The sequence below is a fragment of the Natronobacillus azotifigens genome, from assembly GCF_026805325.1.
Taxonomy (GTDB): Bacteria; Bacillota; Bacilli; order Bacillales; family Amphibacillaceae; genus Natronobacillus; species Natronobacillus azotifigens.
In genome coordinates this window covers 115,343-217,952 of sequence record NZ_JAPRAT010000002.1, presented here as the reverse complement: position 1 = coordinate 217,952, position 102,610 = coordinate 115,343, and the positions used below count along the sequence as shown (strand labels likewise).

Annotated in this window: 106 protein-coding genes, 4 pseudogenes, 4 riboswitches and 2 other annotated features (1 of these 116 only partly in view); of the genes and pseudogenes, 70 read left to right on the top strand and 40 right to left on the bottom strand. The window is 36.4% G+C overall.

Annotated features, from left to right (window positions below):
• From OWO01_RS02160 to OWO01_RS02150, 3 genes and pseudogenes are all read left to right on the top strand, one after another.
• Nucleotides 1-307 (top strand): annotated as a pseudogene (locus OWO01_RS02160) (IS4 family transposase); the annotation flags it as partial.
• Between the two features lie 512 nt (nucleotides 308-819).
• Nucleotides 820-1,092: an AbrB/MazE/SpoVT family DNA-binding domain-containing protein gene (locus tag OWO01_RS02155; RefSeq protein WP_268778779.1), complete on the top strand. Its 273-nt coding sequence runs from the start codon at nucleotides 820-822 to the stop codon at nucleotides 1,090-1,092.
• A 3-nt stretch (nucleotides 1,093-1,095) separates the two neighbouring features.
• Nucleotides 1,096-1,425, top strand: a complete 330-nt coding sequence (locus tag OWO01_RS02150) for a type II toxin-antitoxin system PemK/MazF family toxin (protein ID WP_268778778.1) — start codon at nucleotides 1,096-1,098, stop codon at nucleotides 1,423-1,425.
• A 253-nt stretch (nucleotides 1,426-1,678) separates the two neighbouring features.
• Here OWO01_RS02150 and hisJ read toward each other — a convergent pair whose 3' ends face one another.
• Nucleotides 1,679-2,494 (bottom strand): histidinol-phosphatase HisJ, encoded by an 816-nt coding sequence (gene hisJ / locus OWO01_RS02145; protein WP_268778777.1) that lies wholly within the window; start codon nucleotides 2,492-2,494, stop codon nucleotides 1,679-1,681.
• Nucleotides 2,495-2,647: 153 nt separating this feature from the next.
• Here hisJ and OWO01_RS02140 point away from each other — a divergent pair, with 153 nt between their 5' ends.
• From OWO01_RS02140 to OWO01_RS02060, 18 genes and pseudogenes are all read left to right on the top strand, one after another.
• On the top strand, nucleotides 2,648-3,769 hold the full coding sequence (locus OWO01_RS02140; RefSeq protein ID WP_268778776.1) for an ATP phosphoribosyltransferase regulatory subunit: 1,122 nt from the start codon (nucleotides 2,648-2,650) through the stop codon (nucleotides 3,767-3,769).
• Nucleotides 3,766-4,386 carry an ATP phosphoribosyltransferase gene (hisG, locus tag OWO01_RS02135; protein WP_268778775.1) on the top strand — a complete coding sequence of 207 codons (621 nt, stop codon included), beginning with the start codon at nucleotides 3,766-3,768 and terminating at the stop codon, nucleotides 4,384-4,386. The genes OWO01_RS02140 and hisG overlap by 4 nt, the downstream gene beginning before the upstream one ends.
• Complete coding sequence (hisD, locus tag OWO01_RS02130; RefSeq protein ID WP_268778774.1) at nucleotides 4,383-5,666, top strand: histidinol dehydrogenase; 1,284 nt, start codon at nucleotides 4,383-4,385, stop codon at nucleotides 5,664-5,666. Before hisG ends, hisD begins: the two co-directional genes overlap by 4 nt.
• Before the next feature lie 15 nt (nucleotides 5,667-5,681).
• Nucleotides 5,682-6,269: an imidazoleglycerol-phosphate dehydratase HisB gene (gene hisB, locus OWO01_RS02125; protein ID WP_268778773.1), complete on the top strand. Its 588-nt coding sequence runs from the start codon at nucleotides 5,682-5,684 to the stop codon at nucleotides 6,267-6,269.
• Complete coding sequence (gene hisH / locus OWO01_RS02120) at nucleotides 6,266-6,862, top strand: imidazole glycerol phosphate synthase subunit HisH (RefSeq protein WP_268778772.1); 597 nt, start codon at nucleotides 6,266-6,268, stop codon at nucleotides 6,860-6,862. Before hisB ends, hisH begins: the two co-directional genes overlap by 4 nt.
• Nucleotides 6,862-7,569: a 1-(5-phosphoribosyl)-5-[(5-phosphoribosylamino)methylideneamino]imidazole-4-carboxamide isomerase gene (gene hisA / locus OWO01_RS02115; protein ID WP_268778771.1), complete on the top strand. Its 708-nt coding sequence runs from the start codon at nucleotides 6,862-6,864 to the stop codon at nucleotides 7,567-7,569. Before hisH ends, hisA begins: the two co-directional genes overlap by 1 nt.
• Nucleotides 7,566-8,324 (top strand): imidazole glycerol phosphate synthase subunit HisF, encoded by a 759-nt coding sequence (gene hisF, locus OWO01_RS02110; RefSeq protein ID WP_268778770.1) that lies wholly within the window; start codon nucleotides 7,566-7,568, stop codon nucleotides 8,322-8,324. The genes hisA and hisF overlap by 4 nt, the downstream gene beginning before the upstream one ends.
• On the top strand, nucleotides 8,314-8,970 hold the full coding sequence (hisIE, locus tag OWO01_RS02105) for a bifunctional phosphoribosyl-AMP cyclohydrolase/phosphoribosyl-ATP diphosphatase HisIE (protein WP_268778769.1): 657 nt from the start codon (nucleotides 8,314-8,316) through the stop codon (nucleotides 8,968-8,970). The genes hisF and hisIE overlap by 11 nt, the downstream gene beginning before the upstream one ends.
• 572 nt (nucleotides 8,971-9,542) lie before the next feature.
• A complete protein-coding gene (locus tag OWO01_RS02100) occupies nucleotides 9,543-10,175 on the top strand; it encodes a class I SAM-dependent DNA methyltransferase (protein WP_268778768.1) in 633 nt (210 codons plus the stop codon).
• A 21-nt stretch (nucleotides 10,176-10,196) separates the two neighbouring features.
• Nucleotides 10,197-10,661 carry an S-ribosylhomocysteine lyase gene (locus OWO01_RS02095; RefSeq protein ID WP_268778767.1) on the top strand — a complete coding sequence of 155 codons (465 nt, stop codon included), beginning with the start codon at nucleotides 10,197-10,199 and terminating at the stop codon, nucleotides 10,659-10,661.
• 30 nt (nucleotides 10,662-10,691) lie between these two features.
• On the top strand, nucleotides 10,692-11,615 hold the full coding sequence (locus tag OWO01_RS02090; RefSeq protein WP_268778766.1) for a PLP-dependent cysteine synthase family protein: 924 nt from the start codon (nucleotides 10,692-10,694) through the stop codon (nucleotides 11,613-11,615).
• Complete coding sequence (locus OWO01_RS02085; protein WP_268778765.1) at nucleotides 11,616-12,752, top strand: bifunctional cystathionine gamma-lyase/homocysteine desulfhydrase; 1,137 nt, start codon at nucleotides 11,616-11,618, stop codon at nucleotides 12,750-12,752.
• A gap of 565 nt (nucleotides 12,753-13,317) precedes the next feature.
• The gene (locus OWO01_RS02080) at nucleotides 13,318-15,195 is read left to right on the top strand and encodes a cyclic peptide export ABC transporter (RefSeq protein WP_268778764.1); all 1,878 of its coding nucleotides are present in this window, start codon (nucleotides 13,318-13,320) and stop codon (nucleotides 15,193-15,195) included.
• Between the two features lie 430 nt (nucleotides 15,196-15,625).
• A complete protein-coding gene (locus OWO01_RS02075; RefSeq protein ID WP_268778763.1) occupies nucleotides 15,626-17,455 on the top strand; it encodes a glycoside hydrolase family 3 protein in 1,830 nt (609 codons plus the stop codon).
• A gap of 777 nt (nucleotides 17,456-18,232) precedes the next feature.
• Nucleotides 18,233-18,400: a hypothetical protein gene (locus OWO01_RS02070; RefSeq protein ID WP_268778762.1), complete on the top strand. Its 168-nt coding sequence runs from the start codon at nucleotides 18,233-18,235 to the stop codon at nucleotides 18,398-18,400.
• 1,346 nt (nucleotides 18,401-19,746) lie between these two features.
• A pseudogene (locus tag OWO01_RS16055) lies at nucleotides 19,747-19,852 on the top strand (helix-turn-helix domain-containing protein); the annotation flags it as partial.
• Nucleotides 19,853-19,899: 47 nt separating this feature from the next.
• A pseudogene (locus OWO01_RS16050) lies at nucleotides 19,900-20,311 on the top strand (IS200/IS605 family element RNA-guided endonuclease TnpB); the annotation flags it as partial.
• Nucleotides 20,312-20,712: 401 nt separating this feature from the next.
• A complete protein-coding gene (locus tag OWO01_RS02060) occupies nucleotides 20,713-20,991 on the top strand; it encodes a hypothetical protein (RefSeq protein ID WP_268778761.1) in 279 nt (92 codons plus the stop codon).
• A 725-nt stretch (nucleotides 20,992-21,716) separates the two neighbouring features.
• Here OWO01_RS02060 and msrA (OWO01_RS02055) read toward each other — a convergent pair.
• The gene (gene msrA, locus OWO01_RS02055; RefSeq protein WP_268778760.1) at nucleotides 21,717-22,241 is read right to left on the bottom strand and encodes a peptide-methionine (S)-S-oxide reductase MsrA; all 525 of its coding nucleotides are present in this window, start codon (nucleotides 22,239-22,241) and stop codon (nucleotides 21,717-21,719) included.
• A gap of 16 nt (nucleotides 22,242-22,257) precedes the next feature.
• Complete coding sequence (locus OWO01_RS02050) at nucleotides 22,258-23,160, bottom strand: glutamate biosynthesis transcriptional regulator GltC (protein ID WP_268778759.1); 903 nt, start codon at nucleotides 23,158-23,160, stop codon at nucleotides 22,258-22,260.
• 161 nt (nucleotides 23,161-23,321) lie between these two features.
• Here OWO01_RS02050 and gltB point away from each other — a divergent pair, with 161 nt between their 5' ends.
• The 9 genes from gltB to OWO01_RS02005 all read left to right on the top strand — a co-directional run bounded on the left by gltB (nucleotide 23,322) and on the right by OWO01_RS02005 (nucleotide 37,089).
• Nucleotides 23,322-27,881, top strand: coding sequence for a glutamate synthase large subunit (gene gltB / locus OWO01_RS02045; protein WP_268778758.1), 4,560 nt, complete (start codon nucleotides 23,322-23,324; stop codon nucleotides 27,879-27,881).
• Between the two features lie 15 nt (nucleotides 27,882-27,896).
• The gene (locus OWO01_RS02040; RefSeq protein ID WP_268778757.1) at nucleotides 27,897-29,393 is read left to right on the top strand and encodes a glutamate synthase subunit beta; all 1,497 of its coding nucleotides are present in this window, start codon (nucleotides 27,897-27,899) and stop codon (nucleotides 29,391-29,393) included.
• Between the two features lie 275 nt (nucleotides 29,394-29,668).
• A complete protein-coding gene (locus OWO01_RS02035; RefSeq protein ID WP_268778756.1) occupies nucleotides 29,669-30,742 on the top strand; it encodes a branched-chain amino acid aminotransferase in 1,074 nt (357 codons plus the stop codon).
• A gap of 296 nt (nucleotides 30,743-31,038) precedes the next feature.
• Nucleotides 31,039-31,587, top strand: a complete 549-nt coding sequence (locus OWO01_RS02030) for a VanZ family protein (protein ID WP_268778755.1) — start codon at nucleotides 31,039-31,041, stop codon at nucleotides 31,585-31,587.
• Between the two features lie 77 nt (nucleotides 31,588-31,664).
• Nucleotides 31,665-31,883: a binding site (T-box leader), on the top strand.
• A gap of 64 nt (nucleotides 31,884-31,947) precedes the next feature.
• Nucleotides 31,948-33,060: a glutamate 5-kinase gene (proB, locus tag OWO01_RS02025; protein WP_268778754.1), complete on the top strand. Its 1,113-nt coding sequence runs from the start codon at nucleotides 31,948-31,950 to the stop codon at nucleotides 33,058-33,060.
• 4 nt (nucleotides 33,061-33,064) lie between these two features.
• On the top strand, nucleotides 33,065-34,309 hold the full coding sequence (locus OWO01_RS02020) for a glutamate-5-semialdehyde dehydrogenase (RefSeq protein ID WP_268778753.1): 1,245 nt from the start codon (nucleotides 33,065-33,067) through the stop codon (nucleotides 34,307-34,309).
• Between the two features lie 92 nt (nucleotides 34,310-34,401).
• Nucleotides 34,402-35,328, top strand: coding sequence for a manganese-dependent inorganic pyrophosphatase (locus tag OWO01_RS02015; protein WP_268778752.1), 927 nt, complete (start codon nucleotides 34,402-34,404; stop codon nucleotides 35,326-35,328).
• Between the two features lie 254 nt (nucleotides 35,329-35,582).
• A complete protein-coding gene (gene ilvA, locus OWO01_RS02010) occupies nucleotides 35,583-36,842 on the top strand; it encodes a threonine ammonia-lyase IlvA (protein WP_268778751.1) in 1,260 nt (419 codons plus the stop codon).
• Between the two features lie 103 nt (nucleotides 36,843-36,945).
• Nucleotides 36,946-37,089 carry a hypothetical protein gene (locus tag OWO01_RS02005; protein WP_268778750.1) on the top strand — a complete coding sequence of 48 codons (144 nt, stop codon included), beginning with the start codon at nucleotides 36,946-36,948 and terminating at the stop codon, nucleotides 37,087-37,089.
• On the opposite strand, the gene OWO01_RS02000 is transcribed toward OWO01_RS02005, so the two are convergent.
• The gene (locus tag OWO01_RS02000; protein WP_268778749.1) at nucleotides 37,090-37,539 is read right to left on the bottom strand and encodes a YaiI/YqxD family protein; all 450 of its coding nucleotides are present in this window, start codon (nucleotides 37,537-37,539) and stop codon (nucleotides 37,090-37,092) included.
• 258 nt (nucleotides 37,540-37,797) lie between these two features.
• On the opposite strand from OWO01_RS02000, the gene OWO01_RS01995 reads away from it, so the two are divergent.
• The 10 genes from OWO01_RS01995 (at nucleotide 37,798) to OWO01_RS01950 (ending at nucleotide 47,422) form a co-directional block, all read left to right on the top strand.
• The gene (locus OWO01_RS01995) at nucleotides 37,798-38,667 is read left to right on the top strand and encodes a CvfB family protein (protein WP_268778748.1); all 870 of its coding nucleotides are present in this window, start codon (nucleotides 37,798-37,800) and stop codon (nucleotides 38,665-38,667) included.
• Between the two features lie 226 nt (nucleotides 38,668-38,893).
• On the top strand, nucleotides 38,894-39,220 hold the full coding sequence (locus tag OWO01_RS01990) for a hypothetical protein (RefSeq protein ID WP_268778747.1): 327 nt from the start codon (nucleotides 38,894-38,896) through the stop codon (nucleotides 39,218-39,220).
• Nucleotides 39,207-41,171 carry a V-type ATP synthase subunit I gene (locus tag OWO01_RS01985; RefSeq protein ID WP_268778746.1) on the top strand — a complete coding sequence of 655 codons (1,965 nt, stop codon included), beginning with the start codon at nucleotides 39,207-39,209 and terminating at the stop codon, nucleotides 41,169-41,171. Before OWO01_RS01990 ends, OWO01_RS01985 begins: the two co-directional genes overlap by 14 nt.
• Before the next feature lie 19 nt (nucleotides 41,172-41,190).
• Nucleotides 41,191-41,670 (top strand): V-type ATP synthase subunit K, encoded by a 480-nt coding sequence (locus tag OWO01_RS01980; protein WP_268778745.1) that lies wholly within the window; start codon nucleotides 41,191-41,193, stop codon nucleotides 41,668-41,670.
• Nucleotides 41,671-41,698: 28 nt separating this feature from the next.
• The gene (locus tag OWO01_RS01975; protein ID WP_268778744.1) at nucleotides 41,699-42,283 is read left to right on the top strand and encodes a V-type ATP synthase subunit E; all 585 of its coding nucleotides are present in this window, start codon (nucleotides 41,699-41,701) and stop codon (nucleotides 42,281-42,283) included.
• A 20-nt stretch (nucleotides 42,284-42,303) separates the two neighbouring features.
• Complete coding sequence (locus tag OWO01_RS01970) at nucleotides 42,304-43,311, top strand: V-type ATPase subunit (protein WP_268778743.1); 1,008 nt, start codon at nucleotides 42,304-42,306, stop codon at nucleotides 43,309-43,311.
• A complete protein-coding gene (locus tag OWO01_RS01965) occupies nucleotides 43,301-43,612 on the top strand; it encodes a V-type ATP synthase subunit F (RefSeq protein ID WP_268778742.1) in 312 nt (103 codons plus the stop codon). The genes OWO01_RS01970 and OWO01_RS01965 overlap by 11 nt, the downstream gene beginning before the upstream one ends.
• A gap of 16 nt (nucleotides 43,613-43,628) precedes the next feature.
• Nucleotides 43,629-45,422, top strand: coding sequence for a V-type ATP synthase subunit A (locus tag OWO01_RS01960; RefSeq protein WP_268778741.1), 1,794 nt, complete (start codon nucleotides 43,629-43,631; stop codon nucleotides 45,420-45,422).
• Nucleotides 45,406-46,782 carry a V-type ATP synthase subunit B gene (locus OWO01_RS01955; RefSeq protein ID WP_268778740.1) on the top strand — a complete coding sequence of 459 codons (1,377 nt, stop codon included), beginning with the start codon at nucleotides 45,406-45,408 and terminating at the stop codon, nucleotides 46,780-46,782. The genes OWO01_RS01960 and OWO01_RS01955 overlap by 17 nt, the downstream gene beginning before the upstream one ends.
• A gap of 7 nt (nucleotides 46,783-46,789) precedes the next feature.
• Entirely contained in the window at nucleotides 46,790-47,422 is a 633-nt protein-coding gene (locus OWO01_RS01950) for a V-type ATP synthase subunit D (RefSeq protein WP_268778739.1), read from the top strand.
• 131 nt (nucleotides 47,423-47,553) lie between these two features.
• On the opposite strand, the gene OWO01_RS01945 is transcribed toward OWO01_RS01950, so the two are convergent.
• From OWO01_RS01945 to dapA, 4 genes and pseudogenes are all read right to left on the bottom strand, one after another.
• Entirely contained in the window at nucleotides 47,554-47,994 is a 441-nt protein-coding gene (locus OWO01_RS01945; protein WP_268778738.1) for a hypothetical protein, read from the bottom strand.
• A 20-nt stretch (nucleotides 47,995-48,014) separates the two neighbouring features.
• Complete coding sequence (locus tag OWO01_RS01940) at nucleotides 48,015-48,194, bottom strand: hypothetical protein (RefSeq protein WP_268778737.1); 180 nt, start codon at nucleotides 48,192-48,194, stop codon at nucleotides 48,015-48,017.
• Between the two features lie 73 nt (nucleotides 48,195-48,267).
• Nucleotides 48,268-48,519: pseudogene (locus OWO01_RS01935) on the bottom strand (IS4 family transposase); the annotation flags it as partial.
• Nucleotides 48,520-48,941: 422 nt separating this feature from the next.
• A complete protein-coding gene (dapA, locus tag OWO01_RS01930) occupies nucleotides 48,942-49,829 on the bottom strand; it encodes a 4-hydroxy-tetrahydrodipicolinate synthase (RefSeq protein WP_268778736.1) in 888 nt (295 codons plus the stop codon).
• 142 nt (nucleotides 49,830-49,971) lie between these two features.
• A riboswitch (Lysine riboswitch) is annotated at nucleotides 49,972-50,155 on the bottom strand.
• Nucleotides 50,156-50,453: 298 nt separating this feature from the next.
• Here dapA and OWO01_RS01925 point away from each other — a divergent pair.
• From OWO01_RS01925 to tenA, 3 genes are all read left to right on the top strand, one after another.
• The gene (locus tag OWO01_RS01925; RefSeq protein WP_268778735.1) at nucleotides 50,454-50,813 is read left to right on the top strand and encodes an IDEAL domain-containing protein; all 360 of its coding nucleotides are present in this window, start codon (nucleotides 50,454-50,456) and stop codon (nucleotides 50,811-50,813) included.
• Nucleotides 50,814-50,972: 159 nt separating this feature from the next.
• Nucleotides 50,973-52,850, top strand: coding sequence for a molecular chaperone HtpG (gene htpG / locus OWO01_RS01920; protein WP_268778734.1), 1,878 nt, complete (start codon nucleotides 50,973-50,975; stop codon nucleotides 52,848-52,850).
• A 66-nt stretch (nucleotides 52,851-52,916) separates the two neighbouring features.
• Nucleotides 52,917-53,028, top strand: a riboswitch (TPP riboswitch).
• 256 nt (nucleotides 53,029-53,284) lie between these two features.
• The gene (tenA, locus tag OWO01_RS01915; protein WP_268778733.1) at nucleotides 53,285-53,959 is read left to right on the top strand and encodes a thiaminase II; all 675 of its coding nucleotides are present in this window, start codon (nucleotides 53,285-53,287) and stop codon (nucleotides 53,957-53,959) included.
• Nucleotides 53,960-54,314: 355 nt separating this feature from the next.
• On the opposite strand, the gene OWO01_RS01910 is transcribed toward tenA, so the two are convergent.
• On the bottom strand, nucleotides 54,315-54,827 hold the full coding sequence (locus OWO01_RS01910; RefSeq protein WP_268778732.1) for a DUF3231 family protein: 513 nt from the start codon (nucleotides 54,825-54,827) through the stop codon (nucleotides 54,315-54,317).
• A 136-nt stretch (nucleotides 54,828-54,963) separates the two neighbouring features.
• Here OWO01_RS01910 and OWO01_RS01905 point away from each other — a divergent pair, with 136 nt between their 5' ends.
• The 4 genes from OWO01_RS01905 to OWO01_RS01890 all read left to right on the top strand — a co-directional run bounded on the left by OWO01_RS01905 (nucleotide 54,964) and on the right by OWO01_RS01890 (nucleotide 58,066).
• Nucleotides 54,964-55,416 (top strand): YndM family protein, encoded by a 453-nt coding sequence (locus OWO01_RS01905; protein ID WP_268778731.1) that lies wholly within the window; start codon nucleotides 54,964-54,966, stop codon nucleotides 55,414-55,416.
• Between the two features lie 115 nt (nucleotides 55,417-55,531).
• Complete coding sequence (locus OWO01_RS01900; protein ID WP_268778730.1) at nucleotides 55,532-55,966, top strand: DUF2512 family protein; 435 nt, start codon at nucleotides 55,532-55,534, stop codon at nucleotides 55,964-55,966.
• A gap of 45 nt (nucleotides 55,967-56,011) precedes the next feature.
• Nucleotides 56,012-56,464, top strand: a complete 453-nt coding sequence (locus tag OWO01_RS01895; RefSeq protein WP_268778729.1) for a YndM family protein — start codon at nucleotides 56,012-56,014, stop codon at nucleotides 56,462-56,464.
• Between the two features lie 282 nt (nucleotides 56,465-56,746).
• Complete coding sequence (locus OWO01_RS01890; protein ID WP_268778728.1) at nucleotides 56,747-58,066, top strand: amino acid permease; 1,320 nt, start codon at nucleotides 56,747-56,749, stop codon at nucleotides 58,064-58,066.
• Here the strand turns inward: OWO01_RS01890 and OWO01_RS01885 are convergent.
• The 8 genes from OWO01_RS01885 to OWO01_RS01850 form a co-directional block, all read right to left on the bottom strand.
• Complete coding sequence (locus tag OWO01_RS01885; RefSeq protein ID WP_268778727.1) at nucleotides 58,063-58,692, bottom strand: LysE family transporter; 630 nt, start codon at nucleotides 58,690-58,692, stop codon at nucleotides 58,063-58,065. The two genes, OWO01_RS01890 and OWO01_RS01885, sit on opposite strands and share 4 nt — an antisense overlap.
• Before the next feature lie 155 nt (nucleotides 58,693-58,847).
• Nucleotides 58,848-59,027 carry a YjcZ family sporulation protein gene (locus OWO01_RS01880; protein ID WP_268778726.1) on the bottom strand — a complete coding sequence of 60 codons (180 nt, stop codon included), beginning with the start codon at nucleotides 59,025-59,027 and terminating at the stop codon, nucleotides 58,848-58,850.
• Nucleotides 59,028-59,074: 47 nt separating this feature from the next.
• Nucleotides 59,075-59,182, bottom strand: coding sequence for a YjcZ family sporulation protein (locus tag OWO01_RS01875; RefSeq protein WP_268778725.1), 108 nt, complete (start codon nucleotides 59,180-59,182; stop codon nucleotides 59,075-59,077).
• A 244-nt stretch (nucleotides 59,183-59,426) separates the two neighbouring features.
• Nucleotides 59,427-59,612 (bottom strand): YjcZ family sporulation protein, encoded by a 186-nt coding sequence (locus tag OWO01_RS16100; protein ID WP_418936189.1) that lies wholly within the window; start codon nucleotides 59,610-59,612, stop codon nucleotides 59,427-59,429.
• A 45-nt stretch (nucleotides 59,613-59,657) separates the two neighbouring features.
• Nucleotides 59,658-59,774: a YjcZ family sporulation protein gene (locus OWO01_RS01865; protein WP_268778724.1), complete on the bottom strand. Its 117-nt coding sequence runs from the start codon at nucleotides 59,772-59,774 to the stop codon at nucleotides 59,658-59,660.
• A gap of 144 nt (nucleotides 59,775-59,918) precedes the next feature.
• A complete protein-coding gene (locus OWO01_RS15990) occupies nucleotides 59,919-60,104 on the bottom strand; it encodes a YjcZ family sporulation protein (RefSeq protein ID WP_272505969.1) in 186 nt (61 codons plus the stop codon).
• A gap of 46 nt (nucleotides 60,105-60,150) precedes the next feature.
• On the bottom strand, nucleotides 60,151-60,327 hold the full coding sequence (locus tag OWO01_RS01855) for a YjcZ family sporulation protein (RefSeq protein ID WP_418936190.1): 177 nt from the start codon (nucleotides 60,325-60,327) through the stop codon (nucleotides 60,151-60,153).
• Nucleotides 60,328-60,376: 49 nt separating this feature from the next.
• Nucleotides 60,377-60,490: a YjcZ family sporulation protein gene (locus tag OWO01_RS01850; protein ID WP_268778722.1), complete on the bottom strand. Its 114-nt coding sequence runs from the start codon at nucleotides 60,488-60,490 to the stop codon at nucleotides 60,377-60,379.
• Between the two features lie 187 nt (nucleotides 60,491-60,677).
• Nucleotides 60,678-60,722, top strand: a riboswitch (PreQ1 riboswitch).
• Between the two features lie 74 nt (nucleotides 60,723-60,796).
• Here OWO01_RS01850 and queC point away from each other — a divergent pair.
• The 4 genes from queC (at nucleotide 60,797) to OWO01_RS01830 (ending at nucleotide 62,976) form a co-directional block, all read left to right on the top strand.
• Nucleotides 60,797-61,459 carry a 7-cyano-7-deazaguanine synthase QueC gene (gene queC / locus OWO01_RS01845; RefSeq protein ID WP_268778721.1) on the top strand — a complete coding sequence of 221 codons (663 nt, stop codon included), beginning with the start codon at nucleotides 60,797-60,799 and terminating at the stop codon, nucleotides 61,457-61,459.
• A gap of 5 nt (nucleotides 61,460-61,464) precedes the next feature.
• Nucleotides 61,465-61,932: a 6-carboxytetrahydropterin synthase QueD gene (queD, locus tag OWO01_RS01840; protein WP_268778720.1), complete on the top strand. Its 468-nt coding sequence runs from the start codon at nucleotides 61,465-61,467 to the stop codon at nucleotides 61,930-61,932.
• Nucleotides 61,925-62,653, top strand: coding sequence for a 7-carboxy-7-deazaguanine synthase QueE (gene queE, locus OWO01_RS01835; protein WP_268778719.1), 729 nt, complete (start codon nucleotides 61,925-61,927; stop codon nucleotides 62,651-62,653). Before queD ends, queE begins: the two co-directional genes overlap by 8 nt.
• A gap of 89 nt (nucleotides 62,654-62,742) precedes the next feature.
• Nucleotides 62,743-62,976 carry a hypothetical protein gene (locus OWO01_RS01830; protein ID WP_268778718.1) on the top strand — a complete coding sequence of 78 codons (234 nt, stop codon included), beginning with the start codon at nucleotides 62,743-62,745 and terminating at the stop codon, nucleotides 62,974-62,976.
• 118 nt (nucleotides 62,977-63,094) lie between these two features.
• On the opposite strand, the gene OWO01_RS01825 is transcribed toward OWO01_RS01830, so the two are convergent.
• The gene (locus OWO01_RS01825; protein WP_268778783.1) at nucleotides 63,095-63,637 is read right to left on the bottom strand and encodes a site-specific integrase; all 543 of its coding nucleotides are present in this window, start codon (nucleotides 63,635-63,637) and stop codon (nucleotides 63,095-63,097) included.
• A gap of 803 nt (nucleotides 63,638-64,440) precedes the next feature.
• On the opposite strand from OWO01_RS01825, the gene OWO01_RS01820 reads away from it, so the two are divergent.
• The 6 genes from OWO01_RS01820 (at nucleotide 64,441) to OWO01_RS01795 (ending at nucleotide 70,928) form a co-directional block, all read left to right on the top strand.
• The gene (locus tag OWO01_RS01820; protein ID WP_268778717.1) at nucleotides 64,441-65,247 is read left to right on the top strand and encodes a YitT family protein; all 807 of its coding nucleotides are present in this window, start codon (nucleotides 64,441-64,443) and stop codon (nucleotides 65,245-65,247) included.
• A gap of 178 nt (nucleotides 65,248-65,425) precedes the next feature.
• The gene (locus OWO01_RS01815) at nucleotides 65,426-65,974 is read left to right on the top strand and encodes a chromate transporter (RefSeq protein WP_268778716.1); all 549 of its coding nucleotides are present in this window, start codon (nucleotides 65,426-65,428) and stop codon (nucleotides 65,972-65,974) included.
• The gene (locus tag OWO01_RS01810) at nucleotides 65,971-66,555 is read left to right on the top strand and encodes a chromate transporter (RefSeq protein WP_268778715.1); all 585 of its coding nucleotides are present in this window, start codon (nucleotides 65,971-65,973) and stop codon (nucleotides 66,553-66,555) included. The genes OWO01_RS01815 and OWO01_RS01810 overlap by 4 nt, the downstream gene beginning before the upstream one ends.
• 157 nt (nucleotides 66,556-66,712) lie before the next feature.
• Nucleotides 66,713-66,984 (top strand) — a binding site (T-box leader).
• A gap of 63 nt (nucleotides 66,985-67,047) precedes the next feature.
• Nucleotides 67,048-68,694 (top strand): methionine--tRNA ligase, encoded by a 1,647-nt coding sequence (gene metG / locus OWO01_RS01805; protein WP_268778714.1) that lies wholly within the window; start codon nucleotides 67,048-67,050, stop codon nucleotides 68,692-68,694.
• Nucleotides 68,695-69,016: 322 nt separating this feature from the next.
• Nucleotides 69,017-69,373 (top strand): hypothetical protein, encoded by a 357-nt coding sequence (locus OWO01_RS01800; RefSeq protein WP_268778713.1) that lies wholly within the window; start codon nucleotides 69,017-69,019, stop codon nucleotides 69,371-69,373.
• 217 nt (nucleotides 69,374-69,590) lie between these two features.
• Nucleotides 69,591-69,691: riboswitch (cyclic di-GMP riboswitch) on the top strand.
• 253 nt (nucleotides 69,692-69,944) lie between these two features.
• Nucleotides 69,945-70,928: an HD-GYP domain-containing protein gene (locus tag OWO01_RS01795; RefSeq protein WP_268778712.1), complete on the top strand. Its 984-nt coding sequence runs from the start codon at nucleotides 69,945-69,947 to the stop codon at nucleotides 70,926-70,928.
• A gap of 56 nt (nucleotides 70,929-70,984) precedes the next feature.
• Here the strand turns inward: OWO01_RS01795 and OWO01_RS01790 are convergent, their stop codons facing one another.
• Complete coding sequence (locus OWO01_RS01790; RefSeq protein ID WP_268778711.1) at nucleotides 70,985-71,872, bottom strand: DUF3307 domain-containing protein; 888 nt, start codon at nucleotides 71,870-71,872, stop codon at nucleotides 70,985-70,987.
• Nucleotides 71,873-71,924: 52 nt separating this feature from the next.
• A complete protein-coding gene (locus OWO01_RS01785) occupies nucleotides 71,925-72,701 on the bottom strand; it encodes a hypothetical protein (protein WP_268778710.1) in 777 nt (258 codons plus the stop codon).
• Nucleotides 72,702-73,087: 386 nt separating this feature from the next.
• On the opposite strand from OWO01_RS01785, the gene OWO01_RS01780 reads away from it, so the two are divergent.
• From OWO01_RS01780 to OWO01_RS01725, 12 genes are all read left to right on the top strand, one after another.
• Nucleotides 73,088-73,606: a Na+/H+ antiporter subunit E gene (locus OWO01_RS01780; RefSeq protein ID WP_268778709.1), complete on the top strand. Its 519-nt coding sequence runs from the start codon at nucleotides 73,088-73,090 to the stop codon at nucleotides 73,604-73,606.
• Nucleotides 73,596-73,862, top strand: coding sequence for an MrpF/PhaF family protein (locus OWO01_RS01775; protein ID WP_268778708.1), 267 nt, complete (start codon nucleotides 73,596-73,598; stop codon nucleotides 73,860-73,862). Before OWO01_RS01780 ends, OWO01_RS01775 begins: the two co-directional genes overlap by 11 nt.
• A 12-nt stretch (nucleotides 73,863-73,874) precedes the next feature.
• Nucleotides 73,875-74,189, top strand: a complete 315-nt coding sequence (mnhG, locus tag OWO01_RS01770) for a monovalent cation/H(+) antiporter subunit G (protein ID WP_268778707.1) — start codon at nucleotides 73,875-73,877, stop codon at nucleotides 74,187-74,189.
• Nucleotides 74,176-74,415, top strand: coding sequence for a hydrogenase subunit MbhD domain-containing protein (locus OWO01_RS01765; RefSeq protein ID WP_268778706.1), 240 nt, complete (start codon nucleotides 74,176-74,178; stop codon nucleotides 74,413-74,415). The genes mnhG and OWO01_RS01765 overlap by 14 nt, the downstream gene beginning before the upstream one ends.
• The gene (gene mbhE / locus OWO01_RS01760) at nucleotides 74,412-74,714 is read left to right on the top strand and encodes a hydrogen gas-evolving membrane-bound hydrogenase subunit E (protein ID WP_268778705.1); all 303 of its coding nucleotides are present in this window, start codon (nucleotides 74,412-74,414) and stop codon (nucleotides 74,712-74,714) included. Before OWO01_RS01765 ends, mbhE begins: the two co-directional genes overlap by 4 nt.
• Nucleotides 74,707-75,129: an MnhB domain-containing protein gene (locus OWO01_RS01755; RefSeq protein WP_268778704.1), complete on the top strand. Its 423-nt coding sequence runs from the start codon at nucleotides 74,707-74,709 to the stop codon at nucleotides 75,127-75,129. Before mbhE ends, OWO01_RS01755 begins: the two co-directional genes overlap by 8 nt.
• Nucleotides 75,129-75,512 (top strand): cation:proton antiporter subunit C, encoded by a 384-nt coding sequence (locus tag OWO01_RS01750; RefSeq protein ID WP_268778703.1) that lies wholly within the window; start codon nucleotides 75,129-75,131, stop codon nucleotides 75,510-75,512. Before OWO01_RS01755 ends, OWO01_RS01750 begins: the two co-directional genes overlap by 1 nt.
• Entirely contained in the window at nucleotides 75,505-77,004 is a 1,500-nt protein-coding gene (locus OWO01_RS01745) for a complex I subunit 5 family protein (RefSeq protein WP_268778702.1), read from the top strand. The genes OWO01_RS01750 and OWO01_RS01745 overlap by 8 nt, the downstream gene beginning before the upstream one ends.
• A gap of 36 nt (nucleotides 77,005-77,040) precedes the next feature.
• Nucleotides 77,041-78,906, top strand: coding sequence for a complex I subunit 5 family protein (locus OWO01_RS01740; protein ID WP_268778701.1), 1,866 nt, complete (start codon nucleotides 77,041-77,043; stop codon nucleotides 78,904-78,906).
• A gap of 560 nt (nucleotides 78,907-79,466) precedes the next feature.
• On the top strand, nucleotides 79,467-79,868 hold the full coding sequence (locus OWO01_RS01735) for a hypothetical protein (protein ID WP_268778700.1): 402 nt from the start codon (nucleotides 79,467-79,469) through the stop codon (nucleotides 79,866-79,868).
• A 118-nt stretch (nucleotides 79,869-79,986) separates the two neighbouring features.
• Complete coding sequence (locus tag OWO01_RS01730; RefSeq protein WP_268778699.1) at nucleotides 79,987-82,512, top strand: ABC transporter permease family protein; 2,526 nt, start codon at nucleotides 79,987-79,989, stop codon at nucleotides 82,510-82,512.
• Entirely contained in the window at nucleotides 82,493-83,173 is a 681-nt protein-coding gene (locus tag OWO01_RS01725) for an ABC transporter ATP-binding protein (RefSeq protein ID WP_268778698.1), read from the top strand. Before OWO01_RS01730 ends, OWO01_RS01725 begins: the two co-directional genes overlap by 20 nt.
• Nucleotides 83,174-83,444: 271 nt before the next feature.
• Here OWO01_RS01725 and OWO01_RS01720 read toward each other — a convergent pair whose 3' ends face one another.
• The 13 genes from OWO01_RS01720 to OWO01_RS01660 all read right to left on the bottom strand — a co-directional run bounded on the left by OWO01_RS01720 (nucleotide 83,445) and on the right by OWO01_RS01660 (nucleotide 97,518).
• Nucleotides 83,445-83,942, bottom strand: coding sequence for a VanZ family protein (locus OWO01_RS01720; RefSeq protein ID WP_268778697.1), 498 nt, complete (start codon nucleotides 83,940-83,942; stop codon nucleotides 83,445-83,447).
• A 1,024-nt stretch (nucleotides 83,943-84,966) separates the two neighbouring features.
• Nucleotides 84,967-85,728, bottom strand: coding sequence for an alpha/beta fold hydrolase (locus OWO01_RS01715; protein ID WP_268778696.1), 762 nt, complete (start codon nucleotides 85,726-85,728; stop codon nucleotides 84,967-84,969).
• 126 nt (nucleotides 85,729-85,854) lie between these two features.
• Nucleotides 85,855-86,118, bottom strand: coding sequence for an adhesin (locus OWO01_RS01710; protein ID WP_268778695.1), 264 nt, complete (start codon nucleotides 86,116-86,118; stop codon nucleotides 85,855-85,857).
• A gap of 16 nt (nucleotides 86,119-86,134) precedes the next feature.
• A complete protein-coding gene (gene arsA / locus OWO01_RS01705) occupies nucleotides 86,135-87,904 on the bottom strand; it encodes an arsenical pump-driving ATPase (protein ID WP_268778694.1) in 1,770 nt (589 codons plus the stop codon).
• 17 nt (nucleotides 87,905-87,921) lie between these two features.
• On the bottom strand, nucleotides 87,922-88,287 hold the full coding sequence (arsD, locus tag OWO01_RS01700; protein ID WP_268778693.1) for an arsenite efflux transporter metallochaperone ArsD: 366 nt from the start codon (nucleotides 88,285-88,287) through the stop codon (nucleotides 87,922-87,924).
• 198 nt (nucleotides 88,288-88,485) lie between these two features.
• Complete coding sequence (locus tag OWO01_RS01695) at nucleotides 88,486-90,015, bottom strand: FAD-dependent oxidoreductase (RefSeq protein ID WP_268778692.1); 1,530 nt, start codon at nucleotides 90,013-90,015, stop codon at nucleotides 88,486-88,488.
• A gap of 179 nt (nucleotides 90,016-90,194) precedes the next feature.
• Complete coding sequence (gene yaaA / locus OWO01_RS01690; RefSeq protein ID WP_268778691.1) at nucleotides 90,195-90,932, bottom strand: peroxide stress protein YaaA; 738 nt, start codon at nucleotides 90,930-90,932, stop codon at nucleotides 90,195-90,197.
• 66 nt (nucleotides 90,933-90,998) lie between these two features.
• Complete coding sequence (locus tag OWO01_RS01685) at nucleotides 90,999-92,486, bottom strand: phytoene desaturase family protein (protein ID WP_268778690.1); 1,488 nt, start codon at nucleotides 92,484-92,486, stop codon at nucleotides 90,999-91,001.
• Nucleotides 92,483-93,589 carry a glycosyltransferase family 2 protein gene (locus OWO01_RS01680; RefSeq protein WP_268778689.1) on the bottom strand — a complete coding sequence of 369 codons (1,107 nt, stop codon included), beginning with the start codon at nucleotides 93,587-93,589 and terminating at the stop codon, nucleotides 92,483-92,485. Before OWO01_RS01680 ends, OWO01_RS01685 begins: the two co-directional genes overlap by 4 nt.
• A gap of 4 nt (nucleotides 93,590-93,593) precedes the next feature.
• Entirely contained in the window at nucleotides 93,594-94,319 is a 726-nt protein-coding gene (locus OWO01_RS01675; protein ID WP_268778688.1) for a lysophospholipid acyltransferase family protein, read from the bottom strand.
• A complete protein-coding gene (locus tag OWO01_RS01670; RefSeq protein WP_268778687.1) occupies nucleotides 94,303-95,031 on the bottom strand; it encodes a carotenoid biosynthesis protein in 729 nt (242 codons plus the stop codon). The genes OWO01_RS01675 and OWO01_RS01670 overlap by 17 nt, the downstream gene beginning before the upstream one ends.
• A gap of 313 nt (nucleotides 95,032-95,344) precedes the next feature.
• The gene (locus OWO01_RS01665; RefSeq protein ID WP_268778686.1) at nucleotides 95,345-96,577 is read right to left on the bottom strand and encodes a peptidase U32 family protein; all 1,233 of its coding nucleotides are present in this window, start codon (nucleotides 96,575-96,577) and stop codon (nucleotides 95,345-95,347) included.
• A 14-nt stretch (nucleotides 96,578-96,591) separates the two neighbouring features.
• On the bottom strand, nucleotides 96,592-97,518 hold the full coding sequence (locus tag OWO01_RS01660) for a peptidase U32 family protein (protein WP_268778685.1): 927 nt from the start codon (nucleotides 97,516-97,518) through the stop codon (nucleotides 96,592-96,594).
• 335 nt (nucleotides 97,519-97,853) lie between these two features.
• Between OWO01_RS01660 and OWO01_RS01655 the strand changes: the two genes are divergently transcribed.
• Nucleotides 97,854-98,135 (top strand): acylphosphatase, encoded by a 282-nt coding sequence (locus OWO01_RS01655; protein ID WP_268778684.1) that lies wholly within the window; start codon nucleotides 97,854-97,856, stop codon nucleotides 98,133-98,135.
• Nucleotides 98,136-98,282: 147 nt separating this feature from the next.
• Here the strand turns inward: OWO01_RS01655 and OWO01_RS01650 are convergent, their stop codons facing one another.
• The 7 genes from OWO01_RS01650 to OWO01_RS01620 form a co-directional block, all read right to left on the bottom strand.
• Nucleotides 98,283-98,522 carry an indolepyruvate ferredoxin oxidoreductase subunit alpha gene (locus OWO01_RS01650; protein WP_268778683.1) on the bottom strand — a complete coding sequence of 80 codons (240 nt, stop codon included), beginning with the start codon at nucleotides 98,520-98,522 and terminating at the stop codon, nucleotides 98,283-98,285.
• 69 nt (nucleotides 98,523-98,591) lie between these two features.
• Entirely contained in the window at nucleotides 98,592-99,137 is a 546-nt protein-coding gene (locus tag OWO01_RS01645) for a histidine phosphatase family protein (protein ID WP_268778682.1), read from the bottom strand.
• A 92-nt stretch (nucleotides 99,138-99,229) separates the two neighbouring features.
• Nucleotides 99,230-99,439 carry a DUF6501 family protein gene (locus tag OWO01_RS01640; protein WP_268778681.1) on the bottom strand — a complete coding sequence of 70 codons (210 nt, stop codon included), beginning with the start codon at nucleotides 99,437-99,439 and terminating at the stop codon, nucleotides 99,230-99,232.
• Between the two features lie 275 nt (nucleotides 99,440-99,714).
• Nucleotides 99,715-100,674, bottom strand: a complete 960-nt coding sequence (gene msrA, locus OWO01_RS01635; protein ID WP_268778680.1) for a peptide-methionine (S)-S-oxide reductase MsrA — start codon at nucleotides 100,672-100,674, stop codon at nucleotides 99,715-99,717.
• 70 nt (nucleotides 100,675-100,744) lie between these two features.
• Entirely contained in the window at nucleotides 100,745-101,488 is a 744-nt protein-coding gene (vrrA, locus tag OWO01_RS01630; RefSeq protein ID WP_268778679.1) for a VrrA/YqfQ family protein, read from the bottom strand.
• Between the two features lie 332 nt (nucleotides 101,489-101,820).
• Nucleotides 101,821-102,069 (bottom strand): DUF2584 family protein, encoded by a 249-nt coding sequence (locus OWO01_RS01625; protein ID WP_268778678.1) that lies wholly within the window; start codon nucleotides 102,067-102,069, stop codon nucleotides 101,821-101,823.
• 52 nt (nucleotides 102,070-102,121) lie between these two features.
• Nucleotides 102,122-102,610, bottom strand: the final stretch of a protein-coding gene (locus OWO01_RS01620) for an SMC family ATPase (protein ID WP_268778677.1). The gene runs 2,616 nt beyond the window's last position; only the last 489 of its 3,105 coding nucleotides appear in the window; its start codon lies beyond the right edge, outside the window — the gene reads right to left on this strand; its stop codon occupies nucleotides 102,122-102,124.

Sequence of the window (102,610 nt, the reverse complement as noted above, 5' to 3'; positions counted from 1 at the left end):
GATGAAACAGCACATGGTGTTAAAAACAATGTATGGAAAAAGCCCCAATGCAGTATATAATCAAGTGTATATGGCGATGATTTCCTTTTGTTTAACGCTATTAATACAAGCTGATTTATTATATAAAGGTAGCTTGTTGGTGCTAAAAAAACACCTTTCTAAATTCAGCTTAGATAGATACCTTACATGTAAAAAGGAATTGTTCAAGCCACCTTCTTCATCCTATGGAGGTAGGAACGTTTATGATCATGAGCAAATATTTAGAGAAACCTTAAAAGAAGTGGTAGAAGGAACGTTTAGAGGTTAGCAATTAGTGAAATGTAATGTAAAAAAATGGATGGATGACACCTTCGATAATGTCACTTTATCCTTTTTTCATTTTTTTTGCACAAAAAATATTTTTTGAATATTCTGTATTATGGTGAAAATTTGTTGTTGACTTTTTCGCTATAATTTTATGCAACCCTAGTGAGGAAATTATAAAAATTCGCTAGTTGTGGATAACTTTTCGGAACAGATATAGCCACGTCCAGCTCCGAGGGCCAAAAACTAGGCAACTTCACGAAGTAATCTACGATAAGTCATCATCGGTTCGCAAGCAAAACCTGATTCCTTTATCTCGATTGATTCGCTCCAGTTGCTACGTTTTTAACCGGCGCTCTGCGATTTTGTTCTTTTTTTAGCATTCCATTCACTCTTGTTATTGCAAAATTGCTCATATGAAATGGTAATTATCTCTGTTACTATTGAAATTTAACGAATATTTACAGTTTGAATAGTATAAACTATGGCTATACAATAGTTAGGAGGTATGGTACAATGAATTTGTATAATTATAACAAAGGGGATGAGGTTATGACTACCACAATCCGTAAGTGGGGAAATAGTTTAGGATTGAGAATCCCACAAAATATAGCAAAAAAATACGGTGTTGATAACGGTTCGGAAGTCGAGTTAATAGATAATGGTAAACAAATTATCATCAAACCATTAGTAAAAGAACCGACATTGGATGATTTGTTAGAACAGTGCACACCAGATCGAAGACACGAAGAAATTGACTGGGGTAAACCCTTGGGGAAGGAAATCTAGTAGATGAAAGCACCTAGCAAAGGCGATTTAGTTTATATGAATTTTGACCCACAGGCAGGCCATGAACAAGCAGGATTCAGCCCTGCCATTGTATTATCTCCCAAAAAATTTAATGAAATTACGGGGTTTGTATCTGTTTGTCCAATCACAAATACAGTTAGGGGTTGGGGATATGAAGTGCCTTTACCTGATGACGCTGTGTTTAAAGGTGTTATATTAGTAGACCAAATTCGTAACCTTGACTGGCGAGTTAGGAAACTAAGAAGGCAGGGTGAAGCATCTGAAGCGGTCGTAGCAACATGTATTAAACGGATTCATACTTTTCTCAATTGATTAAATATGAAAAGAATAACACAAGATCACATTTCAGCGTAATAATTAAGCGGAAAAATCATAAACAATCCCATTCATTACATGTGATTTTTGGTTGTAATATCAGGCCTTTTATTATTCACATAAGGACATAGTTTTTTCTAGATTGAAAGAAAGAGAACGATTCGTTCGAGAATTAATTCGAAAGCAATGGCACGGGGAATCCATTCCTCGTGCCATATTAATATGCAACTAATAAACAACATACCGATTCTTAAGAAAAATACCCTAAAATTTGATCATATCCACGTGCAATTGTTTTTGCTTCATGACTATCTGAACCTGGTACCAGGTTAATTCCCAGTTCTTTCGCTCGATTAATAACTCTTGGATTTGGATACAACGTCTGACAATCCTCTTTAAACAAACCGGCAGTATTTAGATCCAATGCTAACTGATTTTCCTTGATTTTTTGTAAAATCGGTTCAAGTTGATTGGCAAAATCGTTACGGGCTGGATATTTTCTACTGAACTTTTCCACTAAAGTTAAGTGGCCAATACGTTTTGGTTTGAATGCTCCTAGATCAGCATCAATCGCTTTTAATATGGTTTGATAATAAGCTTGATAGACAGTATCAACATCTCCAAATAGGGAGATTATTCGCTTGAATTCATCCGCACTATAATCAAGACAGACATAGGAGCCATCAGGAAGTTTTAACATATGTACCGAAAGAATAGCATCATCAATCAATTCTCCATATTGATTTAGAAAAGAACGAGTATCCGTTTCAAACCCTTCAATATAATCGACTTCAAAACCAATATGAACTTTAATTTGGTCACGATATTTTTGTTTCCATTTTTCACCTTCGACAAAATAATTGGATAAATCACTCCAACTCATTGCACTATCACGCTCTGGTGCAGGATCTTGAAAATTTTTAGGCAGAGGAGCATGCTCCGTAAAAGAAACCTCTTTTAGTCCTCTAGCGATCGCGACGTTAATATACTCTTCCATTGAATCCATCGTTCCATGAGGACAATAATTTGTGTGGATATGAAAATCACCGATTGTATACATTTTCATTCTGCCTCCTTTCCTATATGATAAAGATAGAGAACAAAAAAGAAAAGTAATTTTTTCTCTTGACGTAAAACAAATAGGCATGATATTGTATGAACAACAATACTTTATCTAAGTAAAGTGGTACAGTAATAAAGTGAAACGGATGTGGTGATATTGTTTTTACCTGCAGGAAGTCAAGATCAAATCGGACAAAAATTAGACAATCAAGCAAAAGTAAATCAAATTTTTCGTAAAGTGGTGAGAAATCGCAATTTTAAAGCGATTGAAACACCAGTGATTGAATATGCCAATACGTTTACGAATGAACATGTCGGAATGGAATTGAGAACGATGTTAAAATGGTTCAATCGTGAAGGAGAAATTGAGGTGCTACGACCAGATTGGACGACAGCAATTGCTCGTGCACTTGTAAAACAACACCCAGCACAATTAAAATGGTTTTACCAAGGTTCTGTTTTTCGTAACGACAAAGATGGTACAGAAAGTAGACAGGCCGGAATTGAAATCATTCGAACAGATGTTTTTCTTGGTGAGTTAGAGAGTCTATTTACCGCGGTTACCTATCTGAAAGCTTTGAATAGTGATGATTATTTAATCGAATTGGGGCATACAGGTATTTTTGAAGCTCTGTTGGAAACTCTTGAATTAGCAGATTCAGAAGAAGAAACGTTGAGACAGGCAATGTATGATAAACGAAAAGACCTTGTCTATCAGATTGCCAGTAAAACAGGTCAAGAAAAAATTGCTGAACAGTTAACGACCTTAATTAACGCATATGGTGGAAAAGAGATACTAACTGAGTACCGTGAGTTATGGTCGAACCAACCGCAACTTGTTGAAATTCTTGATCATCTGAACAAATTGATCGATGCGATGGAAGCTTTAGGCGTAGAAAATGTAATTGTCGATTTAGGAAAAGTAAAAGAACTCCCATATTATAGTGGTACAATGTTTCGAGGTTATCTCCAACAAAATGGTCAAACTTGTTTTTCTGGTGGCTGCTACGATAAGTTATATGAACAATTTAATGAAAATATTTCTGCCGTTGGATTAGCTTTTGATGTGGATGTACTGGCTGAGAGTATGAATGCAACGGAGCAAAAAGAACGTATTTGTATCCTTGCAACAGAAGAAACGCACGTACAAGCGGAACAACTGCGTGAGGATTTTGAAGATAAAATCGTAGATATCCAATATCAGTTACCAGACAATCATCATTATGATCGTATTATCCCAGTTGAAGACGCAACAAAAGAGAAGGCGGTGGACAAATGAAACCTTGTATTGCACTAACAAAAGGTCGATTAGAAAAACAGTTTCTTGATTTCTTTGCATCATTATCTTTTGATATTGATCCATTAGTGAATAAAGGGCGGAAATTGCGAGTAGAAACAGATGATTTTCAGTTCATTTTTGCAAAAGGCCCTGATGTGACAACCTATGTTGAGCATGGTATTGCAGATTTGGGGATTGTTGGTGGAGATATTTTAGCAGAATTCCAACCGGATGTTTACGATCTATTCCCGCTTCCATTCGGTCAATGTCATATGGCAGTTGCAACAGAGGCAGGAAAAGTATGGCCAGATCAAAAGAAAAAAATCGCTAGTAAATACACTGGGATCACGAAAGAGTTTTTCCGCAATAAAGGCGAATCGGTGGAGATTATTAAATTGGAAGGATCGGTTGAATTAGCGCCGATATTAGGGTTAGCAGATGGTATTGTCGATATCGTAGAGACCGGCACGACCTTAAAAGAAAACGGGTTAGTCGTACAAGAAGAGTTTCTTTATTTCAGTGCCCGTTGCATCGCAAATCGCTCGTCCTTAAAGATTAAACGAAAGCAACTTGCACCAATAATCGAAGCTTTGCAACAGGAGGGAGCATTACGATGATTTCCATTTATCAAAGTGAAGCATTTCAACAAGAAGTTCTTACAAAAAAAACACAAAATGAACAAGATGAAGAAGTTTTTCAAGTGGCGAAAAATGTGATTGCTGATATTCGTACCAACGGAGACCAAGCCCTAAAAAAATATGTAAAAAAATTCGATCAACATGTTCCAACTGAATGGAAAGTAACGGATCAAGAACGAAAAGATGCCTGGAATCAGGTCGAAGCCCGAACTATTCTAGCTCTGAAAAATGCTGCCAAAAACATAAAAGCATTCCACGAAAAACAATTACAATCTTCTCGGTTCATGCAAGTAGACGAAGATATTGTATCAGGTCAGTTATACCGTGCGATTGAAAAGGTTGGAATTTATGTTCCTGGTGGTACCGCATGTTATCCTTCATCGGTATTGATGAATGCCATACCAGCTGTTTTAGCAGGTGTGGAAGAAGTGATTATGGTTACCCCTGCTCGTAACGGAGAGAACATTGCTCCGATTTTATCGGTAGCAGCTGATATTGCCGGTGTTACAACAATTTATAAAATCGGTGGCATTCAAGCGATCGCAGCACTTGCCTATGGAACAGAGACCGTACCTACCGTAGATAAAATTGTCGGTCCGGGTAATGCGTATGTGGCTGCAGCAAAAGCATTGGTTTTTGGTGATGTAGGGATTGATATGGTTGCTGGTCCTTCCGAGGTTGCGATTATTGCAGATGACAGTGCTGATCCTATTCATGTAGCAGCTGATTTGATTGCCCAGGCAGAACATGATACAAACGCTCGATCGTTTTTATTCACACCGTCTGCTGAGCTAATAGAAGCAACAAAAAAAGAATTGGAACAACAAACTGCTGTATTACCACGTGAAGATATTGCTCGTGTTTCGTTAGAAGAAAAAGGCGGACTTGTGCTTGTTTCCGATTTAGATGAAGCATTTGTACTGTCGAACCAGTTGGCTCCTGAACATTTGGAAATTCAATTAAATAACCCGTTAGACTATTTAGGCAAAATAAAGCATGCCGGATCAGTCTTTTTGGGGCACTATACTCCAGAATCGTTAGGTGATTATTACGCTGGACCAAATCACGTGTTACCAACGTCAGGAACAGCACGATTCTCGTCAGGATTATCTGTTGACGATTTTATTAAGAAAACAACATTCCTTTATTATTCAGAAAAAGCATTAACTGATGCGGCAGAAGATATTGTCACCATTGCTAACGAAGAATATTTAGTAGGGCATGCTCGCGCGGTTGAGAAAAGATTGAAAAAAAACTAGAAACGAGGGGATTATATGAGAGAAGCTTCAAAAGCACGTCAAACCTTTGAAACACAAATTGAAGTGAGCTGTAATTTAGATGATGCCAGTGAGGTATCGATTGAAACCGGTGTTGGTTTTTTTGATCACATGCTTGAACTGTTTGCTCGACACGGACGAATTGGTTTATCCGTGAAAGCAAACGGAGATTTACATATTGATAGCCATCATACGGTAGAAGACGTTGGAATTGTTCTTGGTCAAGTTGTCAAAGAAGCTTTAGGTGATAAAATGCAAATCAATCGATATGGGACGGCTTATGTACCGATGGATGAGGCATTGGGTTTTGTCTCATTAGATATTAGCGGGCGCCCTTATCTTGTTTTCGATGCAACGTTTGATCAGCAGTCTCTAGGTAATTTTGATACAGAATTAGTACGCGAATTTCTCCAAGCATTTTCCTTACATGCAGGTATTACCTTACATGCTCGCGTATTGTACGGAATGAACACACACCATAAAATTGAAGCGATTTTTAAAGCACTTGGTCGGGCATTATCAGAAGCGATTAAAATCAATCCAGACATAAAAGGGGTTAATTCAACAAAGGGGTTAATCGAATGATTGCAATTGTTGATTATGGTATGGGTAATGTAGCGAGTGTAAAAACAGCATTTGAACGATTAGGATACGAGGTAATCATTACAGATGATCCAGAACAATTGCGTCGAGCTAGTCACCTGATTTTGCCTGGAGTTGGCTCATTTCAAGCGGCAATGGAGGAAATTGAAAGAAGGAATTTAAAAGAACTCTTACAAGAGCTTGCCCAAGTAAAACCGTTTCTTGGTATATGTTTAGGCATGCAATTGCTATTCACCGAAGGAAAAGAAGGCGGTACTACGGAAGGATTAGCGCTTATTCCAGGAACTGTAGAACGGATTGATACGCCACATATTCTACCTCATATTGGTTGGAATCAACTAGTAATTAGTAGTGATCAACCTGCATTTCAATCCTTTCAGCAAAAACATGTGTATTTTGTTCACACATTTGCTGCGAAAACAGATCCTTCGTATATTGTTGCCAAGACGAATTACGGAACAGAAGTAACTGCGATTGTTCGGAAAGGCTCAATTTTTGGGATTCAGTTTCATCCAGAAAAGAGTGCTGAGGTTGGTTCGGAAATTTTACAAACATTCTTAAAAGAGGTGCAGTAATGAAAATATTACCAGCGATTGATTTGATCAATGGAAAATGTGTACGCCTATATCAAGGAGATTTCAGCAAAACGACAGAAGTAGCTAGTGATCCGATCAAACAATTACAAACATTTATCGAAGATGGAGCAGAGATTGTTCACATTGTCGACTTAGATGGCGCACGTGACCACCAAGCAAGGCAATATGATTTAATACAGACACTATGCCAACAATCTTCGGTACCGATTCAAGTTGGAGGCGGTATCCGTTCAATGGACACGGTTGAACAACTTATCGAGGCTGGTGCTGATCGATTAGTACTGGGTACGGCTGCAATCGAGGATCAAGATTTTCTAAAGGAAGCATTAGCAAAATATCCGAAACAAATCGTTGTAGGTATTGATGCGAAAAACGGCAAGGTAGCTACTCATGGCTGGGAAACGGTTTCCGAGTTAGATTATATTGATTTTGCAAAAAAAATGGAAGCGCTCGGGGTACAAACGATCGTATTTACGGACATATCTAAGGATGGAACGATGACAGGACCAAACGTTGATCAATTGGTAGCACTCAACAACGCAGTTTCTTGTAAAATTGTTGCCTCTGGAGGTATTAAAGATAATCAAGACATTGAAACACTTGCGAAAGAAGGAATTGCAGAAGCGATTGTGGGTAAAGCAATTTACCAAGGAAAAGTCACATTAAAAGGGGCACGCCAATCATGATAGCAAAAAGAATTATTCCTTGTCTCGATGTGAAGGATGGAAAAGTTGTGAAAGGAACTAATTTTGTTTCGTTGCGTGAATTAGGTGATCCTGTATTTATGGCTAAGCAGTATTCAGAATCTGGAGCAGATGAAATTATTTTTTTAGACATTTCTGCGACGAATGAAGCACGGAACACGATCGTGGAAATTGTTCGTGATACTGCACGAAATGTATTTGTTCCATTTACAGTTGGTGGTGGTGTACGAACCATTGATGATGTAACGAGATTGTTACAAGCTGGTGCTGATAAGGTAGGAATGAATTCAGCAGCGGTTGCTAATCCTGACTTAATTACCACAGCTGCAAATCGTTTTGGCTCACAATGTATTGTAGTGGCTATCGATGCTAAGAAATATCCAGATGGTTGGCACGTAATGACTCACGGTGGTAGCAAAGATACCGGAATTGATGCAATCGAGTGGGCGAAAGAAGCAGAAAGTAGGGGAGCAGGTGAAATTTTATTAACGAGTGTTGATACCGATGGTGTGAAATCAGGATTTGATTTACCACTTACCAAAGCAGTTGTTGATGTTGTTCGTATTCCTGTAATTGCGTCTGGTGGTGTCGGTCACCCGGATCACTTTGCCGAAGTATTTGCCCATACCGATGTATCGGCCGGATTAGCAGCATCGATTTTTCACGAAAATACCTTTTCTGTTGAGGAAGTAAAACGTAGTTGTATGGAAAAAGGAGTGAATGTTCGTGAAGCCTGATTTTTCAAAAGGATTGGTTCCTGCAATTATTACCGATACAAATACGAAAGAAGTATTAATGCTGGCATACATGAATGAAGAATCTTATCAAAAAACTTTAGATTCTATGGAAACATGGTTTTATTCTCGTTCTCGAAAAGAGCTCTGGCATAAAGGAGCAACATCGGGAAATACGCAAAAGGTAGTGTCTATTCAGTTGGATTGTGATCAGGATACACTATTAATTGAAGTGGTTCCAAATGGCCCAGCTTGTCATACAGGTGAAAAAACTTGTTTCTTTCAAGAGGTTAAAGGGGACCGCAAGCAAGATCTTGAAGTAAATACAAATATCTTTGAAGAAGTTATGTTTGAAATAGAAGAACGAAAAAAAACGGTTGTTGAAGGATCTTACACGAATTATCTCTTTGGAAAGGGAGTAGATAAGATCGGTAAAAAAGTGATCGAAGAAGCAGGCGAAGTGGTAATCGCTGCAAAAAATAAAAATCAGCACGAATTGACGCTAGAGGTTAGTGATCTTCTGTACCATAGTTTTGTACTGATGAGTGAACAAAACGTGACATTAAACGATGTGAAAGCGGAATTAACAAAACGTTTTAGCAAAAAAGGCAATAGCAAAGGAGATCGACCAGAAATAGAAGAGTGGTAAACTCTTCTGGTTCTGGTTTTATTTTTTGTGAAAAATTTTTATTGATATACCTGGGTAGAAAGTTTTTCTAATCAGCAAAAGTTGTTGAGGTTGAAATATATGAGTATTTCGTTTTCCAACCGAAATTAGAAAGATGCACGTAAATCTCAGAGAATGCACGCAAAGTCAAAAAGATGCACGTAAATCTCAGAGAATGCACGCAAAGTCAAAAAGAAGCACGTGAAAAAGGGAAAAACGATATAACTAGTTATGGAAATATAAATTGACTTTTTATGAGTTAGCAATCACAGTTCTATGATTTTGAATCTCCACTTAGTATAGTGCTTTTCTTTAGCAAGTTATCAGTGGTCGCGCTCCTCGGAAAGTGACCATCCGAAACTGGAGTGTCACACAGACACAAAAATGATCTTAAAGGAACTGTGAGCATCCTCCGGTTTTTCTTATTTTAATCTCGTTGTAAAAAAATAGGTCGAATCACTTCACTTTTAACAGAAAGTATCATATAATCACTAGTATACTATAAACCTACTAAACAGGTTGGAATTATGAGGTATAAGGAAAGGTGATCATAAATGGGTAGAGAATTTGTTGATTTATTTGACCGTTGGGCAGATAATTATGATGATACCGTATCAGGTGTAGAAGAAGAATATCAAGCAGTCTTTCATAAATACGATCAGATCCTTAAAGAAGTAGCGGATCGTGCTACTGGACATGTTTTAGAATTCGGTGTAGGCACTGGTAATTTATCAGCACAGCTACTCTCCAAAACGGATCAATATATTGGAATTGAACCTTCAGAGAAGATGCGCGAAGTTGCCGAAAAAAAATTAGGTGTCCCGATTTATGATGGGGATTTTATCGCCTTCCCCGAACCAAAAACAAAGGTAGATTCTATTGTTTCATCTTATGCCTTTCACCACTTAACCTATACAGAAAAAAATCAAGCAGTAGAAAAATATCGTCAATTGTTATCTAAAGGTGGAAAAGTAATCTTTGCAGACACCGTATTTTTGAATGAAACTGCGAAAAATGACATGATTAATGCCGCAAAAGGGAAACAATATTATAACCTTGCAGAAGATTTGGAAACAGAATATTATCCGACAATAGCTGAACTCACTGAAATATTCGAGAATAATAATTTTCGTATTTCATTTGAAAAATTAAATGATTTTGTTTGGCTATTTGAAGCGATTAAATAACCATACTAGGAGGATTAGAAAATGACAAAAAAAATGAATGTAGAAAGTTTTAATCTAGATCATACGAAAGTTAAAGCACCTTATGTACGTTTAGCAGGAACAACAAAAGGGGAAAACGGGGATATTATTTATAAATATGACCTGCGTTTCTGCCAACCCAATCAAGAACACATGGAGATGCCAGCGCTTCACTCATTGGAGCATCTAATGGCAGAGCTTTCACGTAACCATCAAAGTAACATCGTTGATATTAGTCCAATGGGATGTCAAACTGGTTTCTATCTAGCGGTAATTAATGATGATAGTTATGAGAATATTCTTATTTTGTTAGAGAAAACATTACAAGATGTTCTAGATGCAGAAGAAGTACCCGCTTGTAATGAAGTACAATGTGGTTGGGCTGCTTCACATTCATTAGAAGGTGCAAAAGCATTAGCCAAAGAAATGTTAAGTGAGAAAGACCAATGGAGCAGTGTTTTTTCATGAAAAGATGGTTGCTAAATAGAGGTGTGTTTGATGGCGATCTATAGTGGAATACAATCATTAATTGGGCACACACCGCTTTTTAAGATAACGAGAATACCATTACCAAATGACGTAAACGTCTATGTTAAACTAGAAGCATTTAACCCTGGTGGCAGTGTTAAAGATCGCCTTGGTCAGGAATTAATTGAAGAAGCTTTAAAAGCAGGAAAAATATCAAAACGAGGTACTATCATTGAACCAACAGCTGGGAATACGGGGATTGGTATTGCGCTTGCTGCAATTGGTACGGAGTTAAACGTTATTTTTGTCGTGCCTGAAAAATTCAGCCAAGAAAAACAACTATTAATGAGAGCTTTAGGTGCTGAGATTGTTACAACACCTACGGAAGAAGGAATGACAGGCGCGATTGAAAAAACAAAATCGTTATTAAAAGAAATTCCTGATTCATACTCGCCAGCTCAATTTGAAAATGAAGCGAACCCAAATGCTTACTATAAAACATTAGCACCAGAGCTATATGATGAATTAAATGGAGACATCAATATTTTTATTGCTGGAGCAGGTACTGGTGGTACATTTACCGGTACGGCGAGGTACTTAAAAGAACAAGATCCAACAATAAAGACTGTTATTGTTGAGCCAGAGGGATCGATTTTGAATGGTGGTCTACCTGGTTCTCATCGTACAGAGGGCATTGGTTTAGAATTCATACCCGAATACATGAATAAAAAACATTTCGATGCGATTCATACTATTTCTGATGATCAAGCGTTTTCTAGGGTAAAAGAATTAGCTGAGAAGGAAGGTCTTCTTGTCGGAAGCTCTTCAGGGGCCGTATTTGCTGCTGTAATAAAAGAAGCAGAAAAAGCTAAGTCAGGCAGCAATATTGTCACGATCTTTCCTGATAGTAGTGAACGGTATTTAAGCAAGCATATTTATGATGGAGGTATTTAAATGAAGAAAAAAACGCAATTGATTCATGGAGGAATTGTTGGGGATAAACATACCGGTGCTGTGTCTGTGCCAATCTATCAAGTTAGTACGTATAAACAAGATGGTGTGGGGAATTTCCAGTATGAGTATTCACGAACAGGCAATCCGACAAGAGAAGCGCTCGAATCACTTATTGCTGATTTGGAACAAGGACATGCTGGATTTGCATTTGCTTCTGGTATGGCAGCTATTTCTGCTGTCATGATGCTTTTTACTAGTGGAGATCATGTTATTTTAACGGATGATGTATATGGTGGAACATATCGTCTCATGAGTAAAGTGTTAACAAAGTTTAATCTTGAGATCACTTTTGTTGATACGAGTAATCCAAACGCAGTTACGGATGCAATTCAAGAAAACACAAAGGCTATTTTTGTGGAGACACCCACGAATCCATTGTTAAAAATCACAAACCTAAAAGAAATAAGTGAGATTGCAAAACAACATGATCTCTTATTTATGGTCGATAATACGTTTGCTACACCATACTGGCAAAATCCAATCGATCATGGTGCTGACATTGTTTTACACAGTGCAACGAAATATCTAGGAGGACATAGTGATGTAGTAGCTGGTCTAGTTGTCGTCAACAGTCAGAAACTTGCAGAAGACCTACACTTTATCCAAAATTCAGTTGGCGGTGTTCTAGGCCCTCAAGACTCCTGGTTGTTAATGAGAGGGATTAAAACACTTGGTTTGCGAATGGAACAAACCGAGCGAACAACGAAAGAAATCATTGACTATCTTGTCACGAGAGAAGATATTTCATCTGTATATTACCCTGGTTTGGAGACACACCCAGGTCACGATATTCATAAAAACCAATCAGCAGGTTTTGGAGGGATGGTATCATTTGATGTAGGAAGTAGTGAGCGGGCAGAAAAAGTGTTGCGTGAAACGAAATACTTTACATTAGCAGAGAGTTTAGGTGCTGTGGAAAGTTTGATTAGCCTTCCACCAAAAATGACACATGCTTCGATTCCAAGAGATCGACGTTTAGAATTAGGAATCACCGATGGATTAATTCGAATTTCTGTTGGTATTGAAGATGCAGAAGACCTAATTGCCGATTTACAACAAGCGTTAGATAAAGGATAAAAACTTCATTAATAAGGGTATCACCAAAATGTGGTGATACCCTTTTATTTTTATAGTTTTTTTCGTGAATGGTGTGATTTATTATCTTCCTCGATTAGGTATTATACACATTGTATTAACGTTTCAGACTCGTAAATACTTTTCCATAGGAGGGGATGCTTCTTTAGGAATTGCTATGGTAGAATATAGTTATTTTTTTTATTTGAAAATTCTAGCAGGATAATAGCTGTTTTTAAAGAATAGAATAAATTGGTAGTATAAGGACGTATTATGGTTAGTCTATATCCATGGGAGGTTTAGCCTGTAGAAGAATGGAGTACCAAAACAATAATGTTAAATTTATCCTAATTAACCGTACTGAATTTCTTACTAAAGTAGATTGAGATAAAATTATTCAACACATCAAGGATCCAAAAATACGCATAAAAATTGGTGTTATTCAAAATGATGATTTCTTTGAACTTGGTGGACACTCGATTTTATCAACTCAGCTAGACGTTAATACTGTATTCTGGTTTCAAAAATATGGATATCATCAATAGCTCATATATGGAGGGAAGTTTGAATGGATAATTATTTATATTCTGAGCACATCACCGAAGAACTAATTAAATATAACAATATATCCGGCGTTCTTATTTATGTGATCGCCGCAGCAATTTTGTATGTTATCGTACTTGCTAGTCGACTACTTATCCAAGTCCGTAGAGGAACAAGACAATTTAAAGGGTTTAATAAAAGGGATTTGATCTCTATTGTGGTATTTTTATCCTTTATTGTTGTCATTGCCTTTAGCTTATACGAAATTCCTTTTATTTTCATTCACCTTGAACTCTCTTGGCAGGATATCTTTCACCATGGTTTTTTCAACCTAGTCATGGTTGGAATACTCTTCTTTGTGTTAGTAGGGGCTTCCTTGCTATACTTCTACACGGCTAGTTATTTTCCTAGGCCAAAAGAGAAGGGCACGTTCCTATTAATTGGATTAAGTATAGTTACTGGAATTGCTAACGCAATGGTTATTTTCTTAATGAATGAATCGATTACTAGAGTTGAAAATTATGGATTAGATTCACTTAGAGGCATGATTATCTTGTTTAGTCTAGTTTTATTTGTTTACAGTTATTCTATAAAAATACTTAGGTATCGATTAATTAAGCTAACAAATGATTTAGTGTATGACAAACGATTGGAGATCACGAATAAACTGCTTCATTCTACTTATGAACAATTAGAAAAGTTAGAAAAAGAAAAGATATATGCAACACTTAATAATGATACAGAACGAGTGGGCGGTTTTGTTAATAATATCGTTTCTGCAGTGACAAGTATCATTACGGTTCTTGCTTGTTTTGTCTATTTAAGTTTTATTCATTTTCAAGCTTTTGTTGTATTTTTACTCGTTTTAATGGTCCTAGCTTTTGTTCATCAAAAAGTAAGTTCTACTGGAGAAAGATTGTTTCTTGAGTCAAGAGACATGCAGAACATATTTTTTCGGTTAATAGACAATATGGTAAGAGGGTTCAAGGAATTATATTTACATCGTGGTAGATTAAACGACTTTAAAGCGGATGTCAAATTAGTCTGTGATGATTACCGACAAAAACGTATAAAAGCAGATATTCTTTTCACGAGTGTCGTGATACTTGGGGAATTAGCTATTTTTGTGCTGATGGGTATTATTGTGTTAGTTTTTCCATTTACCTTTGCATCCTTTGATGCTGTCTTATTGCGATCATTTGTGTTTGTATTCGTTTTTGCCGTTGGACCAATCACTTCCATTTTAGGTCGGGTACCTGAATTACTACAAATTAAAATAAGTTGGGATCGTATCAATAAAATGGCAGAGGAAGTAACAAATTTAACGGTTGATCAAAATAAGAAAGAAATGTCAGTAAAGCAGAAAATATCGAAGTTGGAATTAATTGATGTCACTTATGTGCATCAGAATAGACAGGAAATCAGTAATAGTTCTTCTTTCCAATTAGGACCAATTAACTTAACGTTGCAAAGTGGTGAGGTTACATACATTACTGGGGGTAATGGGAGTGGAAAAACGACGTTAGCGAAAATACTAACTGGACTGTATATTCCGAGTAGTGGAAGGGTGCTAGTGAATGGGGAGCAAGTTCCTCTTTCGACTTTAAATGAATACTTTGCAGCTGTGTTTAGTGATTATTATTTGTTTGAGAAGTTATATGGTATTGATTTTAAAAATAAGGAGAATGAAATACAAGAATACTTAAAGATGTTTAATCTTGAGGATAAAGTAAGTGTTCGTAATGGTAAATTTACGACCACACAGCTCTCTACTGGTCAGAGGAAGCGATTGGCATTATTAGTTAGTTATTTAGATGATCGTCCGATATATATCCTTGACGAGTGGGCAGCAGATCAAGATCCCCAATACCGTGCTTACTATTACGAACCAGATTTTACCTAGTTTAAAAGACCAAGGGAAAGCTGTTATTGTAATTACGCATGATGATAGATATTTTAACCTTGCAGACCAACTAATAAAGTTAGATTGGGGTAAAATTGTAAGTTAATAGAATAGTAATTTGATGAATCAATTTAAAACAAAGTAGAGGTGAGATAGGTGTTAATTACTAGTCATATTAAGTCTTAAGAAAAAGTATAAAGGTTTAATATTTGTTTAAATTCAATTAGAATAATATGTTACTAAAATAATGGATGCGCTAAGATTTCCTAACCAATAAAAAATGTTCAATAAAGCTAAAGAATATGATAAAATGGAACGCAGTGTTGAAATCGGTTTCAATCGCACTGTGGTCTTCTTATTGGCTTATAAAAAGATTAAGAGAAGGCATTTTAATAGCAAATATCCTATTTTTAGGGTTGGGAAGGAAGGTATGAGCATGTATAAACGCTTACTAGGTATTTTATTAGTCCTTTTTTTCATTCTTAGTGGATGTGATTTTACTAACGAGTCGGAGGATAACGGACGAGGAAAAATCATAATTGAAAGTTTGGAAGATATAGAAAAGGCTATAAATGAAATGACATTAGAAGAGAAAGCTGGCCAAGTGATACAAACAGAAAGAGAGAGTATTGAACCCTCAGAGATTAGAGATTATAATATTGGTTCCATATTAAGTGGTGGTGGAAGTGTGCCAGATGATAATACCCCAGATGGTTGGGTTGAAATGTACAACGAAATGCAAAGCTATGCTAGTGAGTCTTCATCAGGGATTCCAATTATTTATGGAATAGATGCAGTGCATGGGAATAATAATGTCAAGAATGCAACGATTTTCCCTCATAATATTGGCTTAGGTGCAGCGAATAATCCCGAACTGATGGAAGCAATTGGAGTAGCGACAGCTAGAGAAGTTAAAGCAATAGGAGTTGATTGGAACTTTGCACCAGCTGTTTCTTCTGCTCAAGATATTCGATGGGGACGATCATATGAGAGCTATTCGGAAGATATTCAACAGATTGCTAGGCTTGCCGCACCATATATTAATGGATTGCAAGGTGAAGGCATATTCGCTACAACAAAACACTTTATCGGAGATGGACATACTACTTATGGGACAGGTGAAGATGATAATTTAATTGATCGTGGAGATGTTACCATTAGTATGGAAGAGTTATTAGAAGGTAATTTACCTGCCTATGAAGCTGCAATAAACGCAGATACTAAGTCAATAATGGCATCTTTTAATAGCATTCACGGAAAGAAAATACATGGAGATAAAGAAATATTAACTGATTTACTTAGATCAGAGCTTGAATTTGACGGTCTTGTTATTTCGGATTGGGAAGCCATTCATACCATTGCTCCGACTTTACCAGAACAAGTTGCCTTGGCGATTAATTCAGGTATAGATTTATTAATGCAACCTTATGATTGGGAGGATGTATACTACGCAATAATAGATAAAGTTGAATCGGGGGATATATTGGAAGAAAGATTAAATGAGGCAGTTAGAAGAAATTTAGTTTTTAAGTTTGAAGCAGGTCTTTTTACCAAGGATCTAGAAAAGACTCCAGGGGAAATTGGTACGGAAGAAAATAAAAAATTAGCAAGACAAGCTGTAGCAGAATCATTGGTTCTTCTTAAAAATGACAATATTCTACCACTTGAAAAGAATGCAAAAATTTATTTGAACGGACCAGCTAGTGATAATGTTGGTGTTCAGAGTGGTGGCTGGACAAGTAGCTGGCAAGGAGAAATGGATGCAAACCTTTATAATGGAATAAGTTTAAAAGATGCAATATTAGAAGTTTTGTCCAATAATGGTGGAGAGCTTGTAGACAATCCAGAGGACGCAGATATTGTGATTACTGCAATAGGTGAAAAACCATATGCTGAGTGGGAAGGAGACACATCAGATTTAGCGGTTGATGGTCCACTATCTTTAGATGGAAATATTGCCGCAATAAATGAAGCTAACGAATCAGGAAAGCCAATTGTAACAATTATGATTTCTGGAAGACCTTTACTAATTGATGAATATATTAATGATTGGGATGGATTTGTTATGGCTTGGTTGCCAGGAACCCAAGGAAATGGGATGACTGATGTTCTCTTTGGAGATAAGGAATTTAAAGGAACATTACCTGTCACATGGCCAAAAACAAATGAACAAGCAAGTGATTCAGTGAATATGAATGATTATCAATCAGTAGATCATCAATTTAAATATGGTGATGGCTTAACTGATAATCTTCAATAATAGTGTTATTAATAAAAGAGTTCACCCAATAAAGACGATCTTACTCGCTGTATTACTTTCTTTATGAATTTCAGCTAACTCGGAATTGGTTATGGCTGGCGATTCTAACACGTCATTATTTGACTAAGGAAGGGGAGCAAATTTCATTTTGATCCGGGTAAGTAACGATAAGTACCATTAAAAGTAGCCTAAGTGATTTCTTACTCACTTAGGCTGTTTTTGTTCTATCATATGTCTTATTTCCAATTCTCATCTTATTATTTCTAACAGTATATAAAGTTGTTTCTTTCCAAAAAAAGTATTGTCTTATTACATTAGATAGTGCTATGCTAATTGTAAATTGTTAAATGTTTTACAATATACTGAAAAATCAAGTCATGAAGAGTACGTATGATTTTCTGAAAAGATGTGAATATCACACTGCATGTGGAACTTAAATGTAAATAGCGTATACTACAATGAAAATAAAGCGAGTAATTGGTTAGGATTTGGATGGAGACAAAACACACTAGTGGCCTTCGTTTAGTTATGGGAATCTGCAAGTGTGTTAGCAATTATTTATCCCCGATCAAACCGTCCGCAAGACTCCCACTTCAAAACAGCGAGAATACTAAGTGGTTTAAGTGGAAGTAACGGACGATAGCACACCGGATGGTTCTGGAGCCTTTAGGTCATCCTTTAGGGCTAACAATCAGCGGAGGCACACCTAAAAACTCCCACTGATTGAAGTTTCACTTTATTCAATATGTGAGATAACGAAATTGGAGGTAATTAAAAATGAAAATTGATAAAAGAAATAGAATATTTAGACTTGCTATCAGTGTTTTAATAGGAGTGATTATTGCGATTGCTTTGCCACTAGACTTGTATATTAAAATCCTTTTAATTATTACTACAGTAATAATTTTTAATAAAAGTTTAGATAAGTTCGTTGGTGAAACATAATAACGTTGCTACTATTAACGTTATATAACTACTATAATTTAGAGCGAGCTCAAGAAAATGTGCAATATATACTATGCCTTATGCTCTTTCTAATGATAACTTGGAGATTGATATGTCTGTTTCAAAATCATTTCATAATTTGATAACTTTCATACCTGTATTGTTTGGTACAACTGCAGTTGTCCGATTGAGCTAATAGAACAGTTAAACATGCCCTTTAACCGTATCAATAGAGTACTATTCTCGTGCTTTCGTACAATGAACCTACCATATTCAGTAAGAGAAAATAGCAAACTGTTCGTATTTAATTACATTTTATGTTCGAATATATATTTTGTTTTTTTACCAATTAATATTGTTTTTCATATACGATAATGCTACGCTAAGTATAATTGTTAAATATTTCACAATCCACAAAAAATAAGTGTGGTTTAATGGATTTGCTGATGTATACCTGAAGAATAGAAATGCGTGTTAATCGATAATTATATTAAAAATGGTAAGGGGAAAATGAAATTAAGTAACAACAAATCCGTCCAACTTTGGAAATTTGAAGCTGGGTTTGGAGTTATTAAAGCTATGCTAGTACGAACGGCAATAAGGGGAGATGGATTTCGGCTGTTAGAAAAATAAAATATTTTTAAGAGGAGATGTTTTTATGCTAGTATACTTTTTACTGGGGACTGCTCTAAGCATTACAATATATGATTTGTGTAAAAAATACGTATGGAATAGAAAGCTAAACAGAAATCTGTTTTATAGTACTGTTTTACTGGTAATGATTTCTTTATTATTTGAGCAAAACAGTATTCACATTTTCATGTCTATTCTTATTGTTTTAGTGGGATCATTTTATGGGTATAATGTTGTTTTCAAAAAAGAGTAAAGTAGTTTTACACGAAGTAAGTGGCTATGCGAGGCAAGATGTTGATATGTCTTGTTCGGTGTAAACTGTATATATTCTAGAAGATTAGTATTTCAAATCGAATAGAATCAAAACAAAAGCAAGAGGTGTAAAATGGAATTATTATTAAAGGGTATATCCATTGGTTTAATCGGAATATTACTTTATCTAAAATAGGCGAGAAAACCCCTATCTTCAAGGAATGCGAAGGGCTAAGCCCAATGAGTAAGTGGGGGATGAATCGCGTTCGGAAAAGGGATAGCTTCAGCTATCTCGATTTTCCGACTGTTCGGACGCTACTTGAATCAGATGGAAAATAGTTTGCGTACGAGTGCCGAAACCTTTTTTCTCTTTGTAATCATATACTCTGGCTAATAATCTTTTCGAAAACCGTAATACAACCGATTGTTTTTTTTGATCGTATTCCTTCTGTGAAAATGAAATGTTCGTGAAAAAAGCGTACAAATTTCGCATCTATCCGAACCAAAAACAAGACGAACTGATTAACAAAACAATTGGTTGTTCTCGCTTTGTCTACAACTATTTTGTTGGCAAACAAAAAAACAAAGACAGGTATTGGTCTATCGTCAATGAAATGGTGCAGAATGGTCAACTGATTGAAAATAATTGGAAAGGTGAGTTTTTCTATAAAAATCAATCGATGAAGGCGATTCGGGAACTAAAGAAGCACTACCCCTTTTTTAAAAGAAGTGGATAGTATCGCCCTTCAAAAATCGGTGGAAATCGTCAACGATTGGTACACTCGATATTACAAAAAGTAAAACCGTGAACCTCGCTTTAAATCTAAAAAGAATCCTGTTCAATCATATACAACCAAATATGTAAATGGTAATATTGCTGTTTTTGAAAAGAAGGTGAAACTACCGAAGTTAGGTCTTGTACGTTTTGCTAAAAGTCGCTAAGAGGAAGGTCGCATCATAAACGCGATAATCAGAAGAAATCCTTCGGGTAAATACTTCCTTTCGATTTTAGTCGAAACAGAAGTTACACCATGAAAGTGCAGGGATGAGAAAGAAAAGAATAATAATTTTCTTGGTAATATTGTTGATTACCTTATTCATCAATAGTATCTTTAGAAATATCATGGTAGTTCACAACTTTATTCTCGCTTTTGTAATATCTTTTCTAGTAACTAGTTTATCTAATTATAGATTAAATTTTCACGAATAGATTCTTAATTTAACGAATATCAGAAATGTAATTGCTTATTTATTTTCATAGTCATTGAAAATAAAAACATAGTGTAAATATCGTGCATCCGAACATAATGTTAACTCAGACGTTTGTTTGGTTTAATTTGAGAGTTATCGAGGAAAACGCGAATTAGTTTGCCGTAGAAGTGTGATGTATTGAAAGAAATGAGGTAGTCTAGATGGGGTCTCTTTGGTTGAATATACTCTTTGCGTTGAACGGTCCAGGTATACTCTTTATTTTAATGTATAACGATATTAAGAAAGGAAAAAAATTAGTTGACCTGTCAATAGTTGTAGTAGCTTTCTATTTTGGGGGGTTAGGGTATCAAATAGCATCGGAAAACCGATCAACTGATGAACTACTAGCTTTTCTAATTGTTTTGAGTATTGTGTATGGTATTACATTTTTTGTTTTGCAAATGATAATTAGTAGACATAATGAGAAAATAAAAGAAAAACATGGTCGGAATTGAGTATATAGAGGGGTAAGACAAACTGTTAGGCGCTCGGGCTTCATGATTAGTGGCCCTGTTGGTTATTATGGGATCGAAAATAATCTTTTACGTTATCTATGAGGGTGAGGTTGATTAATAAACCTGGGATTATTGGTCTAAGAATGATTTGTATTCTGAACATAATTACAATAATTATTTTGAATATAGCACTTGCTATTTTAATTTATGATTTTGCCTTTACCTTAATTGCTTTTTCAGTAGTTGTATTGCAAATCGTGCTTTTATTTTTAATCATAACTTACAATGTGCATTGAACTTTAATCGCTAATGTACAGTAAAAAAGAACTTGGACGAATGATAAACAAATAGAGTTGAACCCTCGTCAAATCATGATTCACAAAAAAGTGGCCTCTCAAAGTCCTAAAAACTAGTGAAAAATTGCTTATTAGGTAATCTATAATTAGACAAGAAGGATGATATCATGAGCAAAAAAAAGCTTGGCATAGATTTTACTTTCTTAATGGGAATGGTGGCATCCATACTTTTTGTATTACTTATATTTACTTCAGATCTTAAAAGTTTAGGCTTCCTTCTGTTATTGTTAATAGTATTTAGTAGCCTGTCCTAATACAATCGCAAATGAAAATCATTTGATACTCCTGGGTAAATAACGATAATTACCATTAAAAGTAGCCTAAGTGATTTCTTACTCACTTAGGCTATTTTTTGTTCTATCATATGTCTTATTTCCAATTCTCATCAATAAATTCATCTCGGCCAGACTGGGCACGATCTTGTTCATATTCTGCTTTGTTTTTACGATAAAAGTCTTGATGGTAAGATTCTGCAGGATAAAATTCTCCAGCTGGTAAAATCTCTGTCACAATTGGTTTATCAAATCGATTACTATTATCTAGATCATTTTTCGATTGAACTGCTAACTGTTTTTGTTCTTCATTATGATAAAAAATAGCCGTTCGATACTGCGAACCACGATCTTGGAATTGTCCATTTGGGTCAGTTGGATCAATTTGTGGCCAAAACAGCTCTAGAATTTGTTGATAGGTGATTTTACTAGAATCATAACGGATTTGTACTGCCTCATAATGACCGGTATCACCTGTTTTTACTTGCTCATAAGTTGGATTTTCCACATGACCGCCAGTATAACCGGAGACGACATCATAAACTCCATCCCATTGATCAAACGGTTTGACCATACACCAGAAACAGCCACCAGCGAATGTAGCATAAGATATAGTTGACAAAAAATAACCCCCTTTTTTACTCTTGACCTGGATAATTCGTAAAATAATCAATAACAAACTGGTAAAATACTTTTTCTGATGGAGCAAGTTCTCGATGCTTTGGTGTAATCATACCTACACTCCGTTTTAGATCTGGGCTACTAATTGGAATTTTAGCTGTGTAACTAGACTGTAGTTCTCCAATCGCGCTTTCAGGAAGCACGGTAACCCCTATACCAGCAGCAACCAACCCTTTAATCGCATCCAAATCCTCACCCTCTGTCGTTACATGAGGATCAAAACCAACAGAATTACAAGCATCAACAACTAATTTTTCAAATATATAACCTTTAGGGAATAAAACAAAGTCCTCATCTTTTAGTTCGGTTAAGTAAACACTTTTTCTTTTCGATAAACGATGATTATTGGGTGTTAATAAATGCAATTTCTCTTGAAACAATATATCACCATTAATGTTTGGATCTTCTGTTAAAACTGGGCCAATAAAAGCAATATCAAGTTCTCGTTCTTTAACTGCATCAATTAAAAAGTTATAAGCACCTTGACGTAGTTGGAAATGGATATTTGGATAAGTTGCTTTAAATTGTGATAACACGCTAGGTAGTAAAGTACTGGCTAAACTGGTCGGAAATCCAATCTTAATCGATCCACGTTCAGGATCTATGTATTCATCCATCTGTTTTTTCGCATAGTTAATCGCCTTCATTGCCTCTTTTGCGTGAACCAAAAAGATTTTCCCAATCGGCAATAATTTCACATTACGTCCTTCACGCTCGAACAATTGAACACCTAACTCATTTTCCAAATTAGCTATCTGTCTACTAATCGCAGATTGAGCTACATGTAAATGGGCTGCTGCTTCTGAGACGTGTTCTCTCTCTGCAACTTCAATAAAGTACTTTAATTGTCTAAATTCCATCTGCCATACCCCCATCTATTAATCGCAATTATAGATTATATCTATTGTTATTATATATTGTATATATAAATGAAGAAACATACAATAGGATTAGACACTAAAATTCATTATTTTTAGAAAAAGACACAAAAATCAACTTATTTATTTTGGAGGTGTGTTTCATGAGGTTTAGTCAGATGGCTGAAGCGCAAGGGTTATATCACCCTGAATTTGAACACGATGCATGTGGAATTGGGCTGTATGCGCACATTAAAGGAAATCGAACTCATGATATTGTGAAAAAAGGAATCGAAATGTTGACGAAATTAGATCACCGTGGCGGACAAGGAAGTGACCCGGAAACAGGTGATGGTGCTGGGTTAATGGTCCAAATCCCAGATCAGTTTTTTCGAAAACAATGCACGACTATGTCACTACCTGAAGAAGGTAGATACGGTGTTGGAATGGTATTTTTTTCTCAAGACGATAAAAAAAGAGAAGATTGGGAAAATGCCATTAATACATTCATTGAACAAGAAGGACAGAAACTATTAGGATGGCGAACTTCGCCGACAGATTTCAGAAAAATCGGAAAAACCGCACAATTAAGCGCGCCAGTTGTTCGACAAGTCTTTATTGGAGCTTCCGATGATATTGTTGATTCTATACAATTTGAGCGTAAATTATATATTATAAGAAAACAAGCAGAAAAGCTTGCGAGAGAAGCAGATCATAGTTTCTATTTTCCTAGTTTTTCTAGCCAAACGATTGTCTATAAAGGATTATTAACACCTAGTCAAGTAGATCAATTTTATCTTGATTTGCAAGACCCTGATTTTATTTCTGCATTTTCACTTGTACACTCAAGATTTAGTACGAATACTTTTCCAAGCTGGGAAAGAGCACATCCAAATCGTTATTTAATTCACAATGGTGAAATCAATACGATGCGTGGAAATGTCAATTGGATGCGCGCACGTGAACAACAGTTTGTATCAGATGCTTTTGGTTCCGATTTAGACAAAGTATTACCTATTTTAAATGCTGAAGGAAGTGACTCGTCTGTTTTAGATAATGCTTTGGAATTCTTTATTCTTGCTGGAAGAAAACCTGCACATGCTGCGATGATGTTAATTCCTGAACCTTGGGAGAAAAATCCGCACATGTCGAAAGAGAAAAAAGCATTTTATGCGTATCACAGTTGTTTAATGGAGCAGTGGGATGGACCAACCTCCATAACTTTCACAGATGGTAAACAAATTGGAGCGATTTTGGATCGTAATGGTTTACGTCCCGCTCGTTACTATGTAACAAAAGATGATTATATTATTTATTCATCAGAAACGGGAGTAATTGACGTTCCAGAAGAAAATGTACTATATAAAGATCGTCTAAGTCCAGGGAAAATGTTGTTGGTTGATATAGAGGCTGGAAGAATTATTGCTGATGAAGAGATCAAAGATGAGATTGTTCAGCAAGAACCATATCAACAATGGTTAGATGACCAAGTGGTTAGATTATCAGAAGATATAGTAGAGGATAAACTAACTGGAATTCATCAATTATTAGAAAAACAAATTGCTTTTGGATATACAACAGAAGATGTAGAAAAATATTTACATCCATTAATTTTAAGTGGAAAAGATCCGATTGGCGCTATGGGAAATGATACGCCACTTGCTGTGTTATCAGAACGTCCACAATCATTATTCAATTATTTCAAACAATTGTTTGCGCAAGTAACAAACCCTCCGATTGATGCATATCGTGAAAAAATTGTTACATCGATGCTAACTTGGTTAGGTACAGAGGGAGATATTTTGCATCCATCTGCTACAAACAGTCATCGAATTCGCCTGGAAACTCCAATTCTATCCAATCATCAACTAAATGAGTTGAAAGAAAAAGAAGAGGCTGGTTTTAAAACGGCGATTATTGATAGTTTATTTACAAGTGATCTTGATCAAGGACTTAATGAACTATTTCTGAAAGCTGAACAAGCAATTGAAGATGGGGCTAATTTGTTAGTTTTGTCTGATCGTAATATCGATGAAAATCATGTTGCGATTCCTGTTTTGTTAGCCGTAAGTAGTTTACACCAACATCTTGTTCGTAAAGGTGTACGTACAAAAGCTAGTATCATAGCTGAGACTGGTGAAACAAGAGAAGTACACCATTTTGCGGCTTTATTGAGTTACGGTGTGGACGCGATCGTTCCGTATTTGGTCTATGAAACGTATTGGTCAGAAATCCAAACGAATCATTTGTCTATCTTCTATGCTGATGCAGTAACGAAATATATCAACATTGTTACAGAAGGTGTTATTAAAGTCATGTCGAAGATGGGTATTTCCACTGTACAAAGTTACCGTGGTGCGCAAATTTTCGAAGCGATTGGAATAAGTAATGAGGTAATTGATCTTCATTTTACTGGAACAGCATCTCAAATCGATGGCATTGGCATTCCAATTATTGCAAAAGAAGCAATATTACGACATGAAAAAGGTTATGAAGAAAAAGTAAATCCGTCCCTTGATTCGGGAAGTGATTTTCAATGGCGGAAAAATGGAGAACACCACGCGTATAATCCGCTTACCTTGCACAAATTACAATGGGCGGCACGTCGAGGAGATTATCAATTATTCAAAGAGTTTACCCAAACGATCAATGAAGAACAAATTGGTTTCCTGCGTAACTTGTTTGATTTTAAAGAACGAAATGCGATTCCGATTGAACAAGTAGAATCAGTGGATTCGATTGTGAAACGTTTCAAAACAGGTGCGATGTCGTTTGGTTCGATTAGTGAAGAGGCTCATGAAGCTTTAGCTATTGCGATGAATCGTCTTGGAGGAAAGAGTAATAGTGGAGAGGGCGGAGAGAATCCAAAACGTTATGAACTTGATGATAAGGGCCAAAACAGAAGAAGTGCGATCAAGCAAATTGCTTCTGCTCGATTTGGTGTGAATAGCCATTATCTTGTAAATGCGGATGAATTACAAATTAAAATGGCACAAGGAGCGAAACCTGGGGAAGGTGGGCATTTACCTGGAAACAAAGTGTATCCATGGGTTGCGAACGTCCGTAATTCTACGACAGGAGTCGATTTAATTTCTCCGCCACCTCATCATGATATTTATTCAATTGAGGATTTAGCTCAACTGATTCATGATTTAAAAAATGCGAATCGTGATGCTCGTATCAGTGTAAAATTAGTAGCAAAAGCTGGTGTTGGTACTATAGCTGCCGGTGTAGCAAAAGGAAATGCTGATGTCATTACCGTTGTTGGGTATGATGGAGGTACCGGGGCTTCACCGAAAACGAGTATTAAGCATGCTGGTTTGCCATGGGAATTGGGTCTATCAGAAGCACACCAAACACTTTTAATCAATGATTTACGTGAACGAGTAGTCCTTGAGACAGATGGAAAGCTATTATCAGGTAAAGATGTTGTTTTAGCTACTTTATTAGGTGCTGAAGAATATGGATTTGCCACAGCTCCACTCGTAATTTTAGGTTGTGTAATGATGCGTGTTTGCCATTTAGACACTTGTCCTGTTGGGGTAGCAACGCAAAACCCAGAATTACGTAAAAAATTCACAGGTGATCCAGATCATATCGTTAACTTTATGCGTTTTGTTGCCCAAGAAGTTCGTGAGATCATGGCCGAATTAGGATTCACATCGATGGATGAAATGGTTGGGCGTACCGACCTTCTCGAAATAAATGATCGTGCTCGCCAACATTGGAAAGCAAAATATTTAGATTTGAGTAAAATTGTTTATCAACCAACAGGTGGAGCACGCTTAAACAAAACTAAACAAGACCATAAAATTGATCAATCGCTCGACGTTACGGCTTTATTGCCTGCTGTAAGAAAATCAATTCAAACAGGGGAAAAAGTAGATCAAACATTCCCAATTACTAATATTAATCGTGTTGTTGGTACGGTTGTAGGTAGTGAGATTTCTAAAGAACATGGAGCAAACGGCTTACCAGAAGACACCATTACGTTACGATTTAATGGATCAGCAGGACAAAGCTTTGGAGCATTTATACCAAAAGGCATGACATTAGAATTAACTGGTGATGCGAATGACTATGTAGGAAAAGGTCTATCTGGAGGAAAGATCATTGTCAAAGCTCCTTTGCAAGCAAACTTTGAAGCTAGTACGAATGTAATAGCTGGGAACGTTTCTTTCTATGGTTCTACTGGTGGCGAAGCATATATTAATGGCTATGCAGGAGAACGATTTGCCGTAAGAAATAGTGGCGCAGAAATCGTTGTTGAAGGAATTGGTGACCATGGGTGTGAGTACATGACTGGTGGTCGCGTGATTGTTCTTGGTGAAGTAGGGAAGAACTTTGGGGCAGGTATGTCTGGTGGTGTAGCTTATGTCTACACAGAAGATAGAGAATCTTTTATCTCATTAGCGAATGAAGAGTTAGTATCTTTTGAATCATTAGTGGACGAAGCAGAGATTTCCTACCTTAAATCTATGTTGGTGAAGCAATTCAATTACACGAACAGCCGACGTGCAGAAATGATTTTAACTGACTGGGTCACAAATCAAGCAAATTTTGTGAAGGTTATTCCGAGAGATTACAAAAAAATCACAAAAGCTATCGATTCTTTTGTGGCAGCTGGTCATACCGAAGAGGAAGCAAAAATGAATGCTTTCACACTAAACAAAGAGAATAAATTGGTCGAAATGTCAGAAAAAGCAGAAGTGCTTGCACAATAGAAAGGAGATATGAATATGGGGAAAGCAACTGGTTTTATGGAACTAGAACGTGAAAATGCAGTAGAGAGAGATCCATTAACGCGTATAAAAGACTGGAAGGAATATTCTGCTCCTTTCTCTGATGAAAAAATGCAAAGACAGGGTGCAAGATGTATGGACTGTGGAACACCGTTCTGTCATATCGGAATGGATATCGCAGGATCAACGTCGGGTTGTCCTGTATATAACTTAATACCCGAGTGGAATGATCTCGTTTATAAAGGGAAGTGGAAAGAAGCACTCGAACGATTAATGAAAACGAATAATTTTCCGGAATTCACAGGGAGAGTATGTCCAGCTCCTTGTGAAGGTTCTTGTACGGTTGCGATATCAGATCCAGCAGTTGCAATTAAGAATATTGAACGATCGATTATTGATAAGGGATTTGAGAATGGCTGGATAACACCGAGAATTCCAGAAAAAAGAACAGGAAAAACCATTGCAATCGTTGGGTCTGGACCTGCTGGATTGGCTGCTGCAGATCAATTAAATCAGGCAGGGCATTCTGTCACGGTATATGAACGTTCCGATCGAGCTGGTGGACTTCTAATGTATGGCATTCCAAACATGAAATTGGAGAAAGATGTTGTACAACGTAGAATCGACTTATTAGAAGAAGAAGGAATCACTTTCATCTTAAATACGGAAGTTGGTAAAGATGTTACTGCAGAGCAATTAAAGGAAGATTATGATTCTGTAATCCTCTGTATAGGTTCTCAGGTACCAAGAGACTTACCAATACAGGGACGTGAATACAATGGTATCCACTTTGCAATGGATTACCTTACGAACGCAACCAAACATCTTTTGGATAAAACAAAAACGCCGAACGATTCATTGAATGCGAAAGGGAAAGATGTGATCATTATTGGTGGAGGAGATACAGGTGCTGACTGTGTTGCTACTGCAATAAGACAAGGAGCGAAGTCGGTGAATCAATTTGCCATCAATCCTAAATTACCAATAAAAAGAGCTTCAACCAATGAATGGCCTGCATATCCACAAGTCTTTAGCTTGGAATACGCTCACAAAGAGGCAAAAGAAAAGTTCGGTGAGGATGTCCGTCAATATTCTATTCAAACGAAAGCATTCATTACGGATGGAAACGATGGTGTTCAAGCATTATACACCGTTGATCTAGAAACAACACAAGATGAAAAAGGCATGATCTCTTATGAAGAGTTATCAAACACAGGCGAAGTTTGGCCAACACAACTAGTAATCATTGCTATTGGTTTTGTCGGACCGACACAATCTATATTGGATCAATTTGGCGTGAAAACGGAAAGAAACAGAATTGATGCAGAATATGGCAAGTTTACAACGAACGTTGACGGGGTATTTGCTGCTGGAGATGCGAGAAGAGGACAGAGTTTGATCGTTTGGGCAATCAATGAAGGTAGAGAAGTTGCTCATGCTGTTGATGAATATTTAATGGGAAAATCAAAGCTACCAACTGTTATCGCAATGTAGAGAAAACAATCCTTCCAAGGCTCGTTTGGGAGGATTGTTTTTGATGATTTTTTTTCGTACATAATCAACGATTTCTTTATTGTTTGAATTTTCAAGAAAAATAGGTTGTCAATCGACACCAATACATAATAAAATAGAGCATAATATAATTTTTAAAAAAAGATTTTGTCGTTTAGTGACCCTTCAAGGGATGAAGTTTCTAGGCTGGCGACGAGAAAATAGAACATGTAAGAACTGAATTAGGAAACGTAATCAAAGCAGGGGGAATTATTCATATGACGTCAACTAAAATCACGACAACGAAAGTTATTGCTAAAAAGACTAAGCCAGCAACCGATCAATTAGAGTTTGGTAGACATTTTACAGATCATATGTTTGTGATGGATTATCACACAGACAAAGGTTGGTATGATCCTCGCATTGTGCCTTATCAAGCCATTACGTTAGATCCAGCTGCAATGGTCTATCATTATGGGCAGACTGTTTTTGAAGGATTAAAAGCTTATGTTACCGAGACAAATGACGTTCATTTATTTCGACCAGAACAAAACGTAAAACGTTTAAATCGGTCAAATGAACGGATGTGCATTCCTGAAATAGATGAAGAGCTTGCATTACGTGCGCTCAAAGAACTAGTCAAACTCGAAAAAGAATGGATACCAAACGCACCAGGAACTTCTCTTTATATCCGTCCATTTGTTATAGCAACAGAACCTTATTTAGGTGTAGCACCATCTAAGCAATACAAGTTTGTGATTATTTTGTCTCCCGTTGGTGCATATTATAAAGAAGGAATCAATCCAGTGAAAATTGCTGTCGAGAATAAATATATTCGTGCGATCAAAGGTGGAACAGGTGAAGCGAAAACAGCTGGAAATTATGCAGGTAGTCTGATTGCCCAAGAAAAAGTAAGCGATGCTGGGTACGCACAAGTATTGTGGTTGGACGGTTTAGAGAAGAAATACATCGAAGAAGTTGGAAGCATGAATGTATTTTTTAAGATTAATGGAGAAGTAATCACTCCAGCGCTCAATGGAAGTATCTTACCTGGGGTAACACGCAATTCTGTTATTCAATTATTAAAACATTGGAATATACCAGTAAAAGAAGAGAAAATTGCATTAGAAGATATAAAGATTGCTTATAAAAACGGTAGCTTAGAAGAGGCGTTTGGGGCAGGTACAGCCGCAGTTATCTCTCCAATTGGGGAATTTGCTTGCGAAGACGAAACGATCGTCATTAACAATCATCAAACAGGTGATTTAGCTAAACGTTTATATGATACCCTTACAGGAATTCAATATGGAAAGATTAAGGATCCATTTGACTGGATCGTAAAACTAACCTAATTTAACAAACTCCGACTAGCAGCTCATTATACTTCATGTTAAATGAGCTGCATATTTACGTGTTTTTTATCGGATTTCTTTCAATTACTGTACAAGTGGACTCCCTTACGATTCTTCTCATGATGTTGCTAAACACTAAACACTAAACACATACAAATGCATATAAATCATTCTAGACAATTTTTTTGTAATTTTTAATAGCTAAGATTACAATTTGATTAAGTATTTTAAATCAGACGATTGTTTGATCATTTTTTGATAAACTAGTGATATTAATACATAAGGTAGGGACATACATGATTGAATCTCGTTTTCTTATATTTTTACTTATTATTTTACCTATATGGTTCTATTTTCGACGGCGATATGTTCTTAAAAATAACAAAAAAATTAGACTTGAATCTGAATCTATCGTGCATTTGTTCTTTTTTTATATCATTGCCGTGCTCTATTTAACCTTACGACCGTTTGAATTTCAAATTCCATTCTACGGCAATCGTGAATTTTATTTTGATACCAATTTATTCTATCAACTTCGTCATATGGCGAGCAGTCACGTTTATTACCAACTTCTTTATTCCGTGGGTAATATCTTGCTCTTTGTTCCATTTGGTATGCTAGGACCGATTGTTTTTCGTCGCTTACGTCATTTTATCTTGCTAGTAATTACGGGGTTCTTATTTTCGTTACTAATTGAATTAACACAGGGCTTGTTCACATTGTCACGAGCAGCAACGGTTGATGATCTATTTTTTAATACCTTAGGAGCAATAATCGGCTACTTTATTTATCTAATCTTACGTATTGTTTACAATCTTGGAAAATCCCATCAAAAATATAAATAGTTAAATCAGATTTTTCTGAAAAAGCAGTTGACAATCATTTTTTCCTGGCGGATAATATACAATAATATGATACAGGATCAACAATGTGGATAAGGATTAGTAAATAGTTACAATAAAACAGAGAATGGGATTCATTTGGCTGAAAGATCCCTATTATTTACGTACTATTGAACCTGCCCTTTGAATTGTTAAGCGAATAACTTAACCGGCTAACTACCGTTATTGGTTTAAAGAGGTGGGTAATATTTATTTACCAACATAAGGTGGTACCGCGGAAAACTTTTTCCGTCCTTTGCATGTAAGATTGTAATGGATGGAAAGGGTTTTTTTATTACAGATAAAAGTAGGGAATGGAAAAGGATGAAAAATCGAGTAGTTGTAAAGATAGGAAGTAGTTCTTTAACGGAAAAAGACGGAACATTAAGTCTTGCAAAATTACAAGAGCATACCAGTGCAATTGTAGCATTAATGGAAAAAGGAGTAGAAGTTGTTTTAATTTCTTCGGGAGCGGTTTCTGCTGGCTTTCGTGATCTCGGTTACTCAAGCCGCCCCGTAACAGTGGCAGGCAAACAAGCAGCTGCCGCTGTTGGTCAAGGTTTATTGGTAGAAGCCTATAATGATGCATTTAAGCAATACAATATTGTTTCCGCTCAATTGCTGTTAACACGCGGGGTGTTTGTTAATCAAACACAATTTACTAACGTCTATCAAACGATTACAGAATTAATCAAAAGGTCGGTTGTGCCAATTATCAATGAGAACGATTCTGTTGCCATTGATGAATTAACTTTTGGTGATAATGACATGCTTTCTGCTCTTGTTAGTGGTTTAGTAAACGCTGATTATTTAATCATGTTGACAGACATTAATGGTATCTATGATAAAAATCCAGCGCAATATACGGATGCCAAACGTTATCAGCAACTGAATTACATTTCCGATCAATTAATCGATCAAACAAGCCAATCATCAAATTCTAAAGTTGGAACTGGTGGAATGAAATCGAAGCTCATTGCAGCGCAAATGGCAACAACATTAGGTGTGAACTGTTTTGTTGGTGTTGGATATGGTAGAGAAAAGCTGATTGATATTTTTGACGGAAAAGGGGATGGAACATATATTGGCAATAAACATACACCACACGTACGAAAACAGAAGCAATGGATTGCTTTTCACTCGGAAGTAAAAGGGCAAATTATTATCGATGAAGGTGCAAAAAAGGCAGTATTATCCGATGGGAAAAGTTTATTACCAGCAGGAATTATCGGTATTAGTAACTACTTTGAAGTGGGGGAAGTAGCCGAAATTGTTTATCAAAATGAAGTTATTGCCAAAGGACAAGTGAATTATTCATCAGAAGATTTAAATCGAGTGAAAGGTTTAAGTAGTTGTGAAGCCATGAAAATTACTAAATGCAAACGCCCCGAGGCGATTCACCGAAATAAATTAGTATTAACGATTCAGGGGGAATGAAAAGATGACCAGTTTAATAGAGATCGCAAAACAAGCAAAGCAAGCAACCACAGGACTTGCTAAAGCAACAACAGCAAATAAAAATGATGCCCTACACTTGATTGCTCAAGAGCTAATCAAGCAACAGGACGCGATTTTACACGGAAATCAAAAAGATCTTGATTCTGCTGTAGAAAAAGGTATTTCTGCATCGGTTATTGATCGAATTCGTTTGACTCCGGAAAGAATTGAAACGATGGCTCAAGCATTACATGAGCTTGTGGAGTTAGATGATCCAATTAGGAAAACATTGGATGACTGGAAACGCCCAAATGGTCTTCAAATCACGAAAATTGCGGTACCGATCGGGGTTATCGGTATTATTTATGAAGCGCGTCCTAATGTCACGGTAGATGCAGCAAGCCTCTGTTTAAAAACAGGAAATGCAGTTATTTTACGTGGGAGTTCATCAGCGATACATTCCAATACTATTCTTGTAAAAGTCATTCAAGATGCCTTGGCCAAGTCTGAATTGCCAACTCATAGTGTGCAATTAATCGAAGATACCAGTCGAGCTACTGCTGAAAAAATGTTTCGCTTAAACGAATACCTAGACGTACTCATTCCAAGGGGAAGTAAGCAATTAATTGATACAGTTGTGGAAAAATCTTCTGTACCCGTGTTAGAGACAGGTGCAGGTAATTGCCATCTATATATTGATCAAACAGCTAATGTTGAAATGGCGATCGAGATTGCGATAAATGCAAAGACACAACGACCATCTGTTTGTAATGCAATCGAAACGATTTTGGTTGAGCGTGGTTGGTTTGAAAAGAATGGTGAACAATTGGTCCGCGCGCTAATAGAAAAAGATGTAACAGTTCGAGGTGATGAGCTAGTATTGGCTCAAAATAATGATCTCGAACTAGCCACGGAAGATGATTGGCACATGGAGTACTTAGATACAACCGTTTCTATGAAAATTGTAGATGATGTTCATCAAGCAATTGAACATATCAACCGATATGGAACACATCATTCCGAAGCAATTATTTCAGAAGATCAAAACAATGTGGTTTCTTTCTTGAATCAAGTAGATGCTGCCTGTGTATATCACAATGCATCGACACGTTTCACAGACGGATTTGAGTTCGGTTTTGGCGCTGAAATTGGCATTAGTACACAGAAATTACATGCAAGAGGACCAATGGGACTTGAAGCTTTAACCTCGACAAAGTATGTTCTTTATGGGGATGGACAAATAAAATAACGTTTTTTTAATGAAAGATCGTTTCATTTACGTTACAATAGGTAATGGCTAATAATTATACGTAGATTTATTCATGTAAAGGAGAGAATATTTTGAGTAAAACACTAGTTTTCGGACATAAAAATCCAGACACAGATACGATCACATCAGCAATTGTCTATGCATATTTGAAAAAACAGTTAGGGGAAGATGTGGAAGCAGTAAGCCTTGGTACGCCTAACAGTGAAACAAAGTATGCCTTAGATTATTTTGGAGTAACAGCTCCTAGAGTAGTGGAGACCGTTGCAAATGAAGTAAGTTCCGTTATTTTGGTTGATCATAACGAACGTCAGCAAAGTGTTGCTGATATTGATCAAGTTCAAGTGACAGAAGTTATTGATCATCATCGAATCGCAAATTTCGAAACAAGTGATCCTGTTTACTATCGTGCAGAACCAGTAGGGTGTACAGCTACCATTTTACATAAGCTGTTTAAAGAGCATGCAGTAGACATTCCAAAAGAGATCGCTGGTTTAATGCTATCAGCGATTATTTCCGATTCCTTATTGTATCAATCTCCGACTTGTACAGACCAAGATATTGCAGCAGCACAAGAATTAGCAAAGATAGCAGAAGTAGACGCTGAAGTATATGGTTTAGCGATGCTAAAAGCAGGTGCCGATTTAAGTGACAAAACGATCGATGAATTATTATCCCTAGATGCGAAAACATTTGATATGGGTAAATATCAAGTGGAAATTGCCCAAGTGAATACCGTTGATCCAGCGGAAGTCTTAGCGAATCAATCCGAGATTGAAGCGACCATCAATCAAACAATCGCTACAAGGAACTTAGATTTATTTGTATTTGTAATCACGGATATTTTGTCGAATGATTCTATTATCCTTGCCCTCGGAGAGAAAGTGGATGCGGTTCATCCTGCATTTGGTGTGAATTTAACAAACAATCGTGCGGAATTAAAAGGAGTCGTATCTCGTAAGAAGCAAATTGTACCCGCTCTTACAGAAGCACTTTCTTAAGTAAGAGAGTGGCCGGGACAAAAAGAAAAGGCGATAGCACAACCGAACTATAATAGAGGTTTATTCAATTATGGTTCGGTTATTTTGCTTAGAAATCTAATTGAGTTGAGTGATTTTCGACTTATTTATAGGAGAACTTTACTCATGTTTTGGGTAGAGAGATTTTTGCTTACTATGTTTAGATTCGATAGTTTTCTTAATTATCTGAATATGCTAGGATATAGTTAATTATTTTTTCAGAAAGGATTAAAAAAATGAGTACAAAAATAAAAACGATTGATATCAAGGATATCATTATTGCAAATCAACTAATTAAAGATGTGGTGGATAAAACCCCTTTACAAAAAGATCCGATTCTTTCTGAGAAGTACGACTGTAATGTATATTTAAAACGAGAAGATCTACAAGCGGTTCGTTCGTTTAAAATTCGTGGAGCTTATCATCTTATGCAAAGCCTAACAAAAGATGAGTTGAAAAATGGGGTAGTCTGTGCAAGTGCAGGAAATCATGCACAAGGAGTTGCTTATTCTTGTAAAGCGCTAAAAGTTAAAGGGAAAATATTTATGCCGACGACAACTCCCCGACAAAAGGTAAAACGCGTTGCTTTTTTTGGTGGAGATTATGTGGAAATTATCCTGACTGGAGATACATTTGACGATGCTTATTATGAATCAAAGAATTATTGTGACCAACATGAGATGGAATTTATTCATCCCTTTGATGATTATCGTACAATTGTCGGTCAAGGAACAATCGGTTTGGAAGTTTTAGAAGCAATGGATATACCGATCTCTCACATGTTTATGTCCGTTGGTGGTGGTGGATTGATTTCAGGTGTTGGTTCCTATATGAAAAGCATTAGTCCTAACACGAAGATAATCGGTGTTGAACCAGCTGGAGCGATCTCCATGCAAACCTCGATTAAAGAAAATAAAGTAGTTAAACTGGATAAGGTCGATAAATTTGTCGATGGGGCAAGTGTTAAACGTGTAGGTGATTTAACATTTGAGATTGCTAAGGAAGTTGTTGATGGATTCGCCACCATTCCTGAAGGGAAGGTATGTTCCACTTTATTAAGCTTATATAATGAAAATGCTATCGTAGCTGAACCAGCTGGAGCAATGCCTGTTGCTGCACTGGATGATTATAAAGATGAAATTAAAGGGAAAAACGTAGTATGTATTATTAGTGGTGGTAATAACGATATCGATCGTATGCAAGATATAAAAGAACGATCGTTAATTTATGAGGGATATAAACATTACTTTATTGTTAATTTTCCACAGCGTGCGGGAGCACTACGAGAATTTCTGACAGAAGTATTAGGTGAGAATGATGACATTACTCGATTTGAATATACCAAGAAAAACAATCGAGATAAAGGACCTGTACTCGTAGGTATTGAGTTACAGTACAAGGCAGACTATGCCCCATTAATTAAGCGTATGGAGCAAAATGGTTTCACTTATGTTGAAATTAATAAAGATCAAGATCTATTCCACTTACTTATTTGAGCGTGCTGTCCTTGTAGATATGCTATACTAACCATAAGAGGGAAAACGTAGTAGTTTTAAACTGCTACGTTTTTCTGATCAACTTTTAATAAGGAGTTTTGTTATGATTAAAGTGAAAATGCATATCCAAACACAGTATAAAGATCAGCTATTACGAGCAGATAAAATTTATCTTGTACCAACCGAAACGGCTGAACGTTGGCAACAAAGTAAGATTGCAGAAATCGTCTCAGAAGAAGAAAAATAATTACTGAATGTTCTTCGTTATTATTTTTGTTAATAAGGAAGTGAATTTTTGTTTATCACTTTCCGTTAAGGCTTTTGGACCTTTCGTACGAATCCCTTGTTTTCTTGCTTGCGCACTTTGGTATCGGGATGCTAATAGTTGGTCGATATTTCCTTTGTTGTATGCAAAGCCTTTTGGATGAATAACGAGACAATTTTTTGCTATAGCTAATGCGGCTAATCCATAATCTTGACTAACGATAAGATCACCATCGTTTGCCATTGATAATATCCGGTAATCAGCTGCTTCTTTGCCTGTATCAACATAGATTGTATCCACACCAGTAGGGTATTCTTGTAAGGAGTAATGATTATAGCTTTTTACTAGATAAATGGAAAGATTATTAGCTAAACCTAATTCAATGATGATATCATTCATTGGACATGCGTCGGCATCGACGTAAATGTTCATATGCTGTTCCTCATTTCGTTCGTATACTTATCTGTATTTTATCGCAAATTAGCAAATATAAATACCATATCAATTAATTAATTTTTTTGTACTAAAAGATGATGTTCAAAAAGTCACCAAATAATTAGCGGTGGATCTCTTCGTTGGCTTGTTCTTCCGATTTTCAGAAGCTTGACTGCCTTGATCTACTTGCTTCTTCTTTACCGACTTTTTGAATACGCACTATGAAGAGTGGAAATAGAAAGAGGTGTTTTATCTGTGGGAAAACTTAAAGCAGGTGACGTTATAACAGTAAAAGTAAATCGTAAAATCGATACAGGATATGTATTGACGAATGGAGAAGAAGAAATTTTATTGCATGAAAACGAAGTGGAAAATGATCTGGAAGTTGATCAATCAGTCGAAGTGTTTTTATATCATGATAAAAAAGATCAACTAATTGCCTCAGGAAAAATACCTACTGTGCGATTTGATGTATTTGATTGGGGAGAAGTAACCGAGGTTAAACCTAGATTAGGTGTCTTTGTTGATATTGGCACCTCAAAGGATGTCTTGGTTTCTGAAGATGATTTACCTCTATTGCCATCCGTTTGGCCTCAAATTGGCGACCAACTATATGTCATTTTATCAAATGATAAGAAAGGTCGTGTTTTAGCCAAACCAGTGACAGAAGCCGATTTTGAGGGGAATTGGGATAGCGCACCAACGACATTGTTCAATGAACAAATTAGTGGTCGCGTATTCCGATCGGGTCGTGAAGGAGCTGTTATTATAACCGATGAAGGATATCGAGGCTTTATTCATCATACCGAAAGAAAAAAAGAGCCTCGTGTAGGAGAATGGGTAGAAGGACGTGTAATTAAGGTAAAGGAAGATGGGTCATTAAACATTTCCTTATTACCAAGGAAACAAGAAGCTCAACATGAAGATGCCGAAATGTTACTTGCATATATGCGAGAAAATAATGGGGTTATGCCGTTTGATAACAAAACAGACCCAGATGTGATTAGCTCAACATTTCTAATAAGCAAGGCTGCCTTCAAACGCGCAATAGGAAAACTACTTAAAGACAAACAGATTGAACAAAAAGATGGGAAAACTTGTTTAATTAACGAAGATGTCGAATAAAGTCGAAGGTAAAAAAGAACTATATTACTATAGTTCTTAAGTTCTTTTTTCTACTTTTTTAACACTGTTTCTTCTTATTTAATATAAGTGATTTTTTTATCAAGTTAAACGATTTCATCCGGTTAAAATAATTTGAATGCTACTTATATTAGCGATATAATAGGTAAAGCTTGAAGTTTTTTTAATCTTTAAAGTATACTTGTTGTATGATTGGGGGTGCATAAAGATGGGGCTACAAACCATTGATGAAGTAAGAGAGATAGAACGTCAAGCGGAGAGCTTAGCAGTTGAATACCAAGAGAAAATAGATAAGTTGGAGCAAACAACGCAAGCTCAAATTGCAGAAATGCAGAAAAATGTCGAAACAGAAATAAAAAACTTTACCGATGAAGAAGAGCAAAAAAAAGAAGCAAAGCTTGCTGAAGTACGATCAACGTATAGGAAGCAAGAAGAAGAGGACATTGCGGAATTACAAACAGTGTTTGCTTCGAAAAAGGATCTTTTGGTTGACAAAGTGATTGAGGAGGTAATGAGGAAGTATGGCAATAGCTAAAATGAAGAAAGTGACACTCATTTCTTTTCATGAAAAAAAGGATCAATTATTGCAATCGATTCAAGCTTTGCAAAGCTTTGAGGTCGTTGATTTACCATCTGCTGATTTAGCTGAGAAAGAAGCAGTTCCTAATCAGTTAGAGGCCTTAGATTCAACAATTAAAGACCTCGAGAAAGATATATCTCAAGTGCAATCCGTTTTGTCTTTTATGCAATCCTATTTACCAAAGACGCCAATGATGAAGAAATTACGAGAAAAGAAACAGGAATTCTCTTTAGAAGAATTGGAAACAGAAGTCTCTAAATTTTCACCAAAAGAATTAATTCAGCTCCTGTTAAGAAAAGAACAACAGTTAGATGACCTTTCTGATGAACAGAAACGGTTATCGGAATTGGAAATGTTCTTGTCAAATTGGAAAAAGCTAAATTACAATTCAGACGAATTGCAACAAATGCAATATGTTTCTGGAAGTGTTGGTACCATTCCACAACATGTGCAAAATGTCTATATGCAAGGCTTGAGGCAAAATGATCTTCTCCTCGTGAAAGAAGTTTATCAAAACGATGAAGAACATGGAATTGCAGTTTATTTTGATCCGAGAGATGAGCAGGCTGTTCAACAGTCATTACAGGAGAATCTTTTTCAAAATTTAGACGATAGATTAAACCAAGACCCAAGCACAAAGCTAGAAGAGGTAAAGCAAAAGCTAAAAGAGAACAAAAAAGCAAAAGCAGATCTCGTGGAAGCATTACAAGCCATGAAAAAAGAAGAATGGCAACTCATGTTAACAGAAGAGTATTTCGAAGCAAAATTGCAACGAGAACGAAGCAAACAATTACTTATCGATGAGAAGCATTTATTCATCATGGATGGTTGGTTAGAAGAAGAGCGTATTCCTAACATAAAAGACACCTTAAAAGGTATTCTCCCACAGGAAATGTATGCATTGATGGTAGAAGATGTGAAAGATGATGAAGTGGACGATGTACCAATTGTTCTCAAAAACAATAAATTCGTTTCACCGTTCGAAAGCATCACGTCAATGTATAACTTACCAAAATACAATGAGATCGATCCAACACCTTTTTTGGCGCCGTTCTATCTTGTCTTTTTTGGAATGATGGCAGCTGATATCGGTTATGGTCTATTGCTTTGGTTAGCTACTTTTGGGGCAATGAAGTTTTTCCATTTTGATAAGAGTATGGAGAAGAACATCTTTTTCTTCCACTTATTATCTTACCCTACGATGTTGTGGGGAGTTGTATATGGATCGATTTTCGGTGCAGAACTACCATTTATCTTATTATCGACGACCAATGATGTTATCACCATCATGTTAATTTCTGTAATTTTCGGGGTAATCCAGATCATATTTGGATTAAGTATTGCTACATACCTGAGATGGAGAGATAACAAAATTTCAGATGCTTTCGCAGATGGATTGGGTTGGATTGGTATTTTTGTTGGTATCATTTTAATAGCGATAGGTATTTTAGTGATTCCAAATGATATTTTAGTTAATGTCGGTGCGATTATATCAATTTCTAGTGCTTTAGGTATTATTATCGCTACTATGTTAGGCGCAGAAAACAAACCACTAGGCATTGGTTTGGGTGTCTATAATATCTATGGTATTACTGGATATGTCGGTGACATCGTTAGTTATACCCGTTTAATGGCATTGGGTGTTTCTAGTGGTAGTATTGCGTTAGCCTTCAACATGATTATTGGATTTATTCCTGGTTGGGGCAGGTTCACTGTAGGTATATTGTTATTCATTGTATTACACGCAGTTAACCTTGGTTTGACCATGTTAAGTGCATATGTTCACGGAGCGCGTTTAATCTTCGTTGAATTTTTCGGTAAGTTTTATGAAGGTGGCGGAAAGGCTTTAAACCCGCTAAAAGTTTCAGAAAAGCATATTCAATTGAAAGACCAAAAAGAATCATAAGAGACGGAGGAAATTAATTATGGAAAGCTGGTTACAATTTTTTATTGAAAACAATGGTGGATTTATTTTTGCAGCATTAGGTATTGGTATCGCGGTAATTTTTTCAGGTATGGGTTCAGCCAAAGGGGTAGGTATGACTGGTGAAGCAGCTGCTGCTTTAATTAAGGAGCAACCTGAAAAGTTTGGTAAATCAGTAATTCTTCAGTTACTACCAGGTACACAAGGTTTATACGGATTTGTTATTGGTTTCTTAATCTACTTGAACATGTCACCAGAAATGGCGCTTCAAGATGGTATCTATATGTTTATGGCTGCATTACCAATCGCATTTACTGGTTTAACAGCAGGTAGAGCTCAAGGACGCGTTTCAACGGCAGCTGTTCAAATCTTGGCTAAAAGAGAAGATCAAAACACTAAAGGTATCATTTATTCAGCGATGGTTGAGACTTATGCTATTTTAGGTTTCGTTATTTCCTTCTTGCTTGTCTTAGGAGCATAAGATAAAAAACAGTGAGAGGATGAAAATGATGGAGGATTTAAAAGCTTTGTCCGCTCGAATTTTGGAAAAAACCAAAGAAGAAGGACAAAATAAATTAGATGAATACGAAAAAGTTGCGAATGACAGAATGGAAGAAACTCGTCAAAAGCTTGTGGAAAGCAAAAAAAATCGTAAAGCAGCAATTGCTGCCAAGATAGAAAACGACTATGAACGAGAAGTACAAACATTAGCTAACAAGCAACGTAATGCAATTCTTTCTGAAAAACAAGCATTGTTGCACTCAGTATTCGATGATGCTGCGAAAAAAATGGAAGAGTGGGATGCAGATCAATTCGCTGTATTTTTACAAGGTGTATTAAGCCAACTTGATGCAAATGATTTGTGGCAAGTGGTTCCAGGTGGTAAGTCTGTACATTTATTTGATGCAGATCCAGTTGCTAACGTGTTAGATAATTATTCGTTTGTTACCTTATCAAAAGAGGTCGTGAACAATAAATCTGGTTTTGTTGTTGAACAAGGTGGAATCGATTATAATTTCTGCTTTGACGAATTAGTAGCAGAGCTTAAAAAAGAATTTTCTCCACAACTTGCAACCTTAGCATTTAAAAAATAATGAATAAGGGGGGAGAATATATGCAAGATACGGATTACAAAGGTGTTAATACGCTTCTACGTGTGTATGAAACAAAACTTCTAACACGTGAGAATTATGAACAACTGTTAAAAGCAAATAATTTAAAAGAAGCTTTGGAAGTTTTAAAAAGTACGGATTATCACTTTGATGAAAATAACGTTCTGGATACAAAAGAGTATGATGACTTCTTAATGAACCATTTAGGTAACATCTATCAAGAACTATATGAGGTTACGCCGGATTCAGAGGTCATTCAATTCTTTACATTACGCTATTCTTATCACAATCTGAAAGTACTATTAAAACAACGATTTACTGGTACTGATCTAGAACATCTTATGATTCCAATTGGAAAGTACCCGCTTTCCACACTGAAAAATCTTGTTCAGACACAGCAATCGATGCAGTTAAATGAGATTTTGGTTGAAGGTGTTCAAGAGGCTATTCAAGATTATGAAATATACGGTCGGATTGAAGCTGCAGATGTGTTTATGGATACGTATTATTATAAACATTTACGAGCAATCGCAGAGCGATTAGATAACCCGACCATTACAAAAATCATTGACGCGATGATCGATTTGGATAATTTGTCTACAGTGGTAAGAAGCTTGAATCGAAAGAAATCACGCTCATTCTTACATACTGTTCTATCAAGTTCTGGAACGATTCCAAAATCAGATATTATCGATGCCGCAGCGGGTGGAGCGATTGCAGTATTGAACGATTTGTACATGGATAAATCCTATTCAAGCCATTTACATCAGATCGTTAATGAATCAAAAGATGCGATTAATCCGATGAAATTAGATAAGCTTATTGAACAGATTGTCCATGAGTTAATGGAAGAAGGTCTCTATCAAGCTTTTGGCCCGATGCCTGTCATGGCTTATATGTTTGCAAAAGAAAAAGAGATTACGAATATTCGGTTACTACTTGTCGGAAAAGATAATCAAATAGCTGAGAATATACTAAGAGAAAGGATGCGACCAATTTATGGCTCATAAGATTGCTGTTGTCGGCGATAAAGATTCGGTGCTTCCTTTTAAGGTATTAGGTTTCGATGTTTATCCTTCACCAAATGGTGCAAAAGCGAGAGAAACAATCGATTCATTAGCTCAGGAGGATTGTGGTGTCATTTATTTGACCGAAGCGCTGGCAAAAGAAATTCCGGATACAATCAAAAGATATGACGCAGAAATAAAACCCGCTATCATCTTGATTCCTAACCACCAAGGCACGTTAAATATTGGTAAAAAGCGAATTCAAGAGAATGTCGAAAAAGCGGTTGGACAGAATATTTTATAATTAGGAGGGGACTTATTTGAGTAACGGGAAGATAGTAAAAGTTTCCGGTCCTTTAGTTATGGCGGAAGGGATGGAAAACGCCAATATCCAAGACCTTTGCCAAGTTGGGGACATGAAATTAGTTGGCGAAATCATTGAAATGCGTAATGATGTCGCTTCAATCCAAGTATATGAAGAAACCTCTGGAATTGGTCCTGGTGAACCGGTAGTTACAACTGGTGAAGCACTCTCAGTTGAACTCGGACCAGGGATTATTTCACAGATGTTTGATGGTATTCAACGACCATTAGATACGTTTCGAGAAGAAACAGAAAGTAATTACTTAGTAAGAGGGGTTAACATTTCACCACTTGCTCGTGAGAAGAAATGGGACTTCAAAGCTACTAAAGTTGTTGGTGATAAAGTAGAGGCAGGAGATATTGTTGGTACGGTTCAAGAAACAAAAGTTATTGAACATCGTATCATGGTACCTGTTGGCGTGAGCGGAACCATAAAATCGATTCAAGACGGTAGTTATGGTTTAGATGATGTAGTTTACACGGTTGAAACAGAAAATGGATTAAAGGAACTTAGTATGATGCAAAGATGGCCAGTTCGTCGTGGTCGTCCGTTCAAACAAAAACTAAATCCTTCGACACCAATGTTAACTGGTCAGCGTGTAATTGACACCTTCTTTCCAATCACGAAGGGTGGAGCAGCTGCTGTTCCTGGTCCATTCGGTGCGGGAAAAACAGTTGTTCAGCATCAGATTGCGAAATTTAGTGATGTGGACTTAGTTGTTTATGTTGGTTGCGGAGAACGTGGTAACGAGATGACAGATGTACTTAACGAATTCCCTGAATTGGTCGATCCAAATACAGGTGAATCTTTAATGGAACGTACCATTTTGATCGCAAATACATCGAACATGCCAGTTGCTGCGCGTGAAGCATCCATTTATACTGGGATTACGATCGCAGAATACTTCCGTGACATGGGATACAGTGTAGCGATTATGGCTGACTCTACTTCACGTTGGGCAGAGGCATTGCGTGAAATGTCTGGTCGTTTAGAAGAAATGCCAGGAGATGAAGGTTATCCTGCATACTTAGGAAGCCGTATTGCCGAGTATTACGAAAGAGCTGGCCGAACACTATCGATAGGTTCTGAAGATAGAGAAGGTAGCATCACAGCTATTGGTGCGGTATCACCACCAGGTGGGGATACTTCAGAACCAGTTACGCAGAACACTTTACGTGTAGTTAAAGTCTACTGGGCGCTAGATTCATCATTAGCTCAAAGACGTCACTTCCCATCAGTTAACTGGTTAACTTCTTATTCCTTATATTTAACTGAAGTAGGGAAATACATGAATCAGGAGTTAGAAGAAGATTGGGCGAAAATGGTTCAGCACTCGATGAATATTTTACAAGAAGAATCTGGACTTGAAGAAATTGTTCGTCTTGTAGGGATTGAGTCGTTATCAGAGAAAGATCGCTTAACCATGGTGATTGCTGAGTCATTGCGTGAAGATTATTTACAACAAAATGCATTCGATGATATCGATACGTATACATCACGAGAAAAACAATTCTTGATGTTAGATCTTATTCTTTCCTTTGAAACAGAAGCGAGAGAAGCAATGAAGTTAGGTGCTTATTATCAAGAGCTAATTGATGGCACAGAAAAAGTTCGTGATAAAATCGCGCGTGCAAAATCGATCTCTGAAGATAATCTTGCTGACATCACGAAAATTAAAGACGAAATGAAGAAAACGATCCATGAAATTGTTGCTGTAGGAGGTATGACGCAAAATGCTAAAAGAGTATAAAACAGTTAGTGAAGTCGTTGGACCTCTAATGGCAGTTGAACAAGTCGAGGGCGTTAAGTTTGATGAACTTGTTGAAGTTCAAATGCAGACAGGCGAAATTCGACTAGGCCAAGTGCTTGAAGTTGATAAAGATAAAGCGATGGTTCAGATATTTGAAGGGCCAAGCGGAATCAATATTAAAGATACGAAAGTACGTTTTAGAGGAAAACCATTATCGATTGATGTCTCAGAAGATATGGTTGGACGTGTATTTGATGGGATGGGAAGCCCGATTGATGGTGGACCAAGCATCATTCCTGAAGACAACTTAGATATTAATGGTCAAGCTATCAACCCGATTGCTCGTGACTATCCAGATGAATTTATTCAAACAGGAATTTCAGCGATTGATCACTTAAATACATTAGTACGTGGGCAAAAGTTACCAGTATTCTCTGGTTCTGGTTTGCCACATAAAGAATTAGCTGCACAGATTGCCAGACAAGCCTCTGTATTAAATAGTGATGAAAAATTCGCCGTTGTTTTTGCGGCAATGGGTATCACTTTCGATGAAGCAGAATACTTTATGGAGGATTTCCGTAAAACTGGTGCGATTGATCGTTCTGTAATGTTTATAAATTTAGCCAACGATCCAGCGATTGAGCGTATCGCTACACCAAAAATGGCCTTAACCACTGCTGAATATTTAGCTTTCGAAAAAGATATGCATGTTTTGGTTATTATGACAGATATGACGTATTATTGTGAGGCGTTGCGTGAAATTTCCGCAGCTCGTCGAGAAGTACCAGGTCGTCGTGGTTACCCTGGTTATCTTTATACAAACCTTTCCACGCTATACGAACGCGCTGGTCGTTTAATCGGGAAGAAAGGTTCCGTTACACAGATTCCGATTTTGTCTATGCCTGAGGATGATATTACCCATCCTATTCCTGACTTAACGGGTTATATTACGGAAGGTCAAATTATCTTATCACGTGATCTTAACAATAGTGGTTACAAGCCACCAATTGATGTATTACCATCACTATCCCGTTTGAAAGATAAGGGTACTGGTGAAGGAAAGACAAGAGAAGATCATGCATCAACAATGAACCAATTGTTTGCGGCTTATGCAAAAGGAAAAGAAGCAAAAGAATTGGCAGTTGTATTGGGAGAATCTGCATTATCGAAAACAGATAAATTATATGTAGAATTCACCAAACGGTTTGAAGAAGATTATATCAATCAAGGGTTCTATACCAATCGTTCCATTGAGGATACATTGACACTAGGCTGGGAATTACTTTCTATCCTACCTCGAACAGAGCTTAAGAGAATTAAGAGTGATATGATCGATAAGTATATGCCGGAAGGAGAGTGATTCGTCCATGGCTAGATTGAATGTTAAGCCTACCCGGATGGAACTATCCAACTTAAAAGATCGTTTAAGCATATCCACTAGAGGTCATAAGCTCTTGAAAGATAAACAAGACGAATTGATGCGTCAGTTCATCAGTTTAATTCGAGAAAATAATGAATTGCGCGATGAAGTCGAAGGTGAACTTACACAAGCGATGAGTGCATTTGTTGTTGCGAAATCATTATTGAATGAATCATTTATTGAGGAATTGTTTTCCGTACCTGATACTTCCGTTACACTTGATATAACAGAAAAAAACATCATGAGCGTTAACGTACCTCAGATGAATTTTACTGTCAATGAGGAAGAAAAGAATTCGGAAATGCAATATGGGTATTTGAACTCAAATAGCGAGTTAGATGATTCGATTGAGAAGATTGAAGCTATTATGTCAAAGTTACTTAAGCTTTCTGAAATCGAGAAGACCTGCCAATTAATGGCGGATGAAATTGAAAAAACTAGACGTAGAGTAAATGCACTGGAGTACTTAATGATTCCACAATTGGAAGAAACCATTCATTACATTCAAATGAAATTGGAAGAGAACGAAAGAGCAAATATTACGCGTATGATGAAAGTGAAAGATATGGGTAAAGCATAATACAATCTTATTACGTAGCAATACAAAAATAGCAATAGTGAGTATAACTCATTATTGCTATTTTTTACGTAATTAAGATATGTGGTTGTACCTGAAGTTCTGTCCTTTATTAAGGAATAGTACCATTAGTGTTAGCTAACTTGTGATGAAATGTATAAAATGGTTGCTTGTCCTGGAGGTGTGAATGTTCCACTAGATGTTAAAAAATGATAAAATCTACCAGAAAAATTAAATAGAGTTACACCTGCTTGAGGTGTTATTAATTCTTCATTTTCTACTTCGCTTTCTACCTTTTGAGGTAACAAGTTGTAAGGGTTAATGTTTATAGGTTCTCCCGTATCTATAACTTCAAATTCATTCCAGTAAACACCTTCAACATCAATTGTGAATTTCCAATAATCATCTGTTTTCTTAACTATATGAGGTAGTTCAATAATGTAACCAGAATGATAAATTTCTCTAACGTAAAACTCTTTTTCAGAAGAATTCACTTCTGTTTCTGACAATATTTCATAATCTATTAAAGGATCTTCTAAATGAAAATCAGTATAATTTGAAATAGCTTCTTCCAAAGAAAAATATCTTTGATCCTCTACAATGTTATAGTATTTTCAAAGTCTTCGCTAACTAGTGCGTCTAAAGCTTCAGACAAAGCTTCCTCAGCCGATTCGAAGTTACCTTCAAGCTTATCCTCGGTAGCCAATACTCCAAGTGGGAAAAATAAAAGCAGTAAAAAAGATGTTAAGATAAATAATAGTGTTTTCTTTCTCAAAATTCATTCCTCCAATATTTTGTATTATATTCCATAAATTAATAATATATATCTGGATATTCTACAAGTAAAATTTACTACGGTTACGATCATACGAAGAATCATCGACAATCAATACTTTGGGGCGATCATAACTCGTTAAGTTGGTTGCTTTTTCAATGGTATGAGCACTTAAAAATAGTAAAAACCTTCTCCAAGCAAAGGTAGACTTGTTTAAAAAAAGATAGACGGCATTCTTTTCTGGACAATCATTCGCTTTCTTACTTTGAAGTACTTGATACCAGTTCTTGTTTTCGAAGATCAAACAAAAATTCAATTGAAAAAGATTGGAAAGCTGGTTACAATGTGCAAATTACGACAGAAAGACAATATACACTTGCGTATTACGTATTTCCAAATCCAATATTCAAGAATTTAGATGCCTGAATAAGAAGAAGATTACGTATTATTCGTTAAAAAAAGTGAAAGGAAATAAAAAAGAATGAGGAGAATGTAATAAGATGCGGCATCGATCCAGATAAAGCATGGGAATGGGCGAATACAAGGAAAGCCCATTGGAGAATATCAAAGCGCCCTATAATGAACAGGGCGCTTGATAATAAATATTGGTCAATTCAAGGGTTAAAGAGTCTATTTGGTAGGTGACATCAAACTGTACGTTGGACTTAAATGAAACCGCCGTATACCGAACGGTACATACGGCGGTGTGAGAGGACGGGAGTTACTCTCTCCTACAAAATCGATTTATTAACTAACTTTATGTTGTTGAAGTGAATGCAGCGCTTCATGTAATATTGCACGTTCACTTTGGTTAAGCGGGATTAGCGGCAGGCGTACAGAGCCTACACGAAGTCCAATCATCGCTAGTGCTTCTTTTACTGCTGTTGGGTTCGGTGCGATGAATAGAGTTTTCATTATTGATGAAATATCTTGATGTATTTGCGTTGCTTTTTCAACTTCACCAGCTAAATAAGCATCAGTCATTTGTTTCATTTCTCGACCCACGATATGAGAAGAAACAGAGACAACTCCATGGCCACCAAGAGCTAGTATCGGCAACGTCAAGTTATCATCACCACTATACAAGTAAAAATCAGCCGGTGTTTGTGCAACGATCATGCCAATTGCATCTAAATTTCCACTCGCTTCTTTAATGGCAATGATATTATCAACCTTAGACAAACGAATAACGGTATCTACCGCTAAGTTCACGACACTTCGGCCAGGAATGTTATAAAGCATGACAGGCAATGTTGTCGCATTCGCGATTGCTAAGAAGTGCTGATACATGCCTTCTTGTGATGGTTTATTATAATAGGGAGTCACTAGCATGATCCCATCTACACCTATTTTTTCCGCTTCTCTAGTTAGAGAGATCGATTCCGTCGTGTTATTTGAACCTGTTCCGGCAATGATGGGAACGCGCTTGTTAACGTAGTTGACGACAAATTTAAGAAAAGAAATTTTTTCTTCCTTTGATAAAGTAGGTGATTCTCCAGTTGTTCCATTTACGACTAATGCGTCTGATCCATTCGTAATTAGGTAATCAATCAACCGTTCTGCTTGTCCAAAATCAATCTCATCCCGCTGATTAAACGGGGTAACCATTGCTGTTATTACTCTGCCAAAATCCATAATTACCACCTCTGTTTTAAAATAAATTACGTTAAAATCGTGTCAGACACGAACGCAAGAAGGTGGCTATCTCTTGATAAATAACACAAAAAGCAGTAACGAAAGCTAATCGCTACTGCACCAAATATTATTACACGATGATGCGTGAGATAGCCCTCCATATAGCACAAGTACTATATGACAGTACGGTATTTATTCAATACTGCACCAGTGAGCAGAATAAATGAGCTTCTGCTTACTTCGGCGAATCACCCTTTCAACAATATTCACTAGTCCTCACTGACTTCCTATTGCTTACTATTGTTCTTCGCACCTCTATACTCACTTCAAATTAAATTGAAGTAAATGAATTTGTGTCCACTATACCAAATTAGTAACGGGATTACAATACGTTTTTGATAATCTGTCTAAGTAATAGTACATGGATAAACATGGAGAAATTTTGAGCCGAACAATTAGTAAATCTTATTAATAAGAAAAAATGTGTAACTATTTCAAGCAAGATCATTGACAGTTTTCACTTTTAAGAATAAAATAACAATTAACTATTTTAATTGACGATTCAAATTATTCTGTCAATTTAAATATTTGGAAATTAATTATTCATAAAGGTGGTGTCAAAGCATGGAAAAAAATCGTTACAAGTCTATTCAAGTGGGCGATTGGGTAGAAACAGAATCAAGTAAAGGTCAACGAATTCTCGGTTTTATTGAAAAAGACACAGAAGAGGAAAATATGTTACAGTTACGTGTAATAATGAGTGATAATGACATGTTAACAGGTCATAGTATTCAAGTGAATCAGTCGAAGTTAACAATGCAAGAGTCAAACTCAAATTATTCTGTTCAAGAATTAGCACAATTGATCGACCTTGCACTTTTAACAAATGATAAAGCATGGTTTGACGAATTAACTGCACAATACATTCAAATCCAAAATGATTCTTCAACAGAAGAGATCTTGAACTATACTACAGCTAATTAATACATCCAACAAAATACCATAAAAAAACGCAGGGTTGCTTTCATACCCTGCGTTTTCATTTGTATTCGTTGACATCTTTGATTATTTATGATAAAAAAGAGATTGTTAGCACTCGATGGTGCTGACTGCTAATAATATCATTAAGAGAGGGAGAACAATATGGCTAAACAACAATTTGAAGCAGAATCAAAACGATTGCTAGAAATGATGATTAATTCCATCTATTCTCAACGAGAAGTATTTTTGAGAGAGTTAATTTCGAACGCAAGCGATGCAATTGATAAAATGTATTATCAAGCATTAACGGATGACTCTATTACATTTAACCAGTCTGATTATTACATAAAAATCACTACGGATAAAGAAAACCGTCAATTAACGATTTCAGATACCGGAATCGGAATGACAAAGGAAGAGCTAGAAAGCAATTTAGGCGTTATTGCAAAAAGTGGCTCATTAGCATTTAAAAAAGAGAACGAGATTAAAGATGGTTATGATATCATTGGTCAGTTTGGTGTTGGATTTTATGCAGCATTTATGGTTGCGGATCAAGTAACGGTTGTATCAAAAGCCCTAGGTTCAGAGGAAGCGTACCTCTGGCAGTCAGAAGGTGCTGAAGGTTTTACGATTGAACCAACGGAAAAAGAAACGGTAGGTACGGATATAACCTTAACAATAAAAGAGAATACGGACGAAGACGATTTTGATCAATTTTTGGATCCAAATCAATTAAAAACTATTGTTAAAAAGTATTCCGATTTTATTCGTTATCCAATTAAGATGGAACTCACTACACAAAAACCAAAAGAAGATAAAGAAGACGAATTTGAAGAAGTAACAGAAGAACAAACCGTTAACAGCATGGTACCGATTTGGAAGAAGAATAAAGCTGAACTTACAGAAGAAGATTACAATCAATTCTATATGGACAAACACTATGGATTTGATAAACCGCTTCAACATATTCACGTCAGTGTAGATGGGAACATCCGTTATCAAGCGATTCTTTATATTCCTGAAACTACGCCATATAATTATTATTCTGCTGACTATGAAAAAGGTTTAGAACTCTATTCAAATGGCGTATTGATCATGAATAAATGTGCAGACTTGCTGCCAGATTATTTTAGTTTTGTTAAAGGTCTAGTAGATTCGGAAGACTTATCATTAAATATTTCTCGTGAGATGTTGCAACATGACCGTCAATTAAAATTAATCGAGAAAAATCTCGTAAAAAAAATCAAAACAGAACTTGTGAAATTATTAAGATCTGAACGCGAACAATATGAAAAATTCTATGATGCGTTTGGACGCCAATTAAAATATGGTGTATATAGTGATTTTGGACAAAATAAAGAAACGTTACAAGATCTGCTATTATTCTATTCTTCTAAAGAAGAAAAATTGGTGACATTAAAAGAATATGTAGAGAGAATGCCAGAAGATCAATCATACATTTATTATGCAACGGGTGAATCCAATGCACGTATCGAACGCTTACCGCAAACAGAGGTCGTTCTGGATAAAGGATATGAAATTCTTTACTTCACAGATGATGTGGATGAGTTTGCGATCAAAATGTTGGCAGAATATGAAGGGAAATCATTTAAATCCGTCTCTAGTGGCGATTTAGGTTTTGATGCAGAAGATTCTGAAGAGGAAAGTAAAACTACAGATCAAGATCAAGCACTATTTGACGAAATGAAAGAAATTCTTAAAGATAAAGTGACCGATGTACGTGCTTCCAAACGATTAAAAACACACCCAGTATGTTTAAGTAATGAAGGGGAAATTTCAATCGAGATGGAAAAAGTACTAAGCATGATGCCTGATAATCAAAACGTTCAAGCAGATAAAATTTTAGAAATTAACGTTAATCATGAAATTTTTCAAACAATGAAACAAGCTCATGAAACGGATAAAGATAAAGTAGCTACTTATACGAATATTCTTTATAACCAAGCATTGCTTATCGAGGGACTAACGGTAGAAGACCCAATCAGTTTTACGAACGATGTTTGGAAAGTGCTCAAATAACCAAGCAACTTGTTTGACAAAAAAGGGGAAAATGATAACCTTTTAAGAGAAAAATATAATAAAAATAAAAACCACTAGGGGTGTCATGAAATTTAAATGGCTGAGATTGAAGTGATCTTCAAGACCCTTAGAACCTGATTTAGTTAAGACTAGCGTAGGGAAGTGGGGCAAAAGTTTATGTTCTATATCCTTTTGATTAAACCACCACTTCTTTCTGTCTTTAGATTAGAAGTGGTTTTTTTATCCCGGAGCAACCGTCCGTAAGACTCCCACTTCAAAACAACAATAATATCAAGTTGTTTAAGTGGGAGTAACGGACGCTAGTACCCCGAATGGTTCAAGGGCCTTTAGGTCATCCTTTAGGGCTAACAATCAGTGGGGGAATACCTAAAAAACCCCCACTGATTGAAGTTTCACTTTATGAGGAGGAGACAATGAAGTTTACAGAGCAAATTCGTAAAGAGGCAGATCACATTTGGCAAGCAAGTTTTCAACATCCTTTTGTACAAGGTATCGGCGATGGTTCACTACCGTTAGAGAATTTTCGTTATTATGTAATGCAAGATTCATACTATTTAGGGGTTTTTGCTCGTGTACAATCACTAGGAGGTGCAAAGGCAGAATCTTTAGAAATAACGAATCGGATGGCATCACACGCGCAAGGAACATACGAGGCAGAACTTGGCCTACATCGAACGTTCTCAGAATTGCTTCATATAACAGATCAAGAGCGAAAAGATTTTAAACCGGCACCTACAGCCTATGCCTATACATCTCATTTGTTTCGTGCAGCACAATTTGGGCACTTGGGTGATGTTATTGCAGCGATTCTACCATGTTATTGGTTGTATTATGAAATTGGAGAACGCTTAAAAACAAAGAGTCCAGATGATCCGATCTATCAAAAGTGGATCTCAACTTATGGTTCTGAGTGGTTTAAAGCCTCCGTAGAGGAACAAATTAATCGTCTTGATCAAATTGCAGAAACCGTTACGGAATCAGATAGAGAGCGAATGAAAGAACATTTCATTATTAGCTCACAATATGAATATTCATTCTGGGAAATGGCCTACAAGTTAGAAAAATGGCCAATTGATCTGTTGAAATAAAAATATAATATTTTTTTAGTAAATATTATTATAAAATGTGACTCACCCTTCTTATTATTAAGGTTTGGAGCATTTTTTGGTTATATCCTAGAAGATCTAAGGTATCTTGACGAGGTTGTAGCTCTATTTGGGCCTCAACCTAGGCGAAAGTGGGTGTTTCGACGAGGTTGTAGCTGTTTTTTAGGTTCAACCTAGGCAAAAGTGGCTATTTCGACGAGGTTGTAGCTCTTTTTCATACTCAACCTAGGCAAAAGCATTACTTATGATAGAATTAGATAAAAGCAAATGAGCTTTGAGAAATTTAAAACAAACAATCAGCTGGGAGTAATGTTTCCCAAGTGATTGTTTGTTTTTTTTAATCTTGATTTGGAATTTTTACATGAAGTGGTGGGGGAATGACCCAACCTTTCTCTTTATTCAATCGTAGTGCTTTTGCTCCTACTTGTGCTTTATTCATATGAAAGTTTCCAAAAATCATTGCGATATCTTCTCGTAACGACTCCGCCATAATTTTGCTACAAGCAATTAATCCTTGCCCGATATTCAGGGAGATAGTAGCGCTTATTTCTGAATCATTAAATTTTGCTCCACTTGGGATATCTTCCAAATTTGCTAATGATCGTTCCGGTGGGGCAGGGGGGAGAGCAATTCCATTTACTTTTAATATTTCCTCAATCGTTTCCGTTTCTTGTTTGATTCCTTGAATTAAATCATCAAGTAATTGCTTCAGTTCTTTGTCACCCGCATGGTTACTAAACGTTTGGTATGAAGCATAATTCCCCTTGGCGGTTAGTAAATAGGACCACAAACTGAAAATTTCTCCGTAATGAAGTGGTTGTTTCTTTGGGTTACCAGATAGAATGCCCATCGTAATCCTCCTTTTTTTCAACTCGATTGTATTCTTCTCTATTATGGTGTTCCTATTCATAATGTTTTAAAAAACTACATCACTAACGTGTATAATTTTCTTTTTTTTACAAAAGATAGACGTAGGAGGTGTTCAGATGAAACACGTACAATTATTCGTTGTGAAATTTTTAGCAACATTAGGATTACTTTATCTCGTTTTAGGTTTTGGCTACGGGGTTACATTAGGGAATGTGTTTATGCTTACTTTAGTTATTGGTACCGTAGCCTATTTAGTTGGAGATTTGTTCATTCTGCCACGCACAAATAATACCGTTGCGACAGTTGCAGATTTTATTGTAGCTTTTGTTGTTATTTTTCTCATGACTGATTTGATAGCGATCGATGCAAATATTTTTACTGCGTCTTTTATCTCAGCATTGGCACTTGGAGTATTTGAACTGTTTTTCCATAAGTATGTTTATGAAGCGTTGGATTTTTCCAGTGAGGACTTTATAACTTCAGGAGGAATGGAATATCATATGGAAACTTCTGAGGAATTTCATCCTGAATATGACGAGGATTTTGAAGATGAAGATGAATTGTTTTAATTTTATGTTTAGCAATTCAGGTCGAATCTGAAGTGTCCATGAAATAATGTTTCTATAAGATTAAAGGTATAGTATTCCAATATTCATGACATGATAGCAAGTAGGAGGTGTTCGGATGAATCATACAAAGTTAATTGGAATGAAGTTTATTGCTACTTTTATTTTACTATTCCTCGTATTAGGGATAGGTTTTACCATTAGTATCGCTGATATTGTCCTTATTAATATGGTCAGTATTTTAGCTTACTTCATTGGAGACTTACTGATACTTTCGAGAACAAATAATACGATTGCAACTTTAGCAGATATAAGTATTGCTTTTGTTGTTATTTTTCTCATGACGGATGCATTGTTGGCAAGTACAGAGGCATTTATAGCAGCATTGCTCTCAGCAGTTTTGATTGGTTTATATGAATGGTTTTTCCATCCTTTTGTTATTAGGGGCTTAAGTTATTCCCAGAATAAACAAGCTGCCTTGTTGCGTGCAAATTATCTAATGGAATCTTCTGATGAGTTAGGTGTGTTTTTTCAACCTGAAGACCAAGATTGATAGGATAGTTAAGACTCAAAATAACTGTAGAATAGAGGAGCATCTATGGAACACATAAAGTTAATTGCGATAAAATTTGTTGCTACATTCGTATTGTTGTATCTCGTTCTAGGAATGGTTTATGGAATGGCTATTGAATATATTCTTTTTATCAACATGGTTAGCATTGTATCCTATTTTATCGGTGATCTAATTATTCTCGAGAGGACAAATAATGCAGTAACTACTTTGGTGGATTTTGGTATTGCGCTTGCGGTTATCTATTTAATGGCAGATGTATTGACTGTTGGTGGAGATCCACTTATTGCAGCATTATTCTCAGCCATTTTAATCGGTATTTTTGAAGCATTTTACCATCGCTATGTGGTAAATGAACTACATGAACAGAAACTTCAAGCTATTCCGATACGAAGAATGGAATACAGCATGGAAACGTCAGAAGAATTAAGTGATTATTATGACGAAGAATTTGATGATGATGAGGACGATTTTAGATAACGATGAAACGTTGCGCCAACAATGATCACATTTCCCTCGATCAAAATACATGTAAAAATGTGAAACGAGTAGTCCGTTCTGGAATGCTCGTTTTTTCTTGATTTTTCTTAAAAATAATCGAAGCCAGCATTCCAAAGGATTGTTAGGTTTTTCACACAAAAAAATAACACTGTCTTGATGTTTCACTTATTGTTGAATAAGATTTCCTGAAATGCGGAAATACTAATGCGAGCTAAGGCATTTACTTTGAAGCTACATTGCGATAAGGGAGAAGTTACGGTTATGAAAACATGTGCAAAACAAGTGAAACAAGCAAAAAAAATAAAATGGTGGCAACTATCGTTAATTGGTGTTGGGTGCACAATCGGAACTGGGTTCTTTTTAGGTTCTGCTATCGCGATTCAACGTTCTGGACCAATGATATTGCTTTTGTTTGTTTTGGCAGCTTTAGCTACTTATATTGTTTATGATGCATTATCCAGTATGACTTCCGCAGATCCTCAGAAAGGTTCGTTTCGAACATATGCGAAAAAAGCTTATGGACGATGGGCTGGTTTTAGTAATGGATGGGTATATTGGACATCAGAACTCCTCATTATGGGAAGTCAATTAATTGCCATTTCGATATTTGCTCAATTTTGGTTTCCGAACTTACCACTATGGATTATGTCTAGTGTTTTTTCTGTATTAGGAATTGGGGTTATCATTACTGGTGTCGTTGGGTTTGAAAAGGTAGAAAATGTATTTGGTGCAATGAAAATAGCAGCTATCTTAATGTTCATTATAATTTGTTTTTTAGCACTTAGTGGGGTTTTTCCAGACGTTTCAGCCGAACGAAGCTTTCCTTTGACCATGGAAGGTTTTTTTCCTGAAGGTTTTAAAGGGGTTTGGACAGGATTTATTTTTGTGCTATATGCTTTTGCCGGCATCGAAGTAATGGGGATTATGTCCAATGAGTTAGAAGATACGAAACAAGCTGCAAAAGCAGGGCGCGTCATGATTTCTGTTTTAACGATCATTTATCTACTTTCCATCGGATTAGCTGTATGGATTTCGCCCCTTGATTCATTTAGTACAGATGAAAGTCCCTTTATTATGGTTTTACAACAATTTAATTTTACTGTTATTACACACATCTTTAATGGGGTACTTATTATTGGAGGATTTTCAACAATGGTAGCCTCGCTGTATGGAATCACGACGATTTTGACTTCTTTAGCAGAAGATCGAGATGCACCGAAAATATTTGCCAAAACTGGTTTTCGTGATGTTCCCTATTATTCGGTATTGGTAACCGCAATTGGATTAGTAGGATCGATCGTAGTCGCATTGTTATTACCTGATAAAATTTATGAGTACATTACCACGGCAGCGAGTCTAATGTTGTTATATATATGGATTTTTATATTGTATTCTTATCATAAACTAATAAAAATTACGAAATTTAGTGAGATCAAACGCTGGATTGGAATTGGTCTATTGTTAATCGGCATTGTGGGAACTTTGTTTGACCAGACAGCTCGGATCGGATTTTTTATTAGTTTTGGATTTATCGCGATCATTGCAACGGTTACTTTTTTTATGCGAAAAAAATGGCATTAAAATTGAAGCAATAATTTAATCGCTTGAAAGCCAAAATAACCAGCGAAAGCAAATAGACAAATTCCTGATACAAGGGAGATGCCCTTTAGTAACATTGGTGTGAGTATTTTTCGGAATCCACTCGAAATAATTGCCATTGTTACATCCCATAGCATAAGTCCAATAATGACTGCTACTCCATATAAAATCACGTATTGTAAGTCATAGCGGTGGATCGTATCAGCTAAAATAGAGCCATAAATACCTAGCCAAAATAAGATCGATAATGGATTGGCAATGGTGATGAAGAAGCCACTTAGAAATGTTTTTCTAATTGACTCTTTTTCTCGTTCGTCTGACTCGGTTATTTGAGGAATACTCACAATATTTTCAATCGCAGTGTATAGGAGTACAAACGCGCCGAAAGACCATAAAAAGGTTTTCATTAATGGAATTTCCATGAAATGAACAACCCCAAAGAAGATGGAGAGAATAAACAAAAATTCCCCAACGATAGAACCTAAACCTATTGCCCAAGAATGAAAAAAACCATTCTTGATTCCTTGATTGATTTGTGCAGCATTAATCGGACCAATCGGTGCTGCTAATGTAAGACCTAATAAGAAATAACTAAAAAAAGTACCCAAATTGGATCACTCCTCTGTATTATCAGCTTGTACTATTTTTATTCAATCGCTTAACTTACTATGCAAGAAAAGATCAACTTCGCCCTATGTAAGATAGGATTGGTCAGTAAAAAGAGAGCCAATACGTATTCCTACGTATTGGCTCTCTTGATGTTCTAGATAATTGTTGCGCCTACGATGATTAAAAGAACAAACATTACTACAATAAATGAAAATCCTCCAAATCCTCGTGCTGGAGCTGCTACTGGAGCAGTGTGACAACCTGCCCCCATTGCTGGGTCTGCAAATGCTGCTGCTTGTGCTTGTGCACCAGCTCCTGGATGACCATATGCCATAAAAAATTTCCCTCCTTAACGGAAATTACGATTCATTCGAACTTTTTCTAAACTGCATATCCGCCGAAAGAAGCACCAATGATTACCAATAAAATAAACAGTACAATCAATAGTGCAAATCCGCCGCCGAACCCTGCTGCGCCTGTGTGAGTCATTACTGAATCCCTCCCTTAACAGGTTACAAAATTATTATATGTATGAGGGGCTTTTATGTAAGGGGCATTCATCTATTTTTATCAAAAACGTGGAAAGAAGATAAACTAGTGAAGTTCACCATTCGAGTCTCGGATCTGGACGCGCCTATATCTGCTCCTAAATAATAATTTAAATTTCAAGCCTACTCTATTCAAAGAAAAAAGAGTCAACACACGTTACGCATGTTGACTCCTTTTTATTCATTTATATAATAGCTGCTCCTACGATGATTAATAGGATGAATAAAACAATAATTAACGCAAAACCACCGCCAAATCCACGTACTGGTGCGACAGGTCCAGTGTGGCAACCACACCCTACACCAAATCCCGGATCAGCATACGCTGCAGCTGCAGCATGAGCTCCTGCCCCTGGATATCCATATGCCATAGATTTCCCCTCCTCCTCTTTAAGTGAAATGGAATGAATTAATTTCTACCAACCATAACCTACGAAAGAAGCACCGATGATAATTAATAAAATAAACAATACGATTAGCAAAGCGAATCCTCCGCCATATCCTGCACCTGGTGCAGCACCGTAACAAGCCATTTCTACCAACCTCCTTTTCTTGTTTCGAGAGTATTATATGTAAATATAGGGTTTTGGTCATGGACATTCATCCAATTTTCATGAATTTAATGTACGAATGAAATAAGGAGTCAACATCAATCGATGTTAACTCCTAAATTCTTTTTAGTATACTACCGTTGCACCAACGATAATGAGAAGGATAAATAGTACTACAATTAACGCAAATCCTCCGCCAAATCCTCGAACTGGACCACAAGGAGCAGTATAGCAACCTCCGAATCCTGGATCACTAAATGCTTGTGCTTGTGCTGCAGCGTAAGATCCGCCGCCAAAGCCTCCGTATGCCATCGTTTTTCCCTCCTTCACAATATTACGTAATGTGTTTCATTACATCTTAATAACCATAACCAGTGAAAGAAGCACCAATAATAATTAACAAAATAAACAAGACGATTAATAAAGCGAATCCACCGCCAAAGCCGCCATGTCTACCTGCTACTGGAGCCCCTCCAACTGGTGCACCTGCTTGCGCTTGTGCTTCTGCTGAAGCAAAAGAGCCGCCGCTACCCATTGCCATAATAGAAAAACCTCCTTTTTTGATTCATTTTTATTGCATCAATTTAGTATCCATATCCTCCAAATGAAGCACCAATAATTACTAATAGAATAAACAATACGATCAACAGAGCGAAACCTCCGCCAAATCCTGCTGCGCCATGTGCTGGGTAAGCCATTTCTTATATACCTCCTTTATGTTGTTTCAAGAGTATTATATGTATTGGTCAATGAAGTGTAATGGACACTAATCACGATTTTTCATAAATTCATCAAAGTTTTACCGGAAAATGAACTATTTCTTCTAAACTCACATGATTCTTATGGTACAATATAGAAGCAAACATCATACAATTCTGCTACAGAGCAGGAGAGGTTCTAGCTACACCCTCTATAAAAAACTAAGAATGTACGTTACCTTTCTTAGGGTATCGTTTTTTTATTTGGGTGCGTGGAATGCTCTTTTTGAAAAGGAAGGGATCATCATGGAGAAAAATGAAAAAGCCGTTGTCGTATTTAGTGGTGGACAAGATAGTACCACCTGCTTATTCTGGGCACTTGAACGATTTGCTCACGTCGAAGCGGTTACTTTTGATTATCAGCAACGCCACAAACAAGAGATTGCAGTTGCAAAAAAAATTACCGAGGAACTAAACGTGACGCATCACGTACTCGACATGTCCTTATTAAATCAACTGGCACCAAGTGCATTAACCCGAGAGGAAATTCAAGTGAACGATGGGGGGAAAGAAGAACTTCCATCAACCTTTGTTCCAGGTAGAAATTTACTGTTTCTTTCTTTCGCTACCATCTTAGCAAGACAAATTGGGGCAAAACACATTGTTACGGGTGTCTGCGAAACAGACTTTAGTGGGTATCCAGATTGTCGAGATGTCTTTGTCAAATCACTAAATGTCTCGCTTAATTTATCGATGGACGATCAATTTGTCATTCATACACCACTAATGTGGCTAGATAAAGCAGAAACGTGGAAACTTGCCGATCAACTTAATCGATTTGCTTATGTTAGAAAAAACACATTAACTTGCTATCACGGGGTCATTGGTGATGGCTGTGGTACATGTCCAGCATGTACGTTACGTAAAAATGGACTGGATACTTATTTGAAAGAAATCGAAGGAAGGTGAACAGGATGTATGAATTTTCTATCGTAGAAAAGTTACAAAAACTAGAAGAAGATATTCAACGCCATGAACTGAAATACCATCAAAAACGTGTTCTGGTGAGTAAGTCTTTTCACTTTGACGCTGCCCATCATTTGCATTGTTATGAAGGGAAGTGCAAAAACCTTCATGGTCACACGTATCAAGTTATTTTCGGAATTAGTGGGATGGTGGATGAAATCGGCCTTGTCATTGATTTTGGTACGATAAAAGAAATTTGGAAAAGTGAAATAGAAATATTTTTAGATCACCGCTACTTAAACGAAACTTTACCAAAAATGAATACAACAGCCGAAAACATGGTCGTGTGGATTTATGAAAAAATGGAAGAAGCATTGAAAAAGCAAACCAATGACTGCCGGATCGAATTCGTTCAATTATACGAAACACCAACCAGTTATGCTGAAGCTAGGCGGGAGTGGATGAGCCATGAGTAAGTTTCCTATTCTTGAGATCTTTGGACCAACCATTCAAGGAGAAGGGATGGTGGTCGGGCGAAAAACGATGTTTATCCGAACTGCTGGTTGTGATTATCAGTGCTCTTGGTGTGATTCTGCTTTTACGTGGGATGGTTCAGCTAAAGAGGAAATAGAAATGTTGACGACAGAACAAATTATGGACCGTTTGAAAGAAGTAGGAAAGGACCGATTTGATCATGTTACGATTTCGGGAGGAAATCCAGCTCTATTACAGAATCTAAATCAACTAATCGATGCCCTACATGCGTGCGATCTTAACGTTGCTTTAGAAACACAGGGAAGTCGTTGGCAACCGTGGTTTTTAACGATTGATGATTTGACCATTTCGCCAAAACCACCAAGTTCTAAGATGCAAACAGATTGGGAAATGCTTGACAAGATCATCGCTTCTTTAACAGAAGAAAATCGTTTGTCACATCTTAGTTTAAAAGTGGTTGTATTTGATCAAGAAGATTTGGACTATGCAACATACATTCATGCACGATACCCTGAGGTTTCATTATTCTTACAAGTTGGGAACGATGATTTATCGGAAATAGATCCAGAACAACTAGCTCATCATTTGTTATCCAAATACGAATGGTTGATTGATCAGGTGATGCTATCTAACACCTTAAATGCTGTTCGCGTTTTACCCCAAGTACATGCACTTGTTTGGGGCAACAAGCGTGGAGTATAGGATGAAAATGCTGATTCCTATGTTCAGCATTTTGTAATTTGTTATAACAAAGGGAGAAAAATTCGGTTAAAAAAGGGAGAGGATTTGTTATGTGGGTAAGGTCACAAGACAAAAAACAACTGGCTCAATGTATTTCGTATTCAGTTGATATGGTAATTGGAGGAAAGAAGAAAGGTTCTCTAAGTGGAATAATTGACAATGGATTTTGGGGAGCCAAAACTGTGCATCTTGGATTCTATGATACAAAAGAACAAGCAATTAAGGAATTAGATAAAATTCAAGAGGCACTAGCTAGTGATGTGAAAATTTATGAAGTAAATTAATTTTTTTAGATACATAGTTTAGAATAGTTACTTTCCGGCTTATAGATGTTAAAAGAACTGCACCCTAAAATAGCTTAGGTGTGCAGTTCTTTATTAGGTAGTCACTTTTTGTCTTTTCTTACAAACTAAAATTCTCCAAACTTTTATCGACAATATCTTGATTGATTCCGATGTATCGTAAGGTAATGTCTGGTGATGAATGATTAAAAATATCTTGTAATAATGCGACATTTTTATTAATCGTATAGTGCCAAAAACCAAATGTTTTCCGCATGCTATGTGTACCAAAATCTTTGATACCAACTTCATTTGCCGCTTGATTTAATACTTTATATGCTTGTACCCGTTGAAGCGGTAGATCGGTTTTATGAGAAGGGAAGAGGTAGTCCTCGTCACTCATTTCACTCGTATAGGCAACAATAATATTTCTTAACTCCATATTGATCAAAAACCGTTTGTTCTTCCGTGTTTTTGTTTCTTTCATAATTATATGTGTTTTCCCTCGAACATCTTGTACCCGAAGTGGTAGGAGGTCACTTATCCGTAATCCTGTATTCATCCCCATCACAAACAAAAAATAGTTCCGTTCAGAAGTTTCACGTAATTTTTCTTTCATCGCATCAATCAAATGCTTTTCTCGAATTGGCTGAACGGTTTGCATGCCTTTACTAATGAGCGCATGAAAGTCTGATTTTATTTGTTCTATTCTACGTGAGTCTCGTTGTTTCGATTGATTCAATTGATCAATTTTCTTTTTTAATTCGTATTCACCGTATTTTTGTAATAAGTACAAATGTTCGCCTTCAGATAAAGCGACATGTTCTGCAACCTTTTTCTTTTCCATGATACCCCTCCAATAATCCGCTCTATCCCGGAGCAACCGTCCGTAAGACTCCCACTTCAAAACAAGGAGAATATCAAGTGGTTTACGTGGGAGTAACGGACGCTAGCACCCCGAACGGTTCAACTAACAATCAGTGGGGGAATACCTAAAAACCCACACTGATTGAAGTTTCACTTTATCGAGAATATCGATCTCTGTTCGAATGAACCATGTCTACCTAGGGAATTCTCTAACTCATTCGCTTAAAATGCGATTCTCCCACAACAGTACATACGTTCTTCTTTTCTATATTATACGATGAAACCTTTTGATAAGCAATGATCCTTCCAACCAAATTATCCATAAGTTTTATGAACGCTTTCTTCATTATGTATTGTACCATTATTTTATAATTAGGGAAATGATCAAGAATACCTTGATATGATACGTTTTCATGATTTTTCATAAAGAAACATAATACATATTATGTTTCTTTCAAATATATTGAAGTTATTTTATGAGAATAAATTGCAAAGAAAGATGACAATATTTCGAATTGAATGTGAATAAGTCATTTTATTGCATTGTGACTTGAAATTTGCTAAGTTAAGCCTATTGAAGAAAAAAGAGAGGATGCGTCTATGAAAAACTTCATCGTCATTATTGGTTCTTTGATTGTTTCGATTGCTTTTAATTTTTTTCTTGTTCCCTATGGTATTTTAAGCAGTGGAATAAGTGGTATTGCGATATTGTTTGGGCTACTTACACCTTTTAATATTGGATTAATTAATTTTGTGCTCAACTTACCTCTACTCGTATTAGGATATTTTAAGCTTGGAAAAACAATTACGATTAATACGATTACCTGTGTCGTGTCCTTATCCATTTTCCTTTATCTCGTCCCCGTTACTACAGTGGCAGATAATATTTTGTTATCGAGCATCTTCGGTGGTGTTATTGGCGGTTTAGGGATTGGACTTATCTTAAAGTATTCAGGCACATCAGGAGGATTAGATATTATTGCTATTCTCGTTTCGAGAAAAAGTAATATCAGTATTGGATTACTGCTAACAGCAATGAATGGGATCATTGTTTTCATCTCAGGCTCTGTTTTTGATTGGAACATTGCTTTATATACGATGTTATCGATTTATCTAACTGGGCGCATGGTTGATACGCTACATACCAATCATATCAAGCTGACGATGCAGATTGTTACAACCAAAGGAGAACAGATCCGCAAAGAATTATTGGAAAGTGTGTATCGCGGGATTACGATAACAGATGGGTATGGCGGGTATACAATGGAAAAAAAGCAAATCTTAATGATGGTAGTCACACGTTATGAAACGATGCAAATCAAAAAAATCGTACGTAAACATGATGAACGAGCATTTATTAATATATATGAGACCGTTGAAGTGGACGGGGAATTTGCGAAAAATTAAATCAATTTTCCATTGTCTGCTAGTACATTGACGCACAGTTGTGCGTTTTTTGTTATTTGGTTGAAATAACTATTCAATAAGCGTTAGGTATGATATTTTTGTATATGGCATCATTTATATATTGTCTAACTAATCTATAGAGTACGTGTATGGATTGGCAGAAAGAGAGGAAAAAGTCTTGAAAGAATTAATTGATTTATTTTTTACCTTTGCAAGAATTGGGGGACTTACTTTTGGTGGTGGCTATGCTATGCTACCCATTTTACAACGTGAAGTTGTAGAAAATAAAAAATGGACTACCGAAGAAGAACTAATGGATTATTACGCAATGGGACAAACGACACCAGGTATCATTGCAGTAAACACAGCTACGTTTATCGGGCAACAATACAAAGGGGTCGCGGGAGCTATTTCAGCGACACTTGGGGTTGTATTTCCCTCTTTGATCATTATTAGCGTGATTGCGATGTTTATACAAAACTTTGCTGACGCTGCGATATTACAAAACGCTTTTGCAGGCATTCGTGTTAGTGTATACGTGCTTATTCTCAATGCCGTCATAAATCTATGGAAAAAATCCGTTACCAATACATACCGATTCGTTATCTTCCTGATTGTTTTTCTTGGATCTGTTCTAACAAGCTGGTCGCCAGTTGTATTTATCTTATTTGCTGGAATCGCGGGGTTTTTCTCAAACAAAAAGATGAAGGGAGGAGTTAGAGGATGATCTACTTCCAACTTTTTTATGAGTTTTTTATGACGGGATTGTTTGCGGTTGGTGGAGGTCTAGCTACGCTTCCGTTTTTGTATGATATTTCTGATCGAACGGGATGGTTTACCCATGGCCACTTAGCGGATATGATCGCAATTTCCGAATCAACTCCGGGTGCAATCGGCGTGAATATGGCTACTTATGCCGGGTATACAACTGCTGGAATACCCGGTGCCATCATCGCAACCCTTGGTCTAATTACACCATCGCTCATTATCATTATAATTATTGCAAGAATTTTAAAAACATTCAAAAATAACCCTAATGTTCAAGCCGTTTTCTCTGGTTTACGTCCCGCTTCCACTGCGCTGATTGCAGCTGCAGGCTTTTCGGTACTTGTGATGGATTTAATCCGGATAGAATTATATGAAGAGACAGGACTCATCTTGGATTTACTTAATTGGCAAGCATTCCTTTTGGCAGTGGTAATTTTCTTCTTAACCAACAGAGTCAAAGCCACAAAAAAACTACACCCTGTTGTTTTTATTGCTTTTGCTGCTGTAATTGGCATTCTCTTCAATTTTTCCGGGGCATAAATCGCTATCTTGCAATTGCAGGAAGTGGAGCGATCTTAGCTGTTATAAAAAATGGTTCTCACAGAAGAACATCTATTTTTGCAATGAAATGTATGATAATCCTGTCAAATTAGACTTGATTGGAATCCATTATTATGTAATAATAAGCACAATATTATCAATAGCGATGATAAGGAAAGTACATTCACCAACATTTTCATACAGAGAGCTTCGGTAGCTGAAAAGAAGCGGGAAATAAGTGATTGGAAAATGGCCTTGGAGCTTTAAGGTTGAGTTTCTTTGGAAATTAGATCTTAACGAGAGTTGGCACTCGTTACCAATGTCAAAGTATAAGCGTGTTAAAGAATAACACGTCGTACTTACAGAGGCTAATGGTGTGAATCGTTAGTGAATTAAGGTGGTAACACGAGTGAATACCTCGTCCTTAGACAAAACTTTTGTCTATTGGGCGAGGTTTTTTGTATTCAAAAATAACGTAAGGAGGAAAAAGCAATGACAGTGATTATTGGTGGTGCATGGCCATACGCAAACGGTTCTCTTCATTTAGGACATTTAGCCGCATTATTGCCAGGAGACATTATTGCAAGATATTTTCGACAGAAAGGAGAAAGAGTACTATATGTTTCAGGTAGTGATTGCAACGGAACGCCAATCTCGATCCGTGCAAATCAAGAAAACACAACAACAAAAGAAATTGCAGATCGTTATCACGATGAATTTGTTCATTGTTTTAACAAGTTAGGATTTTCTTATGATTTTTATACACGAACCGATGCAAAGCATCATCATCTAAGTGTACAAAATATTTTTCTTACACTGCTTGAGAATGGACATTTATATAAGAAAACTATCGAACAAGCGTATTGTGAAACCGATCAGCGCTTTTTACCAGATCGTTTTGTTGAGGGGATTTGTCCACATTGTAAAAAACAAGCGCGAGGAGATCAATGTGACCATTGTTCAAGCATCCTAGATCCACTGGATTTAATCCAGAAAAAGTGCAAACTTTGTGGGATGGAGCCAACGATTAAAGAAACGGAGCATTTTTATTATGCTTTCCAGAACTTTCAACAACCGTTAGAACAATTGGTAACCAAAAGTGCTCAAAACAAAAATTGGCGTAACAATGCAATTGCATTAACACGCAGATATTTAGCGGAAGGATTACCAGATCGCGCAGTTACCAGAGACATTTCCAATGGGGTTGATGTCCCCGTCAAAGGATTTGAAGGGAAGAAGATCTATGTTTGGATCGAAGCCGTATCAGGCTATTTAACTGCAAGCATGGAGTGGGCGAAGTTACATGGAGAAAATATCACAGATTGGTGGAATGAAAATTCGAGATCATATTATATACATGGGAAAGACAACATTCCTTTTCATTCGGTAATATGGCCAGCGGTTTTAATGGGGATTGACAATCCTGCTTTACCGACTCATATTATTTCAAATGAGTACTTAACCTTAGAAAAGCGGAAGTTATCTACCAGTCAGAATTGGGCTGTTTGGATACCAGATTTGGTAGAGAAATACCACCCGGATTCGATCCGGTATTTTATGACGATCAACGCCCCTGAAAATCGAGACACAGACTTTTCCTGGCGAGAATTTTTTCATCGTCATAATAGCGAATTGCTTGGGGCATATGGCAATTTTGTTCACCGAACCTTTAAGTTCATCGGAAAATATTACAACGGGAGGACACCTGAGTCTTTGATTGATGAATCGATTAAAGCAGAGACGATTAAATTATATCAGTATATTGACGAAGAAATTAGCCAAGGACACTTAAAACGAGGATTGGAGAAAATCTTTGAGAATGTTCGTAAAGCAAACAAGTATTTTGATGAACAAAAACCTTGGCAATTGATCAAAGAGGCCCCTTCATCATGTGATAACGTAATGTCCAATTGTGTATATCTCATTGTCAATTTCGCACAAATTCTACAACCCTTTCTTCCGTTCTCTAGTGAACGAATAAAAGAAATGTTGCAATTGGAGGAACTTACTTGGCAAGAGCGCGAATTACCAGCAACAAACCTTTCCAATGTACAGCCACTATTTGAAAGGTTAGAGCAAAAAGAGATAGAAGTGGAGTTAGAGAGATTACATCAAAATGCCCAGGGTTTTCGGAATTAGTAGCTAGGAAGATCAATAAAGAGAAATTAAGCAAATGTAGGAGCATGATTTTTATCAAATAAAACTTCAATCAATGTAAATCTCTCCCTTAACTGATTGTTAGCCGTAAAGGATATCCTAAGGCCTTGAAGCCTTAGGATTCCATTTTTTATACTAGGAGAGTATGAGTTTTACTGCCATACAGTAGGGGATCATGATTGCTTTTTCATCAGCCCCTTACAAAAATATAGCTTCTATTGTTTTTTTTATGATTTCTATAATAAAAAAACATATTCAAAGGTACTTGTTTAATAAAATACACATAAAGGGGGGATCTAGAAGTATGATGAATAGAAATAATAAACCGTTACTAATTCTTCTGCTCATTCTATTCATTATCTTTGTCTTCATTCCTTTCGTTGTTAGTATTTCTTATGGTAATGTACCTTTTTACAACCGTTTCCCATTAAATACTCAAGATATTTTAGTGACAAACAATAAAAATCTTGATCAGGAGCATCAACTTTCCTTTTTGTATAACAATACATATACTTGGGATGAAGTAACAAGATATGTGGTTCGTAGCCAAATGACTTTCTTTCGAGTGTTTCGAATAAATCTAATTATCTCTGGAATTGTTATTCTATCTATTATTGCTGATCGAACGTTTATCCGGGGTTCAGGTTTTAAACGAAAGTAAGGAAGGTTTAATCACAATACGAATAAAATTGTTTTTGGAAAGAAAGGAACAAATCTTGAATTCCTTGTCTGTTCGTTAGGAGTGTTTCCTTGTACAGATGAAGTAGCGTTTTCTTGATTTTTAAACACAAATGAAAATTTAGCAACAACCCATGTCGTTTTTTGTTGAAAAATACAAAAAATTAGACTAATATAAGAATAACGTATTAAAAATTACATAGTGATAAAGGCAAACTATTTGAAAAGATAGGACGCAAAGTCATGGGTCTAAGGTATAAAGGTAACCATTTATCCCGGTGCAGTCCGTAAGACTCCCACTTCAAAACAATGAGAATATCAAGTTGTTTAAGTGGGTGTAACGGACGCCAACACCCCGAATGGTTCAACTAACAATCAGTGGGGGGGAATACGTAAAAACCCTACTGATTGAAGTTTCACTTTATTACTATTGATTGCCAGACTACCAAACTCATTTTGAGGTTTATTTGGCTATCTCTAATTATAGAGATAGTCCTTTCTTTTTTTTACAGAGAAGCATTACACACTACATCGAGATAAAAGAGGGGAACAACATGAGACTAATTAACATTTCAGAATATGATCATAACAGTATGGTGCTAGGGAAACCAATCTATGATTCGAATAAACGGATTTTACTAGCAGCGGGGAGAACGATCGATCCGAAAATCATTACACGATTAGAAGCGATCGGTATTGAATTTTTATTCGTAGAAGATGAAATTTCTAAAGGGATTAGCATTGAAGACATGCTTGATATGCCTACATGGACGGATGCTATTGAAGCAGTAAAAACGTTTTATCATCAAGCAGTAACCTATCATTCCCCCAAATTAGAAGGAATTCAAAAAGTTGCAGGTACTCTACTTCAAGAGGTAAAATATCGACCTACTTTAATATTAATTCCTGCCGGTACAATGACGAAGGATCTACAACCATACGCACACGCGGTAAATGTAACAATCCTTGCACTGCTTATTGCAAAAGAAATGGGTTATAACGATATTAAACAGAAGGATTTAGCAATTGGTTCGTTAGTGCATGACATAGGAAAAATACTTGATGATGATCCTAACAAACATCCGGAAAAAGGTTTTGATTTTTTACGAAACATCAGTCAGTTCAGTATTGTTTCCGCACACATTGCTTATCAGCACCATGAGCGATTGGATGGGGGAGGGTTTCCTCGAAAATTGAAGGACCAAGCCTTTTTAGAAATGGCACAAATCTGTGGACTCGCAAACTGGTACGATAATATGATTTCAAAAGAGAATTTTGCCCCGCACGATGCAATGGAAGCAATTATGGCTGCATCAGACAGAGCCTATAGTCATCGAATTGTTGCAGCATTTAGCCAATCTGTTGCCAGCTATCCACCTGGAACAAAGGTAATCGTTGATAATAAGGAACCTGCCATTGTCACGAAAATACATAAACACCTACAACGTCCAATTATAAAATTGCTTTCCAATGATAAAATCATTGATTTATTAGAAAATCCAACTTATATGATAAAACCATTTGATACGGTTGTTTAATATATCGTATTCGCTTTTCTTGATATGAGAGATTATTTAGGAAACACGTTATTGTTCTAAAAGATAATTGATCTTATAAATATTCCATACACAATAGCCAAAAAAATGGATGATAACGTACCTAAAAGAAAATATTCTGCCCATTCTCTATCATCCATTTGTTTAAAACGCGCAAGTGACTTTGCTGTTAATATAAATGCTATCGCTGTATACTGATCGTTTATGACAAGGATAATAATAATTAGTCTTTCCAGATAACCAATTATTTTCCCTCTGGAAAGATCCTGTTTTCTTACAAGCATATAATTATACTGTTCCGACATTATTCCTAGTTTGCCATCTCTTTTCATCATTTCCACATTGTCAATAACTTGATCAAATGTATATTTTCCTTCGAATAGAGCAATATGTTCTGGTAATGTACCTAACAACAACCGTATACCGTTGCCACTCACTGTGGTTATGATAATTAGCATGATAATAATGAATATTGCTAGATTCATTGGTGAAAGATAGTTTTCTACTTCCGGAGATCTTTCTAAGATAAGAATAAATTGATAAAAATAATGAAAAGTACTTTTTCCGGAAAAGAAAGAACTAACAAGCACAATCGAAACGAAATGAAGCAGTTGATCAGTTATAAAAAGAATAAATTCCCATGTATTTTTCTTAGGTCCTTTAGCTACTTTATTCCAGATTTTTATTTTTAGGATATCAATTAGTAAATGAAAGCAAATAATAGCTACAGTTGGGTACAAGATATGAAACAACATGCTAGTCATTCTATTACTCCAGAGATACAGCAAAACAAGGAAGAAGAAGGTCGTAATAAAATGATGTGTCAAATGAAGGAGAATATGTTTCTCCTTATTCTTGACCATCTTTTCGGTTTGTAGATAGAAATCTGCAATGAGGTGGGCTAGTGTTAAAATTAGAAAAAACATAAAAGTCATGATCCTTTCTGAAGGAAATGCGTTAACAACCCTCGTCTTCTATTTATAAATTTGGATAAAATGCTTTGAAATTCGTTTTCATGTATCCTCTAATTGATGTTGCGAATTCTTTTGATAAGGTAGAAAGGTCTTCTGTTTTCTCCGCATTTTCTCCCGCTTGAAGAATATTTAATGTATCGATTAATTTGTAGAATATCTGTAATATCAACTCGCTCTGGCCTTTTTTATAATGACTTGATATCGTAGAAGATGTCTTTTGGAGTAAGTGGGCAATTTTCTTCTGTTCTCTTAATATCGAATAAAGCGAACAAATCAATCGTTGCTGATCTGTTTGGTCATACAGTAACTTGCTTTGTATTTGTGCTAACAAGTTCAACGTCTCTTTACTATCTTTCACTTGGTGTGAATCTGCTATTTTCTCATCTATATCAAAGATCATCGTTGTTTCTCTAATTCGACTATTTTTTATTTTCTCATTTTGTTCTCTTGCCCTTTTGATTAGTGGATGATTCCATGAATCAATTTGAATTTTTTCTAAATTTGACTCGGTATAACCGAAGGAAAAACCAAAGTACGGTGTTTGCTTTTTAAATTTCCAAGTTAATAGGATAAAAAATGCAGCGATATATGCTGTTGAGAAGTTTTTTGCTACAAATAAAATCTCATCTCCCATGCGGTGATGTACTTTGATTTGATTGCTATCCGTTCTTAAAGAATGAATCGTTTTTTCCCAACCTTGCACGTATTCTGCAATCTCTTCCCAGTTATTGTCTGTAGAATTTGAGACGTCCATAATAAAAATCGAAATGGGTTGTTTCATGTTTACCTCCTTATTTGATCATATATTCGTAATGAAAAGACACTTGGTTCGACTAATTAGACGAAATGACTAATAATTCGATTAAATGATCGAAATGATTATCAACTCGATCTTTTCATCTAATTATAATTCAAAATGATGAAATTATCTATAAATGTATCAGTAAAAGAAAAAAATACTGGGAAGATAAGGGGGAGTTAGAATTAAGTGGTTATGTTAACTAGAACGATCATACGGAAATCGTTAAAGGCGAATCGATCATAAGGAAAAGAGGTAAAAAAGAAGAACAGGAAAGACGACAAGTAGTATTGAAAATAGACGTATTTTGCGTTAAAGTATAATATAGTGCTTTTTGGACTAATTAAATAGGAAGGAAGAGGTGCTTGATGAAAAACTTTTCATCATTGTTTAAGCAAAGAAACACGTGGCTAGTATGCATTGTTCTATTAGTGTTTTGGATCGTGATTGATGCACAAATTGAATTTGAGTCCATCATACTTGGGTTAATCGCAGTAATCAGTATTATGTATTTAAATCGTGACCTTGCCTTCTCATCAAGGGAAATCGGAGTAGTCAATGGGATTTATATGTGGCGCTTTTTAAAATTAGTTGCCTTCCTAGTCATAGAAGTCGTGAAATCAAACATTCAAGTGGCTAAAATTGTGCTTCATCCAAAGATGCCAATTCAACCATCGTTTGTAACCATTCCTGTTAAACCAAAAAAAGATTTTCATAAAGTGGTTTATGGTAATGTCATTACGCTAACACCTGGAACTTTGACAGTAGACGTCACCAAAAATGGTTATATCGTTCATACCTTAACCGAGGAAACCAAGGCAGATCTGAAAAACAATCCGATGGAAGAACGCGTCATGCAGTTAGAGGTGAATTCACATGACGATTGAAATATTTACAGCTTTGGCTGTTTTTTTAATGGTGTTAGCCTTTGTTTGTTTATATCGCGCATATATCGGTCCAGAGGCTGCAGATCGTGTCATATCCATTAATGTTATTACGACAAAAGTAACGATTTTAATTGCGCTCATTGCCGTGATTACGGGGCAAAATGCATTTATTGATGTTGCATTGATCTATGCGATGATGGGTTTTATCGCAACAGTTGCTGTTTCAAAATACATTGAAAAAGGCAAACTATATTAGGAGGTGTTTACCATGATTCGTGAACTTATTGTAGTCGTTTTCGTATTAGGCAGTGCTTTTTTCTTTATGGTAGGCACCATTGGATTAATTCGTTTACCTGATGTGTTTACACGGATGCATGCGACGGCTAAAAGTGATACGTTAGGAGCTGGACTGGCTTTACTAGCCTTGATCGTGTATCAAGGGTTTAATCCGATTAGTATTAAATTGTTCATTATTTTGGTGTTTATCTCGATTACCAATCCTGTTTCAGCACATATTATCGCAAAATCTGCTTATTATCATGATCAGAAGCGTAATAAGGAGGCTGACCATGCAAATTCTTAATGTCATTCTTGTTATTTTTCTTATTATTGCAGCCATCGCTGTTGAACGCACAAAAGATTTACTTAGTGCTGTCATTATTTTCACCTCATATAGTTTAGTCATGGCATTACTCTGGTTAATCTTGCGTGCACCGGATGTTGCAATGACGGAAGCAGCGATAGGAGCCGGCATTACGACAAACCTTTTTGTCATTGTCATTAGCCGGACAAGGAGGCAAGAAAAATGACAAAAATATTTACTTTTTTAATGCTTGGTGGACTTCTTTTTGTTCTTCTGACCAGTATTACGGAATTACCGACGTTTGGTGAAAGTTATGCTCCTGCGCACAATGAAATATCGAACCACTATATTGAACAGGGGCCTGAGGATACGAACAGCCCTAATTTAATTGGGGCGATTATTACCGACTATCGAGCGTTTGATACACTTGGTGAAGCGACTGTGTTGTTTACCGCAATTGCGGCAGTTGTCGCGATCCTTGGTGTTGTACATCATAAGCAGGATAAGGGGGATAATCATGAATGATTTAATTGTTAAAATGACGACGAAATTGGTTTTACCTTTTATCCAATTGTACGGCATTTATGTCATTATTCATGGTCACTTGTCTCCTGGTGGGGCCTTTCCTGGTGGGGCTATTTTTGCGACCAGCATTGTCTTGTTCACGATTGTTTTCGGGTTGCGAATCGGACAGAAACGGCTACCTCATCATGTATCTTCAAAACTTGAGACTAGTGGCATTTTTGTGTTTATTGTTTTTGGTCTGACAGGTATTTTGATGGGTTATCAATTTTTAACGAACCAAGAGGCTGGTTTTCCAATGGGGGAATGGGGGCGCGTTTTTAGTGCCGGTTTTATCCCAATAATCACGTTTGCGCTCGGCATAAAAGTAATGAGTGCCGTCGTGACATTATTCCACACGATGATGGAGGAAGAATAATGCCTATTGAAATAGATTTTTTCTTGAACAATATCAATTATATCGGTGCGATGGTACTGTTTGTGATTGGATTATATACAGTACTAACACATCCAAACTTAATCAAGAAGGTTATTGGTATCAATATTATGGAGACATCTGTCTTTTTGTTTTTTGTTTCGATCGGTTTTATAAGTGGGGCGAATGCACCAATTGTTGAGCAAGGACAAGCAGCTGAAACCGTTGTAAATCCGTTGCCGTCTGCGATGATTTTAACAGGAATTGTTGTTGCTATTGGTGTTACAGCTTTTGCATTAAGCCTTATTGTCAAAATTCATGAGGCATACGGTACGATAGAATTAGATGAAATCATGCAGATAAGGAGCGCAGAAAAAAATGATTAATATCCATTTTCCAATCTTTATTCTTACGCTTCTTTTAGCTTTTGCTACAATTATTCCATTACAAAAGCGGCCGTTTGACCGACGATTCCAAGTCATTATGATGTCTGTTTTGGTGGTTAGTTTAGTTATGGCTATCGGTGAATTAATTTATGTAATTGACCATGGGGCTTATAGTTATACATTTGGCTCTTATGAACGTGGAATTGGAATTGAGTTTCTTGTTGATGAATTTTCGGTATTAATGACAGCAGTGGTTATCGTTATTGCCTTCTTTATTCTGTTATACTCGATTCGTGATTTAGAACATGAAATTGATCCTTCTCGTATATACAGTTATTATACACTCATTTTCTTATTGTTATTCGCTATGATTGGGATGATTTTTACCAATGACATCTTCAATATGTATGTCTTTGTCGAAATCTTATCAATCACCTCTGTAGCGATTATCGCGATTAAAAACAAGAAAGACTCTCTAATGGCGAGTATGAAATACCTGATAATGGGGACGATTGGTTCCATTACGGTATTAATGGGTTTTGCATTAATCTATATGGTAACGGGACATTTAAATATGACGTTAATAGCCGAAGAAATAGTATTAGTTTGGGAGCAATATCCGCTAAATATTTTATTAGCGATGGGCTTTATCCTTACCGGTTTTGGTATCAAGGCAGCGATTTTTCCGCTACATAATTGGTTGCCCGACGCGCATTCAAGTGCACCAACGCCATCTAGTGCTTTTCTATCCGGTTTAGTCGTAAAAGCGTATGTATTTGCTATCGCTAAGATGATTTACCGAGTAGTTGGTCCAGATATTTCAACAAATATAGGTTTAACCGACTATATTCTCATTTTTGCTGTACTAAGTATTATCATGGGTTCGGTGTATGCTTTATCGCAAACCGATATAAAACGTCGTTTAGCATACTCTAGTGTAGCGCAAATTGGCTATATTTTTCTTGGGTTAGGGCTTGCGACGGATCTTGGAATTTCAGCAGCGTTATTTCATGTCATTTCACATGCCTTTATGAAATCCGCATTATTTTTAAGTGCAGGTTCGATAATTTACTTGACAGGAAAGCGACATGTGAAAGACCTCAGCGGGATTGCTTATACGATGCCAGTCACGATGACGGTGTTTTGCATTGGGACTTTAGGAATGATTGGTATTCCTGCAACAAGTGGGTTTATGAGTAAGTGGTATTTAGGTCTTGCTTCTTTAGACGCAGGACAACCAGAGTTACTAATTGTCATTTTAATAAGTAGCTTTTTGAATGCATTATATTATTTACCTATTGTTATTTCAGCATTTTTACAAGAGAAGCCAAGTCGCGAGACAATTGTGGTGGTTAGCACGCAGGGGACAACTGTTCCAAGGTCGATGAAAATCTCGATGGCACTGGTGGGCGCCGGAGTCATTATCATTGGGTTATTCCCGAATATTGTCATGGATATTATAAATATGGCTGTGCCAACGTTTATTGAGTAAGAAAATAACAAAATTCTCATAGAATGAGGGGGCTTTATGAATATAACTCAGTTACGGTTGATGGTTGAACTAGCTTTACCCATCATCATCATTGTCATTGTACTATTAGAATTGCTTTTAATTCCATTCCTCGGTAGGGTTAGCCGTCGTCGTCGTGTAAGGCGAGTCACTGTTCGCATCGTTATTTTCTTAACGATCATATTAATGGTGAGTATTTATCCCGTAGTTATAAACGCTCCATTGGAGTGGCATATTGCTCATGTATTCGGAAATGGAATTATCTTTCGAATTGATTTATTGAGTTTATTATTTATGATTTTTGCTGGACTGATCTTTTTGGTCGTCAGTTTTTATACAGCGGTGGACATTAAAAATTTTGGTCGTGAAAAAAGTTTTTATTCATTCTTTATGATTACCTATGTAGCAACACTTGGAACGTTAATGGCGGGGGATTTATTGAGTTTTTTCATGTTCTTTGAAATCATGACCTTTGCTAGTTATGTTCTAATGGTTCACCAGCGAAGTCAAAATGTAATTGAAGCCGGGAGTATCTATATTTACTTCGGAATTATAGGTGGGTTAAGTATTTTAGCTGGTATTCTGATCTTATCAGCATACACACAAAGTTACGAATGGTTAACCCTAGGAGAAAAATTCGGTGATTTAGGTGCGGTTCGCTATGTGGCGGCTGGTTTATTTATTCTTGGTTTTGGTGTAAAAGCCGGTATGGTTCCCTTGCACCACTGGGTTCCTGTCGTTTATCCAAAATCCCACTTATCTGTGAACGCCTTATCTTCAGGTATTTTGATGAAAATCGGTGGTTATGGGATTTTACGATTGTTCGTCTCTGTTATTGAATCAACCAATGGTCAATCCGAACAAATGCTTAATGGTAGTCTCCTTACCTTAGAAAATATTGGCGGGATCATCATCTGGATAGGGATTATAACGATGATCGTAGGTGTTATCGCTGCCCTGGAGCAAGAAGAAATGGTACGTATGCTTGCCTATCATAGTGTAAGTCAAATGGGATATGTGATTATGGGAATTGGTGTCGCCGCATACCTTGGTTTTGATGGATCAATGGGGTTTGCTGGTGGATTTTATCATATGATCAATCATGGGATCTTTAAAGCATTATTATTTATGGTCGCAGGAGCTGTTTACTTCAAAACGAAAGATAAGAACATGTATCGATTAGGTGGCTTATATAAAAATATGCCATTCACTACTATCGTAGCTATTATTGCTGCATTCGGCATTACAGGTATGCCTTTATTTAATGGGTATGCTAGTAAAACTGTCTTACACCATGCAATCGTAGAGGCACACGTATATGGGCATTCGAGTTTTTTCTGGGCAGAACAGTTCTTTATGTTAGCAAGTGCCGGAACAGCAGCATCATTCATCAAATTTATTATACAAATCTTTTTTGGTAAGCGTGCCGAAGCACATAAAGATGTAAAAGAAACCTACAATTCAGGAACGGTTGCTATGGTTATCTTAGCAGTTGGTGTGGTTGCAATTGGCTTGTTCCCTAATGCCTTACTAGATTATTTTATTATTCCTGCAGCTAGAACATTAAATTACGATGCACAGTTTATTGATAATTATTTGGTCGGCATGAACGTATTTTTGTACGATGATTTGAGCACGATGCTACCTGTTTATTCAATGGGTGCATTGATTTATATAGTAGGGATGAGATATCACTTATTTCATTTTCATCTCCCTAAACAATTAAACCCAGAGAGCGGGTATTATCAACCTGCCTATGATAAATTTATTGCTGTGACGAAAAAAGTCTTAAATAAAATGGAGCAAGTCATTATTAAATCAGATGTTTTCATTTATGGAATTATGCTGCTTGTTCTTCTTATTTCGTTATTGAATTTCTTATAAAGGGTGTTCAATATCGACATCAAAGATTGGATCTTTAGAGACAAGGACAGTATTACGAGAGCGCTATTTGCAAAGATAACCCGCACTTCATTAGATGTGGGTTATTTTTTATGGATTTATACGTAGATAATATAACCTTGTTAGGGGTCGTCAATGTAGAAATATATAATTTGAAGAAAATAAACCTATATAAGGCTATATTCTGAAAATAGGATGAGATCGTATAGAATGGGGTTAGCATCTGAACTAATAATGAGCATTGAAATCATTTTTTGCTCATTGAATAACCGGAATAGCAGAGAGCTATAATAAAATTTTGAACTTTTACCTTTTTTAAATAAGAGAGAGAATAAACAGTGATGTGTTTATTCTCTCTCTTATTTATTAATTTCACTAATTATTGTGAGAAAATATTACATAAAAATAAATTTTTTCTATTAAACGGTTGATATTTCCATTTTTTTTTGCTAGACTACTATTATACAGATATTAGTAAAAATATTATACGAGGGAGGGCGGCTGTTGAAATATCTGTACACAAATCTGAGGAGGTAATTATTATGAAAAAAGTTATAAAAACACTAATTTTCATGTCTTTTTTGTTTGTTATCACTCAGCAAGATTTACACGCCACTGAAATTAAAGCATTACACTTCCAAGAAGAAAATGTTTCCATCCAAAATGCAACGCAAGCGTATCTCACACCTTCTAGATTAAATGGACGAACTAATACTTCGTACACACTTACAGTTAGTACTAATGTTAGCGGGTCTGTCTCATTTACCTTTGATCCTGGAATAACTGGAGTTAATCCAAGAACCGAACCTGGATCTGGATCAAGAAATTTCTCTCAAGAATGGACAACGAGAAGCTTAACAACTTTTACAACAGGTGCAAGAGTAACTAGCCGCGATTATGGTCCAAGCCATTGGACATACGGTACAGCAACAATAAGATATTAAATCAGCATTAGGTATTCACTGAAAAAATGCATAGGTACTTATATTTTGGTACCTGTGCATTTCTTAATATATTTACTAAAAGATTTATATTATTTTAGATTAGAAGGGGGAGATCAGTATGTTTAAACTTTTTTCTAAAAAAATATATCTTTTTATGATATTTATTCTATTATTGATCTTCTTAACGATTCCATTCTCATTGTCATTACTAACAGACGCCCAACAGCAAGTTCAGCAAGGCATTAGCGACTTTTCAAGAAGTACCTATGATATCCTTATTCGACCTGCTAATGCACGTACTAACATAGAAGAAGAATTAGGCTTAGTCGAAGAAAATTATCTTGGAATTGGGAATGGCGGTATTACTCTGGAACAATGGCAAGAAATCAAAGCACATCCAGATGTGGATATTGCTGCACCGGTTGCGGCAATTGCCCTTTTTAACGCAAGGGAACGAACATGGGCAATTAAAAAAGAAGATGAACCTGTTTATTTTGCGTTTACTTATCAAACAAGTGACGGCGTTCATACTTATTCAGACCAAACTAACTATTATTTGTATGATTTCGGTGAACCAACAGCTACACAACCATTTTGGATTTTTCCGTCTAAGCATGAATTAATAAACGACTATTTTAGTTTCAACATTGCGACTTTTTTATTCCCTGCATCATATCATCAAGTAGTTGCAATTGATCCTGGAGAAGAAGGAAAGTTAGTAGATTTTGATTTTAGTTCACTAAACGAGACTATTTATGATTATCAAACGTATCGTGATGGCGAATTATCTGTACCTGTTCTAAGTTTAAAAGATGTTTCTATACCAATTTCCTTTGATTTAACTATTGATCAATTAACGCCACTAACTCAAAGTGAGATTGAAATATTATCTGAAAAATTTATTGATGGCAATCCTTCGTTGACTTTGTATGAGGAACGTGATAAATATATCTCGATAGTTGATGAGCATATTGAAACTAAGCGTCAATTTAATCAAAAAGAACTATTGATTACTCCAGACGATGGACATTCCCCTTTTACACAAACCCTATTATTCATTGATGAAGATTTTAACCTTTCTTCTCAAGCTGGGGATGGCATCACAAGTGGAGCACCAGGTGGAACATATAATTTACATAGTCAACGGATAGGTTATCGATTAGCACCGATTAAATATGAGGTGAATGCTGACCAAACACTAGTTGTTCGGCAAATCGGTGAGGATCCTATTTATGAAGCACCAATTTATCGAGACATTGAAGAAATTGAATTTTATCAACTAGATGAAGTTAATCAGGCTTTAGTTGACGAAGACTTTATCGGCTTTGTTGAAAATGGAACGTTTTCGATTGAGGAGGATATGTCTACTCTTGCTTCGGCACCACTCGGTATTTATGGAAGGGAGCTGCCCTATTTAAAATCAAATCCTGATGTGAAGCTCCAACCATCTGCTGTCCCGGGAAGTTTTATCACGACACCTGCACATGGGCTTGTCTCATTAGATATTGCGGAAAAAGCAAAAGGAGAAGCACCGATTGATGCAATTCGTGTTAGAGTAGGAGGAATTACTGGTTATGATACAGATGCTGCCGAAAAACTACGCCAGCTTGCCTCAGAGTGGGAGGAACAAGGCTTTACCGTGGATATAGTCGCGGGGGCATCTCTACAAGAAATCGTCGTTGATGTGGAAGGGATTGGAGAGGTTGTGCAATCCTTTACTACTCTTGGAGCTGCTGATACGGTTATTGCAAGCTGGAATATTCTCCAAATATTACTCATTGGTCTCTATACCCTAGTTGCATTGACATTCCTAGGTTTCACTTTTTTTAACTTAGTAACGGACCGGCAAGTTGATGAACAACGTCTAGCTATTCTTGGATGGGAAGAAAAAAAGATTAAACAGTTACGCTATCGTGAATGGGGGATAATGTTAGTAGTACCGTTTCTAATCGTTACCATGGTGCTCTTTTATTATCGCTACGAGTCAGATAACCGTCTCCCCCTATTGTTTCTATTCGGATTAGGTGTAATTGTGTTTGGTTTGTATGGAATTGTGGAGAGACTTGTATTTCGAAGACCATTTAGAAGAGTTATCGACACCCAAAGACAGAATTTTATCCTTGCGAACGTACGCTTTTATTGTGGGTATATTATGTCAGCTGCTGTGCAAATATTTTCTATGACATTTTTAACTAGCTTTCTTCCAGTCTTTCTATGGGGTACAGTTAAAAATGTGACCGAAACAAAACTCGGTACGTATGTCCATGGGGAAATCGAAGGGATCCTGGTAATTATTTTATTTATTCTTTATGGTTTAAGCTTTATGACGATCTACCAGTCTTTCCGTCGGATGCTGAAAAGGCGTCAGTCCGAACTAGAACTTTTTGTGACTATAGGCTGGGCAAACCGAAAAATTTATAGTTACTTTTTTAAAGAAGTCGTTATTTGGTCTGGAACAACAATCTTGATTGGACTGTTAGTAAATTTAGGACTCATTTTGTGGTTAAATAAAACATTAAGCGTGTTCTATCTGAGTCTAGTTGGCAATCTAGTGATTTTCCTAATTATTTTGATATTAACGTACTCAAGTATCTATCAAATTATTAGCAGAAGGGGACCTTATCATGAACATTCAATTAAATAATGTCAAAAAAAGCTATCAAACTGAGCAAGAAACAATCCATGTTTTAAAAAATGTGAATGTAGAATTAGAATCAGGTTGTTGGCTAACAATTACTGGACCATCCGGATCGGGAAAGACAACATTAATGCGGTGTTTATCAGGGCTGGAATCTGTAGATCAAGGCTCCATTTTGTTAGGAGATTTTGAAATGAGCAAGGAGAAAGAAGAAAAGACGCGTGCGTTTAGAAGAGAACATATTGGTTATGTTTTTCAAGACTTTCAATTATTCGATCAATTTAACTTATTAACGAATGTAATGGTACCACTATTACCCTACGAGAAAAAAAGTGTTATTGAGCAAAAAGCTAAGCAGCTGATTGAACAGTTCGGTTTAAGTGAACGAATGTACCATAAGCCTTCCCAATTATCAGGAGGTGAAAAGCAACGAACAGCAATTGTAAGAGCATTAATGAATGATCCAAAGCTACTAATTTGTGATGAACCAACGGGCAATCTTGATGTAAACAGTCGGGATCAAACCATGAAAGTTTTAAAAGATATTCAACAGCAGGGGGTGACGATCATTCTTGTTACGCATGACTTAGAATTAACATCGTATAGTGATGTTCATGCAATGATGAGAGATGGACAAGTGAACTTCTCATCACTAAGCTATGCGTAAAATAGTTCTTTCTTAGCAATACGAAGTGGCTCTGTATCAAGAAATTTCTCGCAAAAATGGACAACTAGGAGCATGATGAAAAGGAGGGGGGGCAATCCTTTTCCGCTTTTGGTTGTTATATCTTTTATGCACTAGATAAGGTATTTATCAGCTAGTATATTTATGTCCACTTTGCTGGCTAATACCCTAATTTTCGAATGATGAAAACCGTGAAGTACAGCAGTACAACCTAGTAGGTTCTAGGAAAGTTCAACAGAATTTTTCCCGTGAATCAATTGTTATGATCTTTATTAGTTAACACGTGGTAACATTTGAAAATTAAATATCCAAATACAATACTAATAGAATTAAGAATAACATCATCGATATCTGCACTACGCCCTATAAAATATTGAATAAATTCTATTGCTAATACAAAAACAACACCTACTATTAGTAACCTTTTAACTGATCGCATTTCTTCCCATAGAACTGGAAGCAGAAATCCAAAGGGTAAAAAAAGCAACAAATTTGCTGCAATATTTAACATGGATACAGATTCCCAACTACTAACGGTTTCATTAAAAGAAAAAAAGTATTCATACAACGTATTAAACGGAATTAGGTTGATACTTGCAAGCGAATTTTCAAACGTTACAAAGAAATATATTTCTCCTGTTAAACTATCTATACCAAATTGCCACATTGGTAATATTGTTTGAGATAATAACCCTATTATATAGGCTACAAAAATGGACATGACAATTTCTCGGTGCCACGAGACCTTCAACTTTTTTCTCTTAACAATAATAGTTCTGATTAGGATAAACAACAACCAACCTACGATTACAAAGGGGATCATTTTTTCTAAATATAATTGTATTAGGCTCATATCATCTTGCTTTATCACTAAAATTATATTGGTCGTTTTTAGATAAATCCCGATTAATCGATGGTTTAGCTATTCCTGCTTCAACACCACTAATTGTAATAATATTCATTATGAAGAAAATTAAAGTAAAAGAAACGAAGAGCTTTTTCATTTTAAACTTATACATAATATAATCCTCTCATTCTTTAAAAATACTTATAATTAAAAATCCTGTTAATAGGTTGCTAGTTTCAATATTTCCACTTATTTAATTTACATAAATTTGATTTATCTGTAAAATTTACGATATACTATTTTTAAAATATTGTCAATGTAGTTTTATTATATGTAAATGCTTGTAAATTCAGGGTTCATTGATTGGCTAAGCAACACGGTTAGTTTGTCCTCCTATCTAAGCATACTTGGAAAACTAGTGAGTCCTAATCATTTTGACATTAAGGTATTCGGACAACTATAAAGATAATAGTGGAAGGAGAGATTATATGAACACTCAATGAAAAAATGTAAAAAAAGTTATCAAATTGATCAAGAAACAATCAATATTATTAAAAATTTATAATATTGATTTAAAATTTAGTTGTTGACTAACCCCGGTCCAAGCGGATAGGAGAATAAGGCGACACTAATAGAATGAAGAAAGAATAAGATCAACGATATCTGCACTATGGTTTATGATGTTACACATCCAATAGGGTAGACTGAATTAATGTACGACGGAAAGGAAGATTAAAAAAAATCCGGTTCGAAAGTCGATGATAAGGATTATAAGGGGAACAAGGAGTTGAAGTAGTTGTTCTAACTATTTTTAATCTAGTTTACATAATATATATTATCGGAAGTCGCTGATAGAAAACAAAGTTTCGTCTCATAATTAAAGTATACTTGTGATAATGAGACAAAAAAGAAAATTGACCATGAGATTTTAAACTACACGATCAATAAATTGTCTGACTAAGTGATTAAATGCTATATATTTTTTTGTCGGTATCTGGTGTGCAGCTTTTTCAACATAAGCAATCTGAATATGCTCTTGTTCATAATAATATGCTTGGTGATCGTGTGTGAAGTCTGTTTCGTTTCCGTAAATAAATAAACTTGGACAGCTTATATTATCAATGAATTTACGTACATCATAATAATAAGTCGTTAAATAATACGCATACCAATGATTTACACTTGATTTTTTCATGTATTGCAACAACTGTTTTTTGTCACTGCGGTTTGTCGAGTTACTCGCTGCTAATCGCTTGGCTAGAAATTTTGGTGACAATTTTAACGTTTCCATTCCTAACCGATACACCGTATCCAAACTCCATGTGGAAACTTTCGGATAAGCTCCTGAAATAATTAATGCTTCAACAAGTTCGGGATATTCTCGAACAAAATATTGCGCAATCGTCCCACCAGCTGAATACGCACACAGCACGACTTTAGATAGATTTTCATGAATAATGATTGTTTTCAATTCTTTCGCATATTGTTTGATCGGATCATCTGCTAATGGTCCCACAGAATAACCGTGGCCACTCAGATCCGGAATAATTAGTTGATAGTAATTTGCTAAAGGTAATTGATGATCAAAAACAACTCCACCTAATCCTGGAGGATGAATAAAGATGATTGGGATACCTTCGCCGTATTTTTCGTAATAAACAATCGTGTTATCAAAACTTACATTTGGCACAATATTTTCGCTCCATTCTAGTCGTGTTAGTTACTAATATGCCAAATAGATCAATTAACATGTATTGATGGACAAAAAATGGCGTAGTAATTTTTGTTACTACGCCTAAACCTTCTATTCAATGCCTTAACAACACCCACCTGCACCAAGCAGTACCAATCCGTTTTGATCATGATCTAGTGTTATTTCATCTGTTCCCGTAACTTCTGGATCGAAAGCCACTTTGATTCCGTTTATCGTTGCAATCGTATCTTTTTCTTTCGGTTGTTCTAAAGATATAGCGATTTGCGGTCCACAACAACCTGATTCTGTAAAAAGTCTAATGCTTGAAGCTTCTTTCTCACTTAAGAATTTCTCTAACGTTTCCTTCGCTGCGTCTGTAATGTTCATTTTCGTTTCTCCAATCTTATTTGGTATAATCTTTTAATTTTTCATAACCAATTTTCTCTTCTTGTAGCCAAGGGATAATTGCCGTATGATTCGCCTTATCGTCTTGAACATCCGTAATCCATTCTTGTTCTGCTTGTGCTTTCGCCATTAAAATTGGATCTCTCGTCGTAGTCGCAAATAAACTTTGATTAATGATCCACCAATCCGGCTCAATCAATGCCCTGCGTAGATCGTCTTGTAAACGAGATGCCTCTAACACTGGAGTAGCTTCAGCCAAAGTAACAATAATTACCGATGTTTCTTTAGGATTGCGAATTTGTGGTAATAACTTTTGCGCATTCTCCGGGATAGCGCCACCTGTAGAGCGTGCAATTTCTTTCGTGAATGCTTGTGATGCATCCAACAATAGCAAAGTGTGTCCTGTTGGTGCCGTATCGATGACAACTATTTCATCCTTTGATTTCGCCACTACTTCAGCAAAAGCTTGAAATATCGCAATTTCCTCTGTACAAGGAGAATTTAAATCTTCTTGCAAATAAGCTAATCCATCGTCATCTAGTTCTTCTTTCGATTTTGCAATAACTTCTGCTTTGTATTTCTCCACTTCCACTTTAGGGTCCAAGCTACTAATGGTCAGTTTATCATTTAATTGATCGGTTTGGAACTGATATTCGATGTGCGCCGCCGGATCTGTCGTTGTTAAATGAACTTGATGTCCTTTTTCCACTAACCCTACAGCTATCGCAGAAGCAACCGTAGTTTTACCTACGCCACCCTTCCCCATCGTAAAAATGAGTTTCGTCCCTTTTTTCGAAAAATCTTCAACTACTTTATTCAGACCAGGAAGTGAATGCTCACTAACTTGTTGTTGATTGTCAGGCATTGCATGTTCTCCTTGTTCAAAAAACATGCGTAGATTTTCTACTCCAGTTAACGAATAAGGAACATATGGTAAAGAATAAATCGGCGTATCACGTAAGTTCTTAGGAATCTCTTGTAATGCATTTTGCTGTCTTTGATAAAAAGCTGCAGATACTTCGTCTTCCGGATGATTGCTTTTGAATAAACCATTAACAATCAATCGTTGATTTTTAATCTCAATTTCCTTTAGTTCCGTCGAAGCTCGATTTGCTTCATAAAAAGATGAGCTTTCTGGTCGTGTAATTAGCATCAAGGTCGTTTGGCTTGGATCAGATAGTGCGGCTACAGCATTCGCATAAAGTTCTTTTTTATCGGTTAATCCTGATAATGGACCAAGACATGATGCACCATGGGTACTTTCTTCAAGAAAACCATCCCAAGCAGTTGGTAATTGCAAAAGCCTTAGCGTATGACCAGTTGGTGCCGTATCAAAAATAATATGATCAAATCCACTCACAATCTCATCATCGGTCAGAAAATGCGTGAACTCATCAAAGGCTGCTATTTCAACTGTACAAGCACCGGACAACTGTTCTTCCATTGTCGCTACGACTGATGCAGGTAATTTATCTCGATATGGGCCGACGATATTTTCTCGATAAGTTTCTGCAGATGCCTCTGGGTCAATATTACTCACAAATAAATTGGTTACACCGGGTACCTCTCTTGGGGTACTTGATAAGGATAAATCAAAAACGTCTTGTAAATTGGAAGCGGGATCTGTACTGATTAATAACACCTTTTTTCCTTGATCAGCTAACCCAACTGCAATCGCACAAGCGGTGGACGTCTTCCCTACCCCACCTTTTCCCGTTAAAAAGACAAATGGTGTCTGAACATCATCTAGCGTAAATGTTTCATACATGCTTTCCCCTCATTTCCTTATGATAGTGTATTTAAATCAATCGTGCGTCGTGAGGTTGGCTTTGTCTTTAACTCTTGTTCACTTACATGAAACCATGCGGAAAAATCTTCGTTTGTCGGATATGTCCCAATCGTCTTCACTTGGTCATCTACCAAAACGATAGGTAAGGCATCTGGTCCTTTTTCTGTTAAAATTTTCGTCACTTCTTCGTTCTCAGCAAATTTTTCCGGATCATTTGTTAATTGATATCGCTGGATATTTTCACCTTTCTTTTCTAGAGAATGTACTGCCGCTGCAACACGTGTCAGTTCAGGATCCACACTTGGCCCACACACACCAGTAGAACAGCACATTGCTGGGTCAAAAATTTCTACTTTCTTCATGCTTAAAACCTCCCATTTCAAATAAAAAATTCGATTAATTATAGCTTATGCTCTTTATATAAGTATATACTTATATGGTTATGTTAGTCAACTGATTGAATCTTTTGCGTTAAATTGAATCGGAATAATAGTTTTAAAAACAAATAAAAACCACTTGTAAATGGTATAATTCCATTTACAAGTGGTTGAATGTTTTAGTCAGTCTACTATTTTCGTCAAGTTCGTCTTTGCAGGGCCCTCTAACACTTTACCATCGATGGAAAATCGAGATCCATGGCAAGGACAATCCCATGATTTTTCAGTTGAATTCCAATTAACCTCACATTTCATATGAGGACAAGTAGTATCAAGTTTACCAAGGTTACCTTGATCATCACGATAAACCCCTACCCTTTTCCCTTGTTCACGGAGAATTGTTGCCTGATTTTTTTCTAATTTATCATGATTTTCTTTCCAATTGCCTAGTTTGCCTTTGATCATATGCTTAGCCACATTAGTATTCATCTGAAAAAAGTTTTTTACATCAGGATCAAAATCAAACCGTGATGGAGTAAATAGTGTAGCGTAAGGATTTTCTTTTTCTAGTAGTAAATCAGAAATAATTATTGCAGCTTGGGTTCCACTCGTCATCCCCCATTTGCGATACCCTGTAGCAATCATCGCTCTTGGTTTATTTTTTGTAACTGGACCAATGTATGGAAGTTTATCTACTGTTGTTAAATCTTGAGCTGACCAACGATGGTGATAAGAAGTGATGCCAAAATTTTGATCAGCAAAAAGCTCTAATTGCTCATGATGATTAATGGCTTCTTTCTCCTGTCCTGTTTTATGCCGCTCTCCGCCAACCAACCATATTTCTTCACCATTATCCGCTGTAGCACGAACGGTTCTTGACGGTTGTTCTACATTAACGTACATTCCACCAGGAAATTTGGTATTTGTTTTGACAGCTATCAAATAAGACCTCTCTTCATACATACGAGAAAAATACATCCCACTTTTATCATGAAAAGGATAATGTGATGCCATGACGAGCTGTTTACACGCGATTTTATGATTGTCTTTTGTCGTAACTGTTATGCTTTCTTGATAATCTATATCTACGGCTGTAGTGTGTTCATAAATATTGATATCATCTTCATGGATGGAGGTTACAAGGTGCTTAAGAAATGCTAGTGGATGAAATTGTGCTTGATTTTTCATAACCAATGCTTTTCGAATCGGAATGCCTAATGGCATCTCGGTAACAAGCTCACCATCAATCTTCAACTGTTGATATGCTTCATATTCCTTGTCTAAATTCTTTATTTCTTTTTCGTCATTCGTATACAGATAGGCATCTTGTGTCGTGAAATCACAATCCAGTTGTTCTTTTATTATCGTGTCGTGTATCCACTGCTTCGCATCGTTCGCTGCTTGATAATACTGTTTTGCTTTCTCTACACCGAAGTGTTGGATTAATTCATCATAAATCAAACCATGTTGTGCAGTAATTTTTCCGGTTGTATATTCCGTTGTACCACTTAATATCGTATCCGATTCAATCAATGTAACGTTGAATCCTTGATTTCTAAGTAAATATGCTGTTGTAATTCCTGTTATCCCTGCACCAACAATAAGAATGTCGGTTTTGATATTATCTTTCAGTGATGCAAAACTAGGCAATGACGTGTTGTTTTTCCAATAAGACGAAGTATCCTTAGGTACTTGATAGCTTTTATTAGCCATTATTCAGCCTCCTGTAGCAAACTACCATTATTATGCTCTAGGAGGATGTAGTTCATGTATAATAAAGGAAACCTTCGCAACGAAAAAACATTTGTACTGGAACTGCTCGTGCGTTACTAAGCACCCTGCGAGAGTTTTAAAACAACAAAGCTTTAAAACATTTACTTTTATATTAGTTATTACCGAATAAATACTAATTCATCTTCTGTTGAATGGTCTTCACTAAATTCAAAATTCAAATGATTAAATGCTTTTAGTTCTTCTGGTGATTGCACTTGATATTCGGCCATAAATCGAACCATTTCTCCTCGAGCCATTTTAACTAATGTTCCTTTTTCCTTCACTTTTCCATCCTTTAATTCTCCAAATTTGCAGCGTATGATCTTTGCTTTATCATTATATTTTGTAATGGTTTTGCTATATTCTTCTGATGCCAAATTGATAATACAATCTGTCTCACTTAAGAGTTGTTTGGCTAGCTGATCATCCCAAAAATCATACACAGATGGATACGTTGCATGCTTTAATTTCGCCTGCATTTCTAGTCGATAAGGAACAACGCCATCAAAGGGTCTTAGGATGCCGTAAAAACCAGACAAAATCCTGAGATGTTGCTCTAAGTAATCGTAATGAGATGCTTCTAGAACACTTGGCGCCATGTGTTGGTATTGAATGCCTTCATAAGCCAAAATTGCAGGGGTAAGATTTTGATGTAAATTCATTTGTTGAATACGTTCATAATTTAACGTGGTAATCTTGTCGCTCGCTTTCCAAATCTTCTTCAATTCATCGTAACTCAAAGTTTGCAAGTGGCCTAGTAAATATTCGGTTTTATCGATAAATTGCGGTAATTGATTGTGAATAAAACTATCATTATCTATATTCATCTTCTTTGCTGGTGAGATAATAATACGCATGTGAACCACCTCTCTATCATTCATTCTATCTAAATCAGTATAGCAATCAACGCAAAATCTGAAAAGTTAAATGTCTCTTTTCATAGATCCATATTGATCCATGATATCTTTTGCCACCAATTGTCCTGATAAGGTTACCATCGGAGTTCCACCACCTGGGTGCGTTGATCCTCCAACGAAATAAACGTTTGATAAAACAGGGTCTTTATTCTCTATACGAAAAAAAGCTTGGTTAAGATGATTCGATGACATGCCATATATTGACCCTTTAAACGCACCTGTTCGATCATGAATGTCTTCAGGCGTCATGATATATTCTTCTTCTATACGAGATGATAGATCGGTTAATCCATGTGATTCCAACTGATCAATCACTCGATTCTTGATCGTTTCTTTCGTTTCATCGTTCCATGTCACATTTGAACTAAGGTAGGGTGCATTGATCAGGATAAATAAATTACCGCCCTCTTTTTTTGCTCTTGACGGTTCAGATACACTAGATTGGCAAATATAGATGGTTGGTTCTTCTGGTACAATTTTCTCATCAAAGATTGCTTTAAATTCTTGCGTGTATTCTCTTGGAAAAAAGACATTATGATGACGTAACTCTGGATATGTTTTCTTAATACCGAGTAATAAGGTAAATCCTGATAGAGATACTTCTTTCTTTTTGAGCTTTTTATTCAATGGATGACGTTTAAGCAATCGGTTATAAACCGTTAACGCGTCGGCATTAAAGATGACTTGATCTGCTTCAAATCGCTTCCCGTTTGCATGAACAGCTATCAACTGTTTTCCTTTTTGTACTACTTCCCTAACTTCATGATTCATATGAAAAATAACACCTAGTTCACGGGCTAACTGCTCGAATGCGCGAACGATTTGATAACTTCCATTTTTAACACCCCAAATCCCTTGTCCACCTTCAAGGTGAGCCATCATAGCAAATATCATCGGTGCTTGATAAGGGCTTGAACCAACATAAGTTGCATAACGATTCAGTAGCATACAGGTGTTTGGGTGTTCAAAATAACGTTCAACAAGTGTGTTAAGTGACGTGAACGGTTTAATTTTTATAAAGTCTCTTAAAAGAGATGGAGACAGTTTAGTCTTGGTACGATACATCAATTGACTGAAAAATTGTCGCTCACTTATTCTATATAGGCGTTTAGCTTCTTCTAAAAATAAAGGGTAATGATCAGCATCGTTTTCAGAATATGTACGAATTTGTGATTGAACACGCTGCACATCAGTGGAAAAATCAATCATTTGGCCATTAGGGAAGAAATTACGCGTTCCTTCTTCTATTGGATAAAAAGTCAAATAGTCATTTGGATCCTTTCCGACCGATGTAAACACGTCTTCAAACACATGTTTTAATGTGAACGTACTTGGCCCTAAATCAAATTGATAATCCCCCATGGTCACGGATTGAAGTTTTCCACCAATCGTTGCCTCTTTTTCTAAAACTCGAACGTGATAACCAGCATGTTGCAAACGAATCGCTGCACTCAATCCCCCTAAACCACCGCCAACGATTACAATATCTTTCATTGATAGTGCCTCCCTTTCCATTGATAACCTTTTTTCGTTACACTACGTACCATGGAACTTGTCCCGATCAATACAAACAAAATCATACTAAAGGGCATAAGTAAACTGACCCATACCGGAATACGATTCGTTCGGTCTATGATCCACTTTATACCGACACCTAGTGCGTAACTCACTACAACAAGAGATATGGGAACAACAGGGGTTAAGAAGAAAGGCATGACGAATAAACCAATATAATAAAGCATCACAAAAAGTAATAAAGGGACACGTCTCCCAACACCAGCAAAAATGTTTTTTTGAAAACCGGTGTACACTCCTTTAAATGAATCATACATCCGCATACAAACCCAATCATCTACTTTCATCAGAGTGGCAGGAAATCCAAACGCTCTTTGACGTGTAAATAACGCCATATCATCAACGATCGAGGAACGAATGGCTTGATGACCACCAGCTTTGTGATAACTTGATCGTTCAATTGCGATAAATCCACCATGCGCTGCAGAAAACTTTGGATTTTGACTTTTGGTGACATAGCGTATCGGTAAATGCATCATAATAAATGTCATCATCAGTGGCACAACAAGCGCTTCTGATAGTGTTTTGACAACTTGCTTAGGAAAACCAGACACAATGCCTGTCTTTTGAGATGGAAGAAAAGCGATGAGCTCTTTTAGTGCGTTCGGGTAAAGTCTAGCATCGGCATCTAAAAAGACAAACCAATCTCCTTTCGCCTCTTTGGCGAGTTGGTGACAAGCATAGGATTTCCCCGACCAATCTTCTGGCAACCTTTTACCTTGTAAGACTTTTAACGTGCTATATTTTTGTTTTAATTCAATCAATATTTCAGGTGTCCGATCGCTAGAATGATCATCTAAAACAATTACTTCATCTGGTAGAACTGTTTGATGATAAATCGATGTAATTAATGCTTCCATATTTGCCTCTTCATCACGTGCGGGTACGAGAATACTTAATTTGATTGCTGAAGTATCTGTTTTTGAATCGTTATCACGCGTTTTTAGTAAAGCGTGACGGTTCCAGATAACGACTATCCATTGGATGATTAATACAACAATAATTATGGTCATTAACGTCATACATTCACCTTCTCTTTAGCCAATCCAACCAATCACTTGTTGATTTTTTCGGTTTAATCAATGGAGTCAGCGCATCGCTTTTGTGATAATTCAAATCTACGATCAATGCTTGTTTTTGATTATGATACTGCTCAGTCATCACGTTTTCAAAATAATGAACCCATTCTTTACGTTTCTTGTTAGCACTAATAATCGTATGTGCCTTACCAATTACAATCGATACCATTGGTTTTTGTACTTCTAAAAAGTAGTAATGAAATGTAACAGGGATCACATTAACTGTTTTGTTTAACTGAATTAATCGTCCAAGGCCTTGCTCGAATTTAAAAGGTGTTGCATCCTGATGATAAACTTGTCCCTGTGGAAATAACCAGACGGATTTATCCTTTTTAAATAAGTTTTCTGTATAACGAAAGGTCTCGATTAAGTCTCTTGGTTTCTCTTTGTTGACACTAAAAGCACCTAATTTACCGAAGAATGGGTAACATCTTAACCCTTGTTCATCCATCATCACATAGTGGTCTTGTTGACTTCTTCGTTGCGTTAAAAAATAAAGTATTGGACCGTCCCACCATGAGCTATGATTGATGATGTATAGGTTTGGATGGCTATTTTCTTGATCGAGTTGTCCCTTTACATGTACAGCATGAAAAGTTTTTGGTATTAGATACCATTTAAGATAATGATCAAATAGTTTCATAAATGTAGGTTTTTTATTTGCCGGAATCATAACGATATTTCCCTTCAGCTAAAAGAATGAATAGCACGCTCATAATCGAAATCGAAAGGACACCGTGCGTTAGTGCGAGTGCACCAAATAATAATAACATTAGCTGATAAATAAACGTGTTCATTCGAAGCATTTGTTTACTTCTTTTGTATAGTGGAAAGAGATAACTTAACAACGCACCTAAAATAAACCATGTGAAAAAGTTCGTAATCGGGATATCATAATAACTGAATGCTCCAGGATTATACCACGTCCAATAGCCTTCTAATACAGCAACTGGATCAAGTATTAAGTCAATAATGACAATCCAAAAACCTGTTTCAAGCGCTCTTTTTGTTTTGTTATTCTGAGAGGACATGATCAGTGAATTTAACAAAACACCCACCCAAGCAAGTGCTATGGTGAAAGGAACACCGACGACAAGAGGGCCAAGAATCGTTGAATAACTATATTCTCCAAAAGGAAAGCCCGTTTCGACACTTAATATCTCAACAAAAAAGGTCGATAATGCGACAATGATAGATCCTAGGAGGACTTTTTTCCATCCCCCTTCTTTTTTGCCAATCCACTCTACTAGACTTAGAGAATAAAAAATTAAAAAGGCTGGCTTAGAAAATGCTAATGATTCTGGAAGAACAAAAAACACCTGCAGAATAAAGCCGATTGTATACCATATGATAAATAAAGGTAATAATATTGGTTTCTCTCTCATTTCAGTACGCTCCTATGTATGAGTTCTGTTTAATACTATAACGGACTATACCCGTTACCAAAACATCTGAACCTCTATTCGAATAAGAGAATAAAGTTCTCCGTTAAATCCACATAAAAATCCTATATTTTATATACAATAGCATTTTTCAAGAATACAATTATACAGCTTGCAAATTACACTCAAAAAGGAAATGGTGAAAAGATCTAATGGCTTTTTCCGTGGACACATCTTCCTCACAATTGACGTGGTGGTTTCTGTATAAAAAAAGCAATCAAAGGCATGTAACCTCTAATTGCTTTTCTTTTTAATACTATTTTTGTTTTCGCATCATATCGTAATACTTTAATGGCTGATCTACTTTTACTTTTGTGATCATCATCGCATGCTTTGCTCGTTCTAATGGCTCGCCATTTTCATCCCATATTTCGTTAATCGTTTGTTTGAAATGATAGAAATTCGGACCGAAAAATTCCACTTCATCTCCCACGCCGAAACTGTTTCTCTGCTGAATGGTTGCGACTTGCGTGTTTTCATCATAATCAAGTACCAACCCCGCAAAGTCATATTTCGGAATACGATCTGGTTTGCCGTATAATTGATCCTTGTCGGTTGGCTCGTGATAATAAAAAGCAGTAGTTAAAGACCGTTGTGCTGCTTTCCAAATCTCATCTGTCCATTCAGGATTTAATTGATAATTTTCTGGATCATCGAAATACGTATCAATTATTTTACGGTACACATTTACCACGGTTGCAACATAGTGAATGCTTTTCATTCGCCCCTCAATTTTCAACGAGTCAACCCCCAGATCAAGTAAATCAGGTAAATGCTCGACCATGCTTAAATCTTGTGAACTCATTGTATACAGTTCGTCAGATTCTTCAGTTACCGATACAGCACCATCGGTACCATCTTCAAATAGATCGTACTTCCAACGACAAGATTGGGCGCAACCTCCTCGATTTGCATCACGTGAAGTCATATGGTTGGATAAAACACATCGACCGGAGTAAGAGATACACATTGCCCCATGGATAAATGCTTCAATCTCAATATCGACTTTTTCTTTCATCTCTTTGATCTCTGCTAAGGAAACTTCACGAGCTAGTACCACTCGTGGAATTCCTTCGTTTTTCCAAAATTCAACGGTCTTCCAATTGGCAATCGAAGCTTGGGTACTAATATGCACTTCTAAATCTGGTGCAGCTTCTCGACACGCTTGAATCAATGCTGGATCAGCAACGATGACAGCTGCAATACCAATCTCATATAATTTCTTAAAATATTGGTGCGCACCCTCTAAGTTATCATTATGTGCAATAATGTTTGCCGCCACATAAACTTTCGCTCCATATTTATTGGCAAAAGCTACCCCTTCAGCCATATCTTCGAAAGAAAAGTTTCCTGCTTTTGAACGCAAGCCGAATTGTTTTCCCCCAATATACACAGCGTCTGCTCCATAATGGATCGCAAATTTTAATTTTTCTAAATTACCTGCCGGAGCAAGTAATTCTGGCTTCTGTTTACGTGTTGTTTCACTCATTTTCTACACCTCAATTAATAAATCTGTTCTTTAAAATAGAATCCAGTGTCTAATTTACGATCTTCTGGTTGAATCGCGAAAATCTGTTGCTTCCATCCTGTTTTTTTCATTTGATAAGAAGCTGGATCTTTTAAATACGTATCGACTGCCTCACGATAAATCTTTACAATTTTCTCATTATAGTCCGTCGATTTTAACAAACCATTTATTTTCAAACCATCAATTTCCGCTTCAAGAATCGCATCCAAATAATCCACCATAGCCAAATCTTCATTACTCATGATATGTGTACCATTGACGTCCTCATATACAGGATAGTGAGTTTCATCTTTTTTCTCTTGTTTCAAAAACATGGGCTTGTCCGAATCGTAAGCTTTATCAATGTGTTGATAATAATTACGCACTAGCTTTCTTTTGGATTGAAAAATACAAGTCATTCCATGTACTTGTATTTCGATTGGAAATGACACTGCTTGTTTGATTTCTTTAATCGCATCTAATGCTAATTCATTCGATAAAATTGCTCGACTTAAACCTCGTTGATGCCAGAAACGTAAGGTTTGATAATTAGTAGATAACGTTTCCGGATTCCATGTTAAAGGGATAGATAAATCGATGTCTTTGATCATTTGAAAAATAGATGGATCTCCACAAACGATACCATCTACGTTTAAGCGTTCTAATTCTCGTAAATAGCTCGGTAGTGTTTCAATATGTTCATTATGAAAAATCGCATTCACTAATAGATAAATACGTTTGTTTTGTTCATGTAAATAGGTTGTTGCTTCAGCAATTTGGTCTATCGTAAAATCACCTGCGACACGAATACCATAGTCTTGATGACCAATAATAAGAGCATCCGCCCCCGCTTCTGCTAAACGTTTTACTTCATCAAGATCCTTTGCTGTTGCTTGTAATTCTGGTTGAAAAGAATTCGTCATAGTTTCACCTCTAAAAAATACAGTCTATTGTTTATTATGAAGTAACCACCGTAAAAAGCAGTGACAAAACTCACAATTAAACATACTTTGCGGTTTATTTTTTATAAAATTCAAAATGGATTTATCAGAAGGAGAGTTAGATCGTTTTTTTTTACGCTTCCTAATACTATGACAGCACCACTATTCTCCTACCAATACATCATAGTTTTTGCAATGAAAGCAAATGATTCTTTTTACGATCCTAGCTAAGTTAACCGATATTTTTGAGTTTAGATAGCAGATCGTCAGGGAAAATATACAATTATACGAAAGAGAACATAATCTGAGGTGATAAGATGACGAAAATAGGTGCACATTTAACTGTGAAAGGGCGCGTTCAAGGAGTTGGGTTTCGTTTCACCACCCAAATGAAAGCAAAAGAAATCGGAGTGAATGGTTGGGTGAAAAACTTATCCGACGGTTCCGTAGAAATGAAAGTGGAAGGAAAAAAAGAGCCAGTTTATCAATTCATCGATCTTGTTAAAGCTGGACCAAGTCCATCTGCTAACGTTGAGAATGTTGACGTTAGCCTGTATGAAGATCTACAAAATTATAATGATTTTGAAATCGTTTATTGAAACTAAAGGAAAAAGTCGCGTATTTAGTACAACACGCGACTTTTATTGCTATGAATAAAGTATAGATACGATTAGACCTCTGACTTCATTTCACCTTTGCCAGTGGTGACTTGCCTTAAAAAGACAATGCTTCATGATCATACTTGTCTATTTTTCTTCGAAGAATTTACGATTCAATGCAATATATTCATGTTCATCATCAGGAATTTCATCTTCCATAAAAATTGCATCAACGGGGCAAACTGCTTCGCAAGCGCCACAATCGATACAAATATCAGGATCAATGTAAAACATGTCTTCGCCTTCTTCTATACAATCAACTGGACAAACCTCTTCACATTCGCCCGCTTTTTCTTCAATACATGGGGATGTAATAACAAACGCCAAGAATAACGCCTCCTTCTATATAATCTAATCATATGTTACCAAAGAATAGAGAATAGTGGTAGTAAGAAACTACCAAATATGTTCGAGAGAATAAGAATTCTCTTGATTTTGAATAAGAAAAACATCTGGATTCTTTAACATACGCCACTGTGAAAAACCAAATCCTTCAGAAAAATGAGCAAGGATCAGAGTAAGCAAATTCCCATGTGTAATCAGGGCGATCTTTTGACAACTCGGATCTTTTAATACTTCGTCAATTACTTGCAAACCGCGTTTCCCAGCTTCATTTGATGATTCTCCCCCTGGTAATCGATAATCCATATCAAGAAAAGAGGTTTCTAGTACATCAAACCAATCATCGATTGGCTCTTCACTTAATATTCGCTCTTGTAAGCGAGGATCGATTTCTACCTTTAAATGATTTTTATCCGCATATGGTTTGATCGTCTCTACTGCCCCCATATACGGACTAGAAAGAATGCGATCTAATTTAATATTCTTTTTACTAAGAAATTCCGCTAATCGGCGTGCTTGATTCACCCCATTATTTGTTAAAGGGGAATCTTTGTGCTGACCTTCGGCTTGACAGTGACGAATTAGTATAAGCTCTTTCACGGGATCATCTCCTAAGGGGATTGGATTTATGAATCTTACTAAGATCGTATACTAGTTACTATTTCCGTAAATGCAAAGATAGAAACCATCATTTATGAAATATTTTCAGAAAAATATTCTTTTTTAAATCCACCAATTCGATTGGAATTATCAATAATAAAATAAAATTCATCTGTCTCATTCTTAACATCATAAACTTTTCCAGGTGTTAAGACGTTATGGACGACGAATTTCTTCGCATCCGCATGCACACACTTAATTTGTTTTATTGTTTGTTTCTCTTCCCAATATGTATGGATCAATGCGTACACTCCTCTCTTTTTCCCTATATTAGCTATCTTTTCTATTTTAGCACGTTTTTTCAAAAAAAATAAGTTCTGCAGTGAGAAAAATACCGAAGCAGGAACAGCGATGTTGCACCTGCTAACGGTGAGGTATTTCCAAAGGACAGCAAATGAGAAACAAACATGTCAACGCATGGAATGGTGGAAGATCATGATGTGGGCTGACCGACATAAAAAACTGTAGAAAGAACCAATGTAGTCATTGGTGTACGAGCCAACAGTTTTCCTTGTCATTAACGAAATAAAGCAAGATACTCTTCATAGCCTTCTTCCGCCAACCGCTCTTTTGGTATGAAACGTAAAGCGGCAGAATTAATGCAATAACGAGAACCACCACTTTCTTTCGGACCATCATCAAAGACATGACCTAAGTGTGAATCGGCATCCTTACTTCGAATTTCAATTCTTCGCATGCCATGTGTCGTGTCCAATGATTCCGCTAATTGATTTCGGTTAATGGGTTTTGTAAAGCTTGGCCATCCACAGCCAGCATCATATTTATCTGTTGACGAGAACAGAGGTTCCCCACTAACGATATCCACATAAATTCCATCCTGATCATGGTCGTAATATTCATTTTGAAAGGGTGCTTCTGTACCGTTTTCTTGTGTTACCTTATATTGAATTGGTGTAAGTTTCTCTTTCAGTTCGTCCTTATTATAGGATGGTTGCCAATGCTCTTTGATAAAAGCGGCACGACCAGATCCTTGTTTATATAATCGATAGTGAAAAGCATTCTTTTTGTAATAATCTTGATGTTTTTCTTCGGCTGGATAAAACGTTTGTGCAGGTAAAATTTTCGTAACAATGGGATCGGAAAATTTACCGGATTGGATTAACGCTTGCTTAGATTGTTCTGCAATCTCCCTCTGCTCTTCCGTATGATAAAAAATCGCCGTTTGATACGATTCACCACGATCATTAAATTGACCACCAGGATCAGTAGGATCAATTTGTTTCCAAAACACATCTAATAGTTTGTGATAGGAATAGACACTAGGATCAAAAATGATTTGTACCGCCTCGACATGCCCTGTCGTATTTTCACAAACTTGTTCGTAGGTTGGATTTTCTGTATGTCCACCCGTGTATCCAGAAACAACCGAGATAATACCTGGTTGTTGATCAAATGGTTCTACCATACACCAGAAACAACCACCTGCAAATGTAGCATATGCTTTATTTTGTTCCATTACTATTCACCTCAATAGCTTCTTATTTTGTTATGGATTAGATCTATTGTAAATGGAATAGTAATGGGAATCAAATATATAGCACTGGTTGTGAATCTCGTTTAGCTTCTGCTTCTTCCGTTTTTTCTTCATTCTTCTTTTTTCTTTTGGATGGACCTTCTGCTGTTTCGATAATATAGATATTCTCCGTTTGTTTTTTTTTCTTTTTTTCACTATCTGCTTTTTCTTTTTTTATTTCAGCTTCATGCTCTGCTTTTTTTTGTTGCTCTACATCTACTTGATCATCATCGTCTTCTTTCAAAAGCTGATCTAGAATATCTTCTCCTTCATCCTTACTCTTGTCCCCGTCACTCTCTTTATCCTCTTGATTGTCTGGATTTTCTGAGCTTTCTTCTTCACTATCTGCTAGATCTGCCGCTTGAAATGCTTTTAACATCGCTAACATGCTAGGTAAATTTTTTATAAAAGGTCCATATTGCTGGACCATTGGTGTAATTTGTTGGGTCATCTTAATTACTTGTTGAATGTTATCTACTGTTTTCGTCAGTCCGCCACCACTGCTCCCACTCCCTCCACTTGTTGATGTAAGGGACGGCATGATTTTTTGTAATAAACCTTGAAGTCCAGTTTTCTCCGCTGGCGCTGCTTGTGTCGGGTTGAAGTTGGAAGTTTGATTTGTCATATATTGATTCGGCCATTGTTGAAAAGATGGCTGATATCCGGATTGATACCCAGCAGGAAAACTTGGTGCTTGATTCGGCATATAATTTTGATAAGCAGGTGGTGAATGATGGAAACCATTTGTCGGATACATATTTATCCCTCATTTCTCATCCATGTGCTAGGATATTGTACGTAATTTAACAAAAAAAGTGTAGGCGTATGCGTATTTTTTTGAATCGAAAAAAGGGAAACTTCAATCAATTGGATATTTCTTTTTTTAGGAACATACTTGTTATTTAGAAGAGTGATCGAAAACTCTTGAAACTAACAAAAATGCCGATCCTAGTGATTCACACAACGATCGGCATTTTTATTTAACAATTGGTAAAAATAATCATGAAATAGTTTACTCTATTTCCCGGGCAAGCGCATCAACCGCGAGATTATGACAAGGAATGATGAAAACTTAACTACAACTTGTCGCTAATTGACACTATACAAAGAAAGTAGTTGATAAGTACAAATGGTTTCATCGTCGCGCCAGGTAAGCTCGACAACTTTCCCGTAACCTATTTGATCTGATTCTACATGTCGTCTAATTTCAATGGGATCTTGGATTGGATAAAGACGATATCCTGGTAGCGTAATGGAAAAATGATTTTCTTTTTTTTCTACACGTTTTTCTAAACCTTCTGTTATTAGTTTCCATTCCATGGTAAGTGGCATCGACATAGATGATGACCTCCTATTCTATATACTATATTATACTAAATCTGACGAGATTTTATAAGTGAAATGTTACCGTTGATCCTCGAGGTGAAGGGGTAATGACTAACTTTGCATGTATTTCTTCTTTTAATTGAGGTACATGTGAAATAATCCCGAGAATTCGATTCGATTGCTGCAAACCTTTTAAACAGTCAATCGCTTGTTCTAACGATAATTCATCTAACGTACCGAACCCCTCATCAATGAATAGTGTTTCTAATTGCACCCCACCAGCATGTGCTTGAACCACATCAGCCATACCTAATGCTAGGCTTAAGGCAGCCTTGAATCCTTCTCCGCCTGATAACGTGCGGACGGAACGTCTTTTTCCTGTATGTTGGTCCATCACTTCTAAGTCTAATCCACTTTGTGCTCCTCGTTTTGCGATCTGATCACTACGTATTAATTGATAACGATGTTCCGTTAATTGATCCATTCGTAAATTCGCTTGCAATAAAATTTCATCAAGAAATGAGGATAAAACATATCGTTCAAAGGATAAGCG

Coding starts and splice junctions, on each gene's coding strand:
- OWO01_RS02070 (WP_268778762.1), top strand. CDS start 18,233: ATGAAAATTGATAAAAGAAATAGAATATTTAGACTTGCTATCAGTGTT.
- OWO01_RS01780 (WP_268778709.1), top strand. CDS start 73,088: ATGAAAAACTTTTCATCATTGTTTAAGCAAAGAAACACGTGGCTAGTA.
- OWO01_RS01890 (WP_268778728.1), top strand. CDS start 56,747: ATGAAAACATGTGCAAAACAAGTGAAACAAGCAAAAAAAATAAAATGG.
- OWO01_RS01975 (WP_268778744.1), top strand. CDS start 41,699: ATGGAGGATTTAAAAGCTTTGTCCGCTCGAATTTTGGAAAAAACCAAA.
- OWO01_RS02035 (WP_268778756.1), top strand. CDS start 29,669: ATGACGTCAACTAAAATCACGACAACGAAAGTTATTGCTAAAAAGACT.
- msrA (WP_268778680.1), bottom strand. CDS start 100,674: ATGGAACAAAATAAAGCATATGCTACATTTGCAGGTGGTTGTTTCTGG.
- OWO01_RS01810 (WP_268778715.1), top strand. CDS start 65,971: ATGATCTACTTCCAACTTTTTTATGAGTTTTTTATGACGGGATTGTTT.
- OWO01_RS01985 (WP_268778746.1), top strand. CDS start 39,207: ATGGCAATAGCTAAAATGAAGAAAGTGACACTCATTTCTTTTCATGAA.
- OWO01_RS01855 (WP_418936190.1), bottom strand. CDS start 60,327: ATGGGTAGCGGCGGCTCTTTTGCTTCAGCAGAAGCACAAGCGCAAGCA.
- vrrA (WP_268778679.1), bottom strand. CDS start 101,488: ATGTATCCGACAAATGGTTTCCATCATTCACCACCTGCTTATCAAAAT.
- OWO01_RS01655 (WP_268778684.1), top strand. CDS start 97,854: ATGACGAAAATAGGTGCACATTTAACTGTGAAAGGGCGCGTTCAAGGA.
- OWO01_RS02100 (WP_268778768.1), top strand. CDS start 9,543: ATGGGTAGAGAATTTGTTGATTTATTTGACCGTTGGGCAGATAATTAT.
- OWO01_RS01850 (WP_268778722.1), bottom strand. CDS start 60,490: ATGGCTTACCCAGCACATGGCGCAGCAGGATTTGGCGGAGGTTTCGCT.
- OWO01_RS16100 (WP_418936189.1), bottom strand. CDS start 59,612: ATGGCATATGGATATCCAGGGGCAGGAGCTCATGCTGCAGCTGCAGCG.
- OWO01_RS01765 (WP_268778706.1), top strand. CDS start 74,176: ATGCAAATTCTTAATGTCATTCTTGTTATTTTTCTTATTATTGCAGCC.
- OWO01_RS01900 (WP_268778730.1), top strand. CDS start 55,532: ATGAATCATACAAAGTTAATTGGAATGAAGTTTATTGCTACTTTTATT.
- OWO01_RS01955 (WP_268778740.1), top strand. CDS start 45,406: ATGCTAAAAGAGTATAAAACAGTTAGTGAAGTCGTTGGACCTCTAATG.
- OWO01_RS01670 (WP_268778687.1), bottom strand. CDS start 95,031: ATGAGAGAGAAACCAATATTATTACCTTTATTTATCATATGGTATACA.
- arsA (WP_268778694.1), bottom strand. CDS start 87,904: ATGTATGAAACATTTACGCTAGATGATGTTCAGACACCATTTGTCTTT.
- OWO01_RS01710 (WP_268778695.1), bottom strand. CDS start 86,118: ATGAACATTACAGACGCAGCGAAGGAAACGTTAGAGAAATTCTTAAGT.
- OWO01_RS01795 (WP_268778712.1), top strand. CDS start 69,945: ATGAGACTAATTAACATTTCAGAATATGATCATAACAGTATGGTGCTA.
- OWO01_RS01825 (WP_268778783.1), bottom strand. CDS start 63,637: ATGCAAACCGTTCAGCCAATTCGAGAAAAGCATTTGATTGATGCGATG.
- hisJ (WP_268778777.1), bottom strand. CDS start 2,494: ATGAAAATGTATACAATCGGTGATTTTCATATCCACACAAATTATTGT.
- OWO01_RS01695 (WP_268778692.1), bottom strand. CDS start 90,015: ATGGCTAATAAAAGCTATCAAGTACCTAAGGATACTTCGTCTTATTGG.
- OWO01_RS01750 (WP_268778703.1), top strand. CDS start 75,129: ATGCCTATTGAAATAGATTTTTTCTTGAACAATATCAATTATATCGGT.
- OWO01_RS01895 (WP_268778729.1), top strand. CDS start 56,012: ATGGAACACATAAAGTTAATTGCGATAAAATTTGTTGCTACATTCGTA.
- metG (WP_268778714.1), top strand. CDS start 67,048: ATGACAGTGATTATTGGTGGTGCATGGCCATACGCAAACGGTTCTCTT.
- OWO01_RS02080 (WP_268778764.1), top strand. CDS start 13,318: ATGGATAATTATTTATATTCTGAGCACATCACCGAAGAACTAATTAAA.
- OWO01_RS01910 (WP_268778732.1), bottom strand. CDS start 54,827: ATGGGCATTCTATCTGGTAACCCAAAGAAACAACCACTTCATTACGGA.
- gltB (WP_268778758.1), top strand. CDS start 23,322: ATGAGGTTTAGTCAGATGGCTGAAGCGCAAGGGTTATATCACCCTGAA.
- OWO01_RS01725 (WP_268778698.1), top strand. CDS start 82,493: ATGAACATTCAATTAAATAATGTCAAAAAAAGCTATCAAACTGAGCAA.
- OWO01_RS02150 (WP_268778778.1), top strand. CDS start 1,096: ATGAAAGCACCTAGCAAAGGCGATTTAGTTTATATGAATTTTGACCCA.
- OWO01_RS01790 (WP_268778711.1), bottom strand. CDS start 71,872: ATGTTTTTTCTAATTTTAACACTAGCCCACCTCATTGCAGATTTCTAT.
- OWO01_RS01865 (WP_268778724.1), bottom strand. CDS start 59,774: ATGGCTTGTTACGGTGCTGCACCAGGTGCAGGATATGGCGGAGGATTC.
- proB (WP_268778754.1), top strand. CDS start 31,948: ATGAAAAATCGAGTAGTTGTAAAGATAGGAAGTAGTTCTTTAACGGAA.
- OWO01_RS02095 (WP_268778767.1), top strand. CDS start 10,197: ATGACAAAAAAAATGAATGTAGAAAGTTTTAATCTAGATCATACGAAA.
- OWO01_RS02030 (WP_268778755.1), top strand. CDS start 31,039: ATGATTGAATCTCGTTTTCTTATATTTTTACTTATTATTTTACCTATA.
- OWO01_RS15990 (WP_272505969.1), bottom strand. CDS start 60,104: ATGGCATACGGAGGCTTTGGCGGCGGATCTTACGCTGCAGCACAAGCA.
- queE (WP_268778719.1), top strand. CDS start 61,925: ATGAGTAAGTTTCCTATTCTTGAGATCTTTGGACCAACCATTCAAGGA.
- OWO01_RS02040 (WP_268778757.1), top strand. CDS start 27,897: ATGGGGAAAGCAACTGGTTTTATGGAACTAGAACGTGAAAATGCAGTA.
- OWO01_RS01680 (WP_268778689.1), bottom strand. CDS start 93,589: ATGACGTTAATGACCATAATTATTGTTGTATTAATCATCCAATGGATA.
- OWO01_RS01980 (WP_268778745.1), top strand. CDS start 41,191: ATGGAAAGCTGGTTACAATTTTTTATTGAAAACAATGGTGGATTTATT.
- hisB (WP_268778773.1), top strand. CDS start 5,682: ATGAGAGAAGCTTCAAAAGCACGTCAAACCTTTGAAACACAAATTGAA.
- OWO01_RS02090 (WP_268778766.1), top strand. CDS start 10,692: ATGGCGATCTATAGTGGAATACAATCATTAATTGGGCACACACCGCTT.
- OWO01_RS02050 (WP_268778759.1), bottom strand. CDS start 23,160: ATGGAATTTAGACAATTAAAGTACTTTATTGAAGTTGCAGAGAGAGAA.
- OWO01_RS01990 (WP_268778747.1), top strand. CDS start 38,894: ATGGGGCTACAAACCATTGATGAAGTAAGAGAGATAGAACGTCAAGCG.
- yaaA (WP_268778691.1), bottom strand. CDS start 90,932: ATGCGTATTATTATCTCACCAGCAAAGAAGATGAATATAGATAATGAT.
- OWO01_RS01830 (WP_268778718.1), top strand. CDS start 62,743: ATGTGGGTAAGGTCACAAGACAAAAAACAACTGGCTCAATGTATTTCG.
- OWO01_RS02085 (WP_268778765.1), top strand. CDS start 11,616: ATGAAGAAAAAAACGCAATTGATTCATGGAGGAATTGTTGGGGATAAA.
- arsD (WP_268778693.1), bottom strand. CDS start 88,287: ATGAAGAAAGTAGAAATTTTTGACCCAGCAATGTGCTGTTCTACTGGT.
- OWO01_RS01950 (WP_268778739.1), top strand. CDS start 46,790: ATGGCTAGATTGAATGTTAAGCCTACCCGGATGGAACTATCCAACTTA.
- hisD (WP_268778774.1), top strand. CDS start 4,383: ATGATTTCCATTTATCAAAGTGAAGCATTTCAACAAGAAGTTCTTACA.
- OWO01_RS01775 (WP_268778708.1), top strand. CDS start 73,596: ATGACGATTGAAATATTTACAGCTTTGGCTGTTTTTTTAATGGTGTTA.
- htpG (WP_268778734.1), top strand. CDS start 50,973: ATGGCTAAACAACAATTTGAAGCAGAATCAAAACGATTGCTAGAAATG.
- queD (WP_268778720.1), top strand. CDS start 61,465: ATGTATGAATTTTCTATCGTAGAAAAGTTACAAAAACTAGAAGAAGAT.
- OWO01_RS01965 (WP_268778742.1), top strand. CDS start 43,301: ATGGCTCATAAGATTGCTGTTGTCGGCGATAAAGATTCGGTGCTTCCT.
- ilvA (WP_268778751.1), top strand. CDS start 35,583: ATGAGTACAAAAATAAAAACGATTGATATCAAGGATATCATTATTGCA.
- OWO01_RS01735 (WP_268778700.1), top strand. CDS start 79,467: ATGAAAAAAGTTATAAAAACACTAATTTTCATGTCTTTTTTGTTTGTT.
- dapA (WP_268778736.1), bottom strand. CDS start 49,829: ATGGATTTTGGCAGAGTAATAACAGCAATGGTTACCCCGTTTAATCAG.
- hisG (WP_268778775.1), top strand. CDS start 3,766: ATGAAACCTTGTATTGCACTAACAAAAGGTCGATTAGAAAAACAGTTT.
- OWO01_RS02020 (WP_268778753.1), top strand. CDS start 33,065: ATGACCAGTTTAATAGAGATCGCAAAACAAGCAAAGCAAGCAACCACA.
- OWO01_RS01665 (WP_268778686.1), bottom strand. CDS start 96,577: ATGAGTGAAACAACACGTAAACAGAAGCCAGAATTACTTGCTCCGGCA.
- hisA (WP_268778771.1), top strand. CDS start 6,862: ATGAAAATATTACCAGCGATTGATTTGATCAATGGAAAATGTGTACGC.
- hisF (WP_268778770.1), top strand. CDS start 7,566: ATGATAGCAAAAAGAATTATTCCTTGTCTCGATGTGAAGGATGGAAAA.
- OWO01_RS01925 (WP_268778735.1), top strand. CDS start 50,454: ATGGAAAAAAATCGTTACAAGTCTATTCAAGTGGGCGATTGGGTAGAA.
- OWO01_RS01740 (WP_268778701.1), top strand. CDS start 77,041: ATGAATATAACTCAGTTACGGTTGATGGTTGAACTAGCTTTACCCATC.
- OWO01_RS01730 (WP_268778699.1), top strand. CDS start 79,987: ATGTTTAAACTTTTTTCTAAAAAAATATATCTTTTTATGATATTTATT.
- OWO01_RS01755 (WP_268778704.1), top strand. CDS start 74,707: ATGAATGATTTAATTGTTAAAATGACGACGAAATTGGTTTTACCTTTT.
- OWO01_RS01660 (WP_268778685.1), bottom strand. CDS start 97,518: ATGACGAATTCTTTTCAACCAGAATTACAAGCAACAGCAAAGGATCTT.
- OWO01_RS01625 (WP_268778678.1), bottom strand. CDS start 102,069: ATGTCGATGCCACTTACCATGGAATGGAAACTAATAACAGAAGGTTTA.
- mnhG (WP_268778707.1), top strand. CDS start 73,875: ATGATTCGTGAACTTATTGTAGTCGTTTTCGTATTAGGCAGTGCTTTT.
- OWO01_RS01905 (WP_268778731.1), top strand. CDS start 54,964: ATGAAACACGTACAATTATTCGTTGTGAAATTTTTAGCAACATTAGGA.
- OWO01_RS01745 (WP_268778702.1), top strand. CDS start 75,505: ATGATTAATATCCATTTTCCAATCTTTATTCTTACGCTTCTTTTAGCT.
- OWO01_RS01875 (WP_268778725.1), bottom strand. CDS start 59,182: ATGACTCACACAGGCGCAGCAGGGTTCGGCGGCGGATTTGCACTATTG.
- OWO01_RS02075 (WP_268778763.1), top strand. CDS start 15,626: ATGAGCATGTATAAACGCTTACTAGGTATTTTATTAGTCCTTTTTTTC.
- OWO01_RS01785 (WP_268778710.1), bottom strand. CDS start 72,701: ATGAAACAACCCATTTCGATTTTTATTATGGACGTCTCAAATTCTACA.
- queC (WP_268778721.1), top strand. CDS start 60,797: ATGGAGAAAAATGAAAAAGCCGTTGTCGTATTTAGTGGTGGACAAGAT.
- OWO01_RS01880 (WP_268778726.1), bottom strand. CDS start 59,027: ATGGCATATGGTCATCCAGGAGCTGGTGCACAAGCACAAGCAGCAGCA.
- OWO01_RS01820 (WP_268778717.1), top strand. CDS start 64,441: ATGAAAAACTTCATCGTCATTATTGGTTCTTTGATTGTTTCGATTGCT.
- OWO01_RS01970 (WP_268778743.1), top strand. CDS start 42,304: ATGCAAGATACGGATTACAAAGGTGTTAATACGCTTCTACGTGTGTAT.
- tenA (WP_268778733.1), top strand. CDS start 53,285: ATGAAGTTTACAGAGCAAATTCGTAAAGAGGCAGATCACATTTGGCAA.
- OWO01_RS01675 (WP_268778688.1), bottom strand. CDS start 94,319: ATGATTCCGGCAAATAAAAAACCTACATTTATGAAACTATTTGATCAT.
- hisH (WP_268778772.1), top strand. CDS start 6,266: ATGATTGCAATTGTTGATTATGGTATGGGTAATGTAGCGAGTGTAAAA.
- OWO01_RS02155 (WP_268778779.1), top strand. CDS start 820: ATGAATTTGTATAATTATAACAAAGGGGATGAGGTTATGACTACCACA.
- OWO01_RS01685 (WP_268778690.1), bottom strand. CDS start 92,486: ATGAAAGATATTGTAATCGTTGGCGGTGGTTTAGGGGGATTGAGTGCA.
- OWO01_RS02000 (WP_268778749.1), bottom strand. CDS start 37,539: ATGAACATTTACGTCGATGCCGACGCATGTCCAATGAATGATATCATC.
- OWO01_RS01800 (WP_268778713.1), top strand. CDS start 69,017: ATGATGAATAGAAATAATAAACCGTTACTAATTCTTCTGCTCATTCTA.
- OWO01_RS02005 (WP_268778750.1), top strand. CDS start 36,946: ATGATTAAAGTGAAAATGCATATCCAAACACAGTATAAAGATCAGCTA.
- mbhE (WP_268778705.1), top strand. CDS start 74,412: ATGACAAAAATATTTACTTTTTTAATGCTTGGTGGACTTCTTTTTGTT.